At 35.6% G+C, this 86,797-nt stretch carries 73 protein-coding genes and 1 pseudogene; 8 read left to right on the plus strand and 66 right to left on the minus strand.

The window, feature by feature from the left end:
- Positions 1-114: 114 nt before the first annotated feature.
- Both AC1RNS_RS11110 and AC1RNS_RS11115 read right to left on the minus strand, forming a co-directional pair.
- Positions 115-1,608: an S-layer homology domain-containing protein gene (locus AC1RNS_RS11110; RefSeq protein ID WP_492992620.1), complete on the minus strand. Its 1,494-nt coding sequence runs from the start codon at positions 1,606-1,608 to the stop codon at positions 115-117.
- 156 nt (positions 1,609-1,764) lie between these two features.
- Positions 1,765-4,899: an S-layer homology domain-containing protein gene (locus AC1RNS_RS11115; RefSeq protein WP_492992621.1), complete on the minus strand. Its 3,135-nt coding sequence runs from the start codon at positions 4,897-4,899 to the stop codon at positions 1,765-1,767.
- A 692-nt stretch (positions 4,900-5,591) separates the two neighbouring features.
- Between AC1RNS_RS11115 and AC1RNS_RS11120 the strand changes: the two genes are divergently transcribed.
- Both AC1RNS_RS11120 and AC1RNS_RS11125 read left to right on the plus strand, forming a co-directional pair.
- Positions 5,592-7,016, plus strand: a complete 1,425-nt coding sequence (locus AC1RNS_RS11120) for an MBOAT family O-acyltransferase (RefSeq protein ID WP_492992623.1) — start codon at positions 5,592-5,594, stop codon at positions 7,014-7,016.
- Between the two features lie 10 nt (positions 7,017-7,026).
- Positions 7,027-8,208: a DHHW family protein gene (locus AC1RNS_RS11125; protein ID WP_492992625.1), complete on the plus strand. Its 1,182-nt coding sequence runs from the start codon at positions 7,027-7,029 to the stop codon at positions 8,206-8,208.
- Between the two features lie 55 nt (positions 8,209-8,263).
- On the opposite strand, the gene AC1RNS_RS11130 is transcribed toward AC1RNS_RS11125, so the two are convergent.
- Positions 8,264-9,271 carry an acyltransferase family protein gene (locus AC1RNS_RS11130; protein ID WP_492992627.1) on the minus strand — a complete coding sequence of 336 codons (1,008 nt, stop codon included), beginning with the start codon at positions 9,269-9,271 and terminating at the stop codon, positions 8,264-8,266.
- A gap of 168 nt (positions 9,272-9,439) precedes the next feature.
- Here AC1RNS_RS11130 and AC1RNS_RS11135 point away from each other — a divergent pair, with 168 nt between their 5' ends.
- A complete protein-coding gene (locus AC1RNS_RS11135) occupies positions 9,440-9,667 on the plus strand; it encodes a hypothetical protein (protein ID WP_054770203.1) in 228 nt (75 codons plus the stop codon).
- Positions 9,668-9,724: 57 nt separating this feature from the next.
- On the opposite strand, the gene AC1RNS_RS11140 is transcribed toward AC1RNS_RS11135, so the two are convergent.
- The 21 genes from AC1RNS_RS11140 to AC1RNS_RS11240 all read right to left on the minus strand — a co-directional run bounded on the left by AC1RNS_RS11140 (position 9,725) and on the right by AC1RNS_RS11240 (position 34,878).
- A complete protein-coding gene (locus AC1RNS_RS11140) occupies positions 9,725-11,425 on the minus strand; it encodes a phospho-sugar mutase (protein WP_492992629.1) in 1,701 nt (566 codons plus the stop codon).
- Positions 11,422-12,711: a glucose-6-phosphate isomerase gene (locus tag AC1RNS_RS11145; protein WP_492992630.1), complete on the minus strand. Its 1,290-nt coding sequence runs from the start codon at positions 12,709-12,711 to the stop codon at positions 11,422-11,424. The genes AC1RNS_RS11140 and AC1RNS_RS11145 overlap by 4 nt, the downstream gene beginning before the upstream one ends.
- Positions 12,712-12,964: 253 nt before the next feature.
- The gene (locus AC1RNS_RS11150) at positions 12,965-13,861 is read right to left on the minus strand and encodes a DapH/DapD/GlmU-related protein (protein ID WP_492992632.1); all 897 of its coding nucleotides are present in this window, start codon (positions 13,859-13,861) and stop codon (positions 12,965-12,967) included.
- Positions 13,862-14,578: 717 nt separating this feature from the next.
- Positions 14,579-15,886 (minus strand): nucleotide sugar dehydrogenase, encoded by a 1,308-nt coding sequence (locus tag AC1RNS_RS11155; protein ID WP_492992634.1) that lies wholly within the window; start codon positions 15,884-15,886, stop codon positions 14,579-14,581.
- 15 nt (positions 15,887-15,901) lie between these two features.
- Positions 15,902-17,134 (minus strand): lipopolysaccharide biosynthesis protein, encoded by a 1,233-nt coding sequence (locus tag AC1RNS_RS11160; RefSeq protein WP_492992636.1) that lies wholly within the window; start codon positions 17,132-17,134, stop codon positions 15,902-15,904.
- A 519-nt stretch (positions 17,135-17,653) separates the two neighbouring features.
- The gene (locus tag AC1RNS_RS11165; RefSeq protein ID WP_492992637.1) at positions 17,654-18,955 is read right to left on the minus strand and encodes a hypothetical protein; all 1,302 of its coding nucleotides are present in this window, start codon (positions 18,953-18,955) and stop codon (positions 17,654-17,656) included.
- Between the two features lie 29 nt (positions 18,956-18,984).
- A complete protein-coding gene (locus AC1RNS_RS11170) occupies positions 18,985-20,130 on the minus strand; it encodes a glycosyltransferase family 4 protein (RefSeq protein ID WP_492992638.1) in 1,146 nt (381 codons plus the stop codon).
- The gene (locus AC1RNS_RS11175) at positions 20,127-21,335 is read right to left on the minus strand and encodes a glycosyltransferase (RefSeq protein WP_492992639.1); all 1,209 of its coding nucleotides are present in this window, start codon (positions 21,333-21,335) and stop codon (positions 20,127-20,129) included. The genes AC1RNS_RS11170 and AC1RNS_RS11175 overlap by 4 nt, the downstream gene beginning before the upstream one ends.
- Before the next feature lie 54 nt (positions 21,336-21,389).
- Positions 21,390-22,160: an AglZ/HisF2 family acetamidino modification protein gene (locus AC1RNS_RS11180; protein WP_492992640.1), complete on the minus strand. Its 771-nt coding sequence runs from the start codon at positions 22,158-22,160 to the stop codon at positions 21,390-21,392.
- A gap of 1 nt (position 22,161) precedes the next feature.
- Positions 22,162-22,782, minus strand: coding sequence for an imidazole glycerol phosphate synthase subunit HisH (gene hisH, locus AC1RNS_RS11185; protein WP_492992642.1), 621 nt, complete (start codon positions 22,780-22,782; stop codon positions 22,162-22,164).
- 52 nt (positions 22,783-22,834) lie between these two features.
- Positions 22,835-23,971, minus strand: coding sequence for an N-acetyl sugar amidotransferase (locus tag AC1RNS_RS11190; RefSeq protein WP_492992644.1), 1,137 nt, complete (start codon positions 23,969-23,971; stop codon positions 22,835-22,837).
- 24 nt (positions 23,972-23,995) lie between these two features.
- Complete coding sequence (gene wecB, locus AC1RNS_RS11195; RefSeq protein ID WP_492992646.1) at positions 23,996-25,120, minus strand: non-hydrolyzing UDP-N-acetylglucosamine 2-epimerase; 1,125 nt, start codon at positions 25,118-25,120, stop codon at positions 23,996-23,998.
- A 3-nt stretch (positions 25,121-25,123) separates the two neighbouring features.
- Positions 25,124-26,233, minus strand: a complete 1,110-nt coding sequence (locus AC1RNS_RS11200; RefSeq protein ID WP_492992648.1) for a polysaccharide biosynthesis C-terminal domain-containing protein — start codon at positions 26,231-26,233, stop codon at positions 25,124-25,126.
- The gene (locus AC1RNS_RS11205) at positions 26,230-27,252 is read right to left on the minus strand and encodes a polysaccharide biosynthesis protein (protein WP_492992651.1); all 1,023 of its coding nucleotides are present in this window, start codon (positions 27,250-27,252) and stop codon (positions 26,230-26,232) included. The genes AC1RNS_RS11200 and AC1RNS_RS11205 overlap by 4 nt, the downstream gene beginning before the upstream one ends.
- Positions 27,252-28,445 carry a glycosyltransferase family 4 protein gene (locus AC1RNS_RS11210; RefSeq protein WP_492992653.1) on the minus strand — a complete coding sequence of 398 codons (1,194 nt, stop codon included), beginning with the start codon at positions 28,443-28,445 and terminating at the stop codon, positions 27,252-27,254. The genes AC1RNS_RS11205 and AC1RNS_RS11210 overlap by 1 nt, the downstream gene beginning before the upstream one ends.
- 8 nt (positions 28,446-28,453) lie before the next feature.
- Entirely contained in the window at positions 28,454-29,359 is a 906-nt protein-coding gene (locus AC1RNS_RS11215; RefSeq protein WP_492992655.1) for an SDR family oxidoreductase, read from the minus strand.
- Positions 29,360-29,397: 38 nt separating this feature from the next.
- Positions 29,398-30,012 carry a sugar transferase gene (locus AC1RNS_RS11220; RefSeq protein WP_492992657.1) on the minus strand — a complete coding sequence of 205 codons (615 nt, stop codon included), beginning with the start codon at positions 30,010-30,012 and terminating at the stop codon, positions 29,398-29,400.
- Between the two features lie 49 nt (positions 30,013-30,061).
- Positions 30,062-31,870 carry a polysaccharide biosynthesis protein gene (locus AC1RNS_RS11225; RefSeq protein WP_492992659.1) on the minus strand — a complete coding sequence of 603 codons (1,809 nt, stop codon included), beginning with the start codon at positions 31,868-31,870 and terminating at the stop codon, positions 30,062-30,064.
- Between the two features lie 21 nt (positions 31,871-31,891).
- On the minus strand, positions 31,892-32,818 hold the full coding sequence (locus tag AC1RNS_RS11230) for a Wzz/FepE/Etk N-terminal domain-containing protein (RefSeq protein WP_492992661.1): 927 nt from the start codon (positions 32,816-32,818) through the stop codon (positions 31,892-31,894).
- The gene (locus AC1RNS_RS11235; RefSeq protein ID WP_492992663.1) at positions 32,802-34,364 is read right to left on the minus strand and encodes an O-antigen ligase family protein; all 1,563 of its coding nucleotides are present in this window, start codon (positions 34,362-34,364) and stop codon (positions 32,802-32,804) included. Before AC1RNS_RS11235 ends, AC1RNS_RS11230 begins: the two co-directional genes overlap by 17 nt.
- The gene (locus AC1RNS_RS11240) at positions 34,357-34,878 is read right to left on the minus strand and encodes a tetratricopeptide repeat protein (protein WP_492992665.1); all 522 of its coding nucleotides are present in this window, start codon (positions 34,876-34,878) and stop codon (positions 34,357-34,359) included. The genes AC1RNS_RS11235 and AC1RNS_RS11240 overlap by 8 nt, the downstream gene beginning before the upstream one ends.
- A gap of 439 nt (positions 34,879-35,317) precedes the next feature.
- Here AC1RNS_RS11240 and AC1RNS_RS11245 point away from each other — a divergent pair, with 439 nt between their 5' ends.
- Both AC1RNS_RS11245 and AC1RNS_RS11250 read left to right on the plus strand, forming a co-directional pair.
- Complete coding sequence (locus AC1RNS_RS11245; RefSeq protein WP_492992667.1) at positions 35,318-36,802, plus strand: MBOAT family O-acyltransferase; 1,485 nt, start codon at positions 35,318-35,320, stop codon at positions 36,800-36,802.
- A gap of 8 nt (positions 36,803-36,810) precedes the next feature.
- Positions 36,811-37,962: a hypothetical protein gene (locus AC1RNS_RS11250; RefSeq protein WP_492992669.1), complete on the plus strand. Its 1,152-nt coding sequence runs from the start codon at positions 36,811-36,813 to the stop codon at positions 37,960-37,962.
- 159 nt (positions 37,963-38,121) lie between these two features.
- On the opposite strand, the pseudogene AC1RNS_RS11255 reads toward AC1RNS_RS11250, so the two are convergent.
- The 7 genes and pseudogenes from AC1RNS_RS11255 to AC1RNS_RS11285 form a co-directional block, all read right to left on the minus strand.
- Positions 38,122-39,306: pseudogene (locus AC1RNS_RS11255) on the minus strand (ISL3 family transposase).
- 278 nt (positions 39,307-39,584) lie between these two features.
- Positions 39,585-43,571: an S-layer homology domain-containing protein gene (locus tag AC1RNS_RS11260; protein ID WP_492992671.1), complete on the minus strand. Its 3,987-nt coding sequence runs from the start codon at positions 43,569-43,571 to the stop codon at positions 39,585-39,587.
- A 444-nt stretch (positions 43,572-44,015) separates the two neighbouring features.
- Positions 44,016-44,729 (minus strand): WecB/TagA/CpsF family glycosyltransferase, encoded by a 714-nt coding sequence (locus AC1RNS_RS11265; protein WP_492992673.1) that lies wholly within the window; start codon positions 44,727-44,729, stop codon positions 44,016-44,018.
- On the minus strand, positions 44,726-45,997 hold the full coding sequence (locus tag AC1RNS_RS11270; RefSeq protein ID WP_492992675.1) for a nucleotide sugar dehydrogenase: 1,272 nt from the start codon (positions 45,995-45,997) through the stop codon (positions 44,726-44,728). Before AC1RNS_RS11270 ends, AC1RNS_RS11265 begins: the two co-directional genes overlap by 4 nt.
- Before the next feature lie 269 nt (positions 45,998-46,266).
- Entirely contained in the window at positions 46,267-47,223 is a 957-nt protein-coding gene (locus AC1RNS_RS11275; RefSeq protein ID WP_492992677.1) for a nuclease-related domain-containing protein, read from the minus strand.
- A 121-nt stretch (positions 47,224-47,344) separates the two neighbouring features.
- Positions 47,345-48,187: a flagellin N-terminal helical domain-containing protein gene (locus AC1RNS_RS11280; protein ID WP_492992679.1), complete on the minus strand. Its 843-nt coding sequence runs from the start codon at positions 48,185-48,187 to the stop codon at positions 47,345-47,347.
- A gap of 342 nt (positions 48,188-48,529) precedes the next feature.
- Positions 48,530-49,003 carry a transcriptional regulator gene (locus tag AC1RNS_RS11285; RefSeq protein ID WP_492992681.1) on the minus strand — a complete coding sequence of 158 codons (474 nt, stop codon included), beginning with the start codon at positions 49,001-49,003 and terminating at the stop codon, positions 48,530-48,532.
- 211 nt (positions 49,004-49,214) lie between these two features.
- On the opposite strand from AC1RNS_RS11285, the gene AC1RNS_RS11290 reads away from it, so the two are divergent.
- Together AC1RNS_RS11290 and AC1RNS_RS11295 are read left to right on the plus strand one after the other, a co-directional pair.
- Positions 49,215-50,789: a hypothetical protein gene (locus AC1RNS_RS11290; protein WP_492992683.1), complete on the plus strand. Its 1,575-nt coding sequence runs from the start codon at positions 49,215-49,217 to the stop codon at positions 50,787-50,789.
- On the plus strand, positions 50,786-53,548 hold the full coding sequence (locus AC1RNS_RS11295) for a DEAD/DEAH box helicase (protein WP_492992685.1): 2,763 nt from the start codon (positions 50,786-50,788) through the stop codon (positions 53,546-53,548). The genes AC1RNS_RS11290 and AC1RNS_RS11295 overlap by 4 nt, the downstream gene beginning before the upstream one ends.
- Positions 53,549-53,823: 275 nt before the next feature.
- Here the strand turns inward: AC1RNS_RS11295 and AC1RNS_RS11300 are convergent, their stop codons facing one another.
- A complete protein-coding gene (locus AC1RNS_RS11300) occupies positions 53,824-54,246 on the minus strand; it encodes a single-stranded DNA-binding protein (RefSeq protein WP_492992687.1) in 423 nt (140 codons plus the stop codon).
- Positions 54,247-54,562: 316 nt separating this feature from the next.
- On the opposite strand from AC1RNS_RS11300, the gene AC1RNS_RS11305 reads away from it, so the two are divergent.
- Complete coding sequence (locus AC1RNS_RS11305; protein WP_492992689.1) at positions 54,563-54,988, plus strand: YwpF family protein; 426 nt, start codon at positions 54,563-54,565, stop codon at positions 54,986-54,988.
- A gap of 49 nt (positions 54,989-55,037) precedes the next feature.
- On the opposite strand, the gene AC1RNS_RS11310 is transcribed toward AC1RNS_RS11305, so the two are convergent.
- The 34 genes from AC1RNS_RS11310 to prfA all read right to left on the minus strand — a co-directional run bounded on the left by AC1RNS_RS11310 (position 55,038) and on the right by prfA (position 86,667).
- Positions 55,038-55,430: a hypothetical protein gene (locus AC1RNS_RS11310; protein ID WP_492992691.1), complete on the minus strand. Its 393-nt coding sequence runs from the start codon at positions 55,428-55,430 to the stop codon at positions 55,038-55,040.
- Positions 55,431-55,538: 108 nt separating this feature from the next.
- Positions 55,539-55,922: a hypothetical protein gene (locus AC1RNS_RS11315; RefSeq protein ID WP_492992692.1), complete on the minus strand. Its 384-nt coding sequence runs from the start codon at positions 55,920-55,922 to the stop codon at positions 55,539-55,541.
- 165 nt (positions 55,923-56,087) lie between these two features.
- Positions 56,088-56,531 (minus strand): 3-hydroxyacyl-ACP dehydratase FabZ, encoded by a 444-nt coding sequence (gene fabZ, locus AC1RNS_RS11320; RefSeq protein ID WP_427539979.1) that lies wholly within the window; start codon positions 56,529-56,531, stop codon positions 56,088-56,090.
- A 383-nt stretch (positions 56,532-56,914) separates the two neighbouring features.
- Positions 56,915-57,199, minus strand: a complete 285-nt coding sequence (locus AC1RNS_RS11325; RefSeq protein WP_492992693.1) for a DNA-directed RNA polymerase subunit beta — start codon at positions 57,197-57,199, stop codon at positions 56,915-56,917.
- Between the two features lie 46 nt (positions 57,200-57,245).
- Positions 57,246-58,085 (minus strand): flagellar hook-basal body protein, encoded by an 840-nt coding sequence (locus AC1RNS_RS11330; RefSeq protein WP_492992694.1) that lies wholly within the window; start codon positions 58,083-58,085, stop codon positions 57,246-57,248.
- Positions 58,086-58,109: 24 nt separating this feature from the next.
- Positions 58,110-58,943, minus strand: coding sequence for a flagellar hook-basal body protein (locus AC1RNS_RS11335; protein WP_492992695.1), 834 nt, complete (start codon positions 58,941-58,943; stop codon positions 58,110-58,112).
- 21 nt (positions 58,944-58,964) lie between these two features.
- Positions 58,965-59,960, minus strand: a complete 996-nt coding sequence (locus AC1RNS_RS11340) for a rod shape-determining protein (protein ID WP_492992697.1) — start codon at positions 59,958-59,960, stop codon at positions 58,965-58,967.
- Between the two features lie 361 nt (positions 59,961-60,321).
- Complete coding sequence (locus AC1RNS_RS11345; protein WP_010858004.1) at positions 60,322-60,582, minus strand: sporulation transcriptional regulator SpoIIID; 261 nt, start codon at positions 60,580-60,582, stop codon at positions 60,322-60,324.
- Positions 60,583-60,796: 214 nt separating this feature from the next.
- Positions 60,797-61,462 carry a peptidoglycan DD-metalloendopeptidase family protein gene (locus tag AC1RNS_RS11350; protein WP_492992699.1) on the minus strand — a complete coding sequence of 222 codons (666 nt, stop codon included), beginning with the start codon at positions 61,460-61,462 and terminating at the stop codon, positions 60,797-60,799.
- A 37-nt stretch (positions 61,463-61,499) separates the two neighbouring features.
- Positions 61,500-62,435, minus strand: coding sequence for a stage II sporulation protein D (gene spoIID / locus AC1RNS_RS11355; RefSeq protein ID WP_492992700.1), 936 nt, complete (start codon positions 62,433-62,435; stop codon positions 61,500-61,502).
- A 215-nt stretch (positions 62,436-62,650) separates the two neighbouring features.
- The gene (murA, locus tag AC1RNS_RS11360) at positions 62,651-63,964 is read right to left on the minus strand and encodes a UDP-N-acetylglucosamine 1-carboxyvinyltransferase (RefSeq protein ID WP_492992701.1); all 1,314 of its coding nucleotides are present in this window, start codon (positions 63,962-63,964) and stop codon (positions 62,651-62,653) included.
- Between the two features lie 1,319 nt (positions 63,965-65,283).
- Positions 65,284-65,523: a DUF1146 family protein gene (locus AC1RNS_RS11365; protein WP_283870736.1), complete on the minus strand. Its 240-nt coding sequence runs from the start codon at positions 65,521-65,523 to the stop codon at positions 65,284-65,286.
- Positions 65,524-65,628: 105 nt separating this feature from the next.
- The gene (locus tag AC1RNS_RS11370) at positions 65,629-66,036 is read right to left on the minus strand and encodes a F0F1 ATP synthase subunit epsilon (RefSeq protein WP_492992702.1); all 408 of its coding nucleotides are present in this window, start codon (positions 66,034-66,036) and stop codon (positions 65,629-65,631) included.
- Positions 66,037-66,060: 24 nt separating this feature from the next.
- Positions 66,061-67,476, minus strand: coding sequence for a F0F1 ATP synthase subunit beta (atpD, locus tag AC1RNS_RS11375; RefSeq protein ID WP_492992703.1), 1,416 nt, complete (start codon positions 67,474-67,476; stop codon positions 66,061-66,063).
- Between the two features lie 48 nt (positions 67,477-67,524).
- The gene (atpG, locus tag AC1RNS_RS11380) at positions 67,525-68,382 is read right to left on the minus strand and encodes an ATP synthase F1 subunit gamma (protein ID WP_283870734.1); all 858 of its coding nucleotides are present in this window, start codon (positions 68,380-68,382) and stop codon (positions 67,525-67,527) included.
- Between the two features lie 46 nt (positions 68,383-68,428).
- Positions 68,429-69,937 carry a F0F1 ATP synthase subunit alpha gene (gene atpA, locus AC1RNS_RS11385; protein WP_492992704.1) on the minus strand — a complete coding sequence of 503 codons (1,509 nt, stop codon included), beginning with the start codon at positions 69,935-69,937 and terminating at the stop codon, positions 68,429-68,431.
- A gap of 28 nt (positions 69,938-69,965) precedes the next feature.
- The gene (locus AC1RNS_RS11390) at positions 69,966-70,502 is read right to left on the minus strand and encodes a F0F1 ATP synthase subunit delta (RefSeq protein WP_492992705.1); all 537 of its coding nucleotides are present in this window, start codon (positions 70,500-70,502) and stop codon (positions 69,966-69,968) included.
- Positions 70,499-71,023, minus strand: a complete 525-nt coding sequence (gene atpF, locus AC1RNS_RS11395; RefSeq protein ID WP_492992706.1) for a F0F1 ATP synthase subunit B — start codon at positions 71,021-71,023, stop codon at positions 70,499-70,501. Before atpF ends, AC1RNS_RS11390 begins: the two co-directional genes overlap by 4 nt.
- A 173-nt stretch (positions 71,024-71,196) precedes the next feature.
- Positions 71,197-71,409, minus strand: coding sequence for a F0F1 ATP synthase subunit C (atpE, locus tag AC1RNS_RS11400; protein WP_010857993.1), 213 nt, complete (start codon positions 71,407-71,409; stop codon positions 71,197-71,199).
- Between the two features lie 63 nt (positions 71,410-71,472).
- On the minus strand, positions 71,473-72,198 hold the full coding sequence (gene atpB, locus AC1RNS_RS11405) for a F0F1 ATP synthase subunit A (protein ID WP_492992708.1): 726 nt from the start codon (positions 72,196-72,198) through the stop codon (positions 71,473-71,475).
- Positions 72,199-72,235: 37 nt separating this feature from the next.
- Positions 72,236-72,607, minus strand: coding sequence for an ATP synthase subunit I (locus tag AC1RNS_RS11410; protein ID WP_492992709.1), 372 nt, complete (start codon positions 72,605-72,607; stop codon positions 72,236-72,238).
- 537 nt (positions 72,608-73,144) lie between these two features.
- Positions 73,145-74,266 carry a non-hydrolyzing UDP-N-acetylglucosamine 2-epimerase gene (wecB, locus tag AC1RNS_RS11415; protein WP_492992710.1) on the minus strand — a complete coding sequence of 374 codons (1,122 nt, stop codon included), beginning with the start codon at positions 74,264-74,266 and terminating at the stop codon, positions 73,145-73,147.
- 217 nt (positions 74,267-74,483) lie between these two features.
- Positions 74,484-75,113 carry a uracil phosphoribosyltransferase gene (upp, locus tag AC1RNS_RS11420; protein ID WP_427539924.1) on the minus strand — a complete coding sequence of 210 codons (630 nt, stop codon included), beginning with the start codon at positions 75,111-75,113 and terminating at the stop codon, positions 74,484-74,486.
- A 125-nt stretch (positions 75,114-75,238) separates the two neighbouring features.
- Positions 75,239-77,398, minus strand: a complete 2,160-nt coding sequence (locus AC1RNS_RS11425; RefSeq protein WP_492992712.1) for an EAL domain-containing protein — start codon at positions 77,396-77,398, stop codon at positions 75,239-75,241.
- A gap of 287 nt (positions 77,399-77,685) precedes the next feature.
- The gene (glyA, locus tag AC1RNS_RS11430) at positions 77,686-78,927 is read right to left on the minus strand and encodes a serine hydroxymethyltransferase (RefSeq protein WP_492992714.1); all 1,242 of its coding nucleotides are present in this window, start codon (positions 78,925-78,927) and stop codon (positions 77,686-77,688) included.
- 65 nt (positions 78,928-78,992) lie between these two features.
- Complete coding sequence (locus AC1RNS_RS11435; protein WP_492992715.1) at positions 78,993-79,535, minus strand: TIGR01440 family protein; 543 nt, start codon at positions 79,533-79,535, stop codon at positions 78,993-78,995.
- 86 nt (positions 79,536-79,621) lie between these two features.
- Entirely contained in the window at positions 79,622-80,059 is a 438-nt protein-coding gene (gene rpiB / locus AC1RNS_RS11440; RefSeq protein WP_492992717.1) for a ribose 5-phosphate isomerase B, read from the minus strand.
- Positions 80,060-80,555: 496 nt separating this feature from the next.
- Positions 80,556-81,839 (minus strand): methyl-accepting chemotaxis protein, encoded by a 1,284-nt coding sequence (locus AC1RNS_RS11445; protein WP_492992718.1) that lies wholly within the window; start codon positions 81,837-81,839, stop codon positions 80,556-80,558.
- A gap of 8 nt (positions 81,840-81,847) precedes the next feature.
- Complete coding sequence (locus AC1RNS_RS11450; protein WP_492992720.1) at positions 81,848-82,288, minus strand: low molecular weight protein arginine phosphatase; 441 nt, start codon at positions 82,286-82,288, stop codon at positions 81,848-81,850.
- 27 nt (positions 82,289-82,315) lie between these two features.
- A complete protein-coding gene (locus AC1RNS_RS11455; RefSeq protein WP_492992721.1) occupies positions 82,316-82,813 on the minus strand; it encodes a manganese efflux pump MntP in 498 nt (165 codons plus the stop codon).
- Positions 82,814-82,981: 168 nt separating this feature from the next.
- Complete coding sequence (locus AC1RNS_RS11460) at positions 82,982-84,016, minus strand: L-threonylcarbamoyladenylate synthase (protein WP_492992723.1); 1,035 nt, start codon at positions 84,014-84,016, stop codon at positions 82,982-82,984.
- A gap of 101 nt (positions 84,017-84,117) precedes the next feature.
- A complete protein-coding gene (locus AC1RNS_RS11465) occupies positions 84,118-84,699 on the minus strand; it encodes a stage II sporulation protein R (RefSeq protein WP_492992725.1) in 582 nt (193 codons plus the stop codon).
- A gap of 44 nt (positions 84,700-84,743) precedes the next feature.
- The gene (gene prmC, locus AC1RNS_RS11470; protein ID WP_492992727.1) at positions 84,744-85,604 is read right to left on the minus strand and encodes a peptide chain release factor N(5)-glutamine methyltransferase; all 861 of its coding nucleotides are present in this window, start codon (positions 85,602-85,604) and stop codon (positions 84,744-84,746) included.
- Positions 85,591-86,667, minus strand: a complete 1,077-nt coding sequence (gene prfA, locus AC1RNS_RS11475; protein ID WP_492992729.1) for a peptide chain release factor 1 — start codon at positions 86,665-86,667, stop codon at positions 85,591-85,593. The genes prmC and prfA overlap by 14 nt, the downstream gene beginning before the upstream one ends.
- Positions 86,668-86,797 lie beyond the last annotated feature (130 nt).

Genomic DNA, 86,797 nt, shown 5'->3' on the forward strand with positions numbered 1-86,797 from the left:
AAAGCGAAGCGTCAGCGACAAAGCGAGTAGCCTGGAACGGAAATCACCTTCATTTGACTTAGTAGTATTCACAAAGAGTCCCTTGACCATTTAGTTTTTCTACGCTATGACCTTTTAATAAAAAGGTGTATTCTCCATTTGTTCCTCTGTTGCAAACTCATAGTACATCGTTGTAACTCCGCTTACTTCATAGATCATGCCATGAACATAAAGCTTCTCACCATTTGTACCAGTTAGACGAATAGAGAAGAGCGAATCCTCTTTTGCTACTCCTTTTATCGTAACACCTTCTGTTGAAAGCTCTGCGTCGATGATTGGATGATCATATCTTGCACCTGTATACTGCTCTACTTTAATATCCTTTACTGTAAAGCCAATATCACTCATTGAAATGAATGCACTGTTTATTTCAACCGCGGACGTTGTATATATATCATAGCCGCTCGATTCGGCATGAATTCCTACTCGAACTGATTGACCTTTACCGTCTGATAATGTTGCAATATAATCACCCGCTTGCAATAGCTTTAACTCATAGCCTCCACCTTTCGGAATCATTTCCTCTTCCCAGCCATCAAAATTCACTGGCTGATAGCTGTATACTTTTTCACTTACAGCATGTCCACCAGCCGTTGTTAGCTGAATGTTTTTTGGATCAAAGCCTAAATCCTCCTCCAACAACATCGCTAAGCCTGGAGTTACTTCGTCCGATTGCTGGCAATTCATCTGGAGCTTACCATCGACTTTGCTGACAGTAACTTTATATTTCACCATTTCTATCATTTCATAATTTTCTTCATTATCGATATTGTAGCCCATCAGCATAAAATAGCCTGATCCTTCTCGTAATGCCTCAATTTTCACCTCATTATTAGCTTGATACATTCGGAAAGATTCATGCTCTCCATCTATCGCCTGATTATCTGTAGCATATGCCTCAATAAAATTAGATTCAAGCTCTTTTGCCGTAAACGTTTGGGTCACTCGTTTAGCCTGCATAGCCTCCATGCGCTGAATAAATACTGCAAGTTGTGAACGTTTGACAGTTTCCTTTAATCCAAACTTAGTTGGGGTAATCCCCTTTGTTATCTGATTTTCAAACAATGGAGTAACCGCATAATAGGCTTCGGAATATTTCACTATATCTGTAAAGGGTAAATCATCCACTTCATTGTTTTCTATCTGGTAAGCAGCAGTTAGCATTTGTGCTAATTGTTCACGTGTAATAGCTTGATTGATACCAAAACTGCCATCAGCCAAGCCTAGTAGTGCTCCTTTATTTGCCAAAGCTGCAATCGCACCATAATAGTCGTCACTCGGCTTAACATCAGTAAATTTAGGGTCTTCTACATTCTTTGTATCTAAATGTAATACATTGGCTAAAATTTTCGCAGCCTGTCCACGTGTAACATCAGCAAATGGTTTAAATGTACCATCCGCATACCCTTTTATAATACCTCGCTCCGCTAAATCCTTTACAGCAGCCCCATATTCCTGTGTATAATCAACATCCGTAAATTTTTCTGCTGCCTGTGCAGTCGGTACCACAATAGCACTTGTTGTTAGAGCAGCAATTAATGCGCCCTGAAATAAAGTATGCTTCTTCACCAGTTCAACTCCTCAACACGTTTTATCTATTTTACTATGATAATACGTGTAAGAGAAACCAAAAGTTTCATAATATACCAATGCAACAGTTCTATCCATAAAAAAACAGTGGAGCGTTCGATTTACTCGAATCTCCACTGTTTAGAAAAAACAATCTTATTTATTGAAGTCTTGTTTTGCTGTCACTTTTACAGGTGTTGCACTTTGACCATCAATATTCACACGAGCATTGAATACGTCGTTAGCTTTACCTGTAGCAGCTGCAGTATCTGTACCGTTATTGCTGAATACTACTTCACCAGAAACTTTAGATAAAGTTAAAGTTGTAGCAGCAGTTGCAACACCGTTGAATGTTGCTTTACCTTTGTTAGCACCATTCTCATCAACTTGTGCCATTACGCCATATTGGTCAGTAACAACTACGTCAGATAAACCGAAGAATGCATCTAAGCCGAATGTTGTATCTACATTGTAAGAGTAAGTTGTTACAAGATTTACAGATTCGCCAGCAATAAAGTTATCAGCTTTGTTGTTTTCTACAACAGCTACTTTTTCAACTTTTGGTGCAACGTTAGAGAAAGTTACATCTTTAACGATTTCTTCACCTGTAGCATTGATTGTAATTGTTACTTTTGCAGTTGCTGTTTTTGCATCTTTATCAAATACTACATTTGCAGCATCAGTAGTTGTAATATTACCATCAGCTACGCTTGTAAGAACTGCTGATTTTACAGTGTAATCAGAGCCAGCTGAAAGTGTAACTTCTCCACCATTAGCTGTTACAGCTTTTACTACGATATCTTTACCATAACCAGCTGGGATAGCACCATTAGTTACATAGATAGGTTTGATATCTTCAACTTTATAAGAAGTAAATGAGCTATCTTTGACTACAGAGAATTGTTTTGAGTAAGAGCTTGCTTCGTTAGCAGTGTTGTCTGCAACTTTTACAAGTTTAAATGTAACGTTTGCAGTCGTTTTAGTAGCGCCTGCTTTGTACTCTACTGTAATTTTGTTGTTAGCAGCATTTTTAATTTCACCAGTTACAGTAAATGGTGCATCAGCATCTGTAAATGCTTTAATTGTGTAGTCTGCAGTTGCAAGTTTTGCAAGAAGCTCGTCAGTAGAAATTACTTGACCAAATTGATCTTCTACTACGATATCTTTTGCAGAGATATCAACTTTAGCACCTGTAAGTTCACGGATAGATGTGCTTACTTTGCTATCTAAGCCAGTAATCACTTTTGGTGCAGTTGCAGCTTTAGGAATCACTGTTTGTGTAGCCACTTTACCAGTTGAAGAAGTAACAACAACTGTTACTGGTGTGTTTTCTACTACGTTAGCGCCTGCTACTTTTGCATAAAGTTCACCGTCTTTTTCAAATAAAGTACCGCCAGTAATTGTGATACCTTTAGTGCCGTTTAATGCAGTAGCTTCTTTAATTGCATTGCCTTGTTTATCTAATACAGATAATGGGAATAGAATATCTGCTCCAGCAGTCACAACTTTTGTTGGTGCTCCTAATGTAACTGAATCAGCTCGTACACCTTCAGCTACCTTCACTGCAGTTTGACCGTTTTTACCAGTTGCTTTAGCAATCACGATTACGTTAGTGTCACCAGCTGCTACGATGTTTGCAACAGGTAATACGATTACATCTTTTCCGTCAATAGTTTGTTTTTCAAACGCACCGAATGTCGCAACAGCTTGGTTTGTGTTAGTTACAAGAACCTCAGAATTTGCTCCATTTAAACGGTTAAGATCAGTAATTTCTTTACCATATTGATCTTTTACAGTAACAGGAAGATAAAATTTATCTTTTGCTAAATTAATATCTTCACTGAATGCTTTGCCATCTTTATTATAAAGAGCACCAATAGTAATATCAGATGCTACAGTTTTAGCAGAAACTGTTACAGTTTTAGTAGTTGTTGTTGCAGTTGCACCGTGGATAGCAGTCACAACTACTTTATCGCCTTCTTTAAGTCCTGCAGCTTTTGTAATTGTGATAGAGCCATCTGCATTAGCAACAGCTGAATCAGCACCTGCAGCAGTTAATGTTAAAGCAGAAGCATTAAGCTTTGTAATATCTTCGCCATATTGATTTGTTACTTGGAAGCCAACTGTAGCTGTTGTGTTGCTTGTAGATGGAGCTACTTCACCAAGAATTTCAATACCAGCAACTTTTTCATCTTCAGTTTTAACAGTGCCTGTTACTGCTTGATCAGCAACGCCAGCTACACTAACTGTGAATTCACCTTTTGTAATTTTGCTAGTTAATTCAATTGTTGCAACTGTTTTGTCTTCGTTCCATGTAATAGAAGTGAAGTTAGATTTGAAGCCATCTTTTTTAAGCTCAAATTTAGCTTTTTCTGTTTCAACTGGTTTGTTGAATGTTACTGCTAACGTTTTTGCATTGACTGCATCAACAGTTTTTACTTTTAACTCAGTTACATATGTAACTACAGCTGAATAAGTTTTGCCATCAATCACAAACTCTACATTTGTTTCTTTATTTTCTGGAAGTGGAGTTGGTAATGTTACTGTATGTTTTTTGTCATCAGAAAGTGTAACTTCTAATGTAGTTGCATCTACAACTTTAGCTTCTTTAACAGTTAAAGGTGCTTCTTCACCGATGTTTGAAATTGTACGGTGTAAGAATGATGCAAATTGACCGCGTGTTAATGTGTTTTTAGGATTGAACGCTTTCACGTTTGTAAGTCCAGCATATTCTAACGCGATAATTGCTTCACGATTTTCAGTAGCTGTAGCTTTGTCTAAATCAGTGATTGTTGATTTGAAGTCAGATTCTTTATAATCTGCCACTAAATCTACGTTATAAACCGTTTTGATAGCACGTACTAAAACAACTGCCATTTGCTCACGGTTCATGTTATTTGTGTGCATTAATTGGTTATTTGAGCCTTTGAATACGCCAGCATCTTTTACAAGTGCTGCATATTGTAATAACTCTTTGTCTGGAGCTGTTGTTGGTAGGTCAGTGAAACGTGCTTCTGTAGCATAATCTGTAGGAATCTCATAGTTTTCAGATACTAACCATTTCCCTAAGAATTTTGTTACGTTACCACGAGTAACAACCGCATTTGGCTTAAATGTTCCATCTGTATAACCTGCTACAATTTTAGCATCTGCTAATGCTAAGATAGCCTCCTTGTGGTCACTTGATTCAATATCAGAAAAGCTTGCTGCGCTTGCTACTGGTACGATTGCTGATGCTACTAGGGCTGCTGATGCTGCGCCGACAACCCATTTACTATATTTTTGTTTCATATGCAATAACCTCCTAGATAAATTAGCCACTTTTGATGACTACAAATCTATTATAAGATTACAAGATAATAAATTTCAAAGGGCAAGATTTGGAATGAAATATGTGGTAACTATAGATTTACAAAGGGTTTATAACCATATTTTACTTAAAAAGATAGTCTGTACCCATCCTTAAAATTAACATACAAACCTTACTGACACGCGAAAAATATACCATTTTGCCCATGTCATTTTTACCAACTAAATTTCGACAAAAATCGACTTTTACCCATTATTTAGTAAAAATCCACTGGTGAACAATTCGTGAATTTACGTTACAATAAGGTAGGTAATTTATTCATGCATTTCCTTGATTATATTAGAATTTTCTAGAAGTTTTGCGGATAATCAGTTATTTTCATTCAGCTCACACCTCTTCAGGTGGGGAGATGAATGTGGTTCTGATTCCTTTTCAGTGGTTGTCCCAACACCTACTGAATGAAGATAAAGCCTCCGGCGGATGTCACGGATTTTCAAAGGAATGAATTGTGCAGGCACAATTCAAAATCCGGACGCAATTACGCCAAGGCGAAATTGATTTCGAGGGTTTCTAACCGTTTAAACAGCGGTATAAGCATCATATATGGCAATCTTAACAGTGACATGTAGATGTTATTTTAATAATCAAATATTAGAGATGGGGATTTGAAGGAATGGTTTTTAGTAGCCTTATATTTTTATATGTCTTTTTGCCATTAGTGCTCATTGTGTACTTCATCTCTCCAAAGATGTTACGCAACACGATTTTACTATTGGCTAGCCTATTCTTTTATGCATGGGGCGAGCCGAGATATGTACTTTTAATGATGATTTCAATTTTACTTAACTATATTTTGGGCATAGTCATTGAAAATACGATTTCGCAGTCTAAACGAAAAGTCCTTCTTTGGTTAGTTATTGTCAGTAACTTAGCTATTCTAGGCTATTACAAATATGCTGGCTTTTTTGTGGACATCATAAACAATTATTTAGAGGAAGCAATTGAATGGCAAGCTGTACCTCTTCCAATTGGCATTTCATTCTACACGTTCCAGGCTCTTAGCTATGTAATTGATGTTTATCGAAAGGATGTAAAAGCCCAACGTAACTTTTTGGATTTATCACTCTTCATTACATTGTTTCCACAGCTTGTGGCAGGACCGATTGTCCGCTATCAAACAGTGGCAGAGCAAATAAAAAAACGACTCTCCACAGCGGAGGACTGGATGATAGGTACCCGTCGTTTTGTACAGGGGTTAGCTAAAAAAGTATTGATTGCCAATCCAATGGGCGAGGTTGCTGATCATGTCTTTAGTTTATCAGGCGGAGATTTAACAACAGGGACTGCGTGGATAGGAATTCTAGCGTACTCGCTTCAAATTTATTTCGACTTCTCAGGCTATAGTGATATGGCCATCGGGTTAGCGAGGATATTTGGTTTTAAATTTGAGGAGAACTTTAACTATCCATATATTGCCCAATCAGTAACAGACTTCTGGCGTCGTTGGCATATATCACTCAGCAGCTGGTTTAGAGATTATGTTTACTTCCCACTCGGTGGCAGTCGTGTTAGCCATGAATGGAAGCTTTATCGAAATCTATTAATAGTTTGGACATTAACAGGCTTTTGGCATGGGGCCAGCTGGACGTTTATGGCATGGGGCTTTTATTATGGACTATTAATTTGCCTTGAAAAATGGGTGCTTTTAAAATGGCTAGAACGTATACCTCGTTTCCTACGCCATATTTATATACTTATTATTGTGATGATCGGCTGGGTATTCTTTAGAGCGAATGACTTTACATATGCTTTTAGCTTTATCAAAACGATGTTTGGACTATCCGATGCAGCACTTTATAATTATGAAACGTTATTACTAACAAAGGATTATGCAGTTTATTTTGTCATTGCCATTATTTTCGCAATGCCAATCTATCGACTATATCAAACTTGGAGTGAAGAAAGAGCTACTAGTTCTCTAACATTTGACTGGAGCCTACGTCTTGGACAAACAATTTACTATTGTGCACTGTTACTCTTTATCACAATGTTTTTAGTCAACGCAACACATAATCCATTTATATACTTTAGATTCTAGGTGGGACAGCATGCGAAAAATTCAAATGTATCTATTACCAATAACTTTTTTTTGCATCATTTTCGGTGGTCTTGTCATACATGCTATGACTGTGGATCGTAAACAGTCAGAAATGGAAAATCGTCCATTAGAAACTGCCAATCTATCACCTAGCTCACAGGAAATCTTCTCTGGCACATGGTCAAAACAGGTAGAATCCTATATTTCTGATCAATTCCCTGCCCGTGATACATGGATGCGCAATTATGTGCACTTCCAGCGAGCAATTGGCAAAACCTATTTAAACGATAAGTACGCAGTAGACGATACTAGTGGCTGGATTATTTCAAAGCCAGCCCCAGCAAAATCTGATGAGGAACTTGCTGCCTTTGCCAATGATTTGCGAAAGCTCAGTGAGGGATTAGCTGAAAAAGAAATTCCGTTTACGTTTTACTCACTGCCAGCGAAGGCAACTTACTCACGGAAGCCAAGTCCTAGCTATATGCCAGAGGATGCTGGAATAGCCAATAATAAGCGCTTACATAAGCTTGTTACAGCTGCTGGCGTCGACAATATCCGTCTCTATGATGAAATGAAGACTGACTTCTCTGCAGAACAGTACTTCTTTAAAACAGATCATCACTGGACTATGCGCGGCGCATACACAGGCTACGAGGCACTAATAAAAACAATGAGCGAGCGACTTGGTAAAGCCATTCAGCCCATTCCCTACAAGGAAGACAACGCCTATTGCTTACCCAATAAGTTTGCTGGCTCCTGGAATAAAATCTTATACATGACCGTTGATAACCACGATCAAATTTGCTATAACGAACCACCTACGTTCGCAACACAATTCACAATCTATGACGGTACAATCGAAGGTGGCGTTACTGCCCCATACGAAGCTGTATATGGTCGTGCAAAAAAAATGAGCCCTGACACAGTCGTAAATTACGCAGATGCCTATAGCAGAGACTTTGCAGAGCTAACAATAGTTAATGAAGATTATGACAGCGATAAACATATTGTCGTTATCAAAGATTCCTATTTTAATGCTATTCAATTTCATGTAGCTAGCCATTTTAAAAAGCTAACCATTTTAGATTTACGATACTTGGAGAAGGATGTTGTTTCATATTTACAAAATCTACATCCAGATTATGTCGTACTAGCATACAATGATCGAAATTTAAAATTAATGCCAGAATGATTTACATTTTGTTAAAAAAAGCAGTGATTTCTAGTTTGAAAGAAATCACTGCTTTTTACTGTGTAGTACGTTTTTTTATTTTCCCCACAATAAATTGACTAAATGGAATTAATGAAATGAATTTGGTCAATAGTAGACAAACAGCTAACGTCCATAGCAACAACAATGGTACACGGACTAGCGTACTATTGAAATGCTCTACAAACCAGCCAGTTGATAAACGCAAAATCTCCCAATGCATGAGATAAATCATAAATGCATATTGACTAAGTACTTTAATAGCTTTTGTATACGGTAAAGACTGCCCCCACGCAATCACAAACAGCACCATACTAATCACAAATGGTATTAAATCAAGACGCCTTGAATGCACCTCTACGTAACCTAGAAGCAAACGAATATACAGAAAGACAGCAGACAGCACAACTAATACAACCGTCGCATATCGATATTTTCGAGCTAATGTTGCAATCTGTGCATAATAGATACCCATTGCATAGGCAACAGCAAAATAACCAAGCCAGCCCGTAAAGAAAAATCGTAGCCAAATACTATTTTCTTGAAAAATAGGATAGGGCAATAAAATCACAGTATGATGAATAAGCGTAACCAACACACTTAATGGTAAAAACCATGCTATAGACCATTTAAAACGTGTTAGTAGCGTAAAGATTACGTAAAGCTGCATAATAACTACAACAAACCAGCCAACAAACTCACCATAAACAATATTATCAAAATACTTTTCCCATAATAAACCCTTTTGATAAATCGACTCAACAACTAATGCATCGATAAAAGCCAATACTAAATAGGGAATAAAAATATATTGAATCCTACTCGACCAAAAATTCCTCGGTATATTCTCATGATAACGATTAGCCAATATTAAAATAGACAATACAATAAACGTTGGTGTCGCATAGCACAACGCAATCCTTAAAAAAAGATAGATCGTCTGCTCTGGCTCTACCCCAACCTCCATAATAATCCATGAAGATGTGTGTAATAGTAAAATAGACAGACACGCCACCACACGTAGGTAATCCCACTCTTTAATCACTACAACATTCTCCTAGTTCTTTTCTCTCTCTTTTAAGCATGTCATATTTTGTCGATGATTGCAATGGTGATACTTGTAAGCTTGTTTTCTATGTTATAATTAGAGAGATTACTTTTATAGAGAGAGATTAAACAAATAGATAGATTTAAATGAAGAGAGGTGAAAGGAATGGAGGAAGTTTTAAGCGAGCTAAAAAAAATCAATCAACGTCTTGAGTCTGTGGAGAATCGTCTTGAAATAATAGAAATTGAACAGCAGCAAATTAAACAAGCTGTTTTAGAAACAAATGAAAAAGTGAATAAACTTGAGGCCATTCAAGAAAGCCAGCATCGCATTATCGAACTATTATCAGTGCGGTCTATTCAACAGGAAGCTGAATTAAAACGTCTTCAATAAAATGCACGCCCACTTTTTTAGATTAAAAAGAAGTGGGCGTTTTTTAATAGGATCTCTTTAAACCTCAAATGCAGCCTGAAGTCGCTTTAATTTATCTTTTGCCTCTTCTGCTGTTTGTCCAACAACACCAAAATAAAATTTACATTTTGGCTCTGTACCTGATGGACGAATAGCGACCCAAGAGCTATCCTCTAAAACATATTTCAGCACATTTTCTTTCGGTAATGTAATGTTCTCAGTAGTGCCATCTGCTAAAGTCGAAATACCTGTTAAATAATCCTCAAACCGTTTAACCGCTATCCCACCTATGAATGTAGGCGCGTTTTGGCGAAGGTTATTTAAAATAGCTTTCATCTCTTCCTGACCATTCTTACCTTCAAATACTTGAGAAACTAGTGCCTCTTGATAGGTACCAAATTGATCGTATAGGCTTTGCAGACCATCTAATAAAGTTTGCCCTTTCTTGGCATAAAAAGCAGCCATTTCTGCAACCTTCAATGCAACCTGTACAGCATCCTTATCACGTACAAAAGTTTCTATTAAATAGCCATAGCTTTCTTCATAGCCAAATACATACGAATAATCACCAGATTGCTCATATTCTGCAATCTTCTCAGCAATATATTTAAAGCCTGTTAATGTGTTTACTGTCGTTACGCCAAATTTTTCGGCAATCTGAGTGCCTAATTCAGATGTAACTATTGTTTTGAGCATAACGCCATTGCTAGGTAGTGCTCCAAGTTGTTGTTTAGTAGACAATAAATAATGAAGCAATAAAGCACCAAGCTGATTGCCTGTTAACAGCTCATAGCTATCTCCATTTTTAACAGCCACACCTAAACGGTCCGCATCTGGATCAGTTGCCAGCAAAAGATCCGCCCCAACCTGTGCACCAAGCTTCATAGCTAACTCAAAAGCTTTCGATTCCTCTGGGTTAGGATATGAAACTGTAGGAAAATCACCATCCTGCACAGCTTGCTGCTCTACAATATGTACCTGTTGAAAACCAAATGCCCGCAACCCTTCACTAACGGGCACCAAGCCGGCACCGTGCAATGGTGTATAAACAAGTTTCATATCCAATGCAATATCTTGATTTTCCTTTAAGCTTAAAAGACTAGATAAATACGCATCATCCAAATCACCTGCAAGCCAAGTAACAAGCTCTTGCTGTTCTAAAAACGGGAGATCCTTCACTTGAATAGCAAAAATATCCTCAATTCCATTCATATAGCCGATAATAGCTTCGGCAAATTGTGGCGTTAATTGTGCACCATCCTCACCATATACTTTAAACCCATTATATTGCTTCGGATTATGGCTGGCAGTAATAACCACACCTGCATAAGCATTTAATTTCCGAACCGTAAACGACAGCTGTGGGGTTGGTCTTGCTTCCTTATAAACATATGAACGAATACCATGTGCTCCTAGTACACTCGCAGTCTCACAGGCAAATTCATACGAAAAATGACGTGTATCAAAGGCAATAACAACACCACGTTGTTTTGCAGACTCACCATTGGATTCAATATAACGAGCAAGCCCTTCAGCAACACGTCGAATTGTATAGATATTTATACGATTCGTTCCAGCTCCTAAAACACCACGCATCCCACCAGTACCAAAGGACACATATTGATAAAAACGATCTTCGACTGCTTGTTCATCACTAGCAATTAAGGCAAGCTCATCAGCTAAATAGCTAGGAAGAGCTTGCTCCAACCAGCAAGTATATAATTCATGGACATTCTTCATTTATTTATCACCTTCTCTTCTTTCAGCAACTCTAGCATTTTACGTTTATAGGCCTCCACACCAGGCTGATCAAATGGATTAACCTCTAGTAAGCAAGCACTCATTGCGCAGGCTTTCATAAAGAAGTAAATCAAATACCCAAGATGATATGCATCCAGCTTAGGCAATTCTAATTGAATAACAGGGACTTGCCCTTCTGCATGTGCAAGGGCTGTTCCTTGCTTAGAAATCGCATTAATCTCATTAAAAGTGCGAGTCGACAAATAATTCAAGCCGTCCTCATTGCGAGCATCAAAAGGTACAGCTAAATCGCCCTCTATTTCATGGAAGTGTAGCAATGTCTCAAACATAACACGACTCCCCTCCTGAATAAACTGCCCAATGGCATGTAAATCAGTGGAGAAATTAACAGTAGAAGGATAAAGTCCCTTATGCTCTTTCCCTTCACTTTCACCAAAAAGCTGCTTCCACCATTCATGGAATTTATTGAGTCCAGGCTCAAAGGACGCAAGCAATTCAATGGTATAGCCCTGCTCATAGAGCATATGTCTCATTACGGCATATTTGTAGGCATCATTATGCGCTAAATCCTCTTCTGCTAACTCTGTTGCCGCATAACGTGCACCATCCATTAAAGCACGAATATCCACACCTGCCACCGCCACAGGTAATAAACCTACAGGCGTTAATACAGAATAACGCCCACCCACATCAGCAGGAATGACAAATTGACGATACCCAGCCTTATCAGCAATTCCCTTTAAGATGCCTTTTTCCGCATCCGTTGTGACAATAATACGCTCCGTTACCTTCTCACCATAACGCTCCTCCATGTATAAACGCATTACACGAAAGGCCAACGCCGGCTCCATTGTACCGCCTGACTTCGAAATCACATTGACATAAACTTGTTTCGTATCTAAATAAGCCAGAAGCTCTTTAATATATGCACCGCTCATATTCAAGCCAACATAGACAACCTCAATGCCACCCTTAGCCAGCCCAAAATAAGGCATCAGCGCCTCCTGAATTGCACGTGCACCTAAGAATGAACCACCAACACCTACAACAACCAGGACATCCGCACAAGCTCGTATTTCACTTGCCACACGTTCAATAGAGGTAAGCAGTCCCTCATGATTTTGTAAAGGTAACTCGATCCAGCCGGTTAATGGATAGTGTGGTAATGCATTATGAATATTTTTTACTCGATCTTTATATTGAATAAGATCACTATCATCTAGCGAACAATTTAGCAATGTTGTTTTTACGATTTCAGCTAGCAATATAGTATCCCCACTTTTACCCTTCATAATAGAATGCTTTACTTTTATATCGGTTGTAGTAATACTGATTTTGACATTAAAAAAAAGATACAACTATTTAAGCTGTCCTCATGTAAAGAACATTATGAAACTCTCTCAATCATAGTTTCTTACGCATGTTTTTTGTGATATATCACAAATGGAATTGAACTTGTATTCAAAAGGAACAAGCTAGTTACCTTTGCATTCTTGGGATAAATCCAACACACCTGATTTATTTCTTTTGAATTAGTGATTTTAAATTTTCTAAGAAATCTTCATGGTTTATAGCAAAATTTCCAGTAACCACTTTATATTTCTCTACATCTTTTGTAACAACAGAACCTAGACTAACTCTACAATTATTACCTAGGGATAGTCGATTTGAGATAGTAACTCCTGGACCAATGAATACATCATTACCGACACTGATATTACCAGCTAGATTACTATGAGAGCCAATAAGTACTCGTTTCCCTACTTTAGTTCCATGCCCTATATGAGAATGAGCATCAATTTTACTATAACTATCTATTTTTGAATAATCCCAATCAAAAACAGCTTTATGTATTGTGCAATATTCTTTTAATTCTACGTCATTTCCTAAAATAACTTTTCCCCTATGGACTATAGAAACAATTTTTTCTTCGAAAGTTCTTTTAAATTCAAATCCCACTCCCCCCAAAATACATCCGGATCTAATAATACTGTTACTTCCAATAATAACATTTTCATTTATAATTACATTTTCTTGAATAATAACATTATCACCAATTTCCACATTAAAAGGAGATATACAAGAATTAGGGCTTATGACGCATTTTTTCCCAATTATTGTATCCAACTTCTTTTCTTCTACTAAAGAAAGACTATTATGTATTTCAAAAAAATCTAATCTGGCTTGGCTTGATATGATAAGTCCGATTTGGCTATTTTTAAAATACCTTTCAAATTCCGGTAAGCATATTAAACAAGTGATATTTTTGTTCTCCAAAACCTTTTTTAAAAATTTAATATCATCCAAAAAAGACATGATTCTTCTATTTTTTTTCACATCACACTGTGCTAAAATATCAAATTCTCCATCCCTTTTAATGATAAAACTCTTTAATTTTAAATCCGATAATTTCAAGTTAATCCCTCCAACTAAAATGATGTTATGATTAATTTAGAATAATGTTCCAGTTAAATATATTTAAAATTGCACAATATTAGTTTTTTTCACTTCCTATGTATTAAATTAATTCACCAGTACATAAAGCGGAAATAACACGAATTAAACCAGCAATACCATTGTATATAATTGATCCAAATACATTACAGCTATTTAACAAATGATAAATGAATTGGACAGAATTCTGAAAAACTAAAATGGTTTCAATACTCAATCTATGATTACAATTCCACTTATCTAGATTATTCAATACTTACAAATGTAGCCCTTCTTTTCACATTTACATAGATAAAAAACGCTGTCGTTCGTATGATCAAGACTATTTTATTACTGGAAAACACTGCAGTTATATCTGATAAATAATCGTTGTCATTGTCAATAAACGTAGATATAATTTAGGTAATTATTGGTATTTTAAGGATTCATTGATCCATTCACAGGGTCATTTACAGTTTAATTGTTATTAAAAAAACCGCTGTATGAAAAATCTTCATATAATTTGGGTACGAGGTTTGAAGTTTTTCCGTAAAAATCAAGAAAATAATAACTGAAAATACAATCAATATTAAAGTAGTGATAGTTTTTATTTGTTTAGTTTAATAGATAAAAAAACAAACCGAGTTTCAAAAAAACTCGGCATATTTACAATAACTTAAATAAGGTTACGATTTAATATTATAAAAGTTCAATATTCGATTTATCTTTCACATTTTTTAATGCATTTTTTGTATCAAAAATAAACTTTGCATTTTTCTGAACTAACTCGTAGTCAATATTAGAATGGGCTGCTGTCACAATCACTAGATCCATTTCTTGAAGTACCTGTGAAGAGATTTCTTCTATACTTATCCTTAACTTCCCTTCATATTTATATTTCAGAATGAAAGGATCAAAGAATGAAACGTCAGCTCCTCTTTTTTCTAGTTCGTCAATAATCTTTAAAGCTGGGCTTTCTCTATAATCGTCAATATCTTGTTTATAAGCAACTCCTAAAACTAATATCTTAGACCCACTAATGGGCTTAGCAAATTTGTTAAGTATCTCTCTGCTTCTTTCTACACAATATTCTGGCATTCTATCATTTATACTCATTGACGCCTCAATCATTGATGTATGGAATCCATACTCCCTTGCTTTCCATGATAAATAATAAGGATCCAAAGGGATACAATGACCTCCTAATCCTGGCCCTGGATAAAATGCATGAAATCCATAAGGTTTAGTTTTAGCAGCATCTATGACCTCCCATAAATCAATACCCATTTTATTACATAATATAGCTAATTCATTTACCATCCCTATATTAATATTCCTATATGTGTTTTCTAGGATCTTTTCCATTTCAGCAATTGCAGGTGATGAAACTTTATGAATTGGTGCCTCTAATATATTTTCATACAATGTAGCAGCAAGATTCGTACACTGATTAGTAACTCCACCAACAACTTTAGGTGTATTTTTCGTTTTGTACAATATATTACCTGGATCTACTCTTTCAGGCGAAAAAGCTAAATAAAAATCTTCGCCACACTTCAGACCTGAAGATTCGAAAATAGGCTTTAATAATTCTTCAGTAGTTCCAGGATATGTAGTCGATTCTAAAATAATCAACATATCTTTATGCATATAAGGAACAATACTTTCAGCAGATTCTTTTACGTAACTTATATCTGGTTGTTGATGTTTGTCTAGTGGTGTTGGTACACATATACAAACACAATCTGCTGCAGCTACTTTTGAAAAATCAGAAGTAGCAGTAAGCAACCCAGATTGAACAATTGACTCTAAATCTTCGTTAACTACATCGCCAATATAATTTTCACCTTTATTAACCATATTTATCTTTGATTCTTGTACATCAAAGCCGATAGTTTTATATCCAGATTTAGCTTTTTCCACTGCTAATGGTAATCCAACATATCCAAGACCAATAACACCTAATACAGCTGTTTTGTTTTTAAGCTTTTCTTTCAATTCACTCATTTTTTTACTCCTAAGCTAGTTATTTAAAAGTTTTTCTGAATCATCTTTTATCATTTTATCAGATTTACTATTAGTAAAATAATAGATAAGAATCATTATTAATAATTTAGAAACACTTGCCAATAAGATACCTATACAAAAACCCATTAGTCCGTTATATCTTAAAAACGATAACGATAGTCCTAAATATAAACTTATGTAAAATAAATTTATTACTATTTGCCATTTTGCATGACGAAACTTCAAAACTACAGGATTAATTATGTCACAAATTACAACAATAACTATAATAAAAGTTGTAATATAAATATACTTTATTGCCTCTTCTACAAACTGTGGATAAAGTAAGGAAAGTAGGGGTTCGCTTACTACAAGAACTACACCATACCCAATTACTCCAGCAACTGTTGTAGTTACTAATAGCATGACAAAACTCTTAGATTCAATTTTTTTCATTTTAGATAAATAACTTAAAAACACCCCTGTAATAGGACCAATTACTAAGGCAATCGTTTTCCCAAGAATTGTTGCTGTATAGTAAACAGAAACACTCATTCCACCTAATAATGGGAACAATAGCAATTTATCAATATAAACAGTTATAGCATTGAGAGAGCCTGCAATTAATAATGCTAAAGTTTGAGTGGTTGTTTTTTTAAATAGGATTGTTTTTTTGAATGGCTCTAGTAGTATATTAGTTTTCTTAAAAATAAATAAAAAGCTAAAAATACTTCCAAAAAGATAAATAAATTGCCAATATCCACTTTTTAAAAATATTATTATACCTATACCATATCCTAATGTAGAAAAAATACTTTCTAAAAGAATATTTTTATAATTTAAATTTAATCTAAACTCAACCAGTCCATAACTATTAATTAATAATAGCATAGATGTACAAATTATCGTTACTATATTTAACCAATCAAATATTATATCAAAATACCATAATCCCATACTCATCACAAATATATTGAAAATGGAGAAGCTAAATAATAAAAGCTTATAATCTCCTTTAATATTTAATTCATTATAAGAGTCATTATAAATCAATCTAGAATTATTGAGGACACTTCCCAAAGTCAGTGCAGATAAATTCATCCACGCTACTATAGTAATTAAATATCCATACATATTATCATCAAGTTTAGTAGCAACTAAAGGTAAAAACAAAAATTGCAGTGTAAAAATTGGTATAAATGAAGCTAAAATGCTTAGCATAACATCATTCATTATTTTTTTTTTCATAGAAATATATTCCTTTTCCTCATTACCGACAAGGTAAACAAGACTTAATCAGCCTCTACTATTCAATACTACATATATTATACTAGATGAACCAATATTATAAAAATATTCATATTTGCTTATTAAACATTTAAGATTATATAAAGTAAGGTGCGCATTATTTTTTAAGTATGTAAAATTTGTACTCATATACTTAAATTAAACAAAGAATATTTAATATCAGATTAAAATAAAAATTTAATAATATTTTCCATTAAATTAAGTTCATTTTGAGCTTACTATCGGATTATCAATAACAAGCAAAAAATGATAAAGAATCCAAATCTAAAATAGAATTATAATATTATCAAAAGCTAATTATTAATCATATATAATATTGTCAACAACTTCTCTATTAAGATTTTTTTACTTCTTTACATCTCTAAAAAAAGTTATTGGTAGAAATATACATAAGTAAAATCTAAATTAATTAAAATATCCTTATTTTAAAAGAGTATTTAGTTTTTTCATTCAAAAAAGCTATAAATGAACCTTGTCTTGACTATTATTCAAGTCTTCTTCATAATTAAACAGTTTAACATTAGTAAAGAAAGCTACCATAATTATTAAAAAGCCACCTGTTAATAATAAAGTTAATAAATCACCATCATTTAAAATTATCATTGGGTAAATTAATAGGATAAAGACCTCTTTCTTTTTATAATTAACAACTAATGAATCAATAATCCACAAAATAAGAATAAATAGAATAGTTATTAATAACATTCCTAAAAGCCCTAGGTTATCATACGCATAAGCAATAAACCCTGTATTATCATTACTAGTAGGACTTGCAACTAAAAAACCTGATGGAACATCATAAGGGTATTTTATATTTAATATTTTCCCTAGCATTCCCTCTGAATAAAATAACTTTTGATGCTCAGAAAAAAAGTTATAATGTTGAAATTTTATTAGCGCAGGTACATACAAAAATCTTACAGGAAATACCGAAAATGGAGCTACTATATTAAATATAGTATATATTAGCCCAAAAACTATAGATACCCCACTTATTATCATAGTGAAAAATATACCGAATTTATACTTTTTCAAACAAATAAAATATGCTAATAATATTAAAACAAAAGATAAAATTATTGTTTTATATGGTAACATTAAGTATAAAGCTACTTGTATTAAGAAAACAAACATCACTATTTTAAGCTTCTTGTTTTTAAATCCATATAATAATAAAATAGGATTAATGACAACATATTGCCATGATATTAGATACCCCATTAAAGTAGAAACTTCAATGTTTTCGCGAATTTTATATATATTTGTAATATCGAATGCCCCAAAATTCCACTGTTGGGTGCGAACAGCATACAAATAAACTACAACCGTACAAATTACCAAACAGATATAAAATATCCTCTTCATAATTTTCAATTTTGTAAATCTAATTAATGGTATTTTTTTCAACATAATAAATTGAATCAAAAAACAACAAAATATCATAGTAAAAAAATTAAAAGATAGATTTGAAAAAGCATATATAGTCGATACTGGAACAAATATAACAATAAAATGTAATTGCAAAATCATATACGAAACTCTTTTTTCACCTTTAGGTAAAATTAAAATTAAAATTATTGTATACACATATGACACTAAAATTGTTAATATATTAAATTCTAATTCAAAACCGCTATAACCATAGATAGGATAAACATACACTACATATAATACATCCATTATAACTTTAAAAAGGATATATATACCAAAATAAATAATAGCCCTTTCTATTAGACTACTTTTATGTTCAGATATTCTCATAAAAGCTCCTTTTAAAATAATTGTTTTCGTTAAACGTATAATCTATTAGCTAGTACTTTATAATCTAAAATAGATTGTGCTATTATAAATGAGTTTTCTTTCTTCAAATTTACGCTTTCAATATTATTTGAAATATCTTTTAGCATTTGTTCTATATCTTTCTGAGTTTCAATATAAAAAGCAGCTTCTTTAGGTAAGAAATATAGATGGCTTTCATATGGATAAATTGCTACTGCAGATTCACAACACAAAGCATTTTGCAATGTTGCCGACTGGCTACCAGGTTGAAGGTATAAATCACATGCGCATAAATACTCCAATAACTCTTCTCCATTTTTCCATCCTAAATTCTTAATATTAGGGTTATTTTCGGTAAGACTACTAACTTCTTTGGCAATTGTATCACTAATAGAACCAATTAAAATCAATTTTAGACGTTCAGAATTCACACTATTAAAGGCTTTTAATATTTCAACAGTACGCTTTAATTTATCCATTTTCCCAGTATGGACGATTAGAATATCATCTGGAGCAAGATTTAATTCTTTTCGGATTTTCATTTTATTGTATTCTTTTTGATTTTGATCTATAATCAAACCACCTAATGGAAAAAATTCCATTTTCTCCTTAGGTATTCCGTACATTTCCTCTAAAAACAATGCACATTCATAGCTGATATATAAATATTTATCTACATATTCAATAGTTTTATTCACAATCATTTTATTTAAGATTTTATATTGGAATAATTTAGATATATAATTTTGAGCCGAGTTATTAAAATCTTCATGACTATCCATATATAATTTTGTATTTGGGTTTTCTTTTTTGTACTCTGAAACAGTAAACATTTCCCACCCAACTACTCCATGATACAAAATTACATCTGGCTTTATTTCCTCTATTAATGTTCTCAACTTTGAAACTTTACGTACTTTACCACTAATAAACTTGTTTATAATTTTGTCATACTCTAACCTAATTAACCTACAACCATTTTGTAAAATTGTATCTTCTGGAGCACTGTAAACTAATTTTCCATTCTCATATTTACTACAATTTGTTATTATGGTTACTTCATGACCATCTGCACTATTTTGTTCAGTTAATAAATTATCTTGATATGTCATACCTTCCGTGTATGATGCAGCAAGGCATACATGTAATATTCTCATAATTTCTCCTTATATAATTCCAAATATTTTTCAAACATGATTTGCTTATCATAATTTCTTCTTGCGAATTCTACGCATTTTTCAGAAGAATTAAGCATAGCTGGATTATTAATATTAGAAAATAAGAGACTTGTAAGTTTGTCAATATTACCATATGCAACAAATTCACCATACCCTTTTGGAGCAATTTCCTTAGGAGCACCTGAATCAAAACCCACTACTGGAGTTCCACATGCTAAACTTTCTACACTCACCAAAGAGAAGGTTTCTTTTAAGCTTGTCAAAAGTGTGATATCTGCAAGAGTATAATATTCTGCCAATTCACTTTGATTTTCTGTTCTTCCTATTGCTATTACATTTTTTCCGTATTCAACATTCAAATCATTTACACCAATTAAAATGAATTTCACATTATGATTCAACATTCGTTCAGCTACTTTAAGAACCCAATGTCCACCTTTATGTTCTGACATTAAATCAGGTGCTACCGCAAGAACAATTTTTTCATTTGAAAGATTATGCTTCTTTTTTAAATCTGTAATTACTCTTGGATAAAATATTTCTTTTGTATCAATTCCATTGTTTAACACTCTAATATCTTTATCAGAAAGAAAGGATTCTCTTACTCTATCAGCTAGCCATTCAGATGGGGTCACAATTGTTAAATTATCAAAGCCCTGAAATAGTTCTTTTTTTTCATTAAACATCTTCTTGGTAAAATCAAAATATAAACTTGCCGGATATTCCTTAATTTGTGGGCAATTACCACATTCAACTTTCCATTTTTCACAATCATTTGTGATTCCACATTTACCTGTATACATAAATTCACAATGAAAGGTCCAAATTGTTTCAATTCTATTTTCCTTTAAATAATTTATTAAAGGTGCTAAATTTACAAAATAAGCATGTAACTCATGTATGTGAACAATATCAGGTTTAAATTCATCAATTATTTTTAATAATTTTTTTGTTGCAAAATTTGAATAATTACCTGTTAAACCTGTTACTCGTGTAAGTAGTGCATGTGTATAAACCTCTATGTTTCCACTAAATTTGTACACATTCGGTTCATCAACTTTAGCCCCTCTACCGTAGCACACTTTAGCATCATGACCTTCATTAATAAGAGAACTATATATATCATAAACAATTTTTCCTGTACTACTATTTTTATAATTTACATCTATAATTAGTACTTTCAATTAGTTCTCCCCCTTACTAAAGTCAATATTTAGTACTACAAAATTCAAGCTACCTTATCTATAAATACCTATACGTTTTAATTCTTCTTCCTCTGGAACAGTTATCAATACTGCTTTTTGTGATCCATAATAAACAAATAAACTTCCTGCAGCCGCTGCATGTGCTCCCCCTTGATTCAGTACCTTTTTAAAATCTGAGATTTCTCCGGCTCCACCACAGGCAATTACAGGGATTGATACAGCGCTAGATACTTTTTTTACCAAATCAATATCATATCCCTTCATAACCCCATCATTTGAAATAGAAGTAAGTAATATTTCACCAGCACCAAGCTCCTCTGCTTTTTTAGCAAGGGTAACTGGATCTTGTTTCACTTTTATTTTTCCACCTTTAATGTAACATGATTGCTTGTTGAAAAACTCATTTTTCACATCCAAAGATACTACAATACTCTGATTACCAGCTAATTTTGCTGCTTCACTTACAAGATTAGGAGACTCTATAAAAGAAGTGTTTAGTATTATTTTTTCATAACCAATATAAAAGAGTTTTTCTATCTCTGCTATAGATGTAATACCACCACCATAACTTAGAGGTACAAACGCTTCACTAGCAATATCTTTTAAATATTCAAAATCAGGGCCACGATTCTCTAAAGTAGCTGCTATATCTAGCAAACATAGCTCATCTACACCCTTATCATTAAATATTTTCACAGCATTTATTGGATCCCCTAAATATCGAGGGCTGGAGAATTTTGTTGTTTTAACCAACCCTCCATCTTTTATTGTTAAACACGGGATAAGTCGCGGTCTCTGATACATATTACACCTTCTTAGCGAAATTTTCTAATAGAGCCATACCAAACTTATGACTCTTTTCTGGGTGAAACTGAACACCATAAATATCCCCTTTTTTTACCGCAGCTGTAAAGGAATACCCATAATCACAGGTGATTAACTCATTTTCTTTACTGTCACAAATGGCATGATATGAATGTACAAAATAATATCTCTGCAATTCATTATTAATTCCTGTTAGCAATGGATCCTCTTTCTGTATCATGTTTGCTATATTCCATCCCATATGCGGAATTTTTAAAGCCTGATTTCCATCAAAGCTGAATTTTTTATTTTCAAAAGGTATTAAAGATAGACCTTCTACTTGACCTTCCTCGCTTCTTCTACCTAACATCTGCATCCCAAGGCATATTCCTAATAAAGGCTTTTTTTCATGTAATGTATGATATTTTATTACTTCATCCATTCCACTGTCTTTTAATTTCTTCATACCAGAATCAAAAGATCCTACTCCTGGCAAGATTAATTTGTCAGCTTTATGAAAGTCTTCTACTTTATCTAAAAGAAATACTGGTACTCCAATTTTTTTGAACATATTCACAATTGATCCTACATTCCCAATACCATAATTAATTACACCTATCATTAAAAATTCTCCAATCATAATTATAATATTGTATTGTTTTAGTATTTCATCTTTATCTAAACTGACGTTTTTCTAATCCTAATGTAATGGCTGTCTTAATTGCTAACTTAGAAATCCATGCACTTGATTTATAATCTTGGTATGTTTTGTTTGCACCACTCATTAGTTCAATAAATGCTTCTTTAGACAATCCTAATTTTTTAGCCACATACTCTAAATCTTGTAATGCTAATGTTTCATCATAAGGAGGTTGTTTCAGCGTTTCCAAGGCTTCTTCTCTTGTTAATTGTCCTGTTAGTATTAAACTTGAAAAATGTGCCTTCCTTTTATCATAGCCGAATTTTTTTACTAGCCAATAGCCTTCATAAAATCTAGTAAATACACTTTCAAAATGCTTATTAGCATATCTTTGCCAACCAAATCTCTTTTCTAAAGTTGCTATAGCATCTTCTTTCTTATATGGGATTAAATCTAAAGGCTTTACTACTTTCATTCCTTTAAAATATCTGTAGAATAATCGATATTTAAACATCCCACATAACGGTAAAGTTTCCAAAGAAATTGTTCCATATTTTTTATGAATATCTTTTAATTGTGTTAAATCATTTAAGTACACCCATTCATTTGGTTCTCGTACACATTCTGTAGAGTAGTTTCCACCAGTTAATACGTATTTTATTCCACTTTTAGCTGCATAGTTGTATAAGGCAGCAAATATAACATGATCTTGTGGAGTATCTTGATAAGGTACTTGTGATTTAAAATAAGCCAACTGTAAATCTTTCATTTCGTTCCAATTTACGATTTCCGTATATAAATTAAGACCAAGCCCTTTTACTATTTTCTCAATATTTTCAACAGCAACATTAAGATTCCAACCTGTATCAACAGCGAATGCTAATGGTCTTAATCCAAGTATTTCTTTTGCATAGTATAATAAGTAAGAACTATCTACTCCACCACTAATACCTATAATACAATCAAACTCTTTACCTTCTCCATCTCGTTTTATCTGGCTTACAATTTTGTCTAGCTCTGCTGCCCCTCGTTCATCTGGATGCCAGTTAGGCAAAATATTATTATAATAATTATTACAGTGATCACACACACCCTTTTCATCGAACTGAATTAGTGAATCTGTTGTATCCATTACACAGTTTGTACATACTTGGTACTTTCTTTTTTCCATATATGGTGCTCCTTTAGTTCAAGTTTATTTATGCCAAACTACTCTATTTACATAGTCAGTATAAGATAAAATAATTCTTAAAACCTTATCAGATACATTTGGCATACTATAGTCAAAAATTGTTCTAAGCGTCTTTTCATTCTGATTTTCAAGGATAGTTAGTCCTTGCAAAATTCTCTCTTCTTTTAATCCTACCATCATTACTGAAGCTTCTTCCATTGCTTCTGGTCTTTCATGAGCCTGTCTTATGTTTAGTGCTTTAAAACCCAATATAGAAGATTCTTCACTAATTGTTCCACTATCACTTAAAACTGCCTTAGATTTTATTTGTAGTTTTATATAGTCATTAAAGCCTAATGGCTTCATTATTTTAATAAGTGGATTAAATTCAACATCTTTTAACTCCAACATTTTCATAGTTCTAGGATGGGTACTAACAATTATAGGAAGATTATACTCTTTAGCAATTGCATTTAAACTATCTAATAAATCCATAAAATTAATTTCTGAATTTATATTTTCTTCCCTATGAGCAGATACTACAAAATATTTCCCTTCTTCTAACCCTAGCTTACTAAGTATCTCTGAATCAGCAATATCGTTCTCTCTTGATTTTAAAACCTCATACATTGGGCTACCCGTTTTTATAATTCGATCTGAAGGTAAACCCTCTCTTAATAAATATTCTCGTGCTATATCACTATAAGTTAAATTGATGTCTGCAGTATGATCTACAATTTTACGGTTTGTTTCCTCTGGTACGCGTTGATCAAAGCATCTGTTCCCAGCTTCCATGTGAAAAATAGGTATTTGTTTTCTTTTTGCTGCTAGTGCACAAAGACAGCTATTTGTATCTCCTAATACTAAAAAGGCTTCTGGCTGTACTTCATCTAAAATTGGATCAATTTTCATAAGAATATTGCCAACCGTTTCAATTGCAGAGCCCGATGCCGCATTAAGAAAATAATCAGGTTTTTTTAATCCGAAATCTTTGAAAAAAACCTCATTTAATTCATAATCATAATTTTGACCTGTGTGAACTAATACATGCTCTATAGCCTCTGATTGTTCAAGTTTATTAATAACAGCAGATAAACGGATAATTTCTGGCCTAGTTCCTACCACCGTCATTACTTTTAATTTTTTCATTTCTTACACCTCTAAATAATGAGTATCGGGTTTTTCTCTATTAAATGGTTCATTTACCCACATGATTGTTACCATCTCTTTAGTTCCTAAATTTTCAATATTATGTGTATAACCAATGGGAATATCTACCACTTCCAGTTTCTCCTCACTCACAAAATACTCTATTATTTCCTCAGAGCCGATTTTTCTAAACCTAATAACACCCTGTCCACTCACAACTAGGAATTTTTCATTTTTAGTGTCATGCCAATGATTCCCTTTTGTTATTCCTGGTTTAGATATATTCACAGATACCTGTCCCCTATCAGGAGTTCTAATAAATTCTGTAAAAGAGCCTCGTTCATCTATATTCATTTTTAAAGCATATTTAAATTGATCTACCTCTAGATAGCTTAAGTATGTACTATAAAGCTTCTTCTCGAAGTCATTGGACATATTAGGTATCGTCTTTTCTTCTCTACTTCCTTTAAATGAATAAAGCAATTGCACAATTTCTTCTAAAGAAACTTCATATGAGATTGGTACTTGGAAAAATTCAGTTGTTGGGCTTGCTTGTTTATTCAATAGATTTATTAATTCATCGACTACATCATCTATATAAACTAGATTTAAAACCTTACTTTTATTTTCCACATGAATTGGTAAACCCCGAGCAATATTATGACTAAAAGTAGCAATAACACTATTATAATTTGGCCTACACCATTTCCCAAAAACATTTGGAAGTCTATATACATAAACACCAACATTATTTGCTTTTTGATAGTTAAATAATAATTCCTCAGATGCTTTTTTACTAATACCATATGGATTGTCTAATTCAGCTTGAATTGAGGAAGAGAACACTATTGGGCATCTATTCATGTGTTTCTTTAGCATATTTATAAGCATTGCTGTAAAATTGTAGTTACCTTCCATAAAATCCTCTGTGTTTTGAGGACGATTAATTCCTGCAAGATGATAAACAAAATCAATCTCTGCACAGTACTTATCTAAATCTGAGAGCTTTGATTCACTTGTAAATTGAAGAATTTCATAATCACTTTGATATTTCAAACGAGCTATCAAATTTTTGCCGATAAATCCATTTGCTCCAGTTACAAGTATCTTCATACTTGATTCCATCCCTTCAATTGCTCTTGTACATATTCTAGATTTAATAACTTGTCTTTGATTTGTTCTATTGTCAATCTTTCTGTGTTATGCGAATTATATTCATCTTGCAATGTTAAATCGCGACTGCCCTCTAAAAAATACTTATCATAGTTTAAGTCTCGTTTATCAGCTGGCACCTTGTAAAAATCCCCTAAATCTTGTGAAACCATATGTTCTTCCTTCGTTAATAAAGTTTCATACAATTTCTCACCGTGTCTACTTCCTATAATCTCTATTTCGTTATTAGCATTAAATATTGATAAAAGTGCCTTAGCTAAATCTTCAATTGTTGAAGCAGGTGACTTTTGAACCATAATATCCCCTGCTTCCGCATTTTCAAAGGCGAACATGACTAATTCAACAGCTTCATCTAAACTCATTAAAAATCTAGTCATAATAGGTTCTGTAATTGTAAGTGACTGACCTTTTTTTATTTGATCAATAAACAATGGTATCACGGATCCCCTTGAAGCCATTACATTCCCATAACGTGTACCACAAATTAAGGTTTTATTTGAGTCTACTGTTTTCGATTTAGCAATGAATACTTTCTCCATCATGGCTTTAGAAATTCCCATTGCATTGATTGGATAGGCAGCTTTATCTGTAGATAAGCAGATTACCTTCTTTATACCAAACTCAATAGCACCTACTAAAACATTTTCTGTACCAATAATATTCGTTTTAACAGCTTCTAAAGGGAAAAACTCACATGAGGGAACTTGTTTTAAGGCGGCAGCATGAAAAACGAAGTCTACACCATACATAGCATTTTTTACACTCGCTAAATCACGAACATCGCCAATGTAGAATTTCAATTTATCACTTTTATATTGCTTACGCATATCATCTTGTTTTTTTTCATCTCTTGAAAAAATGCGAATTTCTTTTATATCAGTATTTAAAAATCGTTTCATAACAGCATTCCCGAATGAACCAGTTCCACCTGTTATTAACAAGATTTTATCTTTAAACATCACTTAACCTCCAAATTTATAAGCACTCTTTCTAGTTTTTCTATAAATTTATCTTTAGTACAATTATCTTTATAAAACTTATATGAGTTTATAGCCATATCATTTTTTCTATCACTATTACAAAATTCAATAATTATATTTGCTAACTTTTTGTAATCTTCTGCAGGACAACATAGTCCACAATTTACTTCTTTTATAACTTTGGCGGTTTCTCCATTAATTGCACCTACTATAGGCTTACTAGCTGCCATATAAGATTGTACTTTACCAGGTAAGGTATAGGAAATAGTCTCATTATCTTTTAAGGTTACTAACATTGCATCTGCGATTCCATAAAAATATGACATTTCAGCTACTGGTTTTCTACCATAAAAAATAACATTAGTGATATTATATTCTTGAGCTAAGTCTTTGCATTCAATTAATTTCGAGCCATCTCCAACAATATGGAATATAATTTTACTATTATCACGTAGCAAGTTTGCTGCCTTAACTATTGTATCTACACTTTGCATTTCCCCAATGTTTCCAGCAAAAACAAAATGGTATTCACCATCAGTTTTTTTAGTTTTTTCAAAATCTGAAAATAAATCTTCGGCATACTGCGGTAGATAATGGAAAACTTTTTTTTGTGTAATGATCTTATCTGACAAGTAATTTTCAAACATTTTTGAAGTGATTCCTATTTCATCTGCAGAATTATATATATATCTTGAAATCTTTAAAAATATTTTATAGACAAATGAATTTTCATTAATCCCTCCAGCTACCAAGCTCGCTGGCCAAAGATCTAAACAATAAAGTAACATTTTTTTTTGTTGTTTCTTTTTATATAATATCGCGGGTATACCCATTAATACTGGTGAAAGCTGATTTACCAACACAACATCATATTTCTCTTTAATAAAAAGGGATTTTAACGACGCAGACATTGCAAAACTCAAATAATTCAAAAATAATTTCAACCTATTTTTCCCTCGGCCAATTTCAAATGTTCTAATCACTTGAACACCACCGATATTCTCTTGCCGTCGTCTGTTAAATTTATATTCATTTAATACCTTACCTTCTGGATAATTAGGGAGACCTGTTAATACCGTTACTTCATGTCCTTTTTTAACTAGAGTTTCACATATATCTGAAATTCGAAAAGGCTCTGGATAGTAATATTGGCAAATTACTAATATTTTCATATTTTACTTTAGCCTCCACTTTCACCCTTTTTACTTAAGTATTCTTCGATTTCTTTTTTTAACCCCTCGACTAAGGGCATTGGTGAGTATCCAAAATCTCTAACAGCTGCTTCGTGTGAGAAATTTCTATCTTCCCCCATACGTTGCACGCGTTCAATAAAATCTACTTTTTTGAAAGATAGTATTTTTAGTAATTTTGCTAGCAACACACCTATTGACAGTGGTATACTTATAAATAACGTTCGTTTTTTTAACAAACTACTAATTAATTCAAATAATTCTTTCATTGTAACAGCTTTTTCACCAGATAACACATAGTCACCGTACATGATATCTTGTCTTTTTAATACTTGGTAATATACTATACCTAAATCTCTGCCATTAACAGGTTGTAATTTATTCTCCCCCCTATTAATTACAGGAAAAAGACGTAATTTATCAACCATTTTAATGAAAACAAACATATTTCTATCATTTTTATAACCGTAAATCATTGTAGGCCTCAAATAAATTAATCCCATTTTTGAATTCTTATCTTTTATTAATTGAGCAACTTTATTTTCAATTTCTTTATATTCCTCTGAAGCACTTTTGTAATTTGAGTAAATCCCTGTAGTATGAACTAGTACCGATTTTCCAACGTTATTTTCTATCGCTGCCTTAATAACCTTGACTGAATAAAAAATTGAAGCTATATGAATAACTGTATCCACACCTTGAAAAGCTACATTTAAAAAAGTTTGATTGTCTAAGTCTCCAACTACTTTTTCAATATTCAATCCACAATTATCTAGAAAAGTTGTATCTGAGTTTTCTCTCACGATACATCTAATTGGATTTTTATAACCATTTGCAATAAGTTCTTCTAAGAAATATTTACCACTATGCCCTGTAATACCTGTAACCAGTAACACTAACTCACCTTTTTCCTAGTTTTCACCATCAAATTTCTCTATTTCTCAATATTGGTGGTTTTTTTATTTGTTGTACTTCCTTCTACAACGCCATCTCTTTTTAGTACACTAATTATAGTCATAAAAAAACATTTTATATCCATCCAAGCCCCAATTTTTTTAGTATATTCCCCATCTAACTTAGCTTTTAATTCAATCGGTAATTCGTCTCTTCCGTTAATTTGGGCCCAACCAGTTAATCCTGGACGAATATGATTTGCTCCATACTTATCCCGTTCGGTTATTAAATCATATTGGTTCCATAGTGCAGGCCTTGGTCCGATAATACTCATATCACCAATAAATATATTCCAAATTTGTGGTAACTCATCAAGGGAAGTTTTTCTTAAAAACTTCCCTACTTTTGTTATATACTTATCCGGATCTTCCAATAAATGGGTAGGAGTATCTTTTGGGGTATCTATTCTCATAGTACGAAACTTCAATATATAAAAATAAGATTGATTAATTCCTACTCTTTTTTGTTTAAAAAATACTGGTCCTGGGGAATCAATTTTAATTGAAAATATTAATAGCAAAAATACAGGGAATAAAAAAATTAACCCAAATAAAGAAAATATTATATCTACTAACCTCTTTATCTTCATGTACAAAGTTGTGCCCCCCGGTTCAAAAAGTACATCATATGCGCAAACTACATTTCTAAATATGCACTTGTTTAACTGTATTTGTTAATTCAATCAATTTCTTTTTTAGTGTTTCTCTCTCCAATGTAAGTAATGTTTTAATAAAATCATCTAATTCAACTTGTTCTAAAGGAATTGCTCTTCCAATATGAATACCTGGAAATACATGCTCTTCTTGAATTTCTTCCTCATTTAATAGTTCTTCAAACATTTTTTCTCCTGGACGTAAACCTGTATACTCAATTTTAATTTCCTCTTCAGTAAAACCAGATAATTTAATCAAGTTTCTTGCTAAATCAACAATTTTAACCGGCTCTCCCATATCGAGCACAAAAATTTCTCCATTACCACCAAGCGTTCCTGCCTGTATCACTAAACGAGAAGCTTCAGGAATTGTCATAAAGTAACGTGTCATTTCAGGATGTGTGACAGTTACAGGACCACCTGCTACAATTTGTTTCTTAAATAAAGGTATGACAGAACCTCTAGAACCAAGTACATTTCCAAATCGCACAGCTGCAAATTTTGTATTACTATTTTTGGCCAAATTTTGTACAATCATTTCTGCTATCCTTTTAGTAGCTCCCATCACATTTGGCGGATTCACTGCTTTATCAGTAGAAATCATTACAAAATTTCCAACACTAAATTCATTTGCAGCCTCAGCAATATTTTTTGTACCAAATATATTATTTTTCACTGCTTCACTTGGATTATATTCCATTAGTGGTACATGCTTATGAGCTGCAGCATGATAAATTACATCAGGTAAATATTTATCAATAATTTCAAAAACTCTATTTCTATCTTGAATATCAGCAATAATTGGTACTAATTCCGTGCCTGCGCTTCTTTGTTGAAGTTCCATATGAATGGTATAAATAGAGTTCTCTCCATGACCTAAAAGAATAAGCTGTTTTGGCTGAAAACTCATCACTTGCCTACATATTTCTGAACCGATCGACCCCCCCGCACCTGTAACAAGTATAACCTTATTCGTCAGTTTATTTGATATAGCAACCATATCCAACTTCACTTCATCTCGTCCAAGTAAATCTTCTATTTGAACCTCTTTCATTTCATTGACAGCTACTTTACCAGTCATTACATCCTCAATACTCGGCATAATTTTAACTGGTAGGTTTGTTTCTGAACAATCTTCAAAAATACTTTTAATGCCAATTCTTCCCAATGAAGGAATCGCTATAATTATTTCATCTATTCCATTCTTAACAACAAGTTTTGGAATATCCTTTGTTGTACCAGCCACTGTTATATTCATCACTTTTAACTGCTGTTTACTAACATCATCATCTACAAAAACAATCGGTAGGCAATCTGGATTTGGTGAATGAATTAAATTTCTAGCTAGCATCGTACCACCTTGCCCTGCTCCAACTATTAAGACGCGCTTTAGATTCGCTGTATTTCGAAAAGATTCTCGATCATTTAAAACACGTAACAAAAAGCGTGAGCCACCAATCATAATAATATGTAACATCCAAGTTATAACCATAACACGAGCATATACATCATTTTTAATGAAATATTGCATACCACTAGCCGTTGCAACAGATATTGTAACAGCATATGCGATTGTTAATAGTTCTCGAACTGATGCAAAACTCCATATTCGGTCATAAAGGTGAAAAAAGTATGCGGCAATATGATGACTAACTAATAGCGTTACAGCGCTTACTAAAATAACTTTATCAGAATAGCCGCTGATTGTTGGATGTAATAGCCAATAGCTCATATATATAGCCGATAGTACTATACAAGAGTCAATGATAAAAAATAGCACGTAACGCATTCGATAACTCATATAAAGCTTCCCTCTCTAAATCTATTTCACGATTGCACTGTTCTTCCAATAGTGTCTGAAGAATACTACACTTAGACCTAGCAGCATACCGACAACTAAACCAATTGCTAAATTCAACATATTGTTTGGTGAAGAAGGTTTTTCAGCCATTGTTGGTTCTGCAATCACGCGAATAAATGGATCTGGTTTAAAGCTGTCTAGACCCGTTTTAACGGATTGATAGTCTGCAAGTGCTTTTCGATATTCTTCTGATTTCGTTTGGATTTGAGCTTGCATTTGTAATAATTGATTTTGTAAGTTTCCTGTTACATTGGCTAAAGCCTTTGTTTGTTCCTCAGAGATATTTAATGTAATTTCTGTATTTAGAATTGTTTGTAATATTAATAGCTCTGGTAAATTATTCTCAAGGATTATTTTGTTATATTGTTCAATAATACCATCGATTTCTTTAGTTAAAGTAGTTGATTTTGTTTTATAGTTAATTTCCAAATCCTGCAAAGTAATCTGTACTGATTCATTCATTTTTTGCTTTGTTGCGTCCATTAATATTTGCAATTGTTGCTGAGCTTCTTTTGCTGAACTGGATGTAAATGTTAATTCAACAAGACTTTTAGCAGGATCAGCGTCCACTGTTGCAACTAAATTTTTGTCATTATAATTTACTTTAATACCAGCATCGCTTAATGCCTGCTTCATAATCGGTTTATTTTGAATACGTTGCGCATAAATAGTTGGTGTAAACTCTGTTGCTACATAGTTAGCCATAATTCCTGTATCCTGTACAGCACTTGCAACTTGCACAACTGCCTTGGATTCATATTTTTCATCTAATACAAACCAACTTGTAATCCCCGATAAAAGCATACATACAATTGTACATCCTGCAATAACAGCTTTTCCCTTCCAAATAATCTCTAGTAACTCTCGTAACTCAATTGTCTCTTCCATTTAACTGCTCCTTATTTTTAAAAGTCATTGCTAGTACAATCCCTGCAATAGCCCACATTACAGCTGATATACCAGATAAGCTATCATTAAATAATGCTTGTATTAAATAAGCACTCCAAGAGGTTCCTAGTATCCAAATTATGGATTCATTACTTTTAATTACAACCTTTAATGGGTTAAATAATGACATGGCTATTAATACGATTGCACATAAAAAACCTATTATTCCTATACCGTATAACCAGCCAATATACATGCTATGAGGTTTATCTGTAATAGTATTTTCATCCCACATGCTTGCACGTGCATCTATATTATAGTGAGGAAAGTTATACATAAATGTATCCAAACCATAACCGAATAATGGTCTTTCTTTTACCAAATCTACAGTTTTAGTCCAAATATAAGTTCGCCCCGAACCGGCTCCCCATCCTCTTTCTGGTAAAGCAGGCAATTCAAATTTTTCTGCAGCATAAGCCTTCGTCATCCAGTCAAAATCTACATTACTATTTAGACTTGTCGCTGGTGCAGGTTCTTCTTTCACATAAGGGTTTGACTTAAAAACAAATCCAACTGATTCCGTCCAAACACGAGCATCCTTATTGGCTAGCACATGAAACACAGGTGCACTCGCAACTAAAAAGACTACTATTATTGCAAAACTTTGCACTCTCTTCTCAGATTTAAATGCTGCAAAAAGTATAACCAGCATCAACACAGAAACTGTTAAAAAACCACTAGTTGAAATAGACATTAGCATTACAGCAATAGACATTATTGCAATTACTAGATGGCCTATTGCTTGTCCAATACTTTTCTCTAAAGCTGCTGCTGTTAGAAACATAACGGTCATAATAGCAAACATACCACTCATATAGTTCCACTGGTTCAACGTACCTACCAGAATAGAACCTTCACCTATATTTGCACCTGCAGGTAAAAACGCCATAACTAATTTTTTAACTACTGCCTTTTGTAATAAATCATTTCCATAGAAATTCATTGTAATAATAAATAAGTTAATTACTACAAATGGATATAAAGAATATAAAACGTAGTTTAATACTTTTTTGGGATACTCAATATTCATCGCAATAAAGAATAATGCTAAATAGCAAAGCCAGCTAATTGCACCATCAGTACGGTTGTATTGACCATGCAATGCAATAGAAATGTTTGGTGAAAAAATTGTTGATAACACAATAGCTACAGCAAATGCTCCTATTGCATAATTCAGTTTAGTTTTTCGAATTTCACCATTCATAAATAAAATTTTGACCAAGAACATGATGCCTGCTAATACCGTTATAATTAACACAGCTAACGCTTTATAGTTCGTAAAAAGGTCACCCTTTGTTCCACCTGTTAGTGCACTTACATTAGTTATCATCGGTGATTGAACCTCTACTATACTCGCCATAACGATTAATGGTACAAATCCTATGACAATAAGAAGTAATCCAAAAATCCATTTGTCTACAGATTTCTGTGATTGAATATCTTCTTCAATATCACGATAGGCGACTTTTTCGTAGAACTTACTCATTTTTAGTACCTTCCTTTAATTGCGAATTTTCGATTTGGGCTAATAGCTCTGCTACATGCTCCTGATAAGTTGGAATATCTTCTAGTGACCATTGAGATTCCTGACAACGTAATAACACGATTTTTGCCTCTTCATATTTTTCAGCCCCGACAAAAATTTCACCCAATTGAATCATAAATCTTGGGTCTTCCACTTTATGTGGATTAATATCTAAGACTTTTTGCATAAGTATTGCAGCCTGCTTCATATCACCTTTTTGTGCCATAATTAGACTAGTTGCATAATTAGCAATTTCTGAATTTGGCTGATCCTTTAAAACCTGTGAAAGTGCTACCTCTGCCCCTTCTAAATCTCCACTAGATTGCAATTGTAATGCATGATTATATAAAGACTCGTCCATCATAAATTCCTCATCTTGTTTGTTTGCCAATACACTTGCCGCAATTAGTCCAATTACAATAAATGCGACAATACCTGACAAAATATATTTTCGTACGGGTTCCGTAAATGTCATTGTAAGTCTACCTTCCTCGAATTATGTTTTTTTACACATAAGGTCATTATACTATAAAATGCCATCCACATGTAGGATGGAATTCCAATTATAATTGAAAATACCCATGTACTTATGATCAGCATAATAAATTTATAACGAAGGATAAAAATCTAATAAGAATACCTCCCTACCTGTTTTACAATTTATTACAAACTTAATATTTATAATAAAATTCACGATTATAAATAGTATAGATTAGGTATTTTGCATTGTCTGCTTATTTTTAAAATTGGTATACGTGTATTCTTAAGCTTTTAATTGTTCTAATGTAAACTAATATTTAAAAAACCATTTATTATTTAACCTAACTTTAACCTTAGTATGATAGTATGATTTTCTTGGAGAGGATGTGAGGCAGTTACAAAATTAAGATTAAACTTTAGAAGGAGTCTATGGTATGTTATTTAATTCCTATGAATTTATATTTTTATTTTTGCCTATTGTCTTTATTATTTACTTTACATTGAATCGCAGGAAATATTTATTCTCTGCAAAAGTCTGGTTAACCATTAGCTCTCTCTTTTTTTATGCTTGGTGGAATATTTATTTTTTACCAATTATTTGTGTATCTATACTAGTAAACTATTATTTTGGTCATCTACTACTCGTTAATCGATATACGGATCGTCGTAAACGTATACTAACAATTGGTATTTGCTTTAATGTACTTTTATTGGCATTTTTCAAATACATAGATTTTTTTATTACAAATTTGAATACCGTGTTCAATGTTGACATTACTTTATTGCATATAGCTCTACCATTAGCTATTAGTTTTTTCACTTTCCAGCAAATTGGTTATTTAGTGGATGCTTATTATAGTGACATAAATGAAAAAAGCTTCTTAAACTATACATTATTTGTGTCATTTTTTCCTCAATTAATTGCAGGACCGATTATACATCATAAAAAAATAATGCCACAATTTGCAGATAATCGAAAAAAATTTTTGAATAGCCAGAATATCGCTATTGGTATTTTTATTTTTTCCATTGGCTTATTTAAAAAAGTTATTTTGGCAGATGCATTAGCGATTTGGGCAACTCAAGGCTTCGATCAATTGGAAAATTTATCATTAATAGAAGCTTGGATTACTTCTTTATCCTATACTTTACAGCTATATTTTGATTTTAGTGGCTATATGGATATGGCAACAGGTAGCGCATTACTCTTTAATATAAAACTACCTGTCAATTTTAATTCTCCATACAAAGCCCAAAATATTCAAGATGTTTGGAATCGTTGGCACATGACATTAGGTGAATTTCTTTATCGCTATATTTATTTCCCTATTAATCGCTTTCTATTGAGGAAAGTATTTACACCTCTACATATGAAAAAGTTTACAATGTTAAGAACAAATATCGCATTAATGATTCTATTTTTAATTAGTGGTATTTGGCATGGTGCAGGGTGGACATTTGTATTTTGGGGTTTTTTACATGGGGCTGCTACAATCATTCATAGACATTGGAAGTCTAGTAACTTTCAAATGAATAAATATTTCGCATGGTTCATCACTTTTAATTTTTTGAATCTATCGTTGGTATTTTTTAGAGCAAATAATTTTTCTGACGCTATAAAAGTACTAAAAGGCATGATCGGTTTGAATGGTATTATGCTTCCAGAACGATTGAGTACATTCATTCCAAATGTATGGTTGAATTATTTCACAATTGGGGAGACACCTCTTAACGATGATGGTCGTGCCATTAAATACATACTAGCAGGCTTACTCATTGTTCTAGTGTTTAAAAATTCAAAACAACTACAGGAAAAATTTAAACCAACTTGGTATACAGCATTATTTACGATTATCTTATTTATATATGCAATTCTTCATTTAACACAAGAAAGTACATTCTTATATTTTAATTTTTAGAGGTCACTATGAAAAAAAATTACAGAAAATGGAGTATCTCCGTAGTTATATTATGTCTAGTATTAATAATAAGTATTGTTACATTAAATTATGTTGTGAATCCTTATAATGTTTTTAACTCTCCTACCTTCAAAGGATTTAACGAACAAAAAATAGATTCCAAAGAATATCTTTTAAAAACAAAAGTTATTACTAATAAAAAGCCTGATACAATTTTCTTAGGATCATCCCGAACACGTCTTGGATTAGATCCTAGTTATTATCAAAATATAGTTGGGGAAGAAGCCTATAATCTTGGTCTTTCTAGTGCAACAATGTATATACAATTGAAATATTTAGAGTATGCATTTAAAAATAATTCCTCATTAAAAAGGGTAATTATTGGCTTAGATTTTGAGGCATTTAATCAATATGGCACTAATCCAAGTAGCTTTACTGAGAAGCGATTGTTGACTAACCATTGGAATAAGGATGATTTAATTTCTAATCTATTTACTAAACAAGCACTTAATGATAGCATACATGTTATTCAGGAAAATATGAAACAAATTTCGATTTTAACACAAGATAGTTTCTTAGAAGATGGTAGTCATAACGAACAGGTTTTATTAGATAATCATCAAAAACTACTTAATGAGGGGCATAATCGTTTTTATGAACATTTACAAGAGTATCTAGTCAATGAGCAATTACTTGCAAAATACAAATTATCCAATAAAAATATAGATTATTTTAAGCAATTAGTTAATTTGTGTAAGGAGAATGAATTTGAGTTAATAGTTTTTATACAGCCATCCCATGCACTTCAATGGACAGGCATTGAACAGGTCGGCTTATGGAATCAACTAGAGCAGTGGAAAAAGGAGATTGTCCAGATAGTACCTGTCTGGGATTTTTCTGGCTATAACTCTATTACAACAACCTCTACAGAAAATTTTAATACCTATTCAGATCAATCCCATTATCGAAAAAAAGTTGGGAATCTTATTCTTCAACGAATTTTACAAATAGAAGCCGAAAATACACCAACCGATTTTGGGGTATATTTAACAGATACAAATATACAGTCTCATTTAGGGACTATACGTGCCGATCGAGATATTTGGATGGAAAACAATTCTGATATTATTCAAATGATTGATCAATTTATAAGGAAATAAGCTATTTTTCACCCTTAATACTAAAGGTTCTAACAAAAGATACACTTGGATATCTTAGGTGTTTAATTTGAAATTTATATATATTAACTTCAAATCGTATAGATCCTTAAATATTATGGTTCTAAGTCAAATGTTGGGGTGGTTTAATCTTTTAGCACGTTAACCCAGATGAACCCCGATTTCTTTATACTTTAAATTTAATAAGATTTTTGCTCGAAGGTGATCGAGGCGCGAAAGCCATATGCATTCCGTTTCATCACTTTTGTTTTATTATTAATAGCCTTCTAAGAAGCCGTTGGAATAACCAAAACTAAAGCTATTTAAAATTTCTACTTGCCAATTTTTTCAATGTTTGAATGGCTTTTAAGAAAGCTGGTAATTTTGTCTCTTCTACCTTACGGTAAAAAGCTAGTAATCGCTTTTTCACTTCTACGACATCATTCTTCGCCTTTGCCCAATCAAACCCACAATAGGCTTCCTTTAATTCATGCTACTTTTAATGTTTCAGACATTTCTGTATAGCGCTGTAAGTACCACTGTTTCGGTAATAATTTAGATGCACGTTTATAAAATACATGACGCATACGTTTACACTTTGTGCGATTTTATTTGTCCCATTTTTTTGTACTTGTCGGCGCACTTCATCCATTGAATAGATATAACGGCTAAAATGAAAGCGGTCTGCCACAATAACAGGTCGACCTAACGATTGACGAACAGCTGCTTTAAACTTGGATTCATATCCATAACTACTATCTCAACATCTGCTCCATACTGACTTAAATAATTTTTTATTGTTTCTTTTTTACGATTCGGTAAAATATCAATCGGTTCGCGCGTCTCCGCATTCGCAATTATTAGCTGATACGTACCTGCATCTGTATCGCCTTTATACTCATCAATCGCAATTGCTTTTGGCAAACGTGCACCCTCTACTAATTGTTTATTCGCCATCTTTTTAAAACGGCGAATGACCGTCATGGTTGATATACCTAGTCCTTCTGCGGCTTTTTTAAATGTTTTGTCTTTAATAGCACGTATACTCACTATTTGATTCCATTCCTTCGAGTAACGTTGGTATTTATCTACGAAGGGGGATCGCTTTCCACAATGACAAACATAACGACGACGTTTATAGAAAAGAATAGTTAAACGTTCAAACCATTTTAAATGTTTAATTTTCTGTATACGATAATCGTGAACCTTCGATGTTTCTTTTTTACAAACTGGACATTGATGCGTACATTTGGACAATTGTACATATAATGCAATTCGATCGCCTACTTCTTCTACTTTCGTAACCTCTACGTCTTTTAATCCTGGGATATTCATGTTAAAATTCATTTGCACAGTTCACCTTTCTATTACTTGTTTTTCGACAATTCAAGTATATATAAATCGGTGAATCTGTGCTTTTTTTATGCGTAGAATTGTGTAAGTACCCCAAAAAATATTATAGAACCGAAAAAGCAACACAAGGATATTTGTAGTAACATGCCAATAAACTTTAATAATTTCTCACAACCTATACATTAATATTTCACACAAAAAGACCCTATAGAGAAATTTCCCTATAGAGTCTTTTTAATTATGATACTATATCCAAAATTGATATTTGAAAATTAGTATTTACGAGTAATAGTGCCTTGACCACCAATAGTTGGATTAACAACTACTGAGTATTCTTTAGTAACACCATTTTTTGTAACTGCTACATATAAAGTTTTACCAGCAACAGGAGCCGCAAATGTTACAGTTGCAACATCACCAGTTGCAGTTATTGAACTTGCTGCAGTAGTACCATCAGTAACTGAGATATCAGTATTTGATAAGTTAGAACCAGTTACAAAAGTTAAAGTAATTGTATCACCTGAAGTTGTAACTACTGATGATAATGTTTCAGTTGTAATAACTGGTTGAGCAGTTAAAACATTATTTCCAATTGAAGGTGCAATAACAGAACCAACAGTTGTAATAAAGTTAATAGTACCAGTACCGTTACCAGTAACTTCTGCACCATTTGCTTTAAGAATTAATTCTTTAATAGTAGAAGCAACAACATTTACTCTTTCAGCTTTTTCTAAGAATACACGATCAAATACTGATCCATTAATAAGGTTAAATGTTTCTTTAGCATCTGTGTGAACATATGCGTTACCATTTAATTTAACGTTATCTGCTGTAAATTTACGTACAGTTTTTTGATTTTGGTAATCAGTAGATGAACCTTGACCACCAACAGTTAAAGTACCAAATACATCTGCATTTTTAACTGTAACGTTATCTGCATTTATATAAATGTCAACTTTATTAGTTGAACTTCCTACTAAACCTTGAGTTGGCACTGAAGGAGTAGCATTTGTATATGCACTAGCAAAATCATAAGTAGCGTTAGGGTTTGTTAAATGGATTTTCGCACCATCTTTAAATTGAATAGCAGATGTTACACCAGAATTTTTCACAGTTGTTGGTGTTGAATCTTTAGCAAGTGTGAATGTTACTTCTTTACCTAATAATTTTACAGTTGGGTTATTTTCAAAAGTTGTTTCAGAAGTATCAACTAAAGATCCACCTTCATAGAACTTAGTATTTGTTCCGCTGTAGTCAACATCACGAACAGTTACACCATCATTTAATAATAATAATAAACGATTGTTTACTAAGTCAGTTGCAATAACCTTACCAGTTACAGGTACACCTGGTTGAATACCTTCATTGTTTGTTAAGTTAAATACAGCTGAAGCTGTTAAGTTCTGTGGTAATGATGGAATGTTAGCAGAAGCTAAAGCTGTTACAGTTGTACCACGTGTTGCTTTTACATATACTGTAGCTTTACCATTTACTGCATCCACAGTTAATGAACCAGTATTAGAGCTACCCATGTTTACATAACCAATTGGTGTTGCACCAACTTTTAATTTACCATCAGCATCTACTGCATCTGCTCCATAAACTTCAGCACCAGCAAATGTAGATGTGAATTGGAATGTTACACGTAAAGCTTGGTTATAAGTGTGGTATGCTTTGTTATTTTGATCTACTGTTTGGTAAGTGAATGCAGCTAAGTCACCAACACTTACAGTTTGAGCGTCTTTACCATCAACAGTTAATGTAGCAGATTTAACTACTGCATCACCGAAGTATGCTACGCCACCCTTTTGTTGTAGGTCATTTTTGTCTAAACCAGCTTTATCGCCTGTTTCAGAGAATACTGTTGGTGTTGCATAAGCATCTTTTGCACCGATTAAAGTGAATGCTACTTCACCTTTTGAATCAGTTGCTAAATTTACAACGACTTTTTGATCAACTACTGATGCATCAGCAGATAATTTATGAATTGAGTTGGAGTTTTTATCAACTAGATATACAGCTCCACCGTTTGTTCTTAAAGCTGAACCGATTTCAACAGACACACGTACTTGTGTACCAGTTGGAGCAAGTGTTCCTTTTTCATCTTTTAATACAGCTTTATAATCACGACCACCAGTGTTTACTAATGCGTCAGCTAATTGTGTAGAAGCTGATTTACCATTAGCAATGTTGTAGTAAGTGTGAACTGATTTTGTAGATGAGAAGTGTGTATCGAAACCTGGAACTCCAGCAGTAAAGTTTACAGTTTTAAGTGTGAAACCAGCTGGTACTACTTCACCAGTACGTAATGGATTACTTTGGCTAATAACAACTGCGCCTGTTGGAAGAGTTGCATTTGCTGCAATCGTAGTAAGGTTTCCTGCTGCATCACGGATTAGCACATCTCCTGCTGCATTTGTATAAGTATACGTTGAACCACTTGTATTTAAGCTTCCAATGTATGCTGCAGAGTATTCAGTTCCGATAGAATCTAAAGTTAATTGTAAGTTTTGGATTTTACCGAATGTTAATTTTGGTGCTTCTGTAAATAATTCAGTTGGGTTGAAACGACCACGGTTACCTGTTGCATTTTGTGGATTTTCTTTGTTATCTACAAACGCAATTGGTGTTACTTCAGCGTTGCTACCTGTTAATGTAACAATAGCTTCACCGTTTCTATCTAATTGAACTTTAACAACTTTAATACCTTGAGATTGATCACCTAAAGATGTTGTGAATTGACCTGGGTAACCTAAGTTTTTACCATTAGCGTCAATTACATCTACAGTTTTTACAGCTTTATCAGGTGCTACATCAATATTTTCTTTGAAAGCAATATTTACGTAGTTACCAGCTGGGTATACTTGACCATTTTCTGTGAATGCAGCAGTATAACCTTCTGTATGGTATAGAGCAGCTTTAATTTTATATTGCTTTTTAGCACCATTATTTACTGAGTTACCTGTAGTTAATTCAGTAATTGTTAATGGTTTAATAGATGCCCAGTATACTTTTGCAAATGAACGTACTGAAGCTTTACCAGTTGAGTAAGCTTGTACTTCATCAGAAGAAGCGATTTGTTGGCTAGTTTGTGCATAACGAGTGTAAGTATAAGTTGCTACACCATCAGCATTTGTTGTTGCTTCAGCAATGATTGGTTGGTTTAGTGTACCTGTGCTGTTATCACCATAGTTATTGATGATGTTGAATGTTACAGGAATACCTTCTTTAGATTGACCTTCAGCAACAGTTACTTTAGCTTTAACAGTTACTTGGTTACCTACAACCTCTTGTTGAGATTTGTCAACGATGTCGATAGCAGTTGGAATTACAGCTTCTACACCTTTGAATTTACCGATTTCTTCACCGTTTAAAGTTACAGTGTATTCTTTACCTACTTCTTGAGCAGCTGTAGTTAAAACAACAACTTTTTTGTTAGATTGTTTTACAGCAGCATTTTTAACTTCTAAACCTTCAATTTTGAAGTCAAGATCTTTGATGTTTCCAACTTCTTCATCGAATGTTACTTCAACAGTTGTGTTGTTGATAGCTTTTACAGTAGCATCTACAACTTCATCGATTTCAAGGTTGATTGTACGGTATAGGAATGAAGCGAATTGACCACGAGTGATTGAATCAGCTGGTTTGAATGCTTTACCAGGTAGGTTAGCAGCATTTGTAAGCTCAGCATATTCTAAAGCAGTGATAGCTTCACGTTGTTCAGCAGAGAAAGCAGCACCTAGGTCAGAGATTTCGCTCTTGAATCCAGCTTCTTTGTACTCAGCTACTAAATCTAAGTCATAGATTTCGTTGATAGCACGTACTAATACAACCGCCATTTGTTGACGTTGCATAGATTGAGTGTAGTTTAAGTTGCCGTTTGAACCAGCGAATACGCCTGCATCTTTAGCAAGTGCAGCATATTTAACTAATTCTTTTTCAGCTGTTAATGGAAGATCTTTGAAGCGTTGAGATGTTTCCCAATCAGATGGAACTTCAAAGCCTTCAGTTTCTAACCAACGACCTAATAATTTAACCACTTGACCACGGTTAATTGTTTGGTTTGGTTTGAATGTACCGTCAGCGTATCCATTGATGATACCAGCATCAGAAAGAGCATTGATTGCATCTTTATGAGTATTGTTTTCTACATCTGTGAATCCTGCAGCAGAAGCCACTGGTACGATAGCAGAAGCTACTAATGTAGCTGTCGCAGCTGTAGCTACGAATTTTTTGTATTTCTTTGGTTGGTTAGCCATAGAAAAATTTCCTCCTCTAAGTTCAAAAATTATGTCTCTACTACATAGAAATGCAGTAAATAAACAACTACACATAAAAGTATAGTAGTATCCCTAAAAGTTGTCAATCATATTTTGGGAAAGTTTCTAATTCGTTTCCGGAAAAATAAGGACATACAACTCTCTTTTACCATTGTTATCTATTTGAGCTTTTTTTTCAAGTGATATTACGTAACTTTTCCAACAAAATTCTAGTACGCTATCAATAAATGTTCAAATATGCTAGTGTTACACAAATTAAAACACGAAAAAAGCTCAAGCATTTATATGCTTGAGCTTTTTTCGCTTGGGCTACCAACCGTTGTTTCCTTGCAGGGAATTCTATTTATTTCATAGAGGAAATTCCTATACACATACAGTCTAACACTTTCATTATAAAACGACAATACCAATTTTTAAAAATTACTAACGTTTCTTTCTTGCAACTTCCAATAAAAATAATGGAAGAGCGATTTGACGCTTGATACGCTTGGGTTCCTTCAATAATCTGTAAAACCATTCAAGGCCAAATTTTTGGAAAATTTCTGGTGCTCGCTTCACCGTACCTGCGAGTACATCAAATGATCCTCCCACACCTTGATAAATAGTTGGATGCAATTGATCGCGATTTGCATTTATCCAATTTTCCTGCTTTGGACTGCCCATTGCAACAAAAAGTAAATCTGGCTGTGCTTCGTTAATGCGGTCAAGTACCTTCTGTTCATTTTTTTCATAGCCGTCCTGTGTGCCAACTATTTTAATAGAAGGAAATAATGATTCTAGCTTTGCTTTAGCTGCATCTGCCACTCCAGGCTTTCCGCCATAAAGGAAAATAGGCTTACCTCGTTTCGATGCTTCCTCACAAAGCTTCATCATCATATCAACGCCTGTAACACGTTCACGTATTTGCCCTTTTTGAATCTTTGAGGCAAGTATAACACCTATGCCATCTGGAATTTGAAATTCCGCTTCGTTAAGAAGTTTTTTGAGAGCAGGGTCCTCTTTTGCTTTAATGATTTTTTCTGGGTTGATGGCAACGACAAGCGCCTTTTGCTTTTTTTCAATGCGCTCAAATGCCAAGTCCATTAATTCATCGTAGCCTTCCGTATTGACGTTTATGCCAAGTACTGTTTCCTTCATCGGTTTTTCGCATCTCCTAATAGGTGGAATTGGAAGCCTGCATCCTCCCATTTTTCACGGTTTAAGCAATTTTTTGTATCGAAGACGATTTTTGATTGCGCTGTGATTTCCGCAGCATTTAATGCCTTGAATTCGTTATGATCTGTTAGAACCACAATAATATCTGCATCTTTTGTTGCTTCTTCTAAGCTTTGTGTTTGGGTAGCATGTTTGTTCTCTTTAATATGTGGGTCGTATGAAATGACCTCTAATCCAAGGTTTTGTAATTCTTCAATAACAATTGTTGATGGACTTTCGCGCATATCATCGACATTTCCTTTGAAGGCTAGTCCAAATACTGCCACTTTGCCACCAGCAATTTTGTTTTGATTTAAGATGACCTGTGTTTTTTGTGCTGTGAAGCTTGGCATACTATCATTTGTATTACGTGAGAGATGAATAATTTGCGCCTGCTCGCCACCAAGCTCCACTAGGAACCAAGGATCAACAGCGATACAGTGACCACCTACACCTGGACCTGGGAAGTGAACATTTACACGTGGATGGTAGTTTGCGAATTTAATCGCTTCCCAAATATTAACGTCCAGTTTTTCTGCTAATTTTGCAAGTTCATTAGCAAAAGCAATATTAACATCACGATATGTGTTTTCCATTACTTTCACAAGTTCAGCTGTTGTTGCATCTGTCAGGTGAATTGTTCCATTAACAAATGTTTGATAAAGCTCTTTTGTCATAAGTGCAGATTGTTCATCAATCCCACCAACGATACGGTCGTTGTTCACTAATTCCTCAAAAATACGACCTGGGATTACACGTTCTGGAGAGTGTGCTACAAATAAATCTACACCAAATTCAAGATTTGCCTTGATTAGCTCAGGTAACATCACATGCTCTACTGTTTTCGGTGGCACTGTTGATTCAAGAATTACTAGGTTGCCTTTTTGTAAGTATGGCACGATTGAAGCTGTAGCTTGACGTACATATTCTAAATTAGCTGTATTATCAGGATTGATTGGCGATGGAACAGCAACGATAAACACATCAGCTTCCTGTGGTGTCGTTGACGCTGTAAGGAATCCTTCATCGACTGCTTTGTTCAGACGCTCCTGCAAGCCATTTTCTTCTATGTGAAGTTTTTTCTCTTGAATACTTTTTACTGCTGCTGGGTTTACATCCACCCCATGTACTTTTATGCCGTGATTGGCAAACATTACAGCCGTTGGTAAACCGATATAGCCAAGTCCAACGACACAAATTGATTTCGTCATTCTCTATTCTTCCTTCCGTTATCAAAAACGAGTAGTTATATATGTTTGTAAATGCATAAAAGCATTTTTGTTCTGCATTATAGTATACATCTTTCTAAGGATTGTGTGAATTAATTTGTTATATTGAAGATGCTTTCTGTGTCTGATTAGTAAAAGTTTTGTAGCTAGTGGCGGAATTTTGGGTTTTAGTGGCGATTTTCGCAAGTTAAGTGGCGCAAGCAAAGGTTTTAGTGGCGTTTCACACAAAGTAAGCGGCGTAACTCAAGCTATTAGCGGCGATTCAAATATAAACTGGATAAATTGTACTGCCTATATCGATCTGATCCAGTACTAGGTAAACACAATTTTTGTAAAAGGCGTTTTGTTACATACTGACTTTCAATTTTTAAGAATTCTCGACATTCCCTGTTCGAAATCGTTTCTCCGATAAGCATGTAATAATCCAGTAGTGCCTGTATATGTGCGTTTGTACATGTATACTGGCAATGCTGACAATACCAAGTCATACGTAACTTCAACATACCAAACTGACCACAGCTTTCACAATAAACGCCACGCTGCAATGCCGCAATGTCAATCTGATAATAACAGCAAAGCGGAAACGGCGTTCTATGCTGTAATTGTGACAAAATAATATGTTTGATTTCTGTCATTATTGTCTCTTTGCTTTTTCCTATATGTTTATGCAGAAATAACGGTAGCTCTTTTGCCATTATTATAGGCAGCCCCTCATACTCTCTAATAATATTTACATTATTAAAAGGGAAAACAACAGCCCCATATACAGGTACCGTAATATGATGCTCACCTAAAAAATGCTTCAATCCTTGGATATACTGTTCAAGCTGTATTTCAGGATGTGTAAAGACTTGCACTTCTCCTGTTTCAGAAGTACGAATGAGCTGACGAGGATTATTTTTAAAATGGACTGTTCCTCGAATGTTTTTGATTTCTAGTATTATGATAGCGTTGGGGACGATGATTAAAATATCAATTTGCATGGGAAAAACAGAGGGAAGCATAACATTGTGGAAATTATGGAAATCATTTAACAGAATTATTTGCTGTAACTGTTTCATGATATAGTGATCTCCAAAATCACCGGCTTCTTTATTTTTAAGTTCCTGTTGAAGTTTTTGATATTGTGGATGAGTAGGTTGTAATCGAGTCACAAGTGCTTGAAGTCCTTTTGTCAATGGGGATGGTGCGAAGGGTTTTATGATCAATGAATACTCTCCTTTTCTATATTTATCAGTGGTTTTTTATCTTTTCAGTGATTGCTAAGCTCTATCAGCGATTTTCACTTTTCTTTCAGTGATTCCGTAAATTAAAAAGGAATCACCATTACTATCGGGGATTCCTCATTGTTCCACTTTCTAGCAATTTTAAAATGGATTGTGCCTGTTGCATATGCATTGCCAGTACATATTGACTTGCCTGCATTAAGATCTGTGCTTTGACCATGTTCATCATTTCTTTTGCGATATCTGCATCACGAATGCGAGACTCTGCTGCTTGTAAATTTTCAGCAGTGTTCACGTTTACATTATAGGCATGCTCTAGACGGTTTTGATAGGCACCTAGTCGAGAACGCTCGTTTGACACTCGTTTTAAAGCATCATCCATTGTAGAAATGGCTTTATCAGCATCTTCTTGGGTCGCTATAGAAGCATCCTTCAAGCCTAGTGCCTCGGAACCCATACCATTAATGAACAGCTCTATGTTTTGACCTGAATTTGCCCCTGCCTGAATTTTAATGCCCTTCGTAGCATGATCCCCATTTAGTAATGTCTTTGTATTAAATTCCGTATCAGTTGAGATGCGTTGAATTTCCTTTTTTAACTCTTTGAACTCTAGCTCAAGCTTTTGCCTGTCATCATCTGTCAATGTATCATTGGCTGCCTCAATTGCCAATTCACGCATGCGTTGAATCATATCATGTGTCTCATTCAGTGCTCCCTCAGCTGTTTGCACAAGTGAAATTCCGTCCTGAATATTCTTTGCAGCCATATTCAGTCCGCGAATTTGGGATCGCATTTTTTCAGAAATAGCAAGTCCTGCTGGATCATCAGCTGCACTATTGATTCTGTAACCTGAGGAAATTCGCAACATGGCCCTACTCATTGTATCGTAATGTCTATTCATGTTATTCAAAATTGACATACCTGTTGCTGACCACTTTCCAAGCATAATTTCACCACCTTTATTAGTCTTTATATCGGAATACCTAAAATTCTTTTAAGTCTTTTTGGTAATGTATTCTAATTTAACAGGTTTTATATAGTAAAAATTTCTAAATCATACTTTACGTCTTAACTTTAGACCTAGTTGTAATCAATTAGGCCCCAGTGTAATTGCGTCCGGATTTTTTGAGTTCTTTTAAAAAGTTCCTCTTCAAAGTTTGTGACATTCGTCGGTACTTTATCTTGATTCAACGGGCGTTAGTATGGTCACCGAATCGAGATAAACAATTTATAAAAGCACCCGCTTCTCGTATACGAAAAGTAGGTGCTTAATTGAAATACTGTGTATTCAATTTTCGAAACCCCCAGGTTGATTGCTCTTTTGGTGTAGAAGTTCAAAAAAGAGTGTTTTATTGTAATCTAGTAATGCCTGATCTATTAAATAATCTAGATTTTTTTGCTCCAATTCTGCAATAAGCTGATCTATTTCACCAACAGTTACAGAAGAAACAAGTGGTAGCTGTGGCTTTGGTGTAGCGCTTTCAAGAATTGGTGCCAGATGCTCATGAACATTTGTGATTAGTAATAATTGATATAATGGTAATCGAATAAAGCGATTCCCCTTTTGGAAAACAAAGACCTCAGATAAATTTTCAATTTGCTGTGTATTCAAGTTGATAATCATCTCTTTACCTTCTATGGGAATGAAATGGAAAATCTCATTCTCTTTTAAAATAGAGAAATATTGATAAGCAAACACGAGACGTAATTTATCTCCCGTGATTTTTGTATAAAATGGCTTCATATATTGAACTTGCATCATCCTTCATCCCTCCCTATTTATCTGATTATTCAGATTTTAACATAAATCAATTAGCTTGTTAACTATCTTGACCATGATTTTTTTCTTTCTAATCATTCAGCTTATCATGTATGGATTTTAATCGTATAATGGAAGGACAGTCTTTTTTCTTCCATACTTAGATGCTAAAAATGCATAAGCCACTAGCTATATATTTGAAAGGAGTGAGGTTATGGCATTGTCTATTTCCCAAATAGCTAAGGAGCATCAAGAATTTGTCCTTACCAAATTGAAGGAAGCTGAACAGGCGTTACACCCTTCCTCTACTGAAGACGAAGAGCTAGTGCGTCGTGCTGTTTTTTCAGTGCGAAACAAATCAGTGATATTTGAACGATTTAATGGAGCGAGTTCTATATTATATGCAAGCGTACAGGATGTCAGACCTGCCTCAGTAGAAATTGATTTTGCTAATGAGCATTTAAACTGTAACTGTCCTCAGTTAAAATGGTGTCGCCATCAGGTAGGCGCATTGCTCGCACTTTATCAGTACTTTGACTCTGTGCAAAATTGGTCAGGTGCTTGGCGCTCACAGAAAACAGTTCAGCTCAAAACTTTAGCAGATGAACGCAGTCCGGAAAGCTGGCAGCGAATGGTCCATGAGGTGATGCGGCGCCTATTACCGTCAGGTCATATTTTAGAGGGCTACGGCATCTCTGCTATACGAACAGATGTATTAGAGCGACTTCAACGACATATGCCTTTTGAACGAGAATGGCAGCCGCTTTATAAACTTTTTATGGAGCTATCCATCTTTAATACAATTTGGCGTCATGTCAATGAAACACCAGGACATTCAATCGATTCTCCATATATGAAATACTTTATTGATCAAAGTGTTCAATCATTAGAAAGTATACTGACAGAGCTAACTGGGCGATCACGACTTTTTGCCACTGATCCATTTTATGATGCACTTCAGGATTTAGTGAGAGAGATTTTATTGGAGCGTCAAGGATTATTTGCTAATCGATTACAAATATATATGCTTCTTTGGGCAGTATTATTTTATGAGAAGCCAAGACGTGAACAGGAATTAGCATTCTTAAACAAACTCGATGACCCTTCCCCAGAGGTCTCTTTACAATCATTAAAAATGCTATTTTATGTACTGTTACAAAAAGAAGATTTATTGCAAGAGGGTATTTCACATATTCAGTTGCATCAAATGGCAGAAATAGTTGAACTTGCTACGTTTGCAAAAAGAGCTGGTGAATTACCTGCACTAACGATTATTTTGCGCGCAATTCTACCGTTTACTGAGGCGTTTCTACAGCAAATTGTGCCAGTTGTTCAGCGAGCGCAATATGTACGGCAATTCCAGGTTTTGTATGAAGATATACAACTCACAGAGGAAGAGAAAGCCCTTCTGTATAGTGCCTTTGGTGTTTATGGGCTTCAGCCATTTTCATTTTTTCTGATTAAAAAAGGACGTTATCAGGATTGGGCAGCCCTTCACCAATTAAATCCTTCATCACTTTCTTATTTAGAAATGTGTGGATTAAAGGACGTTCTACAAGTGGCTCCGGCGACGGTAATGCCCCTATACCATTTATATGCCATGGCTGAAATTACGCAAAAATCACGCATGAACTATAAGCAGGCAGTTCGAATTTGGAAAAGCATGCGCAGTGCTGCAAAACGAGCTGGCAAAGTGGCTTATTTTGAAACCTATATGCAAACAATTCGTAGTGAATTTAAACGACTTCGTGCATTACAGGAAGAAATTGAGAAAGGAAACTTAGGATGATGACTATCAATGCTCCTTCCCCATTTTCAAAAAAACTGCTACTCCAGATTGAAGTCGCTCAGGAAAGATATTTTACATTACAAGGCTTCACAGCTGATGGCGCACCGCTGGAAGCAGATGCACTTATTTCTTCAGTATTCTTTAACTATGAAGAAAATATCTATGGGCTGTTAAGTAATAGAACAGATTTTACCGTTGAAGTTTCCACATCAGAGCTTCTTGATCTTGTTTCACCACGTTATCAGCATCCATTTATAGAGTGGCGTGGAAAAAATACTGAAAGTAAAATTTGGCTAGAAAAAATATCTACTTTACAAGCATATTGGCAAGAACCAAAACTTTGGACATACGCCGATATAGCAGATGACTTTTCCTCACTGACATTCCCTATTGATGGAATAGATACAGCATTATTAGAAATAGCTGTTCAGCAAAAGCTGTTACAAGCTGGTCTTGTATTAGCTGATTTGCCAAAGCTGATACCCTTTTTCCTACGTGGTGGCTGGCCATTAGAACAGAATCGTCAGGCTGGTGCGGTTACGGTCTCCTTACGCTTAAGTGAACCTCAGGAGGATTCAGATGTTTGGCTTCTAGAAACAGTCCTTAGTACGGCTACAACTAAAAACTATTGGACACCTGCCATTCGTAAGCAGACGCAGCCAATAGTTGAAGCCCTACCTGTAAAATGGCAGATGTTCGCGGATGACATTGAACAACAGCAAGCTCAAATTGCTGATCTTCTTTCATTGGAAGAATTACGTAGTGATATTTTTATCCGTGTGATGTTAGAAGATTTACAGGTACGAACTTTTTTACGTGAGGATCTAGCTAGGTTGCAGGCTTTGGGCTTTGAGGTTGTACTACCAGCTTGGCTTAAGGATTTAAAGCAGTCCAAAATCCGTGTTCGTGTGAGCACTGGTAATGTAGCAGCAAAAAAGGTAGCTGGACTGGATGATATATTAACATTTAAATGGCAATTTTCTATGAACGGACAGTCCATTTCACCAGAACAGTTTAAAAAGCTTGTAGATGAAAAACGTGAATTCATCCGCATTGGTACCGAATGGTTTCGAGTGGATGCAAACTGGATGCAAGAAATGAGGGCTTTAATGCAGCAAGCTGAGGATGAGAGCTGGACAGTTCGTGAGTTGCTATTCCGTGAGCTACCAGAAAACTTTTCTTCCTCCCTTGAAGAAGAGGAAGCTGAGGATGAAATGCGAGATGATCCAATTTTTGCATTCGAATTACAGCAATCCCTTAAGTCCTATATGGAGCAGCTTCAAGAGAAAAAAGGTCTTCCAACAGTACCAGTTCCTTTAACATTACAGGCTGAATTACGTCCCTATCAACAAGAGGGATTTGAATGGCTTGCCTTTATGCGTGAGCAGGGTTTTGGTGCATGCTTAGCTGATGATATGGGTCTTGGTAAAACGGTTCAGCTTATTTCCTATTTGCTTCATCTCTATGAAACAGCAGAGTTTACAAAGCCCTCCATTATCATTTGCCCTACGTCAGTACTTGGCAACTGGCAAAAGGAGATTGCCCGCTTCGCACCTTCGTTAATTGTGCATACACATTATCAGGCCAATCGAGCAAAGGAGGATGTATTCAAACAGCTAGTGGAAAGAGATAAACCACATGTGATTTTATCAACGTATGGCACAGTTTCCCAGGATGCCGATTTTTTACAAGAGATGGATTGGGCAACTGTTGTACTTGATGAGGCGCAAAATATTAAAAATATGCAGACATTACAGTCAAAATCAATCCGTAAATTACATGGTGCTCATCATATTGCACTAACAGGAACGCCAGTTGAAAACCGTTTATCTGAGCTTTGGGCAATATTTGACTTTATTCATAAGGGATATCTAGGTAGCTTTGGTCGATTTAATGAAGAATTTATACTACCTATAGAAAGAGATGAATCAGAGTCTCATAAACAAAAGCTACGTGCAAAAATACAGCCTTTCTTATTGCGTCGAACAAAACGAGATCCGAATTTACAGCTTAACTTACCAGATAAACAAGAATCCCATGCTTATTGCCCATTAACAACTGAGCAAGCATCTCTATATGAAGGATATATTTTAGAGACGCTCGATCAGCTTGAGCAATTAACTGGCTTTCAGAAAAAAGGGCGCGTTTTAAAAATGCTCAGTAAATTAAAGCAATTATGTAATCATCCTGCCTTGTATTTAAAAGAGACTTTCGAGGATGCCGAAACAATGCTAACACGCTCGACGAAATTAGAACGTATTGTGCAAATGGCAGCAGAAATCGTGGACAATGGGGAGCAGTGCCTCATTTTCACACAATATATTGGAATGGGTCAACTACTTCAGCATTGCTTTAGCGAGCTTTATAACGTTGATGCACCTTTTTTAACTGGTGCAATGCCTAAGCAACAAAGAGATCGCTTAGTTGAGGCTTTTCAGGCAGGAGATTTCCCTATATTTATCCTCTCCTTAAAAGCAGGTGGAACAGGGCTGAATTTAACTGCTGCAAATCATGTTTTACATGCAGATCGCTGGTGGAACCCAGCTGTGGAAAATCAAGCAACGGATCGTGCATATCGAATTGGACAAACGCAATTTGTGCAGGTGCATAAGTTTGTGACAATCGGAACAATTGAAGAAAAAATTGATAAAATGCTGGCGCAGAAATCTGCATTATCAGAAGAATTAATTCAATCAAGTCAGTGGTTAACTGAGCTTGAAGATGATGAGCTTCGAGCATTAATGACACTTGATTTTTAATTGTTTGAGTGCGCCAAGAGCAAAAATGTTCTTGGCGCTCTTTTAGTTTTGAGAATATCAGTGGACAATTTTATTTGTTACTTCTTTTTCCTGCTTACTTCATATTCTTATTAAGTTGTGTTGAAAATCATCATTGCTGTGCGGTCTTCAGCAATGAACTACAATAATAGGTTTACATCATTCCTTTCTTCATGCATTACGGTGCAAGCAAATATAGGAGAATGGCGGATCAGACAACTTTGTCACTTGCTCCGTATGTAACACTTGGCATGCTGCTATACTACTGGTAAAACTACCTCTGCCTCTGGTAACACAAAATCCTTCAAGCCTTCTTGCTCTTCAGACAGCTTTGTAGGCACAATAGCTTCGTCACTATCTCTTGGCTTAAGCTGATAAAATCGGACATCTTCAACGACTACCTCTGTAATAAAAATCTTCGTACTTTGTTCATTTACAAATGACCTTGATTGGATACGGCCATTTGCCCCGATTAATGAGCCTTTCCCGCAATATTTGACAATATGCTCTGCAAGTCTTCCCCATACTGTACAAAGAATAAAGTCAGCATCTACTTCCCCACGATTATTTTTGTAATTGCGATTAATGGCTAAAGAAAAATGTGTTTGCACGCGATTCTCAGATAGGTGTCGTAACACAGGATCTTTTGTTAATCTTCCAACCAGTCCGACTTGATTCATTAATTCACCTCCTTTGCTTTTGATGCTCTCATCTTACAAGGCCGAATACTAAATTGGCAAAACTCGAATTTTATCATTCCCCTTCTTTTTTAATCATAAATTAGTTATATTGGCATTTTTACTAGGCAAAAATTAAATCAATTCATAGGCTGAATGCTTTTGGCTGTAATAGCAAATGCTATTTCATGAAATATGAAATTTCACAGTTTTTTCTTTTTCAAAATTGGCTAGGAACAAAGCAAGGGTCTCTTCATCACACGGTCCAATCGAATGTGTTATACTAATAAAGATGACCGACTTAGGAGGATAATACATAATGAAAACGTTTAAAATGCTTTCTTTTGACCTTGTCACAAAAGATGGCATACAATCATTCCCTTTAGTCGATGGCATTATTATCAATCAGGAAAACAGCCATCAATCATGGATTCTTGAACTGTTTATGGATGGACAATATCGTTCAACCTTTGAATATCTATTAGAAAAAGCTGCAGTCTTTAACGCGCGTGCTGTTATTTCATTTCCAGATAATGAACCTGCCCCTTTCCAAGTTGCCGTACATACTGTTCAAGAAATCGGAGATCATATTTCAGTGCTCTTAAAAGGTACACTTAAAACAAAGCGTTCAAAATATGCAGAGCAATTACTTGCTGAGCTTCTGGCAGAAGGCGTTTCTTTAGATAATTTACTGGATCGTTTCTCCCATGATATGAAAAAACGTCCAAAACTTAAAAATGATTAAAAATAACGTAAAAAAAGAGTGTTCCATTTCTGGATACACTCTTTTATTATTATCGCGTATTCATGTTGTTACGTTCATGAACGTCTACTTTTTCTTCCACAACATTTTCTTTAATAACATTGTCATTTCGTTCAACGCCATTTGCATTTGGTACGTTGTCATAGCCATTTGTACCATTTAAATCAGCGTTTGTTCCAGGTGTTGTAGCTTCAGGTATTGTACGGTTTTCATTAACAGTACCACGCTCAACACCATTCACGTTACGATCGTAAACATCGTTTCTTCGATCTGGATCTAAAGTATCTTCTACTTTGTCAACGCCTCGGCGAACATCGTTTCCAGCATTCTCCACAGGTCTATCTTCAACAGCCCTGTTTCCCCAGTTACATCCCCCAAGGAATAGCGTAGCAAATAGAATAGTGATAAATGACATCTTCCACATATTAAAAACCTCCTTTCTTGGGTGCTATGTCAGCAAATACAACTGGTGCATTTGTGATCCTACATAGAGTGCCCGGGAAAGGAGGGAACTATCCGATTTTCGTACAAACTATTTTTGTTTTTCTTTTAACAAATGTTCAATGTAAGCTGCTTCTGCTTTACAGTCATACGTATATTTTGTACCTAGCTCTTTTTGCAATGTCTCGATTGTTTCGATTTGCTTAGCAGTTGGCTCTTCATTTAAAATTTTCGCAATTACTTCATCGATTTTTTGTGCCATCTCTTCATGAAATTCAGTGCTCAGCAAAACATTTGCTGGAATTTTTTCAATCCATGCGGCATTGTCTTGAAAATAAGTCTGCCAGCTAGCAATGAAGTCTTCCATAGAGAAACGCTTTTCATCCCAACCAATACTTGCTAAGTATGATTCAAAAGATGTTGAAATCGAACGCGTAATGCTAATTTTAACACCTGAAGACAGTTCCTTATACATCTATTTAATCCTCCTACGTTTTAAAAAAACCTAAAATCACATGTATTTCAATTTACAATCGCTATACGCCATCGCATTTTAGAACATAAATAAACTGTTAAATATTTAACAGCAAGGACATGATTCGACATAATTATTTTATAACTTTTAGCCTATAAATGCAAATTAAGCCTGTTTTGGCTGCTCAGGCCCGATAGCAAATAGAATATCTGCTTCACAAACCAGTTCTCCATCAACTGTTGCTACACCGTGACCTTTGCCCATTGCACCTCTTAGTTTAACAAACTCTACTTCCAGTCTGAGCTGATCCCCTGGTACAACCTGTCGTTTGAAACGGCAATTATCAACACCTGTTAAGAAGGCTAAACGACCTTTGAATTCATCCGCATTTAATAACGCCACACCACCAACCTGTGCTAGCGCCTCAACAATTAAAACACCAGGCATTACAGGATAGCCTGGGAAGTGTCCATTGAAAAAATCCTCATTGATGGATACATTTTTTAAACCTACAGCACGTTTTCCCTCATCTAATTCAACGATACGATCAACGAATAAGAAAGGATAACGATGTGGTAAAATTGCTTGAATTTGCTCTGCTGATAACATTTCTATTCCCCCTCAATTTTAAATCAATTTCGCCTTGACGTAATTGTTGCTGTCGCTTCGCTTTCGCACAGATAAACAATGCGTCCGGATTTTGAATTGTGCCCACACAATTCATTCCTTTGAAAATCCGTGACATCCGCCAGAAGCTTTAGGCCAACACGATGTTGGTCACTCAGGCGTTTTCACAGGATGTGAAGATCTTCGCCTGAGTTCCTCTATTTCAGAAGGTGTTTGGACACCCACTGAAAAAGATCCAAAACCGCATTCATCTCACCACCTGTAGAGGTGAGAGTCTTCTGTATCTGCCGCTATGCTTTCGATACAAAAAACATTTGCTGAATGAAGATAAATTATGTAAACATAAAGGATGGTAAAGAATAAAATTATTCTTTACCATTCATAATATCAAATATATGCTGCCATGTTTCTGTTTTAAATACATCCATAGCGTTCCCTTGTCCAATAACACTGTAGCCAAACATTGCACCTAAAACTGCGGCAACAACGACTAATACGAGAACAAGTACAACGCGTAGCCAAATCGGAATCAGCCGTATTTGCACCCATCGAACCTCTCGTTGCTCTCCATTTGAGCGGCGTTCCTTCTCTTCTGGTGGCGTATCGGTTTCTTGTGTCGGCACAGAACGTCGACGTGAATCGTTTGTCATAGATTGTACTCCTCTTCATTCCTACTAAACAGTAATCATGGATCTACTAGCGAATTCCATTAATAAGCCCAAGCATTTGGTCTGCTAAAGTTACCGCTCGTGCGTTGAATTGATAAGAGCGCTGTGTTTGAATTAAATCCGTCATTTCCTTTGAAAGATTTACATTCGACATTTCTAGCGTGCCACTCTGCATGCCAATCTGCTGGCGATTTGCACCTTGTAATTCTGCAACAACCTCAGCCTGTGTATATCCTAGCTGAGCTAGATTATTTGGCAACCCAACATATTGGCCTGAAATGTGCTCCATTAGTTGTGGCTTTTGAAATTCTGTCACGGCTAAATCTGTACGGATAATATCTCCATTTGGATAGGAAGCCTCTAATACGCCTCCATTACGTACAGCAAAGCTTTTTACATTATCCGGTAATGTAATAGCTTGTCCTGTTGCATCAGCTAATGGATATCCATCTGCATTCACAACCATTACTGTTCCATTATTTAATGGTGATAAATAAAAGTCACCTTGACGAGTATACACTGTTTTTGTGCCATTTTCACCATCTGGCATTAAAATATTGAAATATTGTTTTGCTTTATTGAAGGCCATATCTAAATCGCGATTAGTTGTTTGTAGTGAACCTTGCTTTTCATTTGATTGAATTTGTCCAAGCATTGCACCTGAACCATATCGAATACCTACCGGAGATAGACGCTCTGCACGATCTTGCTTGTCATTATTAAATTGCTGATAAAGAAGTTCGTTGAAAGAAGCCTCTTTTGTCTTATAGCCATGTGTATTGCTATTAGCAATGTTATTACTAATGGTATCTAATTGGTTTTGTAATTGTCCCATTGTATTTGTTGCAGTAATCATTGTACGTAGCATTATCTAACGCCTCCAGTTCGCTTATTATACTTTTCCGATTTCATTAACAGCCTTTTCCATGCTTCGATCATAAGCCTGTAGCACCTTTTGATTGGCTTCAAATGCGCGATAAGCTGTCATTAAATCTGTCATCGTGCGACCAGAATCTACGTTTGAGCGCTCAAGGTAATTTTGACGCAGTGTAAAATCAACACCGTTAGCACCATAAGCCGTTGGTAAGTTCTCACCATTCTCTGTTCGAATTAAACCATTATCTTGTTTACGTAGCATGTTCGGATTAGCCGCAAATGATACGCCAACACGTGCTACTTGCTGATCATTGACGTAAATCGCACCAGTCTCATCTAGACGAAAATCATCATTTGGAAGCTGAATGCGTTGACCATTATCTGATAAAACATACAGTCCTTGTGCATTGACTAAATTACCTTGACCATCTAATGTAAAATTCCCATTTCGTGTATATGCCTCGCCACCATCTGGATGTGCTAAACGGAAGAATATAGATCCAGTGATGCCCTCTTCATTTTGCGGTAAGTATCCATCAATCAAGGCCATATCTGTTGAGAAATCTGTATTATAGATTTGACCCTGTATGTAGTTTGGCAATGTTTCTTGCATATAAATCCCTGTATTTAGTGCTCCCACTTGACTCATATATTGAGAGCCCATTTGCTGCTTGGCAGTTGCATTTGTATTTCCAACACTTGACATTAACATATCTGGAAATGAACGAATTGTTGATTGATCCGCTTTAAATCCTGGTGTATTCGCATTTGATAAATTATTAGTTAATAATTCTGTTCGTCTTTGTTGTGCAATCATACCAGTTGCAACTGTATAGAACCCTTTAAACAAAGGAATCACCTCATTCTATTTTTATAAGGATGCAGGCACTCGATCAATATTTTCAAGCATAATGCCTGTACCAATTGCTACACAATCCATCGGTCTTTCTGCAATGAACACAGGTACCTTTAACTCTTCAATTAATAGCTGGTCCATGCCATGTAGTAATGCACCACCGCCAGTAATGATCACTCCACGATCAATTATATCAGCTGAAAGCTCTGGTGGCGTTTTTTCTAGAACATTTTTTGCAGATTGGACAATCATTGCTACTGATTCATGTAAAGCGCGTTCAATTTCCTCAGATTGAATCATTATTGTACGTGGCAGACCTGTCACCATATCACGGCCGCGAATATCCATAGTATCATTTCTACCGCCCTTAAATACTGTACCAATTGTCATTTTTATTGCCTCAGCGGTACGTTCTCCAATTAGTAATTTATATTCTTTTTTAATATATTGTAATATATCATTATCAAAAACGTCTCCTGCGACTTTAATGGATTCACTTGTTACGATATCTCCCATTGAAAGAACTGCAATATCTGTTGTTCCACCGCCAATGTCTACTACCATATTGCCACTAGGTTGGAAAATATCCATACCTGCACCAATAGCAGCAACTTTTGGTTCTTCCTCTAAATATACTTTTTTACCACCAGATTTCTCTGCCGCTTCACGAATTGCCTTTTGCTCCACACTAGTAATGTTTGTTGGACAACAAATTAAAATACGTGGTTTAGTTAAGAATCCCTTTAAATTTAATTTATTGATAAAATGTCTTAGCATCGCTTCAGTAACATCAAAGTCTGCAATAACACCATCGCGTAATGGTCGAATTGCTGTAATATTACCTGGCGTGCGCCCTACCATTTGGCGAGCTTCTTCCCCTACTGCTAATACTTTATTTGTTTTTTTATCAATTGCCACTACAGATGGCTCATTTAAGACAATTCCTTTACCTTTAACGTGGATTAATACATTCGCAGTTCCTAAGTCAATGCCAATATCTTTCGAAAACATTTTATAATTTCTCCTTCCCGCCAGTTCCCACTACATAACGTTCATTTTTATCCCGCATAAACAGGCAGTAGACTCCCACTTCAAGACGTAAGCCAAGTAAATAATATAATCGGGAAATCAACTGCCGTAATATTCCGGTTAGTTCAACTAATAATCAGTGTGGGATGAGGACAATCCACACTGATTGAAGCTTCACTTTATCTCTTTATCTAGAATATTTTATCATACACTATTGGTAATTTCACCTAAATTTAGTGAATGTGGCTGTTTTCTTTTAATTATATGAACAATAATAGAAAACAATAATACGTTTAAAATAATCTTTTGTTAAGTTTGTCTTTAACAACAAAAAAAGAACGAATCATTCTTGACTCGCTCTTTCTTTCCACTTGTTTTTCGTTGCCTCTCCTCCGCGAATATGACGTACGGCCTTATGGTAGGCGAGAATTTCCTTCACCTGCTCTGCTAATCCTTCATGAATTGTTGGCAATCGCTCTGTTAAGTCTTTGTGCACCGTACTTTTTGAATAACCTGTCATTTTCGCGAGGACACGCACAGTCTCACGCGTCTCAATCAATAATTCACCGAGGCGTATGCAGCGCTTCCGAATGTGCTCGTGCACGTTCTTCGTCCTTTCCACACAATTTCACAAAATGGCTTTGGCATCAGATGCACGTATGCGCATTTCTTCACCTTATGTAAGGACAAAGCTATTCAGAACACGTTTTACACTTTCTCGATCAATTGCTGATGATTTATTCCGCAACAACGGATAGTAAGATTCCATATACCATCAATATCTTTTACTGTCATTGTAGCGGTCGATTTTCCCTATTTTAAAAGGCTAGTAATTTTTTCGGATTCACATATTTTCCGTCTTCAAGTACTTCGAAATGCAAGTGAACGCCTGCTGCTTGATTCCACTCATTGTCAGTCGCTTTTCCTAATGCCTGACCTTGTGTTACTTCATCGCCTTCTTTTACGGCAATATCTTTTACTGAGCTATAATGTGTTTGCTTACCATCTGGATGCTCAATCACAATTTTATTGCCTGTAAATGCATCTAGTTTTACTTCTAGTACTTTACCACTCATAGCAGCTAACACTTCAAATTCTTCACCATTCATAGCAAGAGAAATACCAGATGAAGTTGTAAATGTTTGATTAAATACCATTAGTGCATTTTCACGTGCCTCTGCATTAGCCTCTACTTCATAAAATTCTTGTAAAACTTGTACTTTACTAAGATTTGCTTCTTTGAATGGATACTTCATTGTTTCTGTACGAGCATTTGTTTCAACTACAGGACCTGGATCTACTTCTGCCAAATCTGGTAACGGAGCCTCTTCTACCTTTGATACAAGACTATTGTAACCAAATAGCATACCTGCTAGCATTAATGCACCACCAGCATAAACCGCTGGCCAAAACCAAGGTTTCTTCTGTAATTGACCTTTTTCATTTTGTTTTTGAGAAGTTTTACTATTTTTATCCTCTCTCATTTTCATCACCTCTAGTTGCAGTGTGAACAACTAGAAGTTATTTTAAACATGCATCTATCTTTTTTATCTCAATATCCTGATAATAATAGTGTAAAATTTCGTCAGCAGTTTTCCCTTCACTTGCCATTGCCTCAGCTCCATACTGACTCATTCCAACACCATGACCATATCCTTTTGTACTCACTTGTATTTTTCCAGTATTAGTATCATAGGAAATTTTAAAATCAGTAGATGGTATTTGCAAAAGTGTTCGAACCTCTCGTCCTGACCATACATTTTTACCTAGCTGTAAACGTTCCACACGTCCTGTATCATTAAAAAAATACTGAATGCGTGAGAAATCACTTACCTGCCATTTATCAGGCCAAATTGTATTCCACTCAGCTAATGTCCATTCCTTGACCGCCGAGAATTTTGGTGAAGATTGATCAGACATACTAGCTACACTTTGCAAATATGGAAGATCATTGCCACTATAACTATAGGCACTTTCTGTTTTGCCGTTGCTGGTAGAATGAAACATAGCTGTAATTAATTGATTATCGAAAAGAAGAACTTGTCCTTTTGTTTCATTAATAGCCTCGACAATTTTCTTTTCATTTCCTGGGAAATTGCTAGTCCAATTCGCTTTTCTTTGCTCTTTATTATAAAAAACTTGTCTAGCAACTGTGGGAGCAATTGCTTCTCTACCATAATTTGTCGATTTCAATGCATATGTTCTTGCTGCAATAGCCTGCGCTTTTAAAGCCTCTTTTTTAAATGAAACAGGCATTTCAGCAGCTACTACACCCATAACATATGTTTCTAAAGGGATTTTCTTCTGTTGCCCCTCCACTTCTATAAATATTTCACACGCATTGTCCGTTGTTTGGACTGACTCCTCAGTTGAACGTCTCTCACTAAATGCAACAGGAAGCACATATAATGTCCCTATCAAACAAATGATACCTACACTCATTATCCATTTTTTCATAAGGAATAATATGCTAAAACTCTTCTAAATATGTGAACCTTAGCGAAACAATATATAGATCGTCTAGTATCGAATAACTCATCTAAGAAGGTTATTACAAGTTACTATTTTTGTTCAAAGTCAGCTAGTTTATATTCCAAATGGGACAGATCACTTTTTGTTGGCTTCAATAAAAAGAACCCTCTGCTTTTAAGCAAAGGGTATCATTCAACTATTTAGTTTGTTGGTAATTCCACAGTAGATTTCTCGTTTATAACAATTTCTTCAACAGGCACGCGTTCGATATTGGCACCAAGTGCTGCTAATTTTTCATGGAATTCTACATATCCACGGTCTAAGTGATAAAGTTTAGTCACACGTGTTACACCTTCAGAAACAAGACCTGCTAAAATAAGTGCAGCCGCAGCACGTAAATCCGTTGCCATTACCTCAGCGCCTTGAAGATTTACAGGTCCTTCTATGAAGACTGAGCGTCCTTCTATTTTAGCACCAGCATTCATGCGACGGAATTCCTCAACATGCATAAAACGATTTTCAAAGACTGTTTCTGTAATAATACTAGTACCTTCAGCTGTTAGCATTAAAGCCATCATTTGTGATTGCATGTCTGTAGGGAATCCTGGATGTGGCATTGTTTTAATATCTACAGCCTTTAATTTATCGGGAACTCGTACACGAATGCCTTCATCTAATTCGATGATTTCAACGCCCATTTCACGCATTTTAGCAATTAATGCTGTCATATGCTCAGGAACTGCGTTTTCAATCGTCACATCTCCTTTAGTGATGGCTGCAGCAACCATAAATGTGCCAGCCTCAATACGATCAGGAATAATATGGTGCTCTGTTCCATATAATGTTTCTACACCTTCAATACGAATAGTATTCGTACCTGCGCCAATAACTCGACCACCCATACTATTAATAAAGTTTGCAAGATCTACAATTTCAGGCTCTTTCGCTGCATTTTCAATTACAGTTGTCCCCTGTGCCAATGATGCAGCTGTCATAATATTCTCTGTTGCACCTACACTAGGGAAGTCCAAATACACATTTGCTCCTTTTAAACGGCCATTTACTTTTGCCTCTACATATCCGTGACCAAATGAGATTTTTGCTCCCATTGCTTCAAAGCCCTTTAAATGTAACTCGATTGGGCGAGAGCCAATTGCACAGCCTCCTGGTAAAGCAACTCGAGCATAGCCATTGCGAGCAAGTAATGAACCCATTACTAAAATGGATGCACGCATTTTGCTTACATATTCAAATTGAGCTTCACTAGAAAGTTCTTTTGTTGCATCTATATATACTGCATTGTCTTCTGGTATATATGTAACTGCTGCATTTAAACTTTTAAGTACTTCATTTATTGTAAAGACATCTGCTAAGTTAGGGACTTCTTTAATTACATTTTCTCCCTCAGAAGCAAGTAAAGCCGCCGCTAGGATTGGTAACACTGCATTTTTTGCGCCCTCTACACGTACTTTTCCTTGTAGCTTTTGGCCACCAGTCACTATTATTTTTTCCACCCTATGTCCCTCCGAATTTAATCTATTAAGCTATCGAAATTTTATTTAAAAAAGAAGTATAATGTCATAATCAGTAAACAAACAACTCTATAGTACAACTTTTTCAACGCTCGTTCAAGCATCCAAATCACTATTTTAAGCCATTTAATAATATTTTGCTATTTATTTATTGTACGCATGAAATTTTATTTTGTGAATGACCAATAACATAGAACGAAAGCGTTATTTTCTAATACATACCCAAAGATTTGTGAATCAATTTCGCCTTGGCGTAATTGTAGCTGTCGCTATGCTTTCGATACAGATAAACAATGCGTCCGAATTTTGAATTGTGCCCAGGCCTGCACGAGGGCCGACACGATGTCGGTCATTTCGGTAATGCCACAGGACGTGGCGTTTTTACCGATGCAGGTCAGTTAGCCGTTTTCGCAGGATGCGAAGGTTTTAGGCTAACATCCTTTATTCATTCCTTTGAAAATCCGTGACATCCGCCGGAGGCTTTGGGCCAACAGTTGTTTTTTGCGCGAAAGCGTAGTGCTAACGTAGCGTCAGTAGCAAGATGTTGGTAACTCAGTCATTGCCACAGGACGTGGCATTCTTAGACAGAGTTCATCTATTTCAGTAGGTGTTTGGACACCCACTAAAAAGGAACCAAAACCGCATTCATCTTACCATTTGTAGAGGTGGGAGTCTTCTGTATCTGCTGCTGTCGCTATGCTTTCGATACAAAAAACATTTGCTGAATGAAAATAAAAAACAAAATTTATTGAATGGAATAATCCATCTTTTTTACATATTTCAAAGGACCTCATAAAGCGAAACTTCACTCAGGTTTTTTAATTGATCTCCCACTTATATTTGCTTCACTTAAAGCTTGAAGTGGGAGTCTTATACCGGATACTTCGCTTTCGTTACAGATCAATTACACCTCAGCGTAATTGCGTTGGGATTTTTTTCGAACTCGCTCGAAAAGCTCCTCTTCAAAATCCGTGACATCCACCAGGGGCTTTAGGTCAACAGATGTTTTTTGCGCGAAAGCGTAGTGCTAACGTAGTGTCAGTAGCACGATATTGGTCATTCAGGCGTTTTTACAGGATATGAAGATCTTAACTTGAGTTCCTCTATTTCAGCGAGCGTTTGTACGCCCACTGAATAGGAAAAAAAACGCATTTATATCGCCACTATAGAGGTGAGAGTATTCTGTTGAATAAAGATAAATTGCTGCACGTTTATGCGGATAAATTTTGTTATAAAGCCCTGTGAAATATGTATATTCATTTTCTGCATTTTAGGATAGTAATAAGGGGCTATAAGATGAATTAAAACAGATAAGGGAGTTTACCAGACCAATTTGACACCTGGAGGAAAAAATTTGAAACAGTTGTTCCGATCGCAATACTCAATAATATATAGATCAACTGAATTTGAAATACTTTATTTTTCTTAAAGATCTTTTCAAGCATAAAAGCTTGTAGCGCATAAAAAGTAATAGCGATAAAAAATATATGAGATAAAATACCCAACAAAGCTTCTTGCCCTATCGATTCATATAATTCCATCGTAATCCCTCCATATTCATTAAGATCCATTATTCTACTTGCTGTAAAAACACTGAATAATGTTAAAAAACGGGCAGATGTTGAATCTGCCCGTTAAAATTTGAATTAGATATTACCCTCATGAACGTTGATACGATTCAACGCACGTTTTAATGCTAGGTCAGCACGTTTGAAATCAATGTTGTCTTGTTTACTTTGAAGACGTCCTTCAGCACGTTTAACGGCTTCTTTTGCACGTTTAACATCGATGTTTTCAGCAACTTCAGCAGAAGGCGCTAAAATTGATATCTTTTCTGGACGAACTTCAATGAAACCACCGCTTACAGCAACAATATCAGTTGAACCGTTTTCTTTTTTAAGCTTCACTGCACCAATTGCTAGTGGAGCGACCATAGGAATATGGCCTGCAAGAACACCGATTTCTCCAGAAGTTGTTTTAGCGATTACCATTGTTACTTCAGAATCGTATACTGGGCCGTCGGGAGTGACAATATTGACTTGAACTGTCTTCATATTTTTTCCTCCTCGTCCCTAGTATTAAACCTCTACGCCCATGCTTTTCGCTTTTTCAACTACCTCATCAATAGAACCAACTAAACGGAAAGCATCTTCTGGTAGGTGATCCCATTTGCCATCAAGGATTTCCTTGAATGAGCGAACAGTTTCTTTAACAGGTACATAAGAACCTTTTTGACCAGTAAATTGTTCCGCAACGTGGAAGTTTTGAGATAAGAAGAATTGAATACGACGAGCACGTTCTACTGTTTGTTTATCTTCATCAGATAATTCATCCATACCTAAGATAGCAATGATATCTTGTAATTCACGGTAACGTTGGATTGTACGTTGTACGCCAGTAGCTACTGCGTAATGCTCAGCACCAACGATTTCAGGCGATAATGCACGAGAAGTCGAAGCTAGTGGGTCAACCGCAGGGTAGATACCCATTTCAGATAATTTACGCTCAAGGTTAGTCGTTGCATCTAAGTGGGCGAAAGTTGTAGCTGGCGCCGGGTCAGTATAGTCATCGGCTGGTACGTAAATCGCTTGGATAGAAGTTACAGATCCTTTGTTCGTAGATGTGATACGCTCTTGTAATTTACCCATCTCAGTTGCAAGTGTTGGTTGGTAACCTACCGCAGAAGGCATACGACCTAATAGGGCAGAAACCTCAGAACCTGCTTGTGTGAAACGGAAGATATTGTCGATGAATAAAAGTACGTCTTGGCCTTGTTCATCACGGAAGTATTCCGCCATTGTAAGACCAGTCAATGCTACACGCATACGTGCACCTGGTGGTTCGTTCATTTGACCGAATACCATCGCTGTTTGCTTGATAACGCCTGAATCGCTCATCTCGAAGAATAAGTCGTTCCCTTCACGAGTACGCTCACCTACACCAGCGAATACAGAGATACCTGAGTGCTCTTGTGCGATGTTGTTAATTAATTCTTGGATTAATACTGTTTTACCTACACCGGCACCACCGAATAGACCGATTTTACCACCTTTGATATATGGTGCAAGTAAGTCTACTACTTTGATACCTGTTTCAAGAATTTCAACTGAAGTTGAAAGATTCTCGAAAGATGGTGCTTCACGGTGAATTGAATCACGACGTGCGTCAGCAGGAATCTCTTCACCTAAGTCAATTACTTCTCCAAGTACGTTGAATACACGACCTAGCGTAACTTCACCAACTGGTACTGAGATAGCTTTTCCTGAGTCTGTTACTTCTGCTCCACGTTGTAAGCCATCAGTAGATGACATCGCAATTGTACGAACAGAATCATCACCTAAATGAAGCGCAACTTCTAATGCAAGAATTGTTGGTTCTTCATTAGGACGTTCAATCTTAACTGATAATGAGTTATAGATTGCTGGTAATTGACCATTGCTGAATTTTACGTCAACAACTGGACCCATTACTTGAATAACATGTCCTTTATTCATTACTGTGTACCCTCCTATCGTATTCTTATACGACATTGGGAAGCTGGCCTACTCTAAGGCTGCAGCTCCACCAACGATTTCTGTAATTTCTTGTGTAATCGCCGCTTGACGCGCACGGTTGTATTGCAATGATAGATCTGAAATAAGATCAGATGCGTTATCTGTTGCATTTTTCATAGCCGTCATACGAGAAGCATGTTCACTTGCTTTTCCATCTAATAATGCCCCATAAACTAAGCTTTCCGCATATTGTGGAAGTAATACTTCAAGAATTGCTTCGCCAGATGGCTCAAATTCATAAGAAGCTGTACCGCTTGCAGGTGCAATATCTGTTAATGGAAGAAGTTTTTTCTCCGTCACTTCGCTGGCAATAGCGCTGACAAAGTGATTGTAGTACATATAAAGTTCATCATACGTACCATCAATGAACATACCAACAGCATTACGAGCGATTTCTTTAATATCAGCAAAGGTTGGTTGGTCCGGAAGACCGACAACATCACTGATAACATTATGATCACGTTTTACAAAGTAGTCACGAACAACACGACCTACTGCTAAAATAACGTATTCGTCTTTTGATCTATGACGTTCGTTAATTGTACGTTGTACTTGACGTAGGATGCTTGAGTTGTAAGCACCTGCAAGTCCACGGTCAGAACCAATGACTAAGTAAGCTGTTTTCTTAACAGGACGAGCAGTTAACATTGGATGTCCGCTGTCTTTTGTCCCGGAAGCAATCGCGCCTACTACGTCCTGGATTTTTTCCATGTAAGGAACGTAAGCTTTAGCGTTTTGCTCTGCACGACGTAACTTTGAAGAAGAAACCATCTGCATCGCTTTCGTTATTTGCTTCGTACTCTTTGTAGAAGTAATACGACCTTTTATTTCGCGTAAGTTTACCACTGGTATTTCACCACCTTCTGTTTTTTAATCAAGTGACTAGTCGATCTTATTCTGATTTAGCGAAAGTTTTTTTGAATGCACTGATTGCTGCTTCATAATCCGCATCAGGAGCAAGCTCTTTTGTAGTACGAACATGATCTAAAACGTCTGTATGGTTTGTATCTAACCAGCTTAAGAATTCAGATTCAAAACGAACGATATCTTGTACTGGAATATCATCTAAATGACCTTTAGTTAATGCATAAAGAATAGCAACTTGTTTTTCTACTTTTAATGGTTTGTTAAGGTCTTGTTTAAGAACTTCAACCGTACGTTTACCACGCTCAAGTTTACCAAGTGTTACCTTATCTAAATCTGAACCGAATTGAGCGAAAGATTCAAGCTCACGGAATGCTGCTAAGTCAAGACGTAGCGTACCAGCAACTTTTTTCATCGCTTTAATTTGAGCAGATCCACCTACACGTGATACTGAAAGACCGGCGTTAATAGCTGGACGTACACCTGAGTTGAATAAGTCAGATTGTAAGAAAATTTGACCATCAGTAATTGAGATTACGTTCGTTGGGATGTATGCAGAGATATCCCCAGCTTGTGTCTCAACGAATGGAAGAGCTGTAATCGAACCATTTTGATATGTTTCATTTAACTTCGCAGCACGTTCAAGTAAGCGGCTGTGTAAGTAGAAAACGTCACCAGGGTAAGCTTCACGACCTGGAGGACGACGTAGAAGAAGTGAAAGTTCACGGTAAGCAGATGCTTGTTTAGAAAGATCATCATATACGATTAACACATGTTTACCTTGTAACATGAATTCTTCTGCCATAGATACACCAGCTAATGGTGCTAGGTATAATAATGGAGCTGGTTGAGAAGCAGAAGCTGTCACAACGATTGTATAATCTAAAGCACCATTTTTACGAAGCGTTTCTACTACACCACGTACAGTAGATTCTTTTTGACCAATTGCAACATAGATACAGATCATGTTTTGGTCATTTTGGTTAAGAATTGTATCGATAGCAACTGATGTTTTACCAGTTTGACGGTCACCGATGATTAACTCACGTTGACCACGACCGATTGGTACTAATGCGTCAATTGCTTTAATACCAGTTTGTAGTGGTTCGTGTACTGATTTACGAGCCATTACACCGAAAGCTGGACTTTCGATTGGACGAGATTTTGTAGTGTTGATAGGACCTTGTCCATCCACTGGTTGACCAAGTGGGTTTACAACACGGCCAATTAGTTCTTCACCAACTGGTACTTCCATGATACGACCTGTACGACGAACTTCATCGCCTTCTTTGATGTCAGTGTATGGACCTAAGATTACGATACCAACGTTACCTTCTTCTAGGTTTTGAGCCATACCCATAACACCGTTAGAGAACTCTAAAAGCTCTCCAGCCATGGCGTTGTCGAGGCCATGAGCAAGAGCAATACCGTCACCAATACGGATAACTGTACCAACTTCGCTTACTTTAAGTTCAGATTCATAATTCTCAATCTGTTGTTTAATCAGACTGCTGATTTCTTCAGCCTTGATGCCCATGTATGTCACCTCTCACATTTCTAAATTATTAACCGATTAATTCACGTTTTAAGCGCTCAAGTTTGTTCACAACTGAGCTATCATAAATATGATTACCGATTTGAACACGAATTCCACCAAGAAGTGATGGATCAATTTCGTTTGTAATGTTTAATGATTGTTTACCAACAAGTTTCGCAAATGCTGCAGAAATTTTCGCGCTTTCTTCAGCAGAAAGTTCACGAGTAGTGAATACTGTTGCATCTGCAGTACCTTGTGCTTGTGCAGCTAGCTCAGCGTATTCTTTTGCAATTAGCTTGATTTCATTTACACGTTTTTTCTCAACAAGTAGTTGAATTGTGTGTAAAACTTCTGGCGTTGCACCCGCAAAGATGTCTGCTAGCATTTGTTTTTTACGTTCGATAGAGAACTTAGGAGCATTTAAAAGTGTTAAAAAATCTGGAGATTCTTTTATAACCTTTGTCAGCTCGTTTAAGTCTGCTCCAACTTCAGCAAGAATGTTTTTTTGTTGCGCTAATTCAAATAGCGCTTGAGCATAACGTTTTGCTACAGTTGAATTACTCATTGAGCTTCCCCTGCCTTCGCAATCGTCTCTTCAATTAGAGCACGGTTGTCTGCCTCAGAAATCTCTTTGCTAAGGACTTTAGATGCTGCAAGTACAGATAATGAAACGACTTCATCACGTACAGCTGCAATAGCTTTTTCTTTTTCAGACTCAATTTCACGTAAAGCTGATTCTTTTAAGCGGTTAGCTTCATTGCGTGCTGCAGTAAGAATTTCTTCTTTTTGTAGTTCGCCTTGCTTCTTAGCGCTTTCAACAATCGATTGTGCTTCCGTACGAGCTTCCTTAAGAAGGCTCTTTTGTTCTTCTAAATATTGGTGCGAATCTTTGCGCGCTTTTTCAGCTGCTTCGATTTCACTAGCTACTAATTCTTCACGTTGTTGCATGATGCCCATAAGTGGACCCCAAGCTAACTTTTTCAGTAAAAACATTAATAATAAGAAGATAACCAATGTTGAAATAATGTCACCATTGTTAAATCCTTCACCAGCGCTGGCACCTAGTACAAGATAATCTAAAAACACGATTGTTTCACTCCCTTCAAGAGCTTTGACTTCAACATTATTTAATAACTTGAAAAACTACCTATTTTAAAAAGCTATATTTTCACATAGCTTTTATCTGTTCCAAAATGAAGGGCGAAGTTTCATCTGGAGATTCCTGCTTCGCCACTAGTAAAATTCAGTGTTCAACTGAATTATTTGTTCATTACGATGAATGCTACTACTACTGCGATAATCGGTAGGGCTTCAACTAATGCAACCCCGATGAACATTGTAGTTTGAAGAACGCCACGAGCCTCTGGTTGACGAGCGATACCTTCTACTGTTTTTGATACGATAAGACCGTTACCGATACCTGCACCAAGTGCACCTAAACCGATTGCGATTGCTGCTGCTAATAAACCCATTTGAAAATTTCCTCCTTGGAATTGTTTGTTTTTTTGGTTTAAGCATAAGATTTATGCTTTATATTAATGGTCATCGCTCACTTTATGAGCCATGTAAACCATTGTTAACATTGTGAAGATAAAGGCTTGGATTAAGCCGATGAAAATAGAGAAACCTTGCCATGCCATCATTGGTACAATTGCACCAACAACACCAAGTACTGTTCCAGATGTAGCTAAACCTGCTATTAATGCAAGTAATATCTCACCTGCATAAATGTTACCGTAAAGACGTAGACCAAGAGTAAGCGTATTTGCAAACTCCTCCACAAGCTTTAATGGGAGCATAAATGACATTGGCTTGAAGAATGTACCAACATAATGGCCTGTACCCTTCATTTTAACACCGTAGTAGTGTGATAATACTAAAATCATTGCTGCAAGCGTCATTGTAACTGTTGGGTCAGCCGTTGGTGATTTCCACCATAGCGTGTGGTCATAGATGATTGAGAATGGAAGACCTAGTAAGTTAGATATTGCGATAAACATAATAAGTGTAATACCTAAAATATGGAATCGTCCACCAGTTTTCCAGTCCATGTTGCTTTTGATGATATTCTTTACGAAATCCATAATCCATTCCATAAAGTTTTGCATACCAGTTGGTTTTAGTTTTAAGCTTCTAGTTGAAATAAACGCAATTAAAAATACAATAATTGCTGCAACTAGTAACATCATCACTGTAGATAGATTAAATGTTAATGACATAAATCCTAAATCTAAAGTGTATAACGGAGCTTTGTGATCCATTGTTATTTTTTCACCTCTCTTTCTAATTTAAAGCACATTAGCGGTTCCTTACATGTGATACAATTCTCTCGACAAAGAGAAAAACGTACGGAAGCATTAGCCCTATAACCGTGCTAATTAAGTGAAAATAGTCTGGCAACGAAATGGCTAGAGCGACTGCCGCTACACCTGATCCAAAGCGGAGCATTGTACCAAGTGAGCCTATTTTCTTCCCTTCACTAATGGACCTGTCAAACTTCTCCATACGGCGAACTAAAATCCAAAAATTATACGTACCAAAGAATGCACCGATTGCGATGCCCGCAAAAAACGTCTGATAGGGCGTAAATCCCCAGCCTAATGCACAGAGTGCGAGCAAAAAAAATAACGCTCTCTTCTGCATAGCAAAAATGTGATGCAAATCTAGCATTGGTTGTAATCTCCTGAATCATTTTTTCGAGTAATGAAAACGTTTGCTGACCACCATGTGAAATCAGAAAAGAGCAGTGAAAAACACTACTCACAGCGGAATAGTAACGGGAGAGTCATTTCAATTACAGGTGTAAATTCCCAAAAATGCCTTACACCCCTTACTTATTTCGGTAAAAAACCGAAACGCACAAAACGTTGCAAATCGACAGCTTTTATTTTGAACTGTCAATTTAGTAGAAACTTGATATAACAAGTGTTTCAACGCCAATCAGCGAATAGAAACCCTTATCATTCTTACCCTTTGTAAGCATACAATAGGAGATATTTGAAGTCAATTAGTAAAGGAGAAAAACTTCACAGCCACTATACTCTTGTCAAATTGTTGACAAATTTGTGTATGAAAATTCATAGATTCAAAATGAATTTTCGAAATTATGCAAAAAAAAGCTAATTTACGACATGATTTCGCTCGTAAATTAGCTCACCCATTACACTAGGTACAATAGACTCATTTTTAACACTCTAAAATTGTACATTAATTGCTTTTATACAAAAAATCTAAGAGAGCTTTTACAATTCGCTCAGAGGCATGCCCATCACCGTAAGGATTTGATGCTTTTGCCATGGTTTCATAGGCATTTGTATCTTCTAATAATTCTTTTGCAAGAGAGTAGATTGTTTCTTCTTCTGTTCCTGCTAGTTTTAAAGTACCCGCCGCAATACCTTCTGGACGCTCTGTAGTATCTCTTAGCACAAGGACTGGCTTCCCTAACGAAGGTGCCTCTTCTTGAATACCACCAGAATCAGTAAGTATCATATATGAGTTTGCCGCGAAATTATGGAAATCGAATACTTCAAGTGGCTCAATTAAATGTACACGCTTATGATCCCCTAAAATATCATTGGCAATCTCACGTACAGCTGGGTTCATATGCATCGGATACACAACTTGTACATCTTCATGCTCTGATAAAATTCTCGTAATCGCATGGAACATATGTCGCATTGGTTCACCGAGGTTTTCACGACGATGCGCTGTTAATAAAATCATGCGATCCTTACCGATTTTATCCAATACAGGGTGTGTATACTGTTCACTTACAGTCGTAGCTAAAGCATCAATTGCTGTATTGCCTGTTACAAAAATAGTTTCTGATTTTTTATTTTCATCTAATAGATTTTTCTTCGATACTTCGGTTGGTGCAAAATGAAGATCAGCCATGACACCTGTTAATTGTCGATTCATTTCCTCTGGATAAGGTGAATACTTATTCCAAGTGCGCAGACCAGCTTCCACATGTCCAATTGCAATTTGGTTATAGAACGCTGCTAGACTTGCAACAAAAGTAGTAGTTGTATCACCATGTACTAAAACAATATCTGGCTTAGCCTCTTTCATGACTTGATCCAAACCATGTAATGCATTCGTCGTTACATCAATTAATGTTTGACGATCCTTCATAATATTTAAATCGTAGTCAGGTACGATTTTAAATGTTTCTAAAACTTGATCTAGCATTTGGCGATGTTGAGCTGTTACAGTCACAATCGATTCTATTTGCTCAGGATGTTTTTGTAATTCTAATACAAGTGGAGCCATCTTAATAGCCTCTGGTCTTGTACCGAAAATCGTCATTACTTTCCACTTTTTCGTCAAAACGATTTGCACCGTCCTTTATTTTATTGTATGAAAAGTGGTTTACCCCCGTTGAATTACGTTGATATCGCAAAAACCGAACTCCAAGTGGGAACCACCTAGACATACTATGAAACGTCCTTCAATATTGAAGGACGCTTTCAAATTTTATAAGTTGCAAAAAAAACAGTCATTACCATTGTGAAAAACACAGAATCCTTTTTCAGTGAAACCTACCTTATTTCGTACCGAATAGACGATCTCCCGCATCCCCTAAACCTGGCACAATATAGCCATGGTCATTTAATTTCTCGTCAAGAGCAGCAATGTAAATATCCACATCTGAATGTTCTTCTTGAATTGCTTTTACACCCTCTGGCGCAGCGATTAAACACATAAATTTAATATTTTTCGCTCCGCGTTTTTTCAGTGAGTTAATAGCCTCTACTGCTGAACCGCCAGTTGCAAGCATCGGATCAACAATGATGAAGTCGCGTTCTTCTACATCTGCTGGAAGCTTTGCGTAATATTCAACAGGCTTTAATGTTTCTGGATCACGATAAAGTCCGATATGACCAACTTTTGCCGCTGGAATTAGCTTTAATACACCATCTACCATACCAATTCCTGCACGTAAAATTGGGACAATCGCAAGTTTTTTTCCAGATAAAACTTTTGTTTTCGCTACAGTGACAGGTGTTTCAATTTCGATTTCTTCCACTGGCATATCACGTGTAATTTCAAAGGCCATAAGTGTCGCTACCTCATCAACTAACTCACGAAATTCTTTTGTTCCCGTATTCTTATCACGAATATAAGTTAATTTGTGTTGGATTAGTGGATGATCAAATACATATACTTTGCTCAAAGGGATTCGCTCCTAACCGTTCGGATTTCATTTTTATCTCACCTAGTATAACAGAAAAAAGGAGTCGTCTCAAAAAAAATTTGGGACAACTCCATTTCTAGAATGTTACCTACATATAAGAGCGATTATTCATCTAGTATTTTATCTAATTGCTCAATCGGCATAGGTTTGTAATAAAAATATCCTTGTCCCACAGTACAACCAAGTGCACGTAATATTTCAACCTGCTCCTCGGTTTCAATACCTTCAGCTACCGAAGTCATTCCTAGATTTAAAGCCAATTGTATAATAGAACGGACAATTGCGAGCGTAGCAGCATCATTAATAGCATTGATGAAGCTTCGATCGATTTTTAATTCTGTAAAAGGTAGCCTTTGTAAATAGCTTAGTGATGAAAAACCTGTGCCAAAATCATCTACTGATGTTTTAAACCCGTAGCTCTTCAATTCCTGGATAATGGCAAAGGCTGATTGAAAATCAACCAAGCCGATATTTTCTGTTACCTCTAATATGATATAGTTTGGATCAATATCATATTGCTGAACTAAATTTACAATATCCTGAACAAAGTGAACATAGTAAAAATGATCTGGTGAAATATTTACTGCTACCCTTACTAAATTCTTCCCCAATTTCTTACGTTCGGCTAACCATGAAAGCACCATCTCTAATATTTGAATATCAATTTCTCTCACTTTTCCCGCATTTTCTGCAACAGGAATAAAAACTGCTGGTGACACAAAACCAAGCTTTGGAGAAATCCATCGAGCAAGTGCTTCAATACTTTGAATTTCTCCAGTACGTAAATCAACTTTTGGCTGTAAATTTACAGATATCTCCTTGTTTTTTAACGCCTGTGCCAAATGATTTAACACCGTCATTTGCTGTTCAAGGACATCATTTCTTTCTTGAGTAAAAATCTCCATATGAGTACCAGGTTTATTAGCTGCAAAGGATAATGCATTGTCTGCAAAGCGAATTGCATCTGCTATTTTTATATCATCATTATAAAATGCAATGCCTGTTTTCAATGTAATATAAATTTGTTTTCCACCGACGATAAAAGGCTGACGAATGATTTCTTTAATACGTTTCTCGTAATTCTGAAAAGTAGTTTGGGATGTCACACTTGAAAGAATTAAACTTGTACTTGTGAATCTAGCAATATATTCATAATATTCATCTTTGTCTTCATTTAGACGTTTTGCAATTTGTCTTAACAGTTCATCTCCTGCTTCCCGGCCATATAGCTCAACAATTTGAGGAAATTCACTTGGTTTTAAGATTTTAATATAACCATTTTGACCACGTTCTTTATCCTTCTCTACCTTATTTAAGAAACTGTGTCGATTAGGTAGCCCCGTAGTAATATCCATATAAGCTAAATCCCATATCATTTTCTGTGTCTTTGCATAAGAATACGCCAGCGCCACCAATGAACCAATTTTACCAAACATATTTTCTAAAAACTCTAGGTCACTAGGATGAGGCTTTAAAAATATTGCAAACAACCCTATTGATTGCTGTTGTTGATTTCGTATCGGTACAAACCATCCAGCTGTCTTTTTAGAGGCATTGGCAAAGTTTTTATGTTCTAATGGAATATCAATATCATCCAAATTTGTGGTAAAAATAGATTTCCCCTCTTGTATAACTTGGTCGTAAAGATTTTTGCTTTCACAGCGTTCTGACATCCCTTTTACTTTACTATTACCTGTAAAAACTTGTAATTGATTTGATTCTGCTTTAATTAGCACCATACTTACAATATTCGGCATAAAAAATTCATCTATGCCACTACAAATAATGCTCATCTTTTTATCAAAAGGATTGTCCTTTTCAATTGCTTCATACATAGCTTTTTCCAGGCGCATTAAAAAATCTTCAGTGTGGTAATACGTAACGTCCTTCACAAGTAAAAGTACATATAATGTTTCATTTTTACTATTTTGAAATGGCAGCGCTTGTATTTCAGCCCAAAAAGGGGGTTTGTCCAAGCAATTATGGTGTAATTTTGCTTGGACCATGACCCCGCTATGTATTTTCTGCTTAATCATTTCAATAGATGTCTGCTGTTCCTCATTTGATAGCAATGAAAAGTAATCATTATTTGCAATTTGTGAATGTGTAGTATTTGTCAGCGTACAAAAAGAATCGTTACATTCCAATATTTTATGATTATTTTTCACATCAAAAATTACGTAGCTTTCTTTTGAATTATCACCTAATTTACGAATTGTGCTTAACAATATTTCATTTTGTATGTCCATCGATTTTGTAACCATCCAACCCCTCCCGTCTCTATCACTTCTTCTTTCTTACATTGTACATAAAAATTCAATAAATTGTCACTTTTATAAAAATTTCTTCTTTAATTAGGACAATATCTGTCCTCGACCCACTATACTATATCTTTTTCTAATCAGTTTATGTAAATTAATTCAAAAATAAGAGGATTTTATTTTTATGTTAGAAAAAAAGATACTTCTTACAGTTTTAGACTTATTTTACAAATCAAAAGGGCTATGTTTAAAGTGAACAATTGCACTTTAAACACAACCCCAATCAATAATTATGCGTATAAAGGATGGTTGTCAGTTAGAGCTTTAACGCGAGCTTTTGCCTCAGCTTTCACTGCTTCATCCTCTGGATTTTTTAGAACTGCTGCAATAATTGCGCCAACTTCTTTCATATCTTCCTCTTTGAAACCGCGTGATGTTACAGCTGGTGTACCAATACGGATACCAGAAGTAACAAATGGAGATTCTGTATCGTAAGGAATTGTATTTTTATTTGTTGTAATCCCTACTTCATCAAGTGCATGCTCTGCTACTTTACCTGTTAAGCCAAGAGATTTCACATTAAGAAGTAATAGATGGTTATCTGTACCGCCAGAAACAATTTCAACACCTTCAGCCACTAATACTTCGCCTAATGCTTTGGCATTCGCTTTAAGTTGTTTTGCATATTCTTTAAATTCTGGCTGTAAAGCTTCACCAAATGCCACTGCTTTTGCAGCGATAACGTGCATTAAAGGACCGCCTTGAATACCTGGGAATACAGATTTGTTTAGCTTTTGCTCCCATTCTTTCGAAGCAAGAATTAAACCACCACGTGGACCACGTAATGTTTTATGTGTTGTAGAAGTCACAAAATCAGCGTATGGCACTGGTGATTGATGTTCTCCAGCAGCTACTAAACCAGCGATATGTGCCATATCAACCATAAAATATGCTCCTACTTCGTCTGCGATTTCACGGAACTTAGAAAAATCGATTTCACGTGGATAAGCCGATGCACCTGCAACAATTAATTTTGGTTTATGTTCTAAAGCTTTTTGTCGTACATCTTCATAATCAATTACTTGAGTATCTTTTGTTACACCATATTCTACGAAATTGTATAGAATACCTGAGAAGTTTACAGGAGATCCATGTGTTAAGTGACCGCCATGAGAAAGGTTCATACCTAAAACTGTGTCACCTGGCTCTAAAATTGTGTGGTATACTGCCATGTTTGCTTGTGCACCAGAATGCGGCTGCACGTTTGCATATTCTGCGCCAAAGATTTCTTTTACACGGTCACGTGCAATATCCTCTACCACGTCTACATGTTCACAACCACCATAATAACGTTTACCTGGATAACCCTCAGCATATTTATTTGTTAGAACAGAGCCCTGTGCCTCCATTACAGCTTCAGAAACAAAGTTCTCTGATGCGATTAACTCAATATTTGCTTGTTGACGTTTTTTTTCTGCAAGGATTCCCTCTAAAACTGCTTTGTCTTGTACTGCTAATTTTTCGAATGCCATGTTTGAAAAGCCTCCTAGTATGATCATTATTTATATTTACCACTATAAAAGAGAGGTAATTTTAATTATTTATATACTGCACGTTCTCCGCCAATCAGCTTCGGACGTGTTGTAGCAATTGTTACAACCGCTTCTCCTATCATTCGCACCGATGTACGAACCGGGACAGCTACTGCCTTTAAATGCATGCCAATTAATGTTTGACCTATATCAATTCCTGCGCTAGCCTGCACTGTTTCCACAACAACCGGATTGTCAAATTGTGTATAGGCATAAGCAGACATTGAGCCACCTGCTGTCCGAACGGGAACTACAGATACTGGTTCATAGCCTAAATGGTCCGCGATTGTTGCTTCCATTGTAATGGCGCGATTAATATGTTCACAGCCTTGGAATGCTAGATGTAGCTGATGTTTTTTTGCAAATGCTTGAAGAGGCTCGAATATCGCCTCTGCGATTTCAAGTGCACCCGCTGTGCCAATTTTCTGACCAATCACTTCAGATGTCGAGCAGCCTATGACAAAAATAGTATTTGGTCGTAAGGTTACCTGCTCTTCAAATTCACTGAGCAACTGAGTCAAATGTGTCCGTACCTGTTGTATAACCACTATGCTCAGCTCCTTTATATATCTAATTAGAAACACACACGAACAATTATTTTATAGAAATAGTCATGTGTAATAATTAGCTTTCATTATTGTTCAAGTTCAGTAATTTTTTCAATACGGCGAGCATGACGCCCACCCTCAAATTCTGTTTCAAGCCATGTTCGGACAATTTCACGTGCAAGACCAGGACCTATCACACGTTCTCCCATAGCCAAAATATTTGAATCATTGTGGCAACGTGTTGCCTTTGCGCTAAATACATCATGTACTAAAGCACAACGAATTCCCTTCACTTTATTTGCAGCGATGGACATACCAATACCTGTCCCACAAATTAAAATACCTTTATCAAATTCCCCGCTAACAACACCTTCAGAAACTGGTTTTGCATAATCAGGATAGTCTACTGAATCCGCAGATTGTGGACCAAAATCTTCGTAGCTAATCTTTAGCTCATCTAACAGCTGCATAATCTCACGACGTAAGTTATTGCCTCCGTGATCAGAAGAAATTGCTATTCTCACTGGGTTCCCTCATTTCGAATTTATAGTCAACACTAGTGTACCACTTCTATCTCAAGAATAACATGATTTTTCTTGCATTTTTATGCTGATTTCTCCTAAAAGACGAACAATTCTTGTAAAACACTTTAAAATCATTCACTTTTAAAGTCATTTTCCCGAAGATACATAGAATATGATTCTTTTAAATTCGGATACCAGTCTTTTGTTGTAATATTCCATCATCTGAAGTTTTTTAGCTTTATTATCTACCGTGGACATACTATATTAATATTTTTCATTATGTTGTACGTTCTTTATAAGACTCTAACCGATACTTCGGTTCTTATTTACGCCCCTAACTTCTATCCCATCAATTACTCTCTAGCGTAATTGCATCAGGATTTTTCGGCTCGCTAGAAAAGCTCATCTTCAAAATCCTGACATCTACTAGGGGTTGAATCGAGATAAAAAAATGTAGACAAACCCTAAGGATAATGGAGTTTGTCTACATTTTTTACTATGCTTGTCTATCAAATTGTTGAATCATTTTATGCAGCTCTTCCGATTGCTTCTTTAAGTCCTGCGCTAATTGCTCTACCTGTTCAATAGCGTAAGCTTGCTCTTCTGCTGCCCCGCGTACCTCTTGGGCACCCGCTGACGTTTCTTGTGCAATAGCAGCAACTTCTTGAGATTGACGAGCTGTTGTTTCAATATTGTGCATTTGCTGCTCTATTAATGAAGATATTTCTACAATAGCTGTTGCCATTTCATGTACACTCGAAGACATCCCCTCTACTGCCGTTGTTGTTTCTGACACACGGGCTGCTTCCTTCGTTGCAAAAGCTACTTGTTGATTCATTTGTGTAACAACAATCTCCACGTTTTGTTGCATGGATTGAATTAAACTTGTAATACCTTGTACTGCTTTGGCGCTTTCATCAGCCAAACCACGAACCTCTTCAGCAACAACAGCAAAGCCTTTTCCATGCTCACCAGCACGGGCTGCCTCAATGGAAGCATTTAATGCTAGTAAATTTGTCTGTGCTGCAATATCGCCAACTAAACTAATAATACGCTCCACTTGTCCAGCATTATCCTCTAGTGCACGAATGCTCTCTAATGCTTCATTGTTACCAGTAGAGATTTGTTGAATACTATTAACTAACGTTTCTATGGCCATCGTCGTATTTGTAAGATTATGTAAAATCTCTTTAGTTTGCGTTGCCGATGCTTCAGCTCTTCTATTTACTTCTGTGGCAAGCGCTCGCACGTCTTCAATGGCTTCAGCTGTATCCTGTACTGCTATAGCAGAGGCCTCTGCTCCTGTAGAAATGTGCTTTACTGTAGAGGCAATACCTTCTGCTTTTTTCGTAGCAATAGCTGCCTCATCCGATAATTGAATAATCGATTGATTTGTTTGCTGGAAATTATGGTCTATACTTTCAACCATTTGTCGTAAATTTAATACCATTTGCTGGAATGCCTCTGCAACAGAACGAATCTCATCATTTGTTTTCGGCAATTCTACATCTTGTCCTATTTTTCCTTCTGCTACACGTGAAGCTGATAACTCTAGCTGTTGTAATGGTCTGATTAGGACTCCACATAATACCCAAGCCAAAATACCTGACCATACAATACCTAATAGATAAGTAACAATTTCAAACAGTTTGCGATTAATCTCTGGAAAGAAGGTAGGTTGTAAAAATTCGATGAATATAAAGCTAATGCTGTAGGTGATTAGTGCAAGAATACCAACAAATAGTGCTAGTTTAAGTCGTAAGCCAAACTGTTTTTTCATAGCGACCCTCAATTCTTTTCAAGTTTTTTTACTAATCGTTCTACCAATTCTTTTAATTCTGCAAATGTTGCTTCATATATTACTTTACTCCCACCATAAGGATCTACAACATTTTCCATACTACCTTCAATTATATATTCTTTAAAAGTTAAAACCTTGTGTTCTGTATTTGGGTATTGAGCAATGATTGTATCTTTATGAGCTGTTGTCATTGTTAAAATTAAGTCTGCCCACTCTATTTCAGTAATAGATAGTTGTGTAGCTGAATGTTGATGTTTTATATTCGCTTCATTTAATACTTGCTGCGCATGTGCAGACATTTCTGCATAAGGCATCGCAAAAATACCTGCTGATTGAACCTCAACATTAGCAATTTGTCGATGTTTTAATATAGCCTCTGCCATTGGACTGCGACAAGTATTCCCAGTACAAACAAATAGTATTTTCACACTTATCACCTTCCGTTCTATTTTCTTCTATTGTTGAATAGCTAAAATACTCATTATGATAAAAATAATTCCTGCAATAATTTGAATCTTACTCCCTAATAACACCTGACTTTTATTAGCAATGACTAAAGACCCATAAGAGCAAATAAGGGCACTTACACCTGCACTGACAATAAATATTGTTTCTTCTAAGTTTAGCATACCAAAAGAAACACTTACTGAAAAGGTATCTAGGCTTGCAGTCACAGCTAAAAGTATCGGTGAAATTGTTACTTTTTCATTCTTATGTGAGAACAGAAGTAAATGCACTCCAATCCCAAATAATAAAATACTTGAAATCCATTGTCCCCATTCTAACAGGAAATTTGCTAAATAGCTTCCTAATTCAAAGCCTAGCAATGGGAAAAGCATATGCAAAGCAGCCGTCCACACTGACAAAAAGAGTTTATATCGGATATTTGGAATTAAGACATATAGACCAATTACATCAATAGACGTTAAGATACCTGCAAGTATGACCTGCAAGAAAGCACTCCTTCTTCACTAATATTTTATCATTTTATGCTCGAAAATACAGTATTATCATCATTATTTAATAGATATTTCCTTGTATAAAGAAACGTTTTTATCTAATCTTCTTCATAAAAAATAAGCATGCCAGAATTAATAACTAGCATGCTTATTCATTCTTTTTTAAGGTGTATACCATTTCCCACCAGAAGCCTTTTCTAATCGATTCATAATTGCGGCACCTACCCCTTCAGATGAAGTAGTAGTTGCTAATATAATGGTAGCTGCTGTTTTATCGCATGCTCTTAATGCATGATATAATGCAGCACCCATTTCTTCTTTGCGATGTGCTACCCCGACTGAGAAATAAAAATCTACCTTGATGTTCCTAAAGTTATCAGGGGCAAGCAGTGCAACCTTTTGCCCTTGTGCTTGTAATTGCTGTACAGCATTCTTAACTTTCTCCACTTTACAGTCAATTAATAACACAGGAGCATTCGGAGCATAGTGCGTATACTTCATACCAGGCGCTTTTGGTGTAGATGCTAAGTTTTGCTCATTTTTGGTTGGCTGAATAACAGGACCAATCTCATGCTCTAGCATTTCCTTTGTAATTCCCCCTGGACGTAAAATAACTGGTGGCTCGTGTGTAACATCCAATACTGTAGATTCCAGCCCGATTCCTGTAGAACCACCATCTAAAATATAAGGTATGTACCCACCCAAATCATCTTGGACATGAATTGCTTCCGTAGGACTTGGCTTTCCACTACGATTAGCGCTAGGTGCAGCTAGTGGTTTTTTTAATTGTTGAAGTAATGCGAGCGCAACTGGATGATCTGGCATACGAATGCCCACAGTATCAAGCCCTGCTGTCACACTTTTTGCCAGCATATTTGGCTTTACTTGCATAACTAGTGTCAGTGGCCCAGGCCAAAATAGCTCCATACATAATTTGGCTACTTTTGGAATATGTTCAATATAAAGCTCAACTTCCTCTTTCGTACCGATGTGGACGATTAATGGATTATCTGAAGGGCGGCCTTTTGCTTCAAATATTTTTTTAACTGCCTCGTCATTCGTTGCAACCGCACCCAAGCCATAAACCGTTTCTGTTGGAAAGGCTACTACCTCTCCTGCATTTAAGATATCCACAGCCTGTGTATAATTTATCTGACTATTCACATTACTGTCCACAACCCTGTAAACGGTTTCCATGATTAAAACCTTCCTTCAATTATTCATTTTCTCGTAATTATCCACATATTGTTAATAACTTTATAAAAATTGTGTATAAGTTATCTGAATTTGTGCACAATTCATTCAAAAAAACCCTTTAGCCATTCCCAGATAAAAAATGTAACCTCTTCCTTTTCTTCTTCTAGCTCTTCGTCCTTTTCTGGTTCACAAATTGATGGGAATATGCTACACCACCAGTTATCACCACGCGCATTACCAATCTTTACAACAATAGAATGATACATGTTTTGTGGAGAGAGAACAGCATTCTTTCTCTTAGGTGGAAATAAATTATCCCCAAGCTGAACTTGTGTATCAAGCTGTGGATAATTTTTATTTATTTGCGCTTCAATTTCCCGCTTTAATACCTGTATTTGCTTATTATCCACATTTGTAGCAGCAGATACTTGCATAAAATAAGGCTTTAAATCTTTGACAAGAAGCTCTTTTTCAAGCTGATCCTGTGCCGTATTACTATTTGCAATTACTCTTATACGAAAATCTTGTTCTTGCTGTTGATTCGTATTTTCCTTAGCTAATCCTACTAATGATGGAATATATAAAATACATAGTTGTAAAGCAATGGCTATTACTACTAGTCTAGCAAAAGCTAGTAAGATATTCTGTTTAGGTAATCTAATAATCTTGTATTCATTTAACATAAAAATCCCTCCTTGCTCAACATTGTTGGCAAGAAGGAGATACTTTATACATGTATTTCACAAAAAATCATTCGAGGTCTACCATTAATATCTTTTTCTATCGAAATTGTAGACTGTGGAAAACTATTTTTAAAGAACTTAGCGACTTGCTCTCCCTGTGTATAACCAATCTCTAGTCCGATAAGTGCAGGTTTATTCACAATGGCTGGTAGCTGTTCTGCCAGCTTTCTATATAATATAAGTCCCTCTTCCTCTGCAAAAAGTGCACTATGTGGTTCATGCTCTAGCACAATGCTCGACATCTCCTTTGCTTCATCAACGGCAATATAAGGAGGATTGGATAAAACGACATCAAATCGCTCGCCTTTAAGTGGTTCCGTTAAATCACCCAATCTGAAATCGATTGTAGCTGCTAGACTTTCCGCATTTTTTTGGGCAGTCACAAGTGCCTTCTCAGATAAATCAGTAGCTACAACTGAAAGCTCCGGACATTCGAGCTTCATAGAAATAGCAATCGCTCCACTCCCTGTTCCAATATCAGCTAGCTTTAATGTTTGCTGATTAAATAGTTTGCCTAAGCGATTAATTGTTCCAAGTACTAACTCCTCTGTTTCAGGTCTAGGAATTAACACGGATTCATCCACAATAAATGAGCGACCATAAAATTCCTCACTTCCAACACAATACTGTACAGGGCGACCACTTGCATGCTCTTCAATAAGTTTCTTAAATTTCACTTGTTGTTCTATTGTTAACACATCCTGAAGATGCAGCATTACTTCTGAATAGCTAGTCCCTATAACATGCTGCATTACAATACGTGCTGCCGTTTCCTCACGACCATTATCCACTAAAAAAGAAGAAGCCCATGCAAGGGCCTCCATCACATTTTTATAAATCATCATTTAAACGCTCTAACTTTGATGCTTGCTCCTCTAAAATAAGGGCATCAATAATTTCGTCAATTCTACCTTCAACGATTTGATCTAGCTTTTGAATCGTTAATCCAATACGGTGGTCTGTTACACGGTTTTGTGGATAATTGTAAGTGCGAATACGCTCAGAGCGATCGCCTGAACCTACAGCTGATTTACGTGTGGCATCGATTTCCTTTTGCGCTTCTTGCATATACATATCAGCAACTCGAGCGCGAAGAATCTTCATCGCTTTTTCACGGTTTTTAATCTGAGAACGCTCATCCTGCATTGATACTACAACACCTGTTGGTAAATGGGTCATACGAACGGCAGACATCGTTGTATTAACGGATTGACCACCCGCACCAGAAGATGCGAATGTATCTACACGAATATCTTTTTCATGAATTTCAACGTCTACTTCTTCTACCTCAGGTAAACATGCTACTGTTGCAGTTGATGTATGGATACGGCCCTGCGATTCTGTAGCAGGGACACGTTGAACACGGTGCGCACCATTTTCAAATTTGAATTTGGAATAGGCACCTTGTCCATTGATCATAAAGATCACTTCTTTATAACCGCCCATTGGGTTTGGAGTAGCCTCCATAATATCAATTTTCCAGCCTTGTGTCTCCGCATAGCGAGAATACATACGGAATAAATCTCCCGCAAAAATATTCGCCTCATCCCCACCTGCTGCGCCACGAATTTCCATAATAACGTTTTTATTATCGTTCGGGTCTTTAGGAATTAGTAAGATACGTAAACGTTCTTCAAGGTCTTCCTGCTGTGCTTTTAATAGATTAAATTCCTCTTTCACCATCTCATGCATATCAGGATCTTTTTCGCTATCTAGCATTTCACGTGTATCAGCTAATTGCTCTTTTACATTTTTATATTCTCGATAAGTATCTACAGTTTCCTGGATATCTGATTGCTCTTTGGAATACTCACGTAATTTTTTACTATCATTCACAATATCAGGGTCACTTAAAAGCTCTGTTAGCCTTTCATAACGATCCTCCACTGCCTGCAATCGATCAAACATGGATTTCACCTCTATTTAGTTTTTTAAAAGTTTCTTCTTTTTTCTAAAAGAAACTTAATTCGTTTTAGCGTACTGAACATTCTTTATCTTTAATTCAGCAACAAATCTTTACTGTGGGAAAGCCCAGCGA

This window comes from Lysinibacillus sp. GW821-FHT14F06 (assembly GCF_058803665.1).

Bases quoted from the DNA above. Each gene is read 5' to 3' on its own strand.
- AC1RNS_RS11445 (WP_492992718.1), bottom strand. From the start codon at position 81,839: ATGAAAAAACAGTTTGGCTTACGACTTAAACTAGCACTATTTGTTGGT.
- AC1RNS_RS11155 (WP_492992634.1), bottom strand. From the start codon at position 15,886: ATGAGTGAATTGAAAGAAAAGCTTAAAAACAAAACAGCTGTATTAGGT.
- AC1RNS_RS11295 (WP_492992685.1), top strand. From the start codon at position 50,786: ATGATGACTATCAATGCTCCTTCCCCATTTTCAAAAAAACTGCTACTC.
- AC1RNS_RS11325 (WP_492992693.1), bottom strand. From the start codon at position 57,199: ATGACAAACGATTCACGTCGACGTTCTGTGCCGACACAAGAAACCGAT.
- AC1RNS_RS11315 (WP_492992692.1), bottom strand. From the start codon at position 55,922: ATGTATAAGGAACTGTCTTCAGGTGTTAAAATTAGCATTACGCGTTCG.
- prmC (WP_492992727.1), bottom strand. From the start codon at position 85,604: ATGATGATTTATAAAAATGTGATGGAGGCCCTTGCATGGGCTTCTTCT.
- AC1RNS_RS11245 (WP_492992667.1), top strand. From the start codon at position 35,318: ATGTTATTTAATTCCTATGAATTTATATTTTTATTTTTGCCTATTGTC.
- glyA (WP_492992714.1), bottom strand. From the start codon at position 78,927: ATGGCATTCGAAAAATTAGCAGTACAAGACAAAGCAGTTTTAGAGGGA.
- hisH (WP_492992642.1), bottom strand. From the start codon at position 22,782: ATGATAGGTGTAATTAATTATGGTATTGGGAATGTAGGATCAATTGTG.
- AC1RNS_RS11290 (WP_492992683.1), top strand. From the start codon at position 49,215: ATGGCATTGTCTATTTCCCAAATAGCTAAGGAGCATCAAGAATTTGTC.
- AC1RNS_RS11240 (WP_492992665.1), bottom strand. From the start codon at position 34,878: ATGACATTTACGGAACCCGTACGAAAATATATTTTGTCAGGTATTGTC.
- AC1RNS_RS11165 (WP_492992637.1), bottom strand. From the start codon at position 18,955: ATGAGAATATCTGAACATAAAAGTAGTCTAATAGAAAGGGCTATTATT.
- wecB (WP_492992646.1), bottom strand. From the start codon at position 25,120: ATGAAAAAATTAAAAGTAATGACGGTGGTAGGAACTAGGCCAGAAATT.
- atpA (WP_492992704.1), bottom strand. From the start codon at position 69,937: ATGGGCATCAAGGCTGAAGAAATCAGCAGTCTGATTAAACAACAGATT.
- fabZ (WP_427539979.1), bottom strand. From the start codon at position 56,531: ATGTTATCAGCAGAGCAAATTCAAGCAATTTTACCACATCGTTATCCT.
- AC1RNS_RS11140 (WP_492992629.1), bottom strand. From the start codon at position 11,425: ATGAAGAATGTCCATGAATTATATACTTGCTGGTTGGAGCAAGCTCTT.
- AC1RNS_RS11425 (WP_492992712.1), bottom strand. From the start codon at position 77,398: ATGGTTACAAAATCGATGGACATACAAAATGAAATATTGTTAAGCACA.
- AC1RNS_RS11300 (WP_492992687.1), bottom strand. From the start codon at position 54,246: ATGAATCAAGTCGGACTGGTTGGAAGATTAACAAAAGATCCTGTGTTA.
- prfA (WP_492992729.1), bottom strand. From the start codon at position 86,667: ATGTTTGATCGATTGCAGGCAGTGGAGGATCGTTATGAAAGGCTAACA.
- AC1RNS_RS11460 (WP_492992723.1), bottom strand. From the start codon at position 84,016: ATGGAAACCGTTTACAGGGTTGTGGACAGTAATGTGAATAGTCAGATA.
- AC1RNS_RS11160 (WP_492992636.1), bottom strand. From the start codon at position 17,134: ATGAAAAAAAAAATAATGAATGATGTTATGCTAAGCATTTTAGCTTCA.
- AC1RNS_RS11350 (WP_492992699.1), bottom strand. From the start codon at position 61,462: ATGAGAGAGGATAAAAATAGTAAAACTTCTCAAAAACAAAATGAAAAA.
- AC1RNS_RS11135 (WP_054770203.1), top strand. From the start codon at position 9,440: ATGGAGGAAGTTTTAAGCGAGCTAAAAAAAATCAATCAACGTCTTGAG.
- AC1RNS_RS11370 (WP_492992702.1), bottom strand. From the start codon at position 66,036: ATGAAGACAGTTCAAGTCAATATTGTCACTCCCGACGGCCCAGTATAC.
- AC1RNS_RS11330 (WP_492992694.1), bottom strand. From the start codon at position 58,085: ATGCTACGTACAATGATTACTGCAACAAATACAATGGGACAATTACAA.
- AC1RNS_RS11465 (WP_492992725.1), bottom strand. From the start codon at position 84,699: ATGTTAAATGAATACAAGATTATTAGATTACCTAAACAGAATATCTTA.
- atpE (WP_010857993.1), bottom strand. From the start codon at position 71,409: ATGGGTTTATTAGCAGCAGCAATCGCAATCGGTTTAGGTGCACTTGGT.
- AC1RNS_RS11230 (WP_492992661.1), bottom strand. From the start codon at position 32,818: ATGGAAGAGACAATTGAGTTACGAGAGTTACTAGAGATTATTTGGAAG.
- AC1RNS_RS11390 (WP_492992705.1), bottom strand. From the start codon at position 70,502: ATGAGTAATTCAACTGTAGCAAAACGTTATGCTCAAGCGCTATTTGAA.
- AC1RNS_RS11170 (WP_492992638.1), bottom strand. From the start codon at position 20,130: ATGAGAATATTACATGTATGCCTTGCTGCATCATACACGGAAGGTATG.
- AC1RNS_RS11250 (WP_492992669.1), top strand. From the start codon at position 36,811: ATGAAAAAAAATTACAGAAAATGGAGTATCTCCGTAGTTATATTATGT.
- AC1RNS_RS11205 (WP_492992651.1), bottom strand. From the start codon at position 27,252: ATGTTTAAAGATAAAATCTTGTTAATAACAGGTGGAACTGGTTCATTC.
- AC1RNS_RS11180 (WP_492992640.1), bottom strand. From the start codon at position 22,160: ATGTATCAGAGACCGCGACTTATCCCGTGTTTAACAATAAAAGATGGA.
- AC1RNS_RS11235 (WP_492992663.1), bottom strand. From the start codon at position 34,364: ATGAGTAAGTTCTACGAAAAAGTCGCCTATCGTGATATTGAAGAAGAT.
- AC1RNS_RS11115 (WP_492992621.1), bottom strand. From the start codon at position 4,899: ATGAAACAAAAATATAGTAAATGGGTTGTCGGCGCAGCATCAGCAGCC.
- AC1RNS_RS11200 (WP_492992648.1), bottom strand. From the start codon at position 26,233: ATGAAGATACTTGTAACTGGAGCAAATGGATTTATCGGCAAAAATTTG.
- AC1RNS_RS11340 (WP_492992697.1), bottom strand. From the start codon at position 59,960: ATGTTTTCGAAAGATATTGGCATTGACTTAGGAACTGCGAATGTATTA.
- AC1RNS_RS11280 (WP_492992679.1), bottom strand. From the start codon at position 48,187: ATGCTTGGAAAGTGGTCAGCAACAGGTATGTCAATTTTGAATAACATG.
- AC1RNS_RS11190 (WP_492992644.1), bottom strand. From the start codon at position 23,971: ATGGAAAAAAGAAAGTACCAAGTATGTACAAACTGTGTAATGGATACA.
- AC1RNS_RS11225 (WP_492992659.1), bottom strand. From the start codon at position 31,870: ATGAGTTATCGAATGCGTTACGTGCTATTTTTTATCATTGACTCTTGT.
- AC1RNS_RS11310 (WP_492992691.1), bottom strand. From the start codon at position 55,430: ATGTGGAAGATGTCATTTATCACTATTCTATTTGCTACGCTATTCCTT.
- AC1RNS_RS11210 (WP_492992653.1), bottom strand. From the start codon at position 28,445: ATGAAAATATTAGTAATTTGCCAATATTACTATCCAGAGCCTTTTCGA.
- AC1RNS_RS11365 (WP_283870736.1), bottom strand. From the start codon at position 65,523: ATGGAATTATATGAATCGATAGGGCAAGAAGCTTTGTTGGGTATTTTA.
- AC1RNS_RS11270 (WP_492992675.1), bottom strand. From the start codon at position 45,997: ATGACGAAATCAATTTGTGTCGTTGGACTTGGCTATATCGGTTTACCA.
- AC1RNS_RS11260 (WP_492992671.1), bottom strand. From the start codon at position 43,571: ATGGCTAACCAACCAAAGAAATACAAAAAATTCGTAGCTACAGCTGCG.
- AC1RNS_RS11285 (WP_492992681.1), bottom strand. From the start codon at position 49,003: ATGATGCAAGTTCAATATATGAAGCCATTTTATACAAAAATCACGGGA.
- AC1RNS_RS11125 (WP_492992625.1), top strand. From the start codon at position 7,027: ATGCGAAAAATTCAAATGTATCTATTACCAATAACTTTTTTTTGCATC.
- spoIID (WP_492992700.1), bottom strand. From the start codon at position 62,435: ATGAAAAAATGGATAATGAGTGTAGGTATCATTTGTTTGATAGGGACA.
- atpD (WP_492992703.1), bottom strand. From the start codon at position 67,476: ATGAATAAAGGACATGTTATTCAAGTAATGGGTCCAGTTGTTGACGTA.
- AC1RNS_RS11265 (WP_492992673.1), bottom strand. From the start codon at position 44,729: ATGAAGGAAACAGTACTTGGCATAAACGTCAATACGGAAGGCTACGAT.
- AC1RNS_RS11410 (WP_492992709.1), bottom strand. From the start codon at position 72,607: ATGCTAGATTTGCATCACATTTTTGCTATGCAGAAGAGAGCGTTATTT.
- AC1RNS_RS11120 (WP_492992623.1), top strand. From the start codon at position 5,592: ATGGTTTTTAGTAGCCTTATATTTTTATATGTCTTTTTGCCATTAGTG.
- atpB (WP_492992708.1), bottom strand. From the start codon at position 72,198: ATGGATCACAAAGCTCCGTTATACACTTTAGATTTAGGATTTATGTCA.
- AC1RNS_RS11305 (WP_492992689.1), top strand. From the start codon at position 54,563: ATGAAAACGTTTAAAATGCTTTCTTTTGACCTTGTCACAAAAGATGGC.